The 111,137-nt window shown below is 71.3% G+C and carries 108 protein-coding genes, 1 rRNA gene, 1 pseudogene and 1 riboswitch (1 of these 111 running past the window's edge); of the genes and pseudogenes, 51 read left to right on the top strand and 59 right to left on the bottom strand.

Going from position 1 to position 111,137, the window contains the following annotated elements; translation table 11 throughout:
* The 4 genes from ACH4SP_RS25560 to ACH4SP_RS25545 all read right to left on the bottom strand — a co-directional run.
* Positions 1–1,323, bottom strand: the 5' portion of a protein-coding gene (locus ACH4SP_RS25560; protein ID WP_398417880.1) for an urease subunit alpha. The gene continues 444 nt to the left of window position 1, outside the view; only the first 1,323 of its 1,767 coding nucleotides appear in the window; the start codon lies at positions 1,321–1,323; its stop codon lies beyond the left edge, outside the window.
* Entirely contained in the window at positions 1,316–1,627 is a 312-nt protein-coding gene (locus ACH4SP_RS25555; RefSeq protein WP_398417879.1) for an urease subunit beta, read from the bottom strand. Before ACH4SP_RS25555 ends, ACH4SP_RS25560 begins: the two co-directional genes overlap by 8 nt.
* A gap of 17 nt (positions 1,628–1,644) precedes the next feature.
* Positions 1,645–1,947: an urease subunit gamma gene (locus ACH4SP_RS25550; RefSeq protein WP_362415799.1), complete on the bottom strand. Its 303-nt coding sequence runs from the start codon at positions 1,945–1,947 to the stop codon at positions 1,645–1,647.
* Between the two features lie 155 nt (positions 1,948–2,102).
* Entirely contained in the window at positions 2,103–2,411 is a 309-nt protein-coding gene (locus ACH4SP_RS25545) for a type II toxin-antitoxin system Phd/YefM family antitoxin (protein WP_398417878.1), read from the bottom strand.
* 88 nt (positions 2,412–2,499) lie between these two features.
* Between ACH4SP_RS25545 and ACH4SP_RS25540 the strand changes: the two genes are divergently transcribed.
* The 3 genes from ACH4SP_RS25540 to ACH4SP_RS25530 all read left to right on the top strand — a co-directional run bounded on the left by ACH4SP_RS25540 (position 2,500) and on the right by ACH4SP_RS25530 (position 4,292).
* Entirely contained in the window at positions 2,500–3,132 is a 633-nt protein-coding gene (locus ACH4SP_RS25540) for an ATP-dependent Clp protease proteolytic subunit (RefSeq protein ID WP_398417877.1), read from the top strand.
* A gap of 8 nt (positions 3,133–3,140) precedes the next feature.
* A complete protein-coding gene (locus tag ACH4SP_RS25535; RefSeq protein ID WP_398417876.1) occupies positions 3,141–3,449 on the top strand; it encodes a hypothetical protein in 309 nt (102 codons plus the stop codon).
* Positions 3,450–3,812: 363 nt separating this feature from the next.
* Complete coding sequence (locus tag ACH4SP_RS25530; protein WP_398417875.1) at positions 3,813–4,292, top strand: C40 family peptidase; 480 nt, start codon at positions 3,813–3,815, stop codon at positions 4,290–4,292.
* Positions 4,293–4,370: 78 nt separating this feature from the next.
* On the opposite strand, the gene ACH4SP_RS25525 is transcribed toward ACH4SP_RS25530, so the two are convergent.
* Positions 4,371–4,802: an ATP-binding protein gene (locus ACH4SP_RS25525; RefSeq protein WP_398417874.1), complete on the bottom strand. Its 432-nt coding sequence runs from the start codon at positions 4,800–4,802 to the stop codon at positions 4,371–4,373.
* 237 nt (positions 4,803–5,039) lie between these two features.
* On the opposite strand from ACH4SP_RS25525, the gene ACH4SP_RS25520 reads away from it, so the two are divergent.
* Together ACH4SP_RS25520 and ACH4SP_RS25515 are read left to right on the top strand one after the other, a co-directional pair.
* Entirely contained in the window at positions 5,040–5,888 is an 849-nt protein-coding gene (locus ACH4SP_RS25520) for a helix-turn-helix domain-containing protein (protein WP_398417873.1), read from the top strand.
* Positions 5,889–5,964: 76 nt separating this feature from the next.
* On the top strand, positions 5,965–6,189 hold the full coding sequence (locus ACH4SP_RS25515) for a DUF397 domain-containing protein (protein WP_398417872.1): 225 nt from the start codon (positions 5,965–5,967) through the stop codon (positions 6,187–6,189).
* 30 nt (positions 6,190–6,219) lie between these two features.
* On the opposite strand, the gene ACH4SP_RS25510 is transcribed toward ACH4SP_RS25515, so the two are convergent.
* Positions 6,220–7,407: an 8-amino-7-oxononanoate synthase gene (locus ACH4SP_RS25510; RefSeq protein ID WP_398418371.1), complete on the bottom strand. Its 1,188-nt coding sequence runs from the start codon at positions 7,405–7,407 to the stop codon at positions 6,220–6,222.
* 173 nt (positions 7,408–7,580) lie between these two features.
* On the opposite strand from ACH4SP_RS25510, the gene bioB reads away from it, so the two are divergent.
* The 5 genes from bioB (at position 7,581) to ACH4SP_RS25485 (ending at position 12,116) form a co-directional block, all read left to right on the top strand.
* On the top strand, positions 7,581–8,741 hold the full coding sequence (gene bioB / locus ACH4SP_RS25505) for a biotin synthase BioB (RefSeq protein WP_398417871.1): 1,161 nt from the start codon (positions 7,581–7,583) through the stop codon (positions 8,739–8,741).
* The gene (locus tag ACH4SP_RS25500; RefSeq protein ID WP_398417870.1) at positions 8,734–10,047 is read left to right on the top strand and encodes an adenosylmethionine--8-amino-7-oxononanoate transaminase; all 1,314 of its coding nucleotides are present in this window, start codon (positions 8,734–8,736) and stop codon (positions 10,045–10,047) included. Before bioB ends, ACH4SP_RS25500 begins: the two co-directional genes overlap by 8 nt.
* Positions 10,048–10,230: 183 nt before the next feature.
* A complete protein-coding gene (gene bioD, locus ACH4SP_RS25495) occupies positions 10,231–10,983 on the top strand; it encodes a dethiobiotin synthase (protein ID WP_398417869.1) in 753 nt (250 codons plus the stop codon).
* Between the two features lie 5 nt (positions 10,984–10,988).
* A complete protein-coding gene (locus ACH4SP_RS25490) occupies positions 10,989–11,366 on the top strand; it encodes a VOC family protein (RefSeq protein WP_398417868.1) in 378 nt (125 codons plus the stop codon).
* Between the two features lie 66 nt (positions 11,367–11,432).
* Positions 11,433–12,116: a class I SAM-dependent methyltransferase gene (locus ACH4SP_RS25485; RefSeq protein WP_398417867.1), complete on the top strand. Its 684-nt coding sequence runs from the start codon at positions 11,433–11,435 to the stop codon at positions 12,114–12,116.
* A 29-nt stretch (positions 12,117–12,145) separates the two neighbouring features.
* Here the strand turns inward: ACH4SP_RS25485 and ACH4SP_RS25480 are convergent, their stop codons facing one another.
* Positions 12,146–12,511 (bottom strand): fic family toxin-antitoxin system, toxin component, encoded by a 366-nt coding sequence (locus ACH4SP_RS25480; protein ID WP_398418370.1) that lies wholly within the window; start codon positions 12,509–12,511, stop codon positions 12,146–12,148.
* 42 nt (positions 12,512–12,553) lie between these two features.
* Positions 12,554–12,829: an antitoxin gene (locus ACH4SP_RS25475; RefSeq protein ID WP_398417866.1), complete on the bottom strand. Its 276-nt coding sequence runs from the start codon at positions 12,827–12,829 to the stop codon at positions 12,554–12,556.
* Between the two features lie 195 nt (positions 12,830–13,024).
* Between ACH4SP_RS25475 and ACH4SP_RS25470 the strand changes: the two genes are divergently transcribed.
* The 10 genes from ACH4SP_RS25470 to ACH4SP_RS25425 all read left to right on the top strand — a co-directional run bounded on the left by ACH4SP_RS25470 (position 13,025) and on the right by ACH4SP_RS25425 (position 24,557).
* The gene (locus tag ACH4SP_RS25470; RefSeq protein WP_398417865.1) at positions 13,025–13,816 is read left to right on the top strand and encodes an ABC transporter ATP-binding protein; all 792 of its coding nucleotides are present in this window, start codon (positions 13,025–13,027) and stop codon (positions 13,814–13,816) included.
* A gap of 12 nt (positions 13,817–13,828) precedes the next feature.
* A complete protein-coding gene (locus tag ACH4SP_RS25465) occupies positions 13,829–16,396 on the top strand; it encodes an ABC transporter permease (protein ID WP_398417864.1) in 2,568 nt (855 codons plus the stop codon).
* Between the two features lie 24 nt (positions 16,397–16,420).
* Positions 16,421–17,302 (top strand): LLM class F420-dependent oxidoreductase, encoded by an 882-nt coding sequence (locus ACH4SP_RS25460; protein WP_398417863.1) that lies wholly within the window; start codon positions 16,421–16,423, stop codon positions 17,300–17,302.
* Between the two features lie 56 nt (positions 17,303–17,358).
* On the top strand, positions 17,359–17,793 hold the full coding sequence (locus ACH4SP_RS25455; protein WP_398417862.1) for a GNAT family N-acetyltransferase: 435 nt from the start codon (positions 17,359–17,361) through the stop codon (positions 17,791–17,793).
* Positions 17,794–17,978: 185 nt separating this feature from the next.
* A complete protein-coding gene (locus ACH4SP_RS25450; RefSeq protein ID WP_398417861.1) occupies positions 17,979–19,325 on the top strand; it encodes a hemolysin family protein in 1,347 nt (448 codons plus the stop codon).
* Positions 19,322–20,341 carry a hemolysin family protein gene (locus ACH4SP_RS25445; RefSeq protein ID WP_398417860.1) on the top strand — a complete coding sequence of 340 codons (1,020 nt, stop codon included), beginning with the start codon at positions 19,322–19,324 and terminating at the stop codon, positions 20,339–20,341. Before ACH4SP_RS25450 ends, ACH4SP_RS25445 begins: the two co-directional genes overlap by 4 nt.
* A gap of 106 nt (positions 20,342–20,447) precedes the next feature.
* Positions 20,448–21,227, top strand: coding sequence for an SGNH/GDSL hydrolase family protein (locus tag ACH4SP_RS25440; protein WP_398417859.1), 780 nt, complete (start codon positions 20,448–20,450; stop codon positions 21,225–21,227).
* Between the two features lie 59 nt (positions 21,228–21,286).
* Complete coding sequence (gene purB / locus ACH4SP_RS25435; protein ID WP_398417858.1) at positions 21,287–22,720, top strand: adenylosuccinate lyase; 1,434 nt, start codon at positions 21,287–21,289, stop codon at positions 22,718–22,720.
* Between the two features lie 19 nt (positions 22,721–22,739).
* Positions 22,740–23,288: a G/U mismatch-specific DNA glycosylase gene (gene mug / locus ACH4SP_RS25430; RefSeq protein WP_398418369.1), complete on the top strand. Its 549-nt coding sequence runs from the start codon at positions 22,740–22,742 to the stop codon at positions 23,286–23,288.
* 102 nt (positions 23,289–23,390) lie between these two features.
* Positions 23,391–24,557, top strand: a complete 1,167-nt coding sequence (locus ACH4SP_RS25425; RefSeq protein ID WP_398417857.1) for an ROK family protein — start codon at positions 23,391–23,393, stop codon at positions 24,555–24,557.
* A gap of 49 nt (positions 24,558–24,606) precedes the next feature.
* Here the strand turns inward: ACH4SP_RS25425 and ACH4SP_RS25420 are convergent, their stop codons facing one another.
* Together ACH4SP_RS25420 and ACH4SP_RS25415 are read right to left on the bottom strand one after the other, a co-directional pair.
* Positions 24,607–25,380 carry a GntR family transcriptional regulator gene (locus tag ACH4SP_RS25420; RefSeq protein WP_398417856.1) on the bottom strand — a complete coding sequence of 258 codons (774 nt, stop codon included), beginning with the start codon at positions 25,378–25,380 and terminating at the stop codon, positions 24,607–24,609.
* A 191-nt stretch (positions 25,381–25,571) separates the two neighbouring features.
* Positions 25,572–26,474: an RNA polymerase sigma-70 factor gene (locus ACH4SP_RS25415; protein ID WP_398417855.1), complete on the bottom strand. Its 903-nt coding sequence runs from the start codon at positions 26,472–26,474 to the stop codon at positions 25,572–25,574.
* A 162-nt stretch (positions 26,475–26,636) separates the two neighbouring features.
* Here ACH4SP_RS25415 and ACH4SP_RS25410 point away from each other — a divergent pair, with 162 nt between their 5' ends.
* From ACH4SP_RS25410 to ACH4SP_RS25390, 5 genes are all read left to right on the top strand, one after another.
* Positions 26,637–27,467, top strand: coding sequence for an alpha/beta fold hydrolase (locus ACH4SP_RS25410; RefSeq protein WP_398417854.1), 831 nt, complete (start codon positions 26,637–26,639; stop codon positions 27,465–27,467).
* Between the two features lie 103 nt (positions 27,468–27,570).
* Entirely contained in the window at positions 27,571–27,993 is a 423-nt protein-coding gene (locus ACH4SP_RS25405) for a hypothetical protein (protein WP_398417853.1), read from the top strand.
* A complete protein-coding gene (locus tag ACH4SP_RS25400; RefSeq protein ID WP_398417852.1) occupies positions 27,990–28,322 on the top strand; it encodes a winged helix-turn-helix domain-containing protein in 333 nt (110 codons plus the stop codon). The genes ACH4SP_RS25405 and ACH4SP_RS25400 overlap by 4 nt, the downstream gene beginning before the upstream one ends.
* A 144-nt stretch (positions 28,323–28,466) precedes the next feature.
* Positions 28,467–29,924, top strand: a complete 1,458-nt coding sequence (locus tag ACH4SP_RS25395; protein ID WP_398417851.1) for a GNAT family N-acetyltransferase — start codon at positions 28,467–28,469, stop codon at positions 29,922–29,924.
* A 66-nt stretch (positions 29,925–29,990) separates the two neighbouring features.
* Positions 29,991–31,673 (top strand): DUF885 domain-containing protein, encoded by a 1,683-nt coding sequence (locus ACH4SP_RS25390; protein ID WP_398417850.1) that lies wholly within the window; start codon positions 29,991–29,993, stop codon positions 31,671–31,673.
* Between the two features lie 148 nt (positions 31,674–31,821).
* Here the strand turns inward: ACH4SP_RS25390 and ACH4SP_RS25385 are convergent, their stop codons facing one another.
* Together ACH4SP_RS25385 and ACH4SP_RS25380 are read right to left on the bottom strand one after the other, a co-directional pair.
* Positions 31,822–32,676: an SDR family oxidoreductase gene (locus tag ACH4SP_RS25385; RefSeq protein WP_398417849.1), complete on the bottom strand. Its 855-nt coding sequence runs from the start codon at positions 32,674–32,676 to the stop codon at positions 31,822–31,824.
* 90 nt (positions 32,677–32,766) lie between these two features.
* The gene (locus tag ACH4SP_RS25380; protein WP_398418367.1) at positions 32,767–33,345 is read right to left on the bottom strand and encodes a rhodanese-like domain-containing protein; all 579 of its coding nucleotides are present in this window, start codon (positions 33,343–33,345) and stop codon (positions 32,767–32,769) included.
* Positions 33,346–33,462: 117 nt separating this feature from the next.
* On the opposite strand from ACH4SP_RS25380, the gene ACH4SP_RS25375 reads away from it, so the two are divergent.
* Complete coding sequence (locus ACH4SP_RS25375; protein WP_398417848.1) at positions 33,463–33,909, top strand: Lrp/AsnC family transcriptional regulator; 447 nt, start codon at positions 33,463–33,465, stop codon at positions 33,907–33,909.
* Between the two features lie 36 nt (positions 33,910–33,945).
* Here ACH4SP_RS25375 and ACH4SP_RS25370 read toward each other — a convergent pair whose 3' ends face one another.
* From ACH4SP_RS25370 to ACH4SP_RS25360, 3 genes are all read right to left on the bottom strand, one after another.
* Entirely contained in the window at positions 33,946–36,951 is a 3,006-nt protein-coding gene (locus tag ACH4SP_RS25370) for an AAA family ATPase (protein ID WP_398417847.1), read from the bottom strand.
* A complete protein-coding gene (locus ACH4SP_RS25365; protein ID WP_398417846.1) occupies positions 36,948–38,117 on the bottom strand; it encodes an exonuclease SbcCD subunit D in 1,170 nt (389 codons plus the stop codon). Before ACH4SP_RS25365 ends, ACH4SP_RS25370 begins: the two co-directional genes overlap by 4 nt.
* A 105-nt stretch (positions 38,118–38,222) precedes the next feature.
* Complete coding sequence (locus ACH4SP_RS25360; RefSeq protein WP_398417845.1) at positions 38,223–38,849, bottom strand: YigZ family protein; 627 nt, start codon at positions 38,847–38,849, stop codon at positions 38,223–38,225.
* A gap of 152 nt (positions 38,850–39,001) precedes the next feature.
* On the opposite strand from ACH4SP_RS25360, the gene ACH4SP_RS25355 reads away from it, so the two are divergent.
* Positions 39,002–39,409: a CoA-binding protein gene (locus ACH4SP_RS25355; protein WP_398417844.1), complete on the top strand. Its 408-nt coding sequence runs from the start codon at positions 39,002–39,004 to the stop codon at positions 39,407–39,409.
* Between the two features lie 83 nt (positions 39,410–39,492).
* Here ACH4SP_RS25355 and ACH4SP_RS25350 read toward each other — a convergent pair whose 3' ends face one another.
* The 8 genes from ACH4SP_RS25350 to ACH4SP_RS25315 form a co-directional block, all read right to left on the bottom strand.
* Positions 39,493–40,194 (bottom strand): hypothetical protein, encoded by a 702-nt coding sequence (locus tag ACH4SP_RS25350; protein WP_398417843.1) that lies wholly within the window; start codon positions 40,192–40,194, stop codon positions 39,493–39,495.
* A 120-nt stretch (positions 40,195–40,314) separates the two neighbouring features.
* Positions 40,315–40,902 (bottom strand): XRE family transcriptional regulator, encoded by a 588-nt coding sequence (locus ACH4SP_RS25345; protein WP_398417842.1) that lies wholly within the window; start codon positions 40,900–40,902, stop codon positions 40,315–40,317.
* 104 nt (positions 40,903–41,006) lie between these two features.
* Complete coding sequence (locus ACH4SP_RS25340) at positions 41,007–41,789, bottom strand: acyltransferase (protein ID WP_398417841.1); 783 nt, start codon at positions 41,787–41,789, stop codon at positions 41,007–41,009.
* Between the two features lie 210 nt (positions 41,790–41,999).
* Entirely contained in the window at positions 42,000–42,227 is a 228-nt protein-coding gene (locus ACH4SP_RS25335) for a hypothetical protein (protein ID WP_398417840.1), read from the bottom strand.
* Between the two features lie 170 nt (positions 42,228–42,397).
* Positions 42,398–42,964: a gamma carbonic anhydrase family protein gene (locus ACH4SP_RS25330; protein ID WP_398417839.1), complete on the bottom strand. Its 567-nt coding sequence runs from the start codon at positions 42,962–42,964 to the stop codon at positions 42,398–42,400.
* A gap of 194 nt (positions 42,965–43,158) precedes the next feature.
* Positions 43,159–43,842, bottom strand: coding sequence for a DedA family protein (locus ACH4SP_RS25325; RefSeq protein ID WP_398417838.1), 684 nt, complete (start codon positions 43,840–43,842; stop codon positions 43,159–43,161).
* Positions 43,821–44,501: a carboxylesterase family protein gene (locus tag ACH4SP_RS25320; RefSeq protein ID WP_398418365.1), complete on the bottom strand. Its 681-nt coding sequence runs from the start codon at positions 44,499–44,501 to the stop codon at positions 43,821–43,823. Before ACH4SP_RS25320 ends, ACH4SP_RS25325 begins: the two co-directional genes overlap by 22 nt.
* Before the next feature lie 138 nt (positions 44,502–44,639).
* Entirely contained in the window at positions 44,640–45,080 is a 441-nt protein-coding gene (locus ACH4SP_RS25315; protein WP_398418364.1) for a DUF4442 domain-containing protein, read from the bottom strand.
* A gap of 133 nt (positions 45,081–45,213) precedes the next feature.
* Between ACH4SP_RS25315 and ACH4SP_RS25310 the strand changes: the two genes are divergently transcribed.
* Together ACH4SP_RS25310 and ACH4SP_RS25305 are read left to right on the top strand one after the other, a co-directional pair.
* Positions 45,214–46,350, top strand: coding sequence for a hypothetical protein (locus ACH4SP_RS25310; protein WP_398417837.1), 1,137 nt, complete (start codon positions 45,214–45,216; stop codon positions 46,348–46,350).
* Positions 46,351–46,417: 67 nt separating this feature from the next.
* Positions 46,418–47,866, top strand: coding sequence for an MFS transporter (locus ACH4SP_RS25305; RefSeq protein ID WP_398417836.1), 1,449 nt, complete (start codon positions 46,418–46,420; stop codon positions 47,864–47,866).
* Here ACH4SP_RS25305 and ACH4SP_RS25300 read toward each other — a convergent pair.
* Positions 47,828–48,676 carry a spermidine synthase gene (locus ACH4SP_RS25300; RefSeq protein WP_398417835.1) on the bottom strand — a complete coding sequence of 283 codons (849 nt, stop codon included), beginning with the start codon at positions 48,674–48,676 and terminating at the stop codon, positions 47,828–47,830. The genes ACH4SP_RS25305 and ACH4SP_RS25300 overlap by 39 nt on opposite strands.
* Before the next feature lie 237 nt (positions 48,677–48,913).
* Here ACH4SP_RS25300 and ACH4SP_RS25295 point away from each other — a divergent pair, with 237 nt between their 5' ends.
* The 3 genes from ACH4SP_RS25295 to ACH4SP_RS25285 all read left to right on the top strand — a co-directional run bounded on the left by ACH4SP_RS25295 (position 48,914) and on the right by ACH4SP_RS25285 (position 50,904).
* Positions 48,914–49,099: a hypothetical protein gene (locus ACH4SP_RS25295; protein WP_398417834.1), complete on the top strand. Its 186-nt coding sequence runs from the start codon at positions 48,914–48,916 to the stop codon at positions 49,097–49,099.
* A gap of 131 nt (positions 49,100–49,230) precedes the next feature.
* Positions 49,231–50,412 (top strand): elongation factor Tu, encoded by a 1,182-nt coding sequence (gene tuf / locus ACH4SP_RS25290; protein WP_398417833.1) that lies wholly within the window; start codon positions 49,231–49,233, stop codon positions 50,410–50,412.
* Positions 50,413–50,697: 285 nt separating this feature from the next.
* Positions 50,698–50,904, top strand: a complete 207-nt coding sequence (locus tag ACH4SP_RS25285) for a hypothetical protein (RefSeq protein ID WP_398417832.1) — start codon at positions 50,698–50,700, stop codon at positions 50,902–50,904.
* Between the two features lie 35 nt (positions 50,905–50,939).
* On the opposite strand, the gene ACH4SP_RS25280 is transcribed toward ACH4SP_RS25285, so the two are convergent.
* Positions 50,940–54,632 carry an NACHT domain-containing protein gene (locus ACH4SP_RS25280; protein WP_398417831.1) on the bottom strand — a complete coding sequence of 1,231 codons (3,693 nt, stop codon included), beginning with the start codon at positions 54,630–54,632 and terminating at the stop codon, positions 50,940–50,942.
* Positions 54,633–54,764: 132 nt separating this feature from the next.
* The gene (locus tag ACH4SP_RS25275; RefSeq protein WP_398417830.1) at positions 54,765–55,529 is read right to left on the bottom strand and encodes a DNA alkylation repair protein; all 765 of its coding nucleotides are present in this window, start codon (positions 55,527–55,529) and stop codon (positions 54,765–54,767) included.
* A 49-nt stretch (positions 55,530–55,578) separates the two neighbouring features.
* Here ACH4SP_RS25275 and ACH4SP_RS25270 point away from each other — a divergent pair.
* A pseudogene (locus ACH4SP_RS25270) lies at positions 55,579–56,307 on the top strand (TVP38/TMEM64 family protein); the annotation flags it as partial.
* 313 nt (positions 56,308–56,620) lie between these two features.
* Positions 56,621–57,505, top strand: a complete 885-nt coding sequence (locus ACH4SP_RS25265) for an undecaprenyl-diphosphate phosphatase (RefSeq protein WP_398417829.1) — start codon at positions 56,621–56,623, stop codon at positions 57,503–57,505.
* Positions 57,506–57,767: 262 nt separating this feature from the next.
* On the opposite strand, the gene ACH4SP_RS25260 is transcribed toward ACH4SP_RS25265, so the two are convergent.
* Entirely contained in the window at positions 57,768–58,730 is a 963-nt protein-coding gene (locus ACH4SP_RS25260) for a S8 family serine peptidase (protein ID WP_398417828.1), read from the bottom strand.
* Between the two features lie 197 nt (positions 58,731–58,927).
* Here ACH4SP_RS25260 and ACH4SP_RS25255 point away from each other — a divergent pair, with 197 nt between their 5' ends.
* Together ACH4SP_RS25255 and lnt are read left to right on the top strand one after the other, a co-directional pair.
* Entirely contained in the window at positions 58,928–59,404 is a 477-nt protein-coding gene (locus tag ACH4SP_RS25255; RefSeq protein WP_398417827.1) for a nuclear transport factor 2 family protein, read from the top strand.
* Positions 59,405–59,523: 119 nt separating this feature from the next.
* Entirely contained in the window at positions 59,524–61,155 is a 1,632-nt protein-coding gene (gene lnt, locus ACH4SP_RS25250; protein WP_398417826.1) for an apolipoprotein N-acyltransferase, read from the top strand.
* Here lnt and ACH4SP_RS25245 read toward each other — a convergent pair.
* Positions 61,040–61,945: a Gfo/Idh/MocA family protein gene (locus ACH4SP_RS25245; RefSeq protein WP_398417825.1), complete on the bottom strand. Its 906-nt coding sequence runs from the start codon at positions 61,943–61,945 to the stop codon at positions 61,040–61,042. The genes lnt and ACH4SP_RS25245 overlap by 116 nt on opposite strands.
* Positions 61,946–61,965: 20 nt before the next feature.
* Entirely contained in the window at positions 61,966–63,183 is a 1,218-nt protein-coding gene (locus tag ACH4SP_RS25240; protein WP_398417824.1) for an FAD-dependent monooxygenase, read from the bottom strand.
* Between the two features lie 81 nt (positions 63,184–63,264).
* Here ACH4SP_RS25240 and ACH4SP_RS25235 point away from each other — a divergent pair, with 81 nt between their 5' ends.
* Together ACH4SP_RS25235 and ACH4SP_RS25230 are read left to right on the top strand one after the other, a co-directional pair.
* On the top strand, positions 63,265–63,921 hold the full coding sequence (locus ACH4SP_RS25235; protein WP_398417823.1) for a TetR/AcrR family transcriptional regulator: 657 nt from the start codon (positions 63,265–63,267) through the stop codon (positions 63,919–63,921).
* 120 nt (positions 63,922–64,041) lie between these two features.
* A complete protein-coding gene (locus ACH4SP_RS25230; protein WP_398417822.1) occupies positions 64,042–64,572 on the top strand; it encodes a hypothetical protein in 531 nt (176 codons plus the stop codon).
* A 39-nt stretch (positions 64,573–64,611) separates the two neighbouring features.
* Here ACH4SP_RS25230 and ACH4SP_RS25225 read toward each other — a convergent pair whose 3' ends face one another.
* From ACH4SP_RS25225 to ACH4SP_RS25195, 7 genes are all read right to left on the bottom strand, one after another.
* Positions 64,612–65,025, bottom strand: coding sequence for a hypothetical protein (locus tag ACH4SP_RS25225; protein ID WP_398418362.1), 414 nt, complete (start codon positions 65,023–65,025; stop codon positions 64,612–64,614).
* Positions 65,026–65,230: 205 nt separating this feature from the next.
* A complete protein-coding gene (gene ung, locus ACH4SP_RS25220) occupies positions 65,231–65,914 on the bottom strand; it encodes a uracil-DNA glycosylase (protein ID WP_398417821.1) in 684 nt (227 codons plus the stop codon).
* Between the two features lie 134 nt (positions 65,915–66,048).
* Positions 66,049–67,638, bottom strand: a complete 1,590-nt coding sequence (locus ACH4SP_RS25215; RefSeq protein ID WP_398417820.1) for an ABC transporter substrate-binding protein — start codon at positions 67,636–67,638, stop codon at positions 66,049–66,051.
* Positions 67,639–67,842: 204 nt separating this feature from the next.
* Positions 67,843–68,619 (bottom strand): SDR family oxidoreductase, encoded by a 777-nt coding sequence (locus ACH4SP_RS25210; protein ID WP_398417819.1) that lies wholly within the window; start codon positions 68,617–68,619, stop codon positions 67,843–67,845.
* 25 nt (positions 68,620–68,644) lie between these two features.
* Positions 68,645–69,406 carry a 3-oxoacyl-ACP reductase FabG gene (fabG, locus tag ACH4SP_RS25205; RefSeq protein ID WP_398417818.1) on the bottom strand — a complete coding sequence of 254 codons (762 nt, stop codon included), beginning with the start codon at positions 69,404–69,406 and terminating at the stop codon, positions 68,645–68,647.
* A 159-nt stretch (positions 69,407–69,565) separates the two neighbouring features.
* Positions 69,566–69,967, bottom strand: coding sequence for a DUF3037 domain-containing protein (locus tag ACH4SP_RS25200; RefSeq protein WP_398417817.1), 402 nt, complete (start codon positions 69,965–69,967; stop codon positions 69,566–69,568).
* Entirely contained in the window at positions 69,964–70,890 is a 927-nt protein-coding gene (locus tag ACH4SP_RS25195) for a HipA family kinase (RefSeq protein WP_398417816.1), read from the bottom strand. The genes ACH4SP_RS25200 and ACH4SP_RS25195 overlap by 4 nt, the downstream gene beginning before the upstream one ends.
* A gap of 258 nt (positions 70,891–71,148) precedes the next feature.
* Here ACH4SP_RS25195 and ACH4SP_RS25190 point away from each other — a divergent pair, with 258 nt between their 5' ends.
* The gene (locus tag ACH4SP_RS25190) at positions 71,149–72,630 is read left to right on the top strand and encodes an alpha/beta fold hydrolase (protein WP_398417815.1); all 1,482 of its coding nucleotides are present in this window, start codon (positions 71,149–71,151) and stop codon (positions 72,628–72,630) included.
* Positions 72,631–72,714: 84 nt separating this feature from the next.
* Here ACH4SP_RS25190 and ACH4SP_RS25185 read toward each other — a convergent pair whose 3' ends face one another.
* Entirely contained in the window at positions 72,715–73,431 is a 717-nt protein-coding gene (locus ACH4SP_RS25185) for an HdeD family acid-resistance protein (protein ID WP_398417814.1), read from the bottom strand.
* 236 nt (positions 73,432–73,667) lie between these two features.
* Between ACH4SP_RS25185 and aspT the strand changes: the two genes are divergently transcribed.
* The 3 genes from aspT to ACH4SP_RS25170 all read left to right on the top strand — a co-directional run bounded on the left by aspT (position 73,668) and on the right by ACH4SP_RS25170 (position 78,799).
* Positions 73,668–75,350: an aspartate-alanine antiporter gene (gene aspT / locus ACH4SP_RS25180; protein WP_398417813.1), complete on the top strand. Its 1,683-nt coding sequence runs from the start codon at positions 73,668–73,670 to the stop codon at positions 75,348–75,350.
* A 38-nt stretch (positions 75,351–75,388) separates the two neighbouring features.
* Positions 75,389–77,038, top strand: coding sequence for a bifunctional aspartate transaminase/aspartate 4-decarboxylase (locus tag ACH4SP_RS25175; RefSeq protein ID WP_398417812.1), 1,650 nt, complete (start codon positions 75,389–75,391; stop codon positions 77,036–77,038).
* 204 nt (positions 77,039–77,242) lie between these two features.
* Entirely contained in the window at positions 77,243–78,799 is a 1,557-nt protein-coding gene (locus ACH4SP_RS25170) for a bifunctional phosphatase PAP2/diacylglycerol kinase family protein (protein WP_398417811.1), read from the top strand.
* On the opposite strand, the gene ACH4SP_RS25165 is transcribed toward ACH4SP_RS25170, so the two are convergent.
* Complete coding sequence (locus tag ACH4SP_RS25165) at positions 78,796–79,443, bottom strand: isochorismatase family protein (protein WP_398417810.1); 648 nt, start codon at positions 79,441–79,443, stop codon at positions 78,796–78,798. The genes ACH4SP_RS25170 and ACH4SP_RS25165 overlap by 4 nt on opposite strands.
* Before the next feature lie 102 nt (positions 79,444–79,545).
* Here ACH4SP_RS25165 and ACH4SP_RS25160 point away from each other — a divergent pair, with 102 nt between their 5' ends.
* Positions 79,546–80,013 (top strand): pyridoxamine 5'-phosphate oxidase family protein, encoded by a 468-nt coding sequence (locus ACH4SP_RS25160; protein WP_398417809.1) that lies wholly within the window; start codon positions 79,546–79,548, stop codon positions 80,011–80,013.
* A 54-nt stretch (positions 80,014–80,067) separates the two neighbouring features.
* Here the strand turns inward: ACH4SP_RS25160 and ACH4SP_RS25155 are convergent, their stop codons facing one another.
* Entirely contained in the window at positions 80,068–80,973 is a 906-nt protein-coding gene (locus ACH4SP_RS25155) for a LysR family transcriptional regulator (RefSeq protein WP_398417808.1), read from the bottom strand.
* Positions 80,974–81,010: 37 nt separating this feature from the next.
* Here ACH4SP_RS25155 and ACH4SP_RS25150 point away from each other — a divergent pair, with 37 nt between their 5' ends.
* A complete protein-coding gene (locus ACH4SP_RS25150) occupies positions 81,011–82,030 on the top strand; it encodes a DMT family transporter (RefSeq protein ID WP_398417807.1) in 1,020 nt (339 codons plus the stop codon).
* A 91-nt stretch (positions 82,031–82,121) separates the two neighbouring features.
* Here ACH4SP_RS25150 and ACH4SP_RS25145 read toward each other — a convergent pair whose 3' ends face one another.
* Entirely contained in the window at positions 82,122–83,465 is a 1,344-nt protein-coding gene (locus ACH4SP_RS25145) for an aminotransferase class I/II-fold pyridoxal phosphate-dependent enzyme (protein WP_398417806.1), read from the bottom strand.
* A gap of 23 nt (positions 83,466–83,488) precedes the next feature.
* Here ACH4SP_RS25145 and ACH4SP_RS25140 point away from each other — a divergent pair, with 23 nt between their 5' ends.
* Positions 83,489–84,172, top strand: a complete 684-nt coding sequence (locus ACH4SP_RS25140) for a pyridoxamine 5'-phosphate oxidase family protein (protein ID WP_398417805.1) — start codon at positions 83,489–83,491, stop codon at positions 84,170–84,172.
* Between the two features lie 10 nt (positions 84,173–84,182).
* Complete coding sequence (locus ACH4SP_RS25135; protein WP_398417804.1) at positions 84,183–84,836, top strand: FMN-binding negative transcriptional regulator; 654 nt, start codon at positions 84,183–84,185, stop codon at positions 84,834–84,836.
* On the opposite strand, the gene ACH4SP_RS25130 is transcribed toward ACH4SP_RS25135, so the two are convergent.
* From ACH4SP_RS25130 to ACH4SP_RS25120, 3 genes are all read right to left on the bottom strand, one after another.
* Positions 84,837–85,811: a DMT family transporter gene (locus tag ACH4SP_RS25130; RefSeq protein WP_398417803.1), complete on the bottom strand. Its 975-nt coding sequence runs from the start codon at positions 85,809–85,811 to the stop codon at positions 84,837–84,839.
* A 198-nt stretch (positions 85,812–86,009) separates the two neighbouring features.
* On the bottom strand, positions 86,010–87,131 hold the full coding sequence (locus tag ACH4SP_RS25125) for an EamA family transporter (RefSeq protein ID WP_398417802.1): 1,122 nt from the start codon (positions 87,129–87,131) through the stop codon (positions 86,010–86,012).
* A gap of 125 nt (positions 87,132–87,256) precedes the next feature.
* Positions 87,257–87,715, bottom strand: coding sequence for a Clp protease N-terminal domain-containing protein (locus ACH4SP_RS25120; RefSeq protein WP_398418360.1), 459 nt, complete (start codon positions 87,713–87,715; stop codon positions 87,257–87,259).
* A 313-nt stretch (positions 87,716–88,028) separates the two neighbouring features.
* Here ACH4SP_RS25120 and ACH4SP_RS25115 point away from each other — a divergent pair, with 313 nt between their 5' ends.
* Complete coding sequence (locus ACH4SP_RS25115; protein ID WP_398417801.1) at positions 88,029–88,460, top strand: SRPBCC family protein; 432 nt, start codon at positions 88,029–88,031, stop codon at positions 88,458–88,460.
* Between the two features lie 126 nt (positions 88,461–88,586).
* Here the strand turns inward: ACH4SP_RS25115 and ACH4SP_RS25110 are convergent, their stop codons facing one another.
* Both ACH4SP_RS25110 and ACH4SP_RS25105 read right to left on the bottom strand, forming a co-directional pair.
* On the bottom strand, positions 88,587–90,062 hold the full coding sequence (locus tag ACH4SP_RS25110) for a SulP family inorganic anion transporter (RefSeq protein ID WP_398417800.1): 1,476 nt from the start codon (positions 90,060–90,062) through the stop codon (positions 88,587–88,589).
* 698 nt (positions 90,063–90,760) lie between these two features.
* Positions 90,761–91,000, bottom strand: coding sequence for a hypothetical protein (locus tag ACH4SP_RS25105; protein ID WP_398417799.1), 240 nt, complete (start codon positions 90,998–91,000; stop codon positions 90,761–90,763).
* A 210-nt stretch (positions 91,001–91,210) separates the two neighbouring features.
* On the opposite strand from ACH4SP_RS25105, the gene ACH4SP_RS25100 reads away from it, so the two are divergent.
* Positions 91,211–92,059, top strand: coding sequence for a PhzF family phenazine biosynthesis protein (locus ACH4SP_RS25100; protein ID WP_398417798.1), 849 nt, complete (start codon positions 91,211–91,213; stop codon positions 92,057–92,059).
* A 15-nt stretch (positions 92,060–92,074) separates the two neighbouring features.
* On the opposite strand, the gene ACH4SP_RS25095 is transcribed toward ACH4SP_RS25100, so the two are convergent.
* Both ACH4SP_RS25095 and ACH4SP_RS25090 read right to left on the bottom strand, forming a co-directional pair.
* Positions 92,075–92,845, bottom strand: coding sequence for a CPBP family intramembrane glutamic endopeptidase (locus tag ACH4SP_RS25095; RefSeq protein ID WP_398418358.1), 771 nt, complete (start codon positions 92,843–92,845; stop codon positions 92,075–92,077).
* 188 nt (positions 92,846–93,033) lie between these two features.
* Positions 93,034–94,542, bottom strand: a complete 1,509-nt coding sequence (locus tag ACH4SP_RS25090) for a glutamate--cysteine ligase (RefSeq protein ID WP_398417797.1) — start codon at positions 94,540–94,542, stop codon at positions 93,034–93,036.
* Positions 94,543–95,048: 506 nt separating this feature from the next.
* Here ACH4SP_RS25090 and ACH4SP_RS25085 point away from each other — a divergent pair.
* Together ACH4SP_RS25085 and ACH4SP_RS25080 are read left to right on the top strand one after the other, a co-directional pair.
* Positions 95,049–95,645, top strand: a complete 597-nt coding sequence (locus ACH4SP_RS25085) for a hypothetical protein (RefSeq protein WP_398417796.1) — start codon at positions 95,049–95,051, stop codon at positions 95,643–95,645.
* 308 nt (positions 95,646–95,953) lie between these two features.
* Positions 95,954–96,151 (top strand): DUF5999 family protein, encoded by a 198-nt coding sequence (locus ACH4SP_RS25080; protein WP_362428633.1) that lies wholly within the window; start codon positions 95,954–95,956, stop codon positions 96,149–96,151.
* Positions 96,152–96,292: 141 nt separating this feature from the next.
* On the opposite strand, the gene gcvP is transcribed toward ACH4SP_RS25080, so the two are convergent.
* Complete coding sequence (gene gcvP / locus ACH4SP_RS25075) at positions 96,293–99,181, bottom strand: aminomethyl-transferring glycine dehydrogenase (RefSeq protein ID WP_398417795.1); 2,889 nt, start codon at positions 99,179–99,181, stop codon at positions 96,293–96,295.
* A gap of 200 nt (positions 99,182–99,381) precedes the next feature.
* Positions 99,382–99,479: riboswitch (glycine riboswitch) on the bottom strand.
* A 127-nt stretch (positions 99,480–99,606) separates the two neighbouring features.
* Here gcvP and ACH4SP_RS25070 point away from each other — a divergent pair.
* Positions 99,607–99,972: a PRC-barrel domain-containing protein gene (locus tag ACH4SP_RS25070; RefSeq protein ID WP_398417794.1), complete on the top strand. Its 366-nt coding sequence runs from the start codon at positions 99,607–99,609 to the stop codon at positions 99,970–99,972.
* A gap of 666 nt (positions 99,973–100,638) precedes the next feature.
* On the opposite strand, the gene ACH4SP_RS25065 is transcribed toward ACH4SP_RS25070, so the two are convergent.
* The 11 genes from ACH4SP_RS25065 to rrf form a co-directional block, all read right to left on the bottom strand.
* Positions 100,639–102,183, bottom strand: coding sequence for a DNA polymerase IV (locus tag ACH4SP_RS25065; RefSeq protein WP_398417793.1), 1,545 nt, complete (start codon positions 102,181–102,183; stop codon positions 100,639–100,641).
* 44 nt (positions 102,184–102,227) lie between these two features.
* Positions 102,228–102,836: a MerR family transcriptional regulator gene (locus ACH4SP_RS25060; protein WP_398417792.1), complete on the bottom strand. Its 609-nt coding sequence runs from the start codon at positions 102,834–102,836 to the stop codon at positions 102,228–102,230.
* A 223-nt stretch (positions 102,837–103,059) separates the two neighbouring features.
* Entirely contained in the window at positions 103,060–103,533 is a 474-nt protein-coding gene (locus tag ACH4SP_RS25055) for a bifunctional nuclease family protein (RefSeq protein WP_185033262.1), read from the bottom strand.
* A 65-nt stretch (positions 103,534–103,598) separates the two neighbouring features.
* On the bottom strand, positions 103,599–104,342 hold the full coding sequence (locus tag ACH4SP_RS25050) for a MerR family transcriptional regulator (RefSeq protein WP_398417791.1): 744 nt from the start codon (positions 104,340–104,342) through the stop codon (positions 103,599–103,601).
* An 18-nt stretch (positions 104,343–104,360) separates the two neighbouring features.
* Positions 104,361–105,230: an FHA domain-containing protein gene (locus ACH4SP_RS25045; protein WP_398418357.1), complete on the bottom strand. Its 870-nt coding sequence runs from the start codon at positions 105,228–105,230 to the stop codon at positions 104,361–104,363.
* Positions 105,231–105,378: 148 nt separating this feature from the next.
* Positions 105,379–106,098 (bottom strand): DUF881 domain-containing protein, encoded by a 720-nt coding sequence (locus ACH4SP_RS25040; RefSeq protein ID WP_398418355.1) that lies wholly within the window; start codon positions 106,096–106,098, stop codon positions 105,379–105,381.
* A 74-nt stretch (positions 106,099–106,172) separates the two neighbouring features.
* On the bottom strand, positions 106,173–106,505 hold the full coding sequence (locus ACH4SP_RS25035) for a small basic family protein (RefSeq protein ID WP_040019805.1): 333 nt from the start codon (positions 106,503–106,505) through the stop codon (positions 106,173–106,175).
* Positions 106,502–107,428 (bottom strand): DUF881 domain-containing protein, encoded by a 927-nt coding sequence (locus tag ACH4SP_RS25030; RefSeq protein ID WP_398417790.1) that lies wholly within the window; start codon positions 107,426–107,428, stop codon positions 106,502–106,504. The genes ACH4SP_RS25035 and ACH4SP_RS25030 overlap by 4 nt, the downstream gene beginning before the upstream one ends.
* A gap of 97 nt (positions 107,429–107,525) precedes the next feature.
* Positions 107,526–110,021, bottom strand: coding sequence for a sugar phosphate nucleotidyltransferase (locus tag ACH4SP_RS25025; RefSeq protein ID WP_398417789.1), 2,496 nt, complete (start codon positions 110,019–110,021; stop codon positions 107,526–107,528).
* 115 nt (positions 110,022–110,136) lie between these two features.
* Positions 110,137–110,745, bottom strand: a complete 609-nt coding sequence (locus ACH4SP_RS25020; RefSeq protein ID WP_398417788.1) for a CDP-alcohol phosphatidyltransferase family protein — start codon at positions 110,743–110,745, stop codon at positions 110,137–110,139.
* A gap of 149 nt (positions 110,746–110,894) precedes the next feature.
* Positions 110,895–111,011: ribosomal RNA gene (gene rrf, locus ACH4SP_RS25015) — 5S ribosomal RNA — on the bottom strand.
* Positions 111,012–111,137: the final 126 nt, after the last annotated feature.

The raw sequence follows: 111,137 nt of genomic DNA, 5'->3' as shown, positions 1-111,137 counted from the left end.
GACCGAGCCGATCTCGTGAGCGAGGCCCTGGGCGACGGCGGGGTTGATCGTGTACTTGGCGACGTACCGGCGTGCCCGGTGGTTGTCCGCGTGACCGTCCCCCGCCAGTGCGCCGCGCCGCTTCTTCATCACGTGGGCGGTCTGCCAGGTCCGCAGGATCACCTCGCCGACCCGGCCCATCGCCTGCGAGTCCGAGGAGATGATCGAGATCGCGCCGAGGTCGTGCAGGATGTCCTCGGCCGCGATGGTGGAGGGCCTGATGCGGGATTCCGCGAACGCCAGGTCCTCCGGGACCGCCGGGTTGAGATGGTGGCAGACCATCAGCATGTCGAGGTGTTCGTCGAGCGTGTTGAGGGTGTGCGGCCGGGTCGGGTTGGTCGAGCTGGGCAGTACGTACGGCTCGGAGACGACCGTGATGATGTCCGGTGCGTGCCCGCCGCCCGCGCCCTCGGTGTGGTAGGCGTGGATGGTGCGGCCCGCGATGGCGGCGAGGGTGTCGCCGACGAACCCGGCCTCGTTCAACGTGTCGGTGTGGATGGCGAGTTGGGCGCCTGTCTCGTCGCAGACGCTGAGACAGGCGTCGATGACGGCGGGGGTCGCGCCCCAGTCCTCGTGGATCTTGAATCCGAGCGCGCCGCCGCGGAGCTGGGCGTGCATGGCCTCGCGGGACATGGTGTTGCCCTTGCCGAGCAGCCCGATGTTCACCGGGTACTGCTCCAGCGCGGCGAACATCCGGGCCAGGTGCCAGCCGCCGGGCGTGACGGTGGTCGCCTTGGAGCCCTCGGCGGGTCCGGTGCCGCCGCCGACGAGGGTGGTGATGCCGGAGGAGAGCGCCTGCTCGACGACGGTCGGCGAGATGAAGTGGACGTGCGCGTCGATGGCGCCCGCGGTGACGATGCGGCCGTTGCCCGCGATGATCTCGGTCTCGGGGCCGATCACGAGGTCGGGGTGTACCCCGTCCATGGTGTCCGGATTCCCTGCTTTGCCGATGCCGGTGATGCGGCCGTCGCGGATGCCGAGGTCGGCCTTGACGACGCCCCAGTGGTCGAGGACGACGACGCCGGTGATGACGGTGTCGGGCGCTCCTTCGGCGCGGGTCGTACGGGCCTGGCCCATGGACTCGCGGATGACCTTGCCGCCGCCGAACACCGCCTCGTCGCCCGCGAGTCCTGGCCCGCCGGAGCGGTCCTCCTCGATCTCGACGAGCAGGTCGGTGTCGGCGAGCCGGATGCGGTCGCCGGTGGTGGGGCCGAACAGGTCGGCGTACCCGGCGCGGGAGATCCCGGGGTGCGCGGAGTCCCGGGTGCGTACGGACTCAGCCATCGAGGGCACCGCCAATCTCCCCGCGCAGTCCGGCGACGATGCGCCGGCCGCCGAGGGGAACGAGTTCGACGTCGACGGGGATGCCGGGCTCGAAGCGCACGGCCGTACCGGCGGCGATGTTCAGCCGCAGGCCGCGGGCGGCGGCGCGGTCGAAGTCGAGACCGGGGTTGGCCTCGGCGAAGTGGTAGTGGGAGCCGACCTGGACGGGCCGGTCGGCGGCGTTGAGGACGGTGAGGCGGGTGACGGGGCGGCCCTCGTTGAGGAGGACGGGCGCGTCGGCGTACAGGATCTCGCCGGGGATCATCGGTGGGCGCTTCCCCGTCACTGGATCGGCTCGTGGACGGTGACGAGCTTGGTGCCGTCCGGGAAGGTCGCCTCGACCTGTACGTCGTGGATCATCTCGGGGATGCCGTCCATGACTTCGTCGCGGTGCAGCACCTTGCGGCCCGAGGACATGAGCTGGGCGACGGTGTGGCCGTCGCGGGCGCCTTCGAGGATGTGCGAGGTGATGAGGGCGACCGCCTCGGGGTGGTTGAGCCTCACCCCGCGGGCCCTGCGCTTCTCGGCCACGTCCGCGGCCACATGGATGAGCAGTCGTTCCTGTTCGTGCGGGGTCAGCTGCACGGGTCCACACCTCACAGTCCTCGCGCCGGGCCACCCGGCCCGGCTGTCGCGGTCACCACGACGGACATAGGTGTATCACCCATCTAGCAAAGGACATGCAAAGCCCGAGCAAGGGTCATCACCAGGGCTTTCCGTCAGGTGCCCTCATAACGAGGCTAGTTGTGCGGAGTTTCCGTCGCGTTAACTCCACCGCCGTGCTCGCCGCGGTATTCGGCGGCGATGCCGAACCGGCGGCGTTCGCCCGGAGCGGACGTGATCGAGCCGACCGACGAGACGGAACTGACCACCGAATCCTCGGCCTGTTCCGGTTCGCTCTCCAGTCGTTCCAGGTCAGCGGCGGAGACCAGGGCGACGAGCGGCTTCCCGTGCCGTGTCACGACCACCCGCTCCCCGCCGTACACGACGCGGTTGATCAGGTCGGCGAGCTCTGCGCGGGCTTGCGTCACCGGAATCTCGTAGGTCATGCTCACCATCGTACTGAACGTACGTCCTGTACATTTTTTACAGAGGTGGCAGCCGCCTGCTGCCTGCCGCAGCCCGAGGGAGCGCGCCATGATCCAGCCGTCCGCCCGATACGTCCTGCCCTCGTTCACCGAACGCACCAGCACGGGGACCCGCACCCTCGATCCGTACTCGAAGATGCTCGGCGAGCGGATCGTCTTCCTCGGGACACCCGTCGACGACGCCGCGGCGAACGACATCGCCGCACAGTTCATGTACCTGGAGCACGACGCCCCCGACCGGGACATCTCGCTCTACATCAACTCCCCCGGCGGCTCGTACACCGCGATGTCGGCGATCTACGACACGCTCCAGTTCGTGACCTGCGACGTGGAGACGATCTGCCTGGGCCAGGCCCTGGACGCCGCGGCCGTGCTCCTCGCGGCCGGCACCCCCGGCAAGCGGCTCGCGCTGCCCGGCGCCCGGATCGCCCTCAGCCAGCCCTCGCTGGACGAGCCCGCCCAGGGGCAGGCGTCCGACCTGGAGATCCAGGCGCGGGAAATGGTGCGGCTGCGCTCGATGACGGCGGGGATGCTGGCCCGGCACACGGGCAGGACCGCCGAGCAGGTCGAGGCCGAATTCGACCGCACCCGGATCCTCGACGCCGAGGCCGCCCTCGGATACGGACTGGTGGACCGGATCGTCGCGAACCGCCGGGGCGTCACCGCCCCCGCCTCCCGGTGAGCGGTCGGATGCTGCCGCCCGAGCTGCCGCCGCTGCCCGCGCTGACGCGGGCCGAGTGCGACTTCCTGGACAGCTATCTGGAGGTCGTCGACTCGCTGGGCCGGATCAACCCGTCCCGCGGCACGGACACTTACGGCGCCCTGCGCGCCGCGCAGGCCCTCGTCGGCCGGGCGACGGCACTGCGTGACGCGCTCACCCTGATGCACGAGCGGGGCGAGACCTCCCTCCACTCCGGCACGCTCGTCCGGGCGCTGCGCGTACTGGACGGAGAGCGGCGGGCCGGACGCCTCACCGTGCCGCCGGAGCAGGCGAGTTGATCATCGGGGGCCGTCACCGGGCGGGCACACCTGCACCAGGACGCATCCCCCGTTCGGCCCAGTCCCGGCTACCCCGTCCGCACTGATCGAGTTGCACAGTTCGTCCGGAGCACGATCGGAATGATCTGTTCCAGTGCTGGTGCGGGCCTCCTCGCAGGCCGACACCAAGGAGCGGAACGGCCTTTGTCCACCCGAACGGCTCAGTGGTGAGGAGCCTCACAAACACCCCTTCTCGCTCGGAAACCAGGCGTTCACCGGGTCAAGATCCGTGGGACGACAAGCCCCCGCCGTCGTGGCGGGGCGGTCCTGGCCGGCGCCGCACCTCGGGCGCCGCCGGGACGTCTGGTCGACGAAGGGTTGCGCATGACCGCGCACATGCACGCACCTGTTCCGTCGCTGATCGCCAGGGCCTCCATCGCATCGGCCCTCACCCTCGCCGTAGTGGGCGCCCCGCTCCTGATCCCCGGAGCCGCCCCCGAGGCCGAGGCCGCGACGCTCGCGACGAAAGCGCTCCAGATCGCCGCCTCCAAGCGTGGTTCGCCGTACAAGTACGGGGCCAGCGGCCCGTACCGCTTCGACTGCTCGGGCCTGACGCTGTACTCGTTCAAGAAGGCGGGCAAGAGTCTGCCGCGCTCGGCGCAGTCGCAGTACAACAAGACCCGGCACATCTCCGCCTCGGTGCGCACCCGCGGTGACCTGGTGTTCTTCCACCACGGACGCAACGTCTACCACGTCGGCATCTACGCGGGCAGCAACAAGATCTGGCACTCGCCGAGGCGGGGCACGGTGGTGCGGCTGGAACGGATCTGGTCGAAGAGCGTGTGGTACGGCCGGGTGAGGTGACGGGCAGTCACCTCATGCGTGTCGGCGGCGTGTTGGTCAACTCTCCGGCACGCCGCCGGCTTCGCTCCCGGGGTACGCCTATCTCTGCACCGCTGCGATCCAGGGCAGTGCGATCCACACCGTCTTGCCGCCCTCCGCGGTGGGCGTGACCGACAGCCGGCCCCCGCACTCCGCCGTGAGGGAACGGATGATCACCATGCCTCGCCCGTTGTCCTGCTGGACGGCGGCGGGCAGCCGCTGGGGCCAGCGCGGATGGCTGTCCGTGACGCCGATGCGCAACTGCTCGTCCCGCTCCAGTTGGACGTCCACCGTGAAGGTGGGCGACTGGCCGAAGGTGTGCTGCACGGCGTTGGTCGCCAGCTCCGAGACGATCAGCCGGATGGTGTCGGCCGCCTCGGAATCCGTCGACAGGCCCCATTCGGCCAGTACTTCGGCGACGTATCTCCGGGCTGTGGACACCGAAGCTGGATCGCTCGGCAGGGTGACGGATACTTCCTGGTGGTCAGCCATGGCGACGTTGTCCCTTTCCCACCGGGGCCGGACTCGGAACTCGGACGCGAACTGTGCGGGAGCGGCCCCGGACCCGTTCCGCGCCAGAGTGTCACTCATGGTGGCGCCACCGGCGGCGTTCCTCCCAGACATACATATATCTGCCACTCGATGTAGTGAACTCTGCTACGCGGAAACGTATATGACCGGCAGACTGGCCCTCGGCGGGGAGCCATGGAACGCGCGATAGGAGTCGTCATGCGACACGGTCCCGCGGTGCGCCGGCGCAAGCTCGGGGAAGAATTGCGCAAGTTGCGCGACAGGGCCGGGCTCACCAGTCCGGAGGCCGCGCGGCTCGTCGGCTGGCACCAGTCGAAGGTCAGCCGGATCGAGACCGGGCACAGCGGTGCGAAACCGGAGGACGTGGCACTGCTGCTCTCGGCGTACGACGTCAAGGAGCCCCAACTGCGGTTGCTCCTTGAGGCGTTGGCCGAGACGTCCGGGGAGTCGGGCACCCAGTGGTGGCACGCCTACCGGGGTCTGCTGCCGCCCCAGTACCGGGACTTCATCAGCCTGGAGTCGCAGGCGTGCGCGGCGCGCACCCTCGAAACCTCGGTGGTCCCTGGGCTGTTGCAGACTCCGGACTACGCCCGGACGGTCACGAGGGCAACGTTGTCCGGACTCCCGGTGCGGAAGGTCGACTCCCTGGTGGAGGTGCGCCTGGCCCGGCAGGAGGTCCTGCGGGCGGCCTCGCCGCTGGCCCTGAGCGCCGTACTGGACGAGGCGGTGCTGCGCAGGACGGTGGGCGGCGAGCGGGTGATGAAGGAGCAGGTGCGGCATCTGCTGGAGGTGGCGGAGCTGCCTCATGTGCAGTTACAGGTGTTGCCCTTTGAGGCGGGTGCGCACATGGGTCTCACTGGGGCTTTCGTTATCTTCTCCTTTCCGAACATTGCAGATCTGGATGTGGTTGTTATTGACCACTTGGCGAGTAGCCTCTATCTGGAACGGAAAGAAGACCTTGGCCAGTACTCGGCCGCTTTCCAACGGATCCAGGCACAGGCCCTGCAACCCGGGGATTCCCTGAATCTGATCGCGGGCATCCGCTGACCCGCGTTTCACCCACGAAGTCCCACCAGGTTTCGCCCCACAACCCCATATCGGTGACGACGCGCAGGGAGGAACCATGTCCCCACACCTCGCGAACGTACCTTCCAGCCTGCAGTTGCAGGGCGCAGCGTGGCGCCGCAGCAGCCGCAGCACAGGCATGAACAACTGCGTCGAGACGGCGCCGGCCCACTGCGGCCTGCTGGCCGTCCGCGACTCGAAGCGGGTGCACCGCCCCGCCCTCCTCTTCAGCGCCGACGCCTGGTCCCGCTTCGTCGGCGCGCTCCGCACGGAGGCAGTGTGACGCACCGCCGCACCGTGAACTGACAGATCCTCAAGAAGCGGGTGCGGTACGGACGATGGTGTCCACCGCAGCCGCGATCTGGGCGTCCGTGAGGTCGGCCCTGGCCGTCAGCCGCAACCGGGAGATGCCGTCCGGCACGGAAGGCGGCCGGAAGCAGCCCACGCCGAGGCCTTCGGTGCGGCAGTCCGCCGCCCACCGCAGGGCCGCCTCCGCCGACGGGGCGCGCACGGAGACCACGGCAGCGTCCGGGCGCACCGCCGCGAGCCCGGCGGCGGTCAACTGCCGGTGCAGCGCGGCCGATACGTCGCGCGCGCGGGCGGCACGGCCCGGCTCCCGGCGCAGCAGCCGCAGACTCGCGAGGGCGGCTCCGGCGGCGGCGGGCGCGAGTCCTGTGTCGAAGATGAACGTACGGGCCGCGTTGACCAGGTGGTCGATGACGTGCGCCGGGCCGAGGACCGCGCCGCCCTGGCTGCCGAGGGACTTCGAGAGGGTGACGGTCGCGACCACGTCCGGTGCGCCCGCGAGGCCCGCGGCGTGCAGGGCGCCGCGTCCGCCGTCGCCGAGCACACCGAGGCCGTGGGCGTCGTCGACGACCAGTGCGGCACCGAACTCCCGTGCCACGGCGGCGAGTTCGGCGAGCGGTGCGGCGTCCCCGTCGACCGAGAAGACGGAGTCGGTGACCACGAGCGCCCGGCCGTCGGGCCCGTCGATGCCTGGCCCGTCGACGCCTGGCCCGTCGACGGCGTACCCGTCCAGAACCTTGTGCACCGCCTGCGGGTCGGCGTGCGGGACCACGGCGGTCTCGGCGCGGGACAGCCGGCAGCCGTCGACGATCGAGGCGTGGTTGCCCGCGTCGGAGACGATCAGGGATCCGCGGGCGGTCAGCGCGGTGAGTGCGGCCAGGTTGGCCGCGTAGCCGGAGGACAGTACGAGGGCGGCCTCGAAGCCGGTGAACTCGGCGAGCTCCCGCTCCAGTTCGGCGTGCAGTGCGGTGCTGCCGGTGACGAGCCGCGACCCGGTGGCGCCCGCCCCCCAGCGCTCCGCCGCTCCGGCCGCGGCCCCGACCGTCTCCGGGTGGCGGGTCAGGCCGAGGTAGTCGTTGCTCGCGAGGTCGAGGACGGGACTGTCCGCGGGGCGCGGGCGCAGCGTCCTGACGAGCCCGGCGCGGGCACGGCGGGCGGCCTCCTCCTCGATCCAGCCGAAGGGGTGCGCGGGCATGGTGCGGTCGGGCATGGTGGGGACCCTCCGGTGGGGCAGCACTTTGTAGGCAGCCCACAGACACTAGCCGGACCGCACCCCCGTCAGGGTGTGGCAATACCCACACCTCGAACCCGCGCTGTTGTCCGGATCCTCCTTGGCCAGGGGCCGTGCCGTAGGTCAGGATCATGCTCATGGACCTGCTGAACACACTGGTGGAGAAGGGGCTGGCGCGCGAGCTGCCGACCCGCGAAGAAGCGCTCGCCGTCCTGGCGACGACCGACGACGAACTGCTCGACGTGGTGGCCGCGGCCGGCAAGGTGCGCCGCCGGTGGTTCGGGCGGCGGGTGAAGCTCAACTACCTCGTCAACCTCAAGTCCGGGCTCTGCCCCGAGGACTGCTCGTACTGCTCGCAGCGGCTCGGTTCCAAGGCCGAGATCCTCAAGTACACCTGGCTGAAGGCGGACGAGGCGTCGCAGGCGGCGGCCGCGGGTGTCGCGGGCGGCGCGAAGCGGGTCTGCCTGGTGGCGAGCGGGCGCGGCCCCACGGACAGGGACGTGGACCGGGTCTCGAAGACCATCGAGGCGATCAAGGAAGCGAACGAGGGCGTCGAGGTCTGCGCCTGCCTCGGCCTGCTCTCCGAAGGCCAGGCGGAGCGGCTGCGGTCCGCGGGCGCCGACGCGTACAACCACAACCTCAACACGTCGGAGTCGACGTACGGGGACATCACCACCACGCACACCTACGCGGACCGCGTCGAGACCGTCCAGCAGGCCCAGGCCGCGGGCCTCTCGGCCTGCTCCGGGCTGATCGCGGGCATGGGCGAGTCCGACGCGGACCTGGTCGACGTCGTCTTCTCGCTGCGCGAGCTCGACCCGGACTCGGTACCGGTCAACTTCCTCATCCCGTTCGAGGGGACGCCGCTCGCCAAGGAGTGGAACCTCACGCCGCAGCGGGCGCTGCGCATCCTGGCGATGGTGCGGTTCGTCTGCCCGGACGTGGAGGTACGGCTCGCGGGCGGCCGCGAGGTGCATCTGCGGACGATGCAGCCGCTCGCCCTGCACCTGGTCAACTCCATCTTCCTGGGCGACTACCTGACCAGCGAGGGCCAGGCGGGCCAGGCGGACCTGGAGATGATCGCGGACGCGGGCTTCGAGGTGGAGGGCACGGACACGACGACACTGCCGGAGCACCGGGCGGGCGGCGGGTGCGGTTCGGTGTGCGGCGGCGAGGAGGCCTCGGCGTGCGGTACGGGTGAGGCTGCGGCCGTGCCCGCCGCCCGCGAGGAGGCCCGTACGGATCTGGTGGCGGTACGCAGGCGGGGTGCCGGAACGGACCTGGCGCCCAATGCCTGAACAGCACCTCGTGCGCGACCGGCAGCTCTCCCCCGACGAGCTGCTGCGCCTTGACCGGGAGCACGTCTGGCATCCGTACGGTCCGATGCCGGGCCGCGCCGAGCCGCTCGTCGTGGAGTCCGCGTCGGGGGTGCGGCTGCGGCTGGCCCGGCCGGCCCACGGCAGGACCGAGCTGATCGACGGCATGTCGTCGTGGTGGTCGGCGGTGCACGGCTACAACCACCCCGTCCTCAACAAGGCGGTGACGGAGCAGCTGGGCCGGATGAGCCACGTGATGTTCGGCGGGCTCACCCACGAACCCGCGGTGCGGCTGGCCGCCAGGCTTGTGGAGATCACCCCGGAGCCGCTGCGGCACGTGTTCCTCTCGGACTCGGGGTCGGTGGCCGTCGAGGTCGCGGTGAAGATGTGCCTCCAGTACTGGCGCTCGGTGGGCCGCCCGGCCAAGCAGCGGCTGCTGACCTGGCGCGGCGGCTACCACGGCGACACCTGGCAGCCGATGGCGGTGTGCGACCCCGACGGCGGCATGCACCAGCTGTGGCAGGGGGTCCTGCCGCGCCAGCTCTTCGTGCGGGAACCTCCGGTGGAGTACGAGGAGGCGTACGCGGACGAGCTGCGGGCCGCCGTCGCACGCCACGCGGACGAGCTGGCGGCGGTGATCGTCGAGCCGGTGGTGCAGGGTGCGGGCGGCATGCGCTTCCACTCCCCCGAGTACCTGCGGGTGCTGCGTGAGGCCTGCGACGCCCACGACGTCCTGCTGGTCTTCGACGAGATCGCCACCGGCTTCGGCCGTACAGGAACGCTCTTCGCGGCCGACCAGGCGTCCGTCTCACCGGACGTGATGTGTCTCGGCAAGGCGCTGACCGGCGGCTATCTGACGATGGCGGCCACGCTGTGCACGTCGCGGGTGGCGGACGGCATCTCGCAGGGCGAGGTCCCGGTGCTCGCCCACGGTCCGACCTTCATGGCCAACCCCCTGGCGGCTGCGGTCGCCTGCGCGTCGATCGACCTGCTGCTCGGCCAGGACTGGCAGCAGGAGGTGAAGCGGCTGGAGGCGGGCCTGCGGGACGGGCTGGCGGAGACCGGGGCGCTGCCCGGCGTGCGGGAGGTGCGGGTCCTCGGCGGCATCGGAGTCGTACAGCTCGACCACGAGGTCGACATGGCCGCCGCGACGGAGGCGGCGGTACGGGAAGGGGTGTGGCTGCGCCCGTTCCGGGACCTCATCTACACCATGCCGCCGTACGTCACGAGCGACGAGGACCTGGCTCGGATCTGCGGCGCGGTGACAGCGGCGGCGACAGCGGGCTGAGGGGGGCGGGGCGGCACGGCTGGCGCCGGTGGGGGCGGGTGTCCCGGGCTGCGCCCGGTGCCCGGCTCCGCCGCGCGGGCCATGCGTCCAGGGGCGCGGGGAACTGCGCGACCAGCCACGACGCCCGCACAGAACAACTCCGCGGAGTGGCAGCCCCACCCCGCACACCACGAGGAGCAGCGCATGAGCATCATCGTCATCACCGGCACCAACACCGACATCGGCAAGACCGTCGTCACCGCCGCCCTCGCCGCCCTCGCCCGCGCCAAGGGCCGACGCGTCGTCGTGCTGAAGCCCGCCCAGACCGGCGTCGGCCCGGACGAGGACGGCGACGCCCAGACAGCGGCCCGGCTGGCCGGGGACGGCCTCGGAGACGAGGTCGGCGTCGTCGAGCTCGCCCGCTTCCCCGAGCCCCTCGCCCCGGCGACCGCCGCCCACCGCGCGGGCATGGCCCCGGTGACCCCGCAGGACGTGGCCGACGCCGCGCGGAAGCTGGCGACCGAGTACGACCTCGTACTGATCGAGGGGGCGGGCGGGCTCCTCGTACGCCTGGACGGCAACGGCGGCACCCTCGCCGACGCCGCCCGCCTGCTCGGCGCTCCCGTGCTCGTCGTCGCCGCTCCCGCCCTCGGCACGCTCAACTGCGTACAGCTGACCGGGGAGGCCCTGCGGGCACGGGGGTTGGAGACGCTCGGCGTGGTCATCGGCTGCTGGCCCGACGCACCCGGACTCGCCGAGCGGTGCAACGTCGGCGAGCTGGCCGAGATGGCGGGAGCACCGCTGCTGGGGGCCGTGCCCGAGGGGTCCGGCGCGCTGGATCCCGCACTGTTCCGGGCGCGGGCCGGGCAGTGGCTCGCACCGGAACTGGGCGGGGAGTGGGACGCGACCGCGTTCGAGTCCCGGGTCGTCGCTCCCGCCGCACCGTCCGTAGGCTGAGCGGCATGCGCGCGCGAATCAACGAGCTCGTTTTCGACTGTGCCGATCCTGCGGCCCTGGTCCGGTTCTGGGCCGGCCTGGTGGGCGGCGAACCGGTGGACCGGAGTCCGGACTGGTCGTACATCGACGTGCCCGCCGACGAACCCGCCGCCGAACCCGGAAAGTACAGCACGCGACTGGCGTTCCAGCGCGTGCCGGAGGGCAAGTCCGCCAAGAACCGGCTGCACCTCGACCTGGCCGCGGAGGACGTCCCGGCCTTCAGCGCGGAGGCGGTGGCGCTCGGGGCGACGCTCAGCGGCGGCGTCGTGACGGACGAAGCCGGATCGTTCCAGGTGCTGCTCGACCCCGAGGGCAACGAGTTCTGCTTCGTTTCCGGCGCGTGACTGGCTGAGCCTTCTCCACAGCGGGCACACTCGCGGTATCCGCCCGTCCCACGGAGGAGATTCGCGATGGCCCGTCCCCGGTCGCAGCGCGGCAGGATCCCGCACGACGCCGTCCACCATCCGCTGTTCGCACGCTTCTACGCCCGGCAGAGCGTCTACGCGGACCTGCACGCCGGCATCGCCGCCCACCGGGAGGAACTGCTGTCCGGGCTGTCCGGCCGGGTGCTTGAGGTCGGCGCGGGCAACGGTCTGAACTTCGCGCACTACCCGTCGGCCGTCTCCGAGGTCGTCGCCATCGAGCCCGAGCGCACCCTGCGGGAGCTGGCACTGCGCGCGGCGATCAGGGCGGAGGTGCCGGTGGACGTGGTGCCCGGCGCGGCGGAGGCGCTCCCGGTGAAGAGCGAGGCGTACGACGCGGTGGTCTTCTCGCTGGTGCTGTGCACCGTACGGAACGTGGAGCGGGCCCTCGCGGAGGCCGGGCGGGTCCTGCGGCCCGGCGGTGAGCTGCGGTTCTTCGAGCACGGGCGGGACGAGGGACGGTGGATGGCGCGGACCCAGCGGGCCCTGGACCGAACCGTGTGGCCGCTGCTGTTCGGCAACTGCCACACCTCGCGGGATCCCCTGGCCGCGATCACTGCCGCCGGGTTCGTACTCGGCCCCCACCGGCGGCTGTACGTACCGGAGAAGGGGGTCCGGCTGCCGTCGTCGGCGTGCGTGCTGGGGACGGCCCGGCGGCCGGACGCCGGCTGAGCTGCTGAGTACGTCATCAGCCGTGCTGATCAGCTGTCCTGATCAGCCGTCCCGCTTCGCTCCGTCCACCGGCGCAGCTCGCCCGCGAGGGCGGTGACGTCCGCCCTGCCGTCCTTCACCAGCCGTGCCAGGTCCCGTACCTGCTCGGCGGACGGCTCGACCTTCAGCCCGCAGGCGACGAGGTAGCCGTATGCCACGGAGGAGGCGTACAGGGCATTCGAGTGCTCCAACGCCGGTACGTGGAGGAGCAGTTGGAGGAGGGCTGCGGCGCGGGTGTGCGGGTCGTCGTAGACCGGTACGCCGAATATCTCCGCCTCGTGGCGGGCGACGGCGGCCACGAGGGCGCCCCAGTCGACGACCCGGGGGTCGCCGGGCGTGCGGTGCTCGGCGATCATGAGGAGCCAGGCGAGATCGATGCGCGGGATCACCGCGTCACTTCACTTCGCCCCGGGTCCCTCGCGTCGGCTCTCTCTCGTCGGATCCCTCTCGCCCCGGAGGCCTCGGCCCGCCGCGGACTCCTCGGCGAACACGGATGCGTAACTCCGCATGAAGTCGGCGGCGGCGTCGACGAAGGTGCGCCCGACCTCGCCGGCGTCCTGTGTGACGAGTTCCTCGATGTACCGGTTGACGCTCACGCCGCGCTGGAGGGCGCGGGCGCGCGCGACCTCGGCGGTGGCGGCGTCCACGCGTACGTTCAGCTGGGTCTTGGCCACACTTCGACGCTAGCGGGCCGGTGCTAGCACACACAAGAGCGAACAGCCCGGGCATTTCGGGTGCCCCTTACAGGCATCCCGGGCGCCCGACCTCCGGGGGATGTTCACCCCTGACGGGTGCCTCTACTCTCCTTGTTCCCGAGGGAGTTGTTGTGCCCAAGGGAGTTGGGGCGACCGCAACCCGGGGAGGCCGTCGTGTCCACGCCTGCTGCCGAATCAACCGCCGCATCCGCCGCCGCACCTGCCGCCGCCCGTGCCCGCGGCCTGACCAAGGCGTACGGGAGCGGCGAGACCACCGTCCTCGCCCTGGACTCCGTCGACGTCGACATCGAGCGCGGGCGGTTCACCGCGGTGATGGGTCCCTCCGGCTCGGGAAAGTCGACGCTGATGCACTGCCTGGCCGGTCTCGACACGGTCTCGGCGGGGCAGGTGTGGCTGGGCGGTACCGAGATCACCGGGCTGCGCGAGCGGGAGCTGACGCGGCTGCGGCGGGACCGGATCGGCTTCATGTTCCAGTCGTTCAACCTGCTGCCCACCCTGTCGGCGGCCGAGAACATCACGCTGCCGATGGACATCGCGGGGCGCCCGCCCGACCAGGAGTGGCTGGACCGGGTGATCGACACGCTGGGGCTGCGCGACCGGCTGCGGCACCGCCCCTCCCAGCTCTCCGGCGGCCAGCAGCAACGGGTGGCCTGCGCACGGGCGTTGGCGTCGCGGCCGGAGCTGATCTTCGCGGACGAGCCGACCGGGAACCTCGACTCGCGGTCGGGCGCCGAGGTGCTCTCGTTCCTGCGCGGGGCGGTCGACTCCCTGGAGCAGACGGTGGTGATGGTCACGCACGACCCCGGCGCGGCGGCCCACTCCGACCTGGTGGTCTTCCTGGGGGACGGCCGGATCGTGGACTCGATGTCCGGGCCGACGGCCGAGAAGGTGCTGGAGCGGATGAAGCGTTTCGACGGCATCGCCCATGTCCGCAAAGGACCGTGAGGGAGGCGCACCGTGCTGAAGGCGACCCTGCGGAGCTTCTTCGCGCACAAGGGGCGGCTGCTGCTGTCCGCGCTGGCTGTGGTCCTGTCCGTGGCGTTCGTCGCCGGGAGCCTGATCTTCTCGGACACCGCCTCGCGGACCTTCGACCGCCTGTTCGCGACGACGTCCGCCGATGTGTCGGTCTCGCCCAAGGAGGACGACCTCGGCGGGGGTCTGCCGACGGGTGACGTACGTACCCTTCCGGCGTCGGTCGCCGACCGGGTCAGGTCGGTGGAGGGGGTGGCCGCCGCCCAGGTCGAGGCGACCGCGCAGGGCGTCACCGTCGTCGGCCGCGACAACGAGCCGGTCGGCCTCACCGGCGGCGCCCCCACCATCGCCACCAACTGGTACGACACTCCCCGCAACCCCCTGAAGCTGACCAGCGGCGAACTGCCGCGCGGTCCCGGCGAGAGCGTGGTCGACGCGGACACGGCCGAGCGCGCCCGCATCGGGATCGGGGACACGCTCCGGGTCATCGCCCGGCCCGGCACCTTCTCCGTGCGGGTCGTGGGCATCGCGACGTTCACCACCACCAACCCGGGCGCCGCCCTCGTCCTCCTGGACACGGCCACCGCCCAGACCAAGCTGCTGGGCTCGGCCGATGCCGCCACCCTGATCTCCGTCCAGGCCGCGCAGGGCGTCCCCGACGCCCTGCTCAAGGAACGCATCGCGGCCGCTCTGGGTTCCGGCTACGAGCTGCGGACCGCCGCCGAGCAGGCCAAGTCGTCCGTCGCCGAACTGGGCGGCTTCCTCGACGTCGTCAAGTACGTGATGCTCGGCTTCGCGGGTGTCGCCGTCCTCGTCGGCATCTTCCTCATCGTCAACACCTTCGCCATGCTGATCGCCCAGCGCACCCGCGAGCTGGGTCTGCTGCGCGCGCTGGGCGCGGACCGCCGCCAGGTGCGCCGCTCGGTGCTCACCGAGGCGCTGCTGCTCGGTCTGGTCGGCTCGACCCTCGGCCTCGCCGCCGGGATCGGGCTGGCGGCGGCGCTCATCTGGCTGATGGGTCTGTTCGGGATGAAGCTGAGCGCCTCCGACATGGTGCTCGGCCGGGGCACCTTCGTCGCCGCGTACGCGGTCGGGGTGGGCGTCACCTTCGTCGCCGCGTACCTGCCCGCCCGCCGGGCCTCGAAGGTCTCCCCGATGGCGGCCCTCGCCGAGGCCGAAGTGGCCGGTCAGGGACGGCCGTTGAGGATACGGGCGCTGGTGGGCGGCGTCCTGGCGGCGGGTGGGGCGGCGGCGTTCACGGGGTGTGCGCTCAGCGCGGACACCGCCACCGCTTCTCTGCTGCTGGGCCTCGGCGTCGTACTGACGCTGATCGCGACGGTGGTGGCCGGGCCGCTGCTGGTGCGGCCGGTGATCCGGGTGCTCGGCGCGGCGTTCCCCCGGGTGTACGGGTCGGTCGGCCGGATGAGTCAGCGCAACGCGCTGCGCAACCCGCGGCGCACCGGGGCGACCGCGTCCGCGCTGATGGTGGGTCTCGCGCTGGTGGCCGGGCTCTCGGTGGCGAGCGCGTCGATGACCAAGTCGCTGGACCGGCAGATCGACCGGACGCTGGGTGCGGACTTCGTCGTGCAGAGCGGCAGCTTCCTGCCGTTCCCGCCCGAGGTCGCCGAGAAGGTGCGGAAGGTGGGGGCGGTGGGCACGGTGGTGCGGCAGCGGTTCGTACCGGTGCGGCTCTCGCTGCCGGACGGCAAGCGGGTCAAGTCGACGGCGGCGGGCTACGACCCGCAGCTCGACGAGGTCGCCAGGGTGCGGTACGCCCAGGGGAACACGGCGGCGGCGCTGGCCGCCGGCAGCATGGGCATGGACCGGAAGTTCGCCGAGAAGCACGGGGTGCGCGCGGGGACCGTCGTGCCGGTGGAGTTCCCCGGCGGGCGGCGGGCCGCTCTGCGGGTCGCGGCCATCAGCGACCAGGACGCCCCGAGCGGCGGGGGCTTCGAGGGCGGGCTGTTCATGGGCATGGGCACGGCCCAGAGGTACTTCCCCGGCGGGCAGGAGTCCGCGCTGTACGTGAACGCGGCCGACGGCGTGGCCGCCCCCGCGCTGCGTACGGCGCTGGAGCGGGCCCTGGATCCGTACCCGCAGGTCAACGTGCAGGACAGGGCGGACTACAAGGAGTTGGTGCGCCAGCAGGTCGCCGTACTGCTCTACCTGGTGTACGGACTCCTCGGGCTGGCGATCGTGATAGCGGTCCTGGGCGTGGTCAACACCCTTGCCCTGTCGGTGGTGGAGCGCACCCGGGAGATCGGGCTGCTGCGGGCGATCGGTCTCTCCCGGGTGCAGCTGCGGCGGATGATCCGGCTGGAGTCGATCGTGATCGCCGTGTTCGGGGCGGTGCTCGGGCTCGTACTGGGCCTGGTGTGGGGCGTGGCGATGAGCCGGGTTCTGGCCCTCCAGGGGATGACGGCCTTCGCGGTGCCGTGGTCGACTGTGGTCGCGGTCGTGGTGGGTTCCGTCGTGGTGGGTCTCGTGGCTGCGGTGCTTCCGGCGCTGCGGGCCTCGCGGATGAATGTGCTGACCGCGATCGCGCACGAATAGCCCGCTGCGGAGAAGGAGTTGCACATGGTCAGGCCGTTCCGGTTCTCGGTGAACATGATGACGCCCACCGGCGGGGAGGAGTGGGCCCGCAAGTGCCGGCGGGCCGAGGAGCTCGGCTACGACGTGATCCAGGTGCCCGACCACCTCGGGATGCCCGCCCCGTTCCCGGCGATGGTCGCCGCGGCTGCCGTCACCGAACGCCCCCGGATCGGCACGTTCGTCCTCAACGCGGCCTTCTGGAACCCGGCGCTGCTGGCCCGCGAGGTCGCGACCGTGGACGCCCTGATCGGCGGGCGGCTGGAGCTGGGCATCGGCGCGGGGTACGTCAAGGAGGAACACGAGACGGCCGGTATCGAATACCGGTCGCCCGGCGGCCGGGTCGATCATCTGGCCCGTACCGTCGAGGAGTTGGACCGGTTCCTCCGGGACGAGGCGCATCTGCCGAAGCCGGTGCAGCGGCCCCGCCCGACGCTGCTGATCGCCGGCGGCGGCGACCGGGTGCTGAAGCTGGCGGCCGAGCACGCGGACGTGGTGGCGTTCGCGGGCGGGCTCCAGATCAACCCGGGAGAGCTGCGGGTGCTCAGTGCCGAAGGCTTGGACGAACGGGTCGCCCTCTACCGGAAGTTCGCGGCCGGGCGGACGACGGAGGCGGAGCTGAACCTGCTGATCCAGCTGGTCGTGATCACCGACGACCGCAGGGCCGCGTTGCAGGACTACGTGGCGTTCACGCCGTACCTGACGGAGGAGGAGGTACTGGGGCTGCCCGTCCACGCGGTCGGCACGGTCGCACAGATAGCGGACCAGTTCCGGGCCTCCCGGGAACGCTACGGCTTCTCCTACTTCAGCATCCTCGAACCCCATATGGAGGCCTTCGCCCCGGTCATCGAGGAGCTGCACGGCAGCTGACCGCATGGTGGGAAACCCGGTCGACCCCGGTCGCGGCCCGGTGATGGGATGCCCCCATGAGCGATCTTGAGAGCATCCGGCTCCGCGCCGCGTCCCCGGCCGACCTCGACGCCGTGCTCGCCTTCTGGAAGGCGGCCGCGGAGGGCACCAGCATCAGCGACGACAGGGACGGCGTGGAGCGCCTGGTCGCCCGCGACCCCGACGCACTGATCCTGGCGGAGCGGGACGGGACGCTGGTCGGCACCGTCATCGCCGGATTCGACGGCTGGCGCTGCTCGCTCTACCGGCTGGCGGTCCACCCGGAGCACCGGCGGCAGGGCGTCTCCGGCGCACTGCTCGCCGCCGCCGAGGAACGTTTCGTCACTCTCGGCGGGCGGCGCGGGGACGCCATGGTCCTGAACGAGAACGCGCTCGCACACCCCGCCTGGCGATCGGCGGGGTACGCGCCGGAGCCGCAGTGGAGCCGGTGGACCAAGCCGCTCGGGCAGTGATCACGACCGACGACCGACGAACGCCTTTGCCTGTCCTTTACCATGGGTGCTTCATCCTGGGACTTCCAGGATTTTCCGACATCCCGACTTGAAAGGTGTGAGCGTCCGCCCATGGGCGAGCCTCCCAGTAGCCGACATCGCGCATTCCTCCTGACCCTGATCGATCATGGGACGGAGGTGAACCGATGACCGAAGTGCTTCTGCTCCTCGTGGCCGTGCTGCTCTCGCTGATCTGCGGTGCCTTCGTCGCAGCCGAGTTCTCGCTCACGACCGTCGAACGCGGTGACCTCGAACGGGCCGTCGAGCAGGGTGAGCGGGGCGCGGACAGCGCCCTGAAGGCCGTGCGCGGCCTCACCTTCCAGCTGTCGGGCGCCCAGCTCGGCATCACCGTCACCAACCTCCTCGTCGGCATGCTCTCCGAGCCGTCGATCTCCAAGCTGCTCAAGGGCCCGGTCGAGGCGGTGGGGCTCTCCCCCACGGTGGCCTCCTCGGTGGCCCTCGTCCTCGGCACCGCCCTGTCGACCGTCGTCCTGATGGTCGTCGGCGAACTGGTCCCCAAGAACTGGGCGATCTCGTCCCCGCTGGCCGTCGCGAAGGTCGTGGCCACCCCGCAGCGGATGTTCACGGCCGCGTTCAAGCCGCTGATCAGCCATCTCAACAACACGGCCAACCGCATCCTGCGCCGCTTCGGCATGGAGCCCGCCGAGGAGCTGGCGTCCGCACGCAGCCCGCAGGAGCTGGTCGCGCTGGCCCGGCACTCGGCCAAGGAGGGCGCGCTGGAGGCCGACACGGCCGAGCTGTTCGTCCGTACGCTCAATCTGGCCAAGCTCACCGCGGAGAACGTGATGACGCCGCGCGTGCAGGTCACCGCACTGGACGTGCAGGCCACCGCCGAGGACGTCGCGAACGCCACCCGGGCGACCGGGCTCTCCCGCTTCCCCGTGTACCGGGGCAGCCTGGACTCGGTCGTCGGTCTCGTCCACATCAAGGACGTCCTGGCCGTGCCCGCCGGGCGCAGGCCCAGGCACCCGGTCACCGAGCTGCTCCGCGAGCCGCTGCTCGTCCCCGAGACGCTGACCGTGGACAAGCTCCTGGACCGGCTGTCCGGCAAGCGGACGATGGCCGTCGTCATCGACGAGTACGGCGGCACGGCCGGCGTGGTCACCCTGGAGGACATCGTCGAGGAGGTCGTCGGCGAGGTCCGCGACGAGCACGACCCGCACGAGACCCCCGACCTCGCCCGCGCGGGCGAGGACACCGACGGCCGCGACCTGTGGTCGGCGGACGGCGCCGCCCGCACCGACCAGCTGGAGCGGATCGGACTGCGCGTGCCGGAGGGCCCGTACGAGACCCTGGCCGGACTCGTCGCCAACGAACTGGGACGGATCCCCGAGGTGGGCGACTGCGTGGAGCTGTCCGACTGGAAGCTGGACGTGGTGGACGCGAGCGGACGTCGCGCGGCAAGGGTGCTGATGCACGCGCCGCTCGCCGCCGAGACCTTGCTGGGCGACCGTACGGAGGCCGGACGATGATCGCGATACAGCTGCTCGTCGGCCTGCTCACCCTGGTCGTCAACGCTTTCTTCGTCGGCGCGGAATTCGCGCTGATCTCGGTGCGCCGCTCACAGATCGAGCCGGAGGCCGAGGCCGGGAACCGCAGGGCGCGCAGCGTCATCTGGGGCCTGGAGCACGTCTCGGCACTGCTGGCCGCCGCCCAGCTGGGCATCACGCTGTGCACCCTGGTGCTCGGCATCGTCGCCGAGCCCGCCATCGCGCACCTGCTGGAGCCCCTGTTCCACTCGGTGGGTGTGCCGGACGCGCTGACGCACCCGATCTCCTTCGTCATCGCGCTGGCCCTGGCGACGTACCTGCACATGCTGCTCGGCGAGATGGTGCCGAAGAACATCGCACTTGCCGAGCCGACGAAGACCGCGCTGCTGCTCGGTCCGCCGCTGGTGGCGCTGGCCCGCGCGCTGCGCCCGGTGATCTTCACGATCAACTCCTTCGCCAACCTGCTGCTGAGGCTGCTGAAGGTGGAGGCCAAGGACGAGGTGTCGGCGACGTTCTCGGACGACGAACTGGCCCGCCTGGTGAAGGACGCCGGCGACGCCGGGCTCCTGGACGACCGCTCCGCCGAGCGGCTGCGGGACGCCCTGGAGCTGGGCCGCCGTCCGGTGCGGGACGTCGTGATGCCGGTCGAACGCGTGGTGTACGCGCAGATCGGGACCACTCCCGAGGAGTTGGAACGGCTGGCCGCCGAGTCCGGCTTCTCGCGCTTCCCCGTCCTCGACTCGACGCGGCGCATCCTGGGCTACCTCCATGTGAAGGACGCCCTGGACGCGACGCCGCGCGATCTGCCGTTCCCGGTCACCGCGATGCGGCCGATCGCCCGGGTGCGGGCGGACACGCCGCTGGACGACGTGCTGACGGCGATGCGCCGCAGCCGTACGCACCTGGCGGCCGTGGCCGACGCGGACGGCAGGCCCGCGGGTCTGGTCACCATGGAGGACGTACTGCGGGAACTGGTCGGACCGCCGCAGCAGGTCTGACGCACGCTGCCCGGCCCGCACTGCCCGGCCCCTCGCACGAGGGGCCGGGCAGTTGTCGTTTCCCGACCGGACCCGCCCGGGTGCGACCGGGTACGATCGCTCCGCCATGGAGATGAATGCCACCTACACCAGCTTCGTCGCGGTCGGCGACTCCTTCACCGAGGGAATGTCCGACGCCCTGCCCGACGGCTCGTACCGCGGCTGGGCCGATCTGCTCGCCGCCCGCCTCGCCGCCCGCACGCCCGGATTCCGGTACGCCAACCTCGCCGTCCGCGGCAAGCTCATCGGCCAGATCGCCGACGAACAGGCGCCGCTCGCCGCCGCGATGAAGGCGGACGTGGTGACGCTGGTGGGCGGCCTCAACGACACCCTGCGCCCCAAGGTCGACATGGGGCGCGTACGCGCCAAGCTGACCGAGGCGGTCGAGCAACTGGCCCCTTCCTGCGAGCAGTTGGTGCTGATGCGCAGCCCCGGACGGCACGGTCCGGTCTTCGAGCGGTTCCGTCCGCGCGTGGAGGAACTGTTCGCGGTCGTCGATGAGCTGGCGGCGAAGCACGACGCGGTGGTCGTCGACCTGTACGGGGCCGCCGTCCTGGGCGACCAGCGCATGTGGGACGTGGACCGGCTGCACCTGACCGCCGAGGGGCACCGCAGGGTGGCCGAGGCGGTCTGGCAGGCGCTCGGCCTGGCCGCCGAGGACGACTGGCTGTCCCCGCTGCCGGCCGCCGCGCCGCCCGGCTGGGGTGCGCGCCGGACCAGTGACCTGCGGTTCGCGCGCGAGCACCTGGTGCCGTGGATCGGACGGCGGATCACCGGCCGCTCCTCGGGGGACGGCCGCCCCGCGAAGAGGCCCGAGCTCCTCCCGTACGACGAGCCGCTCTCGTAGCAACGTACGAACAGACCCATGGCCCTGGCCTGCAGAAACCGCCAGTAGAATCTGTTTACGTGACTGCCAAGCCCCGCATTCCCAATGTCCTGGCCGGCCGCTACGCCTCCGCGGAGCTTGCCGTCCTGTGGTCCCCCGAGCAGAAGGTCAAGCTGGAGCGCCAGCTGTGGCTGGCCGTGCTGCGTGCGCAGAAGGACCTCGGGATCGAGGTTCCGGACGAGGCCATCGCCGACTACGAGCGCGTCCTCGACCAGGTCGACCTGGCCTCCATCGCCGAGCGCGAGAAGGTCACGCGCCACGACGTGAAGGCGCGGATCGAGGAGTTCAACGCCCTCGCCGGGCACGAGCAGGTCCACAAGGGCATGACGTCCCGCGACCTCACCGAGAACGTCGAGCAGCTCCAGATCCGGCTCTCCCTTGAGCTGATGCGCGACCGTACGGTCTCCGTCCTCGCGCGCCTGGGCAGGCTGTCGGGCGAGTACGCCGAGCTGGTCATGGCGGGCCGCTCGCACAACGTGGCCGCGCAGGCCACCACCCTCGGCAAGCGCTTCGCGACCGCCGCCGACGAGCTGCTCGTCGCGTACGGCCGGCTTGAGGAGCTCCTCGGCCGCTACCCGCTGCGTGGCATCAAGGGCCCGGTCGGCACCGCGCAGGACATGCTCGACCTGCTCGGCGGCGACGCCGGGAAGCTGGCCGACCTGGAGCAGCGCATCGCCGGTCACCTCGGCTTCGCGCACGCCTTCACCTCGGTCGGCCAGGTCTACCCGCGCTCCCTCGACTACGAGGTGGTGACCGCGCTGGTGCAGCTGGCCGGCGCCCCGTCCTCGGTCGCGAAGACGATCCGGCTGATGGCGGGCCACGAGCTGGTCACCGAGGGCTTCAAGCCCGGCCAGGTCGGCTCCTCCGCGATGCCGCACAAGATGAACACCCGCTCCTGCGAGCGCGTCAACGGCCTGATGGTCATCCTGCGCGGTTACGCGTCGATGACCGGCGAGCTGGCGGGCGACCAGTGGAACGAGGGCGACGTGTCCTGCTCCGTGGTCCGCCGGGTGGCGCTGCCGGACGCTTTCTTCGCGTTCGACGGTCTCCTGGAGACCTTCCTGACGGTGCTGGACGAGTTCGGCGCGTTCCCGGCGGTCGTCGCCCGCGAGCTGGACCGGTACCTTCCGTTCCTCGCCACGACGAAGGTCCTGATGGCGGCGGTACGGGCGGGTGTCGGCCGGGAGGCCGCGCACGAGGTCATCAAGGAGCACGCGGTGGCCTCCGCGCTGGCCATGCGCGAGCAGGGCGCCGAGCGCAACGAGCTGCTCGACAAGCTCGCCGCCGACGACCGGATGCCGCTGGACCGCGCGCAGCTCGACGAGCTGATGGCGGACAAGCTCTCCTTCACGGGAGCGGCGGGCCAGCAGGTGGCCGCGCTGGTCGCCCGTATCGAGGAGATCGCCAAGCAGCACCCCGAGGCCGCGGGCTACACCCCCGGCTCGATCCTCTGACGGACGCAACCGCCCCGTGCTGAGTCCCGAAGAACTCCAGGCCGCCCGCGACCACGTCATCCCCGACGTGATCGCGGGCGGTCTGCGCGTACTGTTCTGCGGCATCAACCCGAGCCTGATGTCGGGCGCGACCGGTCATCACTTCGCCCGCCCCGGCAACCGCTTCTGGCCGGTGCTGCACCGGTCGGGCTTCACCCCGAGGCAGTTCAAGCCGTACGAGCAGGGCGAGCTGCTCGGGTACGGGCTCGGCATCACCAACGTGGTGGCGCGGGCCACCGCGCGCGCCGACGAGCTGGCCGCGGAGGAGTTCCGGGAGGGCGGGAAGCTGCTCACCGAGAAGGTGGAACGGCTGCGTCCGCAGTGGCTTGCAGTGGTCGGCGTGACCGCGTACCGCACCGCCTTCGGCGAGCGGAAGGCGCAGATCGGCCCGCAGGAGCGGACGATCGGCGGCGCCCTGGTCTGGGCGCTGCCCAACCCCAGCGGTCTCAACGCGCACTGGAGCGTGCAGGCGATGGCGGAGGAGTACGGGCGGCTGCGGACGGCTGCGGACGACACCGCCGGACGGTAGCGGCCTGCAACGATCCGGTTCCGCTTTGTACGGCCCGACTCGCCCTGGCACCTCGCCTGCTAGTACGATCCGGCAGACAAACGTACGAGCTGGGAGGACACGTTGGGGCGGCTGACCGGCGGGGACCCCTCTCTGTTGCGGCGGATCAACTCCGCGGTGGTGCTGCACGCCCTGCGCGGTGCGGACTCCGCGGACTCCCCCACACTGACCGACCTGACCCGGATCACCGGCCTGTCCAGGCCCACCGTCGAGGGCGTCGTCGAGGGGCTCATCGAGACCGGTCTGGTCGTCGAGATGGCGGCCGAAGAGGGCGGTACGAAGCGCCAGGGGCGACCCGCGCGACGGTTCCGGTTCCGGGCCGAGGCGGGGCATCTGCTGGGCATCGAGATCGGCCCGCACCGGGTCTCCGCACTGCTGTCGGGCCTCGACGGGCGGATCGTGGGCGCCGGGGCCCGGGAGGTCGACGAGTCGGCCGGTGCGGACGACCGTCTTGAGCGGGTGCGCCAGGTGGTCGCCGACGTGCTGCGCAGGGCCGGAGTGCCGCGCAGCTCGCTGCGGGCGGTCGGCGTCGGCAGCCCCGGCATCGTCGAGGCCGACGGGACCGTGCGGCTCGGGACGGCGCTGCCCGGCTGGACGGGGCTGCGGCTGGGCGAGCGGCTGCGCAGGTCGTTCCGGTGTCCGGTGCTGGTGGAGAACGACGCCAACACCGCCGCGGTGGCCGAGCACTGGAAGGGCGTCGGGCAGGACACCGACGACCTCGTGTTCGTGCTCGCCGGGCTGAGCCCCGGCGCCGGTTCGCTGATCGGCGGGCGGCTGCACCGGGGGTACGGCGGCGCGGCGGGCGAGATCGGCGCACTGCATCTGCTGGGCCGCGAGGCCCGGCCGGAGAAGCTCCTCTCCACCACCGACGAACCGCTGCACCCGCTGGACGAGCAGGCGGTGGCCGCGGTGTTCGCCGAGGCCAAGCGCGGGGACCTGCAGGCGCAGGCGGCGATGGAACGGTTCATCCGGCGACTGGTGCACGACGTGGCGGCGCTGGCGCTGGCGCTCGACCCGGAACTGGTGGTGATCGGCGGGTGGGCGGCCGGCCTGGACGGCGTACTGGATCCGCTGCGCAGTGAGCTGGAGCGGTACTGTCTGCGGCCGCCCCGGGTGGCGCTGTCGCTGCTCGGCGAGGCGTCGGTGGCGACGGGAGCGCTGCGGCTCGCGCTGGACCACGTCGAGGAGCAGCTGTTCGCGGTGGAGACCACGGTGACGGCCCGCCGTTAGACGGCGGGCCGTAGGTACCAGAAGCTGCCGTACGTACCAGAAGCCGAGGTCAGGACGCGTGGGCGGCCGGGCCGTGGTGGCTGATCTCCAGGTCGCCCGAGTCGCCGAAGGTCAGCCGGCAGGTGTCCGCCCGGTAGGTGGCGACGGAGACGGCGGCGGTGCGGCCCCCGACGAAGTAGCGGGTGGTGACGACCAGCACGGGCGCGCCCGGCAGCCGGTCGAGCTCCTTGGCGTCGTCGGCGCGGGCCGAGCCGAGTTCGACGGCGCGGTCCTGGCCGTCCAGGCCGAGGCGCTGGAGTTCGCGCAGCACGCTGCGGGCCCTGACCGGGCCCGACGTGGCCTCTATGGCCGGGAGTTCGGGCACCGAGGCCGCCGGGACGTACAGCAGCTCGGCGGCGACCGGCTGGCCGTGCGTCATACGGGTGCGGCGCACGGTGTGCAGTTCGCCGTCGACGGACGCGGTGAACATCCGGCCCACCGCGGCCGGGGCGGCGGCGAAGGTTCCGGTCGTGCAGTCCGCGCTCTGCCAGACGTCGTCGGCCGTGCCCGGCCAGGTGTGCTGCGAGGTGGAGACGTCGACGCCCATCCGGGGCGGGGCGACCGTGGTGCCCACGCCGCGGCGGCGGTGCAGGCGGCCCTCCAGCTCCAGCTGTTCGAGCGCCTGGCGGAGCGTGGCGCGGGCGACGCCGAAGCGGGCCGCCAGATCACGCTCGTTGGGGAGGATCTCGCCGACCGAGAAGTCGGTGTCGAGTGCCTCGCTGAGCACGGTCTTGAGGTGCCAGTACTTCGGCTCCGGCACCGTTTCGAGCTGCGTGGTCCCCACCCTGATCCTCCGCAATCGCCGCGTCCCCCGCGGCGTGCCGTGTTCCGCGCCTTTGTTTATTAAAGGTCCTTGTACTAACTCTGCGACCATAGGACGGCACATCTACTTGGTCAAGACCAATCCATCACGGAACGGCAAAATGCCCCGCGTCCGACGGGCGGACGCGGGGCGGGAGTTGAGGACGGAGTCGTCTACTCCGGAGCGAGTGCGGTGAGTTTGTCCGGGTTTCGCAGGATATAGACGCACTGGATGAGGCCGTCGGCGACGTCCAGCTGGAAGACACCGTCCGGCTCGCCGTCCGCCAGGATCAGCACCGCGGGCCCGCCGTTGAGCTCGGTGAGGCGGATCTCCATGCCCGGGATCGCCTGCCGCGCCACGCCCAGCAGGAAGCGCGCCACCTTGTCCGCGCTCTCCACGATCCGCAGCGGCGCCTTCGACTTGCCGCCGCTGTCGCCGACCAGCCTGGCCTCGGGGGCCAGCAGCGACAGCAGCTCACCGAGGTCGCCGCCGGTGGCAGCGGCGAGGAACCGTTCGGTGAGGTCGCGCTGCTGTGCCGGGTCCACCTCGAAGCGCGGCTTGCGCTCGTCGACGTGCTTGCGCGCCCGACCGGCGAGCTGGCGCACCGCCGCGTCCGACTTGTCGAGTGCGGTGGCGATCTCCCCGTACGGGAAGCCGAACGCCTCGCGCAGGACGAACACGGCACGCTCCAGCGGCGAGAGCGATTCGAGGACGACGAGGACGGCGAGGGACACCGACTCGGCGAGGACGGCCCGTTCCGCGGTGTCCGGGACGGTCACGCCGAAGTCCGTCTCGAAGGGCTCGGGAAGCCACGGCCCGACGTACGCCTCGCGGCGCGACTGCACGTGCCGCAGCCGGTCGATGGCGAGGCGGGTGGTGATCCGTACGAGATACGCACGCGGAGCGCGGACGTCCTCACGGCCCTCGGCCGACCAGCGCAGCCAGGCGTCCTGCACGACGTCCTCCGCGTCGGCCACCCGGCCGAGCATCCGGTAGGCGACTCCGGTCAGGACGGGGCGGTGCTCTTCGAAGAGGGCGGACAGGTCACTCGGGTCGGTCACGGTATCGGCAGTCACCGGTCCATCCCAGCTCACGGGCCCGGCGCTGTCCACCCTCGGCCGCGCTCTTGCAACTCCTGCCTACCGGGGAGTAGTTGTTACGGGTAGTTGTTACTGACAGACCGTCTAAGGCCGTAGCCCGGGGACTCAGCGCCCCGGGGACCGAGGGAGCCGCACACCATGACCGCCAGCATCGAGTTCACCGTCGAGTCCCCCGGGGGCCCGCGCACCGCATCCGTCACGTACGAGCGGGTGGGCCGGGGCGAGCCGCTGCTCCTGCTGCACGGCATCGGGCACCACTGGCAGGCCTGGGAGCCGGTGCTGTCCGCGCTGTCGGCCGAGCGCGACGTGATCGCCGTCGACCTGCCGGGGTTCGGGGCCTCGCCCGGCCTCCCCGACGGCGTGTCGTACGACCTGGGCTCGGTGGTGCCCGTACTGGCCGCGCTGTGCGAGAAGCTCGGCGTCGACCGCCCGCACGTCGCGGGGAACTCGCTCGGCGGACTGCTCGCCCTGGAGCTGGGCCGCGAGAAGCTCGTACGGTCGGTGACGGCGCTGTCCCCCGCGGGATTCTGGACGCAGGCCGAGCGGCGGTACGCGTTCGCGACGCTGCGCGGAATGCGGGCGGGGGCGACGGCCGCACCGCTGCCCTTGATCGAGCGGCTGTCGAAGAGCGCGGCGGGACGGGCCGCGCTGACCGGCACCATCTACGCGAAGCCGGGGCGGCGCACGCCCGAGGCCGTCGTCGCGGAGACACTCGCACTGCGGGAGAGCACCGGATTCTGGCCGACGCTGGCCGCCGGGCGGACCGTCCGGTTCCGGGACGACGTGCCGGACATTCCGGTGACGGTGGCGTGGGGCACCCGGGACCGGCTGCTGGTGCGCCGGCAGGGGGTGCGGTCGAAGGGCGTCATTCCGGGGGCCCGGCTGGTACGGCTGCCCGGCTGCGGTCACGTACCGATGAATGACGATCCGGCGCTGGTGGCCCGGGTCGTCCTGGACACCAGCCGCTGACCCCTGACTGGAAAGAAGATTCCTCCCCTGCATCTACTTGCCGAGTTGGAAAGTAAGTGCCATCCTTCCCACTACACCGATTTCACCGGCAGTAGGGGGAGCGATGAGTGAGTACACCGATGCGGTGGCGGCGTTGCAGCGCGTGGACCGGGTGGAGCGGGCCGCCCTGCGGGGCAGCAGCTGGTACGCGCGCTATCTGCTGGTCTTCGGGGTCACTCAGTTGATGTTCGTTCCCGTGTTCCTGCTGTGGACCAGCATGACCGTCTTCGTGGTCGCCCTGTCCGTGTTCCTCCTGATGGTCGCCGCCCTGATCGTGTACGCGATTCAGCAGCGGGCCGTGCGGCGCAACTTCGGCCTCCGGCACAGCATCACGATCGGCTCCTGGGCCCTGGTCCACACGGCCATGATGACGCTGGTCGGGCTGGGCGGCCTGCGGGGCAGCGTGCCATTCGCCGTCGGAGGCGCGCTGGCCTGCGCGACGCCGCCGCTGGTTGGCGCACTGCTCGAAAAGCGGAGGGCGGCATGACGGAGCACAAGGCCGGAGCGCACCCCCGGCACGCCCTCGCACCCCTGCTGAGCTCGCCGGTGCGGCTGTCGGTGGTGGCGGCGCTCGCCCCCGTCGACAAGGCCGACTTCAGTTTCGTACGGGACCTGGTGGAGGTGTCCGACTCGGCGCTCTCCAAGCAGGTGGCGGCACTGGAGGAGGCCGGGTGGGTGAGCGTGACGAAGGGGCGCGTCGAGCGGCGGCCCCGGACCTGGCTCACGCTCACGAGGGAGGGGCGGACGGTGTACCAGCGGCATCTGGACGCGCTGCGGGCCATCGCCGGGGGCCAGGGACTTGACTCACCGGCATGACCTGGGCGAACGTACCTCGTCACGGGGTCGGTCAGCTCCAGTCGCCCCTCGCCGAAAATCGCAGCGAATCGACCAGAAGCACGCTTAACCCATCAGTCACAGAACGTTCGTGATCACGCAACACCGTTCGGCAAGAGTGCTGCCATGACGCACACGACTGGACTCAAGAATTCGGGCACCAAGGCCGGTGCGCGTCGCCACCACTGGCGCCGCGACCTCGTCGAGCTCGCCGCGATCTTCACGGCGGTGGCGGTCGCCGACTCGATCGCGAACACGATCGCACACGGTCCCGACGGGCCCGTACTGCTCATCGCCTCGGCGGTGGCGCTCGCCGCCACCGCCGGGTTCCACACCTGGTGGGCACGGAGGCACAGTCACGCACCACCGCCGCCGCCGACCGCATCCGATACCGCCGATCCCGCACCGGCCACGGACACGTCCCCGGCAGCCGACGAGCTGCGGGAGACCGCCCTGTGGCGGATGCGGACCACCGTGCAGGACGAGCCCGGTTCGCTGGCCGCACTGTGCACCGTGCTCGCGCGGCTGCACGTCGACATCCTGACCCTCCAGACGCACCCCCTGGGCGACGGCACGGTGGACGAGCTCCTGCTCCGCAGCCCCGCCGAACTCCAGGCGAGGGACCTCTCGCGCGAGGTCGCGGCGATCGGCGCCCGGGACACCTGGCTGGAGCGGGCCGACGCGCACGACCTGGTGGACGCCCCGACCCGGGTGCTCGGCCTGGCCACCCGGACGGCGCTCGACGCGGCCGAACTGCCGCTCGCACTGCGGCAGTTGCTGGGCCGGTGCACCATCCACTCGCTGCCCGCCACCACTCTGACCGGGCGGCCGAGCGGGCAGGGCGCGCCCGTGGAGGGCGTACTGGAAGGGACCGTGATGCGGTTGGGGGATCCGTCGGGCGGGGCGATCACCGTGGAGCGGCCGTATCTGCCGTTCACCCCGACCGAGTTCGCGCGGGCGCGGGCGCTGGTGGAGCTGGACGCCCGGCTCGGGCCCCGGGTGCCCCGCAGCCAGGACGTGCTCACGCTGCCCGAGGGCAACGCGATCACCGTACGCAGGGCCGGGCCCGACGACATCGAGGCGGCGCTCGCCATGCACGAGCGCTGCTCCGAGCGGACCCTCAACCTCCGCTACCACGGCCCGGTCGGTGACGCCGACCGCTACCTCAGCCATCTGCTGAGCCCGCGCTACGGCCGCACCCTCGCCGTGCAGACCGCGTCCGGCCGGCTCGTCGCCCTCGGCCACCTGCTGTGGGACGGCGACGAGACCGAGGTCGCGCTGCTCGTCGAGGACGCCTGGCAGCGGCGCGGCATCGGCTCCGAGCTGCTGACGCGGCTGGTGGCGATGGCGGAGGAGGCCGACTGCGGCAGCGTGTACGCGGTGACCCAGGCGTCCAACACCGGGATGGTCGCGGCGATGCGCGGGCTTGAGCTGCCCCTCGACTACCAGATAGAGGAGGGCACGCTCGTCGTCACGGCCCGGCTCAGCGCGCAGCAGGCTCCGGTACGCCCCGCCGTTCCGCTCCACGAGGCGACTCCGTACGGACAGCAGGCCGACCGGAGCCGACCGGGCCCGCAGAACTGACGGTTGTCAGGTCTCCGAGCAAGAACGCTAGTGACGCGGACCGCCTTCCCGTACGAGGATGTCCACATGTCAGACATCAGCACCCCTCTGCCCCGTCAGGTCGCCGACGCGTACGTCGACGCCCTGATCACCCTCGAACCCATCATGGGCACCCTCCTCGGAGTGAAGGAGAGCGCCCGCACGCTCCCCGACTTCTCCCCCGAGGGCCGTCAGGCCGTCGCCGAACTCGCCCGCCACACCCTCGCCGTGCTGGACGAGTCGGAGCGGCGGCCGGGCGCGGACACCGATGCCGAGCGGCGCTGCGGGCGGCTGCTGCGCGAGCGGCTGACCGCCGAGCTCGCGGTGCACGCGGCGCAGGAGGACCTGCGCGCCGTCAGCAACATCCACGGTCCCGCGCACAGCGTGCGCGAGGTCTTCGCGCTCGCCCCGACGGACACGGTCGAGGACTGGGCGGACGTCGCGGAGCGGCTGCGCGGTGTCCCCGCCGCCTTCGACGGCTACCGGAAGTCCCTCGAACTCGGCCTGGAACAGGGCCTGTTGGGCAGCCCGAGGCCGACCAGGACGTTTATCGAGCAGCTCACCGACTGGGCGGGCGAGAAGCAGGGCTGGTTCGACGAGTTCGCGGCCGGCGGCCCGGACGCGCTGCGCGAGGAGCTGGACGCGGCGGGCCGTGCGGCCACCGGGGCGGTCGTGGCGCTGCGCGACTGGATGCGCGACGTGTACGCCCCCGCCGTCCAGGACGCGCCCGAAGCCGTGGGCCGCGAGCGGTACGCGCGGTGGTCGCGCGCCTTCAACGGCACCGACCTCGACCTCGACGAGGCATACGCGTACGGCTGGGCGGAGTACCACCGGCTGCTCGGCGAGATGAAGGCGGAGGCCGAGAAGATCCTGCCGGGGGCGGCCACCCCGTGGGAGGCGCTGGCCTGGCTGGACGAGCACGGCACCCACATCGAGGGCGTCGAGGAGGTCCGCGTCTGGCTCCAGTCCGTGATGGACGAGGCGATCGCGGCCCTCGACGGCACCCACTTCGAACTCGCCGAGCGGGTCCGCAAGGTGGAGTCCCGCATCGCCCCTCCCGGCGGCGCGGCGGCCCCGTACTACACGAACCCCTCCGAGGACTTCTCCCGTCCCGGCATCACCTGGCTGCCGACGATGGGCGAGACCCGCTTCCCGGTGTACGACCTGCTGTCGACCTGGTACCACGAGGGTGTGCCCGGCCACCACCTGCAGCTCGCGCAGTGGACGCACGTCGCCGACCAACTGTCGCGCTACCAGGCGACGGTGGGCATCGTCAGTGCCAACGCGGAGGGCTGGGCGCTGTACGCGGAGCGCCTGATGGACGAGCTGGGCTTCCTGCCGGACGCCGAGCGGCGGATCGGCTACCTGGACGCGCAGATGATGCGCTCGACGCGGATCATCGTCGACATCGGCATGCACCTGGGCCTGGAGATCCCGGCGGACTCCCCGTTCCACCCGGGCGAGCGGTGGACGGTGGAGCTGGCGGAGGAGTTCTTCGGCATGCACAGCGGCCGTCCGGCGGACTTCGTGGAGAGCGAGATCACCCGTTACCTGTCCATGCCGGGCCAGGCCATCGGCTACAAGCTGGGCGAGCGGGCCTGGCTGCTGGGCCGGGAGAACGCGCGCAGGGCGCACGGCGATTCCTTCGACCTGAAGGCGTGGCACATGGCGGCGCTCTCGCAGGGGTCGCTGGGCCTCGACGACCTGGTGGACGAGCTCTCGCAGCTCTGATCCTCGGGTGCCCCGAGGGGCCGGGGCCCTGCGCCGTGAGGGCCCCGGGCCCGGGTCCAGGAGGGGCCGGGGCCGGGTCCAGGAGGGGCCGGGGCCCGGCCCCTCAGCAGGCGGCCCGAGCGGTCAACCCCAGCAGCGGGCCGAGCGGTCAGTCCCGGCGGAAGCCGCCCTCCGAGTCGATGACCTGGCCGGTGACCCAGGCCGCTTCGTCGGTGGCGAGCCAGGCGATCAGCCGGGCCGGGTCGTCCGGCATCCCCCAGCGGCCCGAGGGGAACCTCGCGGCAACCTTTTCGTAGTCCGCACCGGACAGGTAGTCGGTGTCCACCGGACCCGGGTTGACCGCGTTGACCGTGACCGCGAGATCGGCGAGGGAAGTGGCCAGGCTGCGGGTCGCCGAGGCGAGAGCACCCTTGGCCAGGGCGTAGGCGAGTTCCTGCGGCATGCCGCCCGCGATGTCCTGCCCCGAGGTCATCATGAGGAGGCGCCCGCCGGGGACGTCCGGCGGGAGTGCGGTGCGCAGGCGTGCATAGGCCTGCGCGAGGAGGATCACCGAGCGGGTGTCGGTCGCCCAGTGGGCGTCGAGCATCGCCGCGTCGATGTCGTCGAGGGCGCCGTCGCTGCCACTCAGGGCGTGGTTGGCGACGAGGATGTCGAGGCGCCCGCCGAGCGCTTCGGCCGCGGTGGTGATCAGTTCGGCCGGGGCCGCCGGGTCGGACAGGTCACCGGGGCCGTGCACGACGACCGCTTCCGGGTCGGTACGTGCGTCACGGACGCCCGCGGCCACTCCTTCGGGGCCTTCGGGGTCCGCGCCCCACGGTTGTGAGGCATCGTGCGGGACGTGGTGGTGGAGGTAGACGCTCGCCCCGTACGCGGCGAGGCGTCGGGCCACCGCGTAGCCGATGCCACCGCGCCTGCTGGCGCCGGTGACGAGGGCGGTACGGCCGAGGAGCGGGCGCGGGTCGCGGCGGAGTTCACCGGGTGCGGGGTGCGGAAACTTGGGCATGGCCCGACATCTTGGCAGGGGGGCGCGGGGACGTCACCCGAATTCGATCCGCAGGACACCGCCGCAGGGCGCTGTCGCGGAACTCCCGCTTCAGCAGCCGCAGTTCTCCGCGCCGACCGGCGCAGTCAGCGGGTCCGCTTCGCGGGTCTCGCGGGCCTCCCAGGTCTCGAACTCGAAGCCTTCCCTGATCCAGTACTCCATGCCGCCGAGCATCTCCTTCACCTGGTAGCCGAGTTGGGCGAGGGCCAGGGCCGCGCGGGTGGCGCCGTTGCAGCCGGGGCCCCAGCAGTACGTGACGACCGGCACGCTCTTGTCGAGGAGCCGTTCGGCCTGCTCGGAGATGAGGGCGGTCGGCAAGTGGAGGGCGCCGGGGACATGGCCCTGGTCCCAGGATTCGGTGGAGCGGGAGTCGATCACCACGAAGCCGGGGTCCTCACCGGAGGCGAGCGCGGCGGCCAGAGCGGCGGCGACGTCGGAGACGTCCGCGTGGAAGGCGAGGCTCGCACCGAAGTACGCGGCGGCTGCCGCGGGGGACGCGGGCGGGACCCGTAGGACGGCGTTGGCCGGTGCGGCGGCGGGGGCCTGGGGGTCCGTCGCGGTGTCCGTCGCGGTGTCCGTCGCGGTGTCCGTCGCGGTGTCCGTCGCGGTGTCCGTCGCGGTGTTCGTCATGGGGTGCGCCGTGGTGTTCGTCATGGCACGAAATCTACGGTCGATGATCATTTCACTGAAGTGGATTCCCCCTGAACTTCTCTTGATCTGCCGGTGATTCCCCTGTTGTCTGTCCCCATGACCGGATATTCACCGGACGCCACGGACTGGCGCATTCTGGAAGCCCTGCAGCGTGAGGGGCGGGCCTCGTTCGCCGAGCTGGCGCGGACCGTCTCGATGTCGTCGAGCGCGGTGACCGAGCGGGTGCGCAGGCTGGAGGAGGCGGGCGTGATCTCGGGCTACTCCGCCGTGGTCGAGCCGGAGCGGCTCGGCATTCCGATCCTGGCGTTCGTACGGCTGCGGTATCCGCACGGCAACTACAAGCCGTTCCACGACCTGCTCGATGCGACGCCCGAGGTCCTGGAGGCGCACCACGTGACGGGCGACGACTGCTTCGTGCTGAAGGTCGCCGCGCGGTCGATGCAGCATCTGGAGGAGGTGTCGGGGCGGATCGGGGCGCTCGGGTCGGTGACGACCAGCGTCGTGTACTCGTCGCCGTTGCCGCGCCGCGCGATCGGCCACTGAGCGCGGGGCCCCGGCGCCGGGTCCGGAGCCCCGCGCCTAGAGGTGGTGGCGGACCGCCGATCCATTGCGCTGCTTGACGACCTCCAGCCGGGTGCCGATCCGCTGCCGCAGGTCACCGACGTGGCTGACGATGCCGACGTTGCGGTTCCGCTCGCGCAGGGCGTCCAGGACGTCGATGACCTCGTCGAGGGTCTGGTCGTCGAGGCTGCCGAAGCCCTCGTCGATGAAGAGCGTGTCCAGGCGCACTCCGCCCGCTTCGTCGGTGACCACGTCGGCGAGGCCCAGTGCCAGCGCCAGCGACGCGAAGAAGGTCTCGCCGCCGGACAGCGTCGACGTGTCGCGCTCGCGGCCGGTCCAGGAGTCGACGACGTGCAGGCCGAGTCCGGCCCGGCGGCTGCCGGTCCCGGCCGTCCGCTCGTCGGAGTGGACGAGGGTGTAACGGCCGTCGGACATCCGGTGCAGCCGGGCGGTCGCGGCGGCGGCGACCTGTTCGAGCCGGGCGGCGAGGACGTACGACTCCAGGCGCATCTTGCGTTCGTTGTCGGCGGAGGTACCTGCCGTGAGTCCGGCGAGGCGCGCCACCCGTTCGTACTCCGCGCGCAGCGGGCCGAGTCCGCGTGCTTCGGCCTCGGCCTGCCGGTCGAGGCGGGCCAGCGCCGCGCACCGCTCGCGGGCCGCGTCGTACGACGAGGTGGCGTCCCGCTGCGCGCGCTCGGCGGCGGCCAGTGCGGCCTGGGCCGCCTGCGGGTCGGCGGCCGGCCGCTGTGCGGCGTCGGCGGCCTCGCTCTCGCGCAACCGCTCGGCGACCGCCGCCCGTTCGGCCTGCCAGGCGTCGATACGGTGCTGGAGCTCGCGCTGTCGTACGTCGTCGAGCAGCGCCGCGCCCGCTTCCTGCGGAGTCGCGAACCCGGCCTTGAACGAGGCGTCCGCGAGAGCGCCGTCGGCCTCCTTGAGCCGCTCCGCCGTCGCCTCGTAGGTCCGTACCGCCTCCGCCGCTCCGGCGAGCAGCTCGGCCCGGTGCCGCAGCAGCCCGTACTGCTCCTGCACGCTGCCCGCCCCACCCCTGGCCCGCGTCAACTCCTCTTCCAGTGAGGCGAGTTCACGGTCGAGGGCTTCGCGGTGCGAGGTGCGGGCGGCGCCGCGGCGCTCGGCCTTCTCGCGGGTGTCGACGCGGCGGGTGTGCTCCCGCTCGGCCCGGTCGAGGGCCTCCCGGGCGGCGTGCATGTCGCCCGCACCTGTGTGCGCCGCCGTGTAGGAACGCTGCAACTCGTCTGCCTGCGCGGCGAGTTCGGTGACGGTCGCGCCGCCCGCCTCGGCCTGTGCCGCGGCCAGGGTCTCGCGCAGCCGGGCCAGTGCGCTCTCGGCCTGCGCCCTGGCCCCGTCGGCCGTGGCGTACGCCGTCTCGGCCTGCTGCTCGGCGGCCCGGTCGACGTGTCCTGCTCCGGCCCGTGCGGGGGCCGGGTGCTCGGTGGCGCCGCAGACCTTGCAGGCTTCGCCGTCGCACAGTCCGGCGGCCAGCTCGGCGGCGATTCCGGTCAGCCGCCGCTCGCGCAGGTCGAGCCACCTCTCGCGGGCGCCGCTCGACCTGTCACGGGCGGCCTGCTCCGCCTCCTTCGCTGCGGCGACCCGCCGGTCGAGTTCGTCGCGGCGGCGTGCGGCGTCGAGCCGGGTGCGGGCCGGCTCCAGCTGCGACTCCAGGTGTCCGGCGCGGGTCGCGGCCTCCTGCGCGGCCTCGATGCGCTCCTGGTGGCGGCGTCGTACGGTGTCCCATTCGGCGAGCCACTCGTCGGCCTCCTGACGGAGTTCGTCGTCGGCTCGGGCCTCGCGGTCCAGCGCGGCGCGTTCGGCGGTGATGTCGGCGCTGCGGTGCTCGGCCCGGCGGGCGGCGTCGAGTCCGCCCAGCTCCTGCCGTATCCGCCCTTCCCGCTCGGCGAGTTGGTCGGCGCCGGCGTCCGCGAGGGCGGCCGGGAGGCGGCCGCGGGTCTCCTCGTAGCTCCGGCTCGCCGCCCGGTGTTCGCGGTCGGCGGCACCGCGCAGGGCCAGGGCGGGTGCCACCCGGTCGGCGGCCCTGGCCAGGTCCTGCCGGGCGCACAGCCGCTCGTACTCCTCGCGGCGGGCGTCCAGGGCGTCGGCGCGCCTTCGGGTGTCGGCGAACCGCTCCTGGAGACGGAGCAGTTCGCGCTGCTCCTCCAGGACGTGGCGGGCGGCGGCCTGCCTGCTCTCGGTGGCGGCGACGGCGAGGGCTGCGATGTCACGGCGCTCGCGGGCGCCGCTGCGGGCGACGGCGGCCCAGCTCAGGACGGAGGCGGCGAGCCCCGGGTCCCCGGGCCGCTCCTCGGGGCGCGGCCAGTCGGCGGCGGCCGGACCCGCTGCCTCCGCCATCCGCTCGGCGAGCGCGAGCAGCCGGTCGTCGCCCGCCTTGACCTGCTGCTCGGCGGTGCGCCGCAGTTCGGCGAGGCGTTCCTCGACGGCGGCGAAGCGGCGGGTGTCGAAGAGCTTGCCGAGGAGCTTGCCGCGGGCTTCGGCGTCGGCGCGCAGGAAGCGGGCGAAGTCGCCCTGCGGGAGCAGCACGACCTGGCAGAACTGCTCGCGGTTCATCCCGACGAGCCCGCTGATCTCCTCGCCGATCTCCTGGTGGGAGCGGCTGAGCGCCTGCCACTGCCCGGTGCCCGCGTCGTACTCGCTGAGCCAGCTCTGTGCCTTGTCGGTGACGAATCCGGTGCGGCGGCCCTTCTTGGGACGCTGCTGCGCGGGCCGCCGGGTGACCGCCAGCCGGCGTCCGCCGACGGTCAGTTCGAGGATGACCTCGGTGGGCAGGTCGGGTGCGGCGTGGTCGCTGCGCAGGGTGAGTCCGCGCCCCTCGCGGGCGCCGGGCACCGATCCGTACAGGGCGAAGCAGACGGCGTCCAGGACGGAGGTCTTGCCCGCGCCGGTCGGCCCGTGCAGCAGGAACAGTCCGGCCGAGGAGAGTGCGTCGAAGTCGACCTTCTGGGTGGCGCCGAACGGACCGAAGGCGGTGATGCGCAGGGAGTGCAGTCTCATCGGGCCACCTCGCGCACCGTCTCGTCGACCCGGACGTCGTCGAACGCGCCCTGGAGCACGGCCCGTTCCCTCCCGTCGGGTCCGCTGCCGCCTCTTACGTGCGCCACGAAGTCCTCCGCGATCTGCTGGTCGTCGCGTCCCTTGAGGCGCTGGGCGTACGAGACGTGCTCGCTGTCGGGGCCCCGGTCGGGGGCGAAGACCAGACTGACCGTGTGCGGGAAGCGGGCGCAGAGGCGGGCCATCGGGTCGTCGGGGCGCACCGGGTCGGTGAGCGTCGCCTCGACCCAGGAGTCCTCGTGCCGGTCGAGGGCGGGGTCGTCGAGCAGGTCCGCCAGCTGTCCGCGGAGGCGGGCGAGCGGCCGGGGCACCGGGCAGTCGAGCCGCTCGGCGGTGGCGATCTCCCCGCCGGGGCCGAGGTCGATCAGCCACATCGTCTTGCGGTGGTCGGCCTCGGAGAAGGAGTAGGCGAGGGGCGAGCCGGAGTAGCGGACCCGCTCGGTGACCCGCTGCGCGCCGTGCAGATGGCCGAGGGCGACGTAGTCGACGCCGTCGAAGACTCCGGCGGGGACGGCCGCCACTCCCCCGACGGTGATGTCGCGCTCGCTGTCGGAGGGTTCGCCGCCCGCGACGAAGGCGTGCGCGAGGACGACGGAGCGGGTGGATTCGGGCCGGGTGGCGAGGTCGGCACGGACCTGGTCCATGGCGGCGGACAGCACCTGCTCGTGCCGTGCCCTGGCCGCGCCGAGCTGGTCCCGTACGAGCGCGGGCTCCAGGTAGGGCAGTCCGTAGAAGGCCACGTCGCCGTGCGTGTCGGAGAGCACCACGGGAACAGCGCACCGGGCCGGGTCGGTCCGCAGATGGATGCCCGCCCGCTCGATGAGGCCCGCTCCGACGCCGAGGCGACGGGCCGAGTCGTGGTTGCCGGAGATCATCACCGTGGGTACGTGCTCGGCGGCGAGCCGGTGCAGGGCCCGGTCGAAGAGCTCCACGGCGGCGAGCGGCGGCACCGCTCGGTCGTACACGTCCCCGGCGACCAGCACGGCGTCCACCTGGTGCGCGCGGACCGTCTCGACCAGGTGGTCGAGGTACGCGGCCTGGGCGTCGAGCAGTCCCACCCGGTGGAAGGACCGGCCGAGGTGCCAGTCGGACGTATGCAGAAGCCTCATGGTTCACGAGAGTAAAGGGAGGGTCTGACAATCAAGGCCGCAACGGTGGAATCCGTTCTCCCACCGGCCTCGTACGCCCCTGGTCCTGAGCGTCAGGGGCGCCTGTCAGACGTCGCCGTACGCCTCGCCGCCCAGCTCGAATCCGGCGGTCCCCGCCGTCGCATCCGCGAGCCAGCCGCGGAAGGACTCCACGTCGGCGTCCGGCAGACCGATCTCGATGGTGACCGCCTCCGCGTACCGCACCTCGCGCACGGAGCGCCCCGTCGCCCGCAGGTCGTTCTCCAGCTTCCCCGCCCGCTGGTGGTCCACGGTGACGGTGGCGAGCCGGAAGCGCTGCCGGACGATCGTGCCCAGCTCGTCCAGGGCTTCGCCGACCACGCCCCCGTACGCCCTGATCAGGCCGCCCGCGCCGAGCTTCACACCGCCGTAGTAGCGGGTGACGACGGCGACGACGTAGCGCATCTCGCGGCGCATCAGCATCTGGAGCATCGGGACTCCGGCGGTGCCGCCCGGTTCGCCGTCGTCGCTCGCCTTCTGGATCCCGGCGTCGGCGCCGACGACGTACGCGTAGCAGTTGTGCGAGGCGGTGGGGTGCTCCCTGCGGACGCGCGCGACGAAGTCCTGCGCCTCCTGCTCGGTCGCGGCGGGTGCGAGGGCGCAGAGGAATCGGGATCGGTTGATCTCCGCCTCGTGCACGCCCGCGTGGGCGACGGTCCGGTACTGCTCCTGCATTCGGCCCACCCTATGCGGACCGTACGGGACCTGCCGAAACGCGCTACGGCTCCGCCCCGGGAAGGGGCGGCGAAGGGCCCGGGAATGGCCGGGGCCCCGCGGTGGTTCGGACCACGGGACCACCCCGCACCGCTCCAGGAGGCACGGAAGACATGTACGGCGACCGGGACACGATCCGCAAGATCCTCAAGGAGTCCGGCGACACCTGGGCCGTCGTCGGCCTCTCGTCGAACCAGGACCGTGCCGCCTACGGAGTCGCCCGCGTGCTGCAGCGGTTCGGCAAGCGTGTCGTTCCCGTGCACCCGAAGGCGGAGACGGTGCACGGCGAGCAGGGCTACGCCTCGCTCGACGCCGTTCCGTTCCCCGTCGACGTGGTCGACGTCTTCGTGAACAGCGGCCTCGCGGGTCCGATCGCCGACGAGGCGGTGGCCGTGGGCGCGAAGGCGGTCTGGTTCCAGCTGGGAGTGGTGGACGAGGGGGCGTACGAGCGGACGCGGGCGGCCGGCCTGGACATGGTCATGGACCGCTGCCCCGCCATCGAGATCCCGCGACTGGGCTGACGCGCACCGCGACCGCCCGGCCCCGCACCGCGACCGCCCGGCCTTCACCGTCCGGCCCGGCCTTCACCGTACGGAAGGACAGTTCACCGTACGGAAGGACAGCTCCGCCCGTACGCCGCGCAGCGTGCCTCGAAGCCGGGCGGCAGCCAGCCGTGCGAGAGCAGCCGCGGGTGGGCGGGGAAGGCCGCGTGTGCCGCGAGTACGAAGATCAGCGACGCCCAGAGGCTGTGCAGCCGCACCGTGGTGTAGCCCTTGCCGTTGATGTCGTGGAAGGCGCACTCGAAGGTGTCGGGGGCCGCCAGGTCCATGGTGGCCAGCCCGTTCCAGCCGAGGTCGAGCCAGGTCTCCGGGTGCGAGAAGATCGCGCGCCGGTCGGTGACGGTGACCTCGCCGTGCCCCTCCAGCACCCAGCGGGGCTGGGCGGCGGCCTGCGCCTGTTGTCTGCGGGACGCGTTCCCCATGGCGTTGACGGCCAGGGCGCCGACGACGAAGCCGGTCGAGCCCATGGCCATGGTGCTGGTCTGGGTGTACGAGCCGTCGCCGAGCGCCCGCCAGGTGGAGCGCGCGGCGGGTCCGGCCGCCAGCGAGAGTTCGCCCTGGGCGAGGCGGGAGGTGGTCGGCAGCGGCGGCCGGTGCGCGAGGCGGCCCTGGGTCAGGTCGTGGACGACGCCGCAGGTGTAGAGCAGATGGTCGTCCATCGGCCCCCAGGGCGGAGCGCCCTGGGCACCCGGCTGCAGCTCCTGGCCGCCCGCCCGCATCTGCACCGGGAAGGTGTTCTCGTCCACGGGTCCCCCGTCCGACTGCCTCATCAACGACAGCCATCGTAGGGATCCGGACGCCCGGGGTCACCTCACGGGTCACCGGTTCACCTGCCGGGCACCCGCGTCACCTGTCCGGCACCCGCGTCACCTCGCGGGTGGGATCGACACCGCCATCGTCATCTCCACCGCGGTCGTGCCGTCGTTGCGGTACGCGTGCGGGACGTCGGCCTCGAAGGTGGCCGAGGTACCGGCCGGGACCGGGTGCGGGGCGCCGTCCACCACCAGGGTGAGTTCGCCCGCGGTGACGCGCAGGAGTTCGGTGGTGCCGGTGGGGTGCGGGTCGGAGGTGCTGGCGTCGCCGGGCACCAGGAACCAGGACCAGAGTTCGAGCGGGCCGCGGCTCTCGGTGCCCCCGCCCTCGGTGCCGACGAGGAGGGTGGCGTGGCTGCCCGCCTCCGTGGACCACATCCGGACGGCGTGCTCGGGCGTCACCAGGCGGACGGGGACGCCCTGTTCGTGGTCGAGGAGCGTGGTGATGCTGATGCCGAGGGCGTCGGCGAGCTTCACGGTGATGCCCACGCTGGGGTTGGTGCGGGCCTGCTCGATCTGGATGATCATGCCGCGGCTGACGCTCGCCCTGGTGGCCAGCGCGTCGAGCGTGAAGCCCCGTTCGCCGCGCCAGCGCCTGAGGTTGCGGGCGAGCGACTGCGTGAGCTGGTCGAGGTCCGACACGTTCCGTCCGTCTCAGAAGGTGGCCAGGCCGTCCACTATTTTGGACGGACGGTCCACTTTACTGGAACGCATGACCGATCACTCCGGCGACGGGCGGCCGTGGCCTACGAGGCCTCCTGGTCCAACTCGGCCAGTGCGACCAGCTGTTCCGGTGTGATGTCCGCCGGGATCGGGACCGGCGCCGGAGTGCGCATCGGCGGCTGCCACCCGTCCTCCTTGTTCCAGCGGCGCACGATCCGCGCGGGCGCACCCGCCACCACCGCGTGGTCGGGGACCTCACCGCGTACGACGGCGCCCGCGGCGACGACGACGTTCCGGCCCAGCTTCGCGCCCGGCAGGATCACGGCGTTCGTGCCGATCCAGCAGCCGGGCCCGATCTCCACCGGGGCCGCCCGCGGCCACTGCTTGCCGACGGGCTGCTCCGGGTCGTCGTAGCTGTGGTTCGTGGAGGTGACGTAGACGTGCGGGCCGAAGTAGCAGTCGTCACCGATGGTGACGGTGGTGTCGGCGATGACGTGGCTGCCCCGGCCGAGGACGACGCCGTTCCCGAGGGTGAGTATCGGGTCGGGGCCGAGGTCGAGGTCCGGCATCATCCCGGCGGTGAGGGTGACGTGCTCGCCGATGATGCAGTAGTCGCCGAGGTGGATCCAGGGTTCGCCGAAGACGGTGCCCTGCGGGAAGGCGAGCTTGCTGCCGTGTCCGAGGGAGCCGAAGCGCAGCCGCCCGGGGCGCTGTGCGCTGACCGCACCGGCCTGCTGGATCAGCCGCCAGCCGTGGTGCACGGCCCGGGTCGTGGCGCGGCGCCGCCAGAGCGCGGCGGCGGAGAGGGCCTCCGACGCGGAGGCCGAAACGGCGGAGAATGAGAACGTGTTTCTGTTCTTCGGCACCCGCACACGGTAGTCGGCGGGAGCCCGGTCGTTCAGGGTCACTGCCTGTGATCTTCGCCCCACCCGTCACCCCGCCGTGGTGGTACGCGAAGAGGGCCGTACGGCGCACTGGGACGATGCGCCGGACGGCCCTCCACTGGTTCCGGTACTACCTGTGGTGCTCGTGATGCCGGTGGAACTGGTGATGCGGTGAGGCCCGTGGTGCTCGGATCAGAGCACCAGGCCCACTCCCAGGCCGAGACCCACGCCGTGGTGGTAGTGGTGCCAGGGCCCGTCGTCGCAGTACACATGCCCGTGGTCACTCCAGCAACCATGGGCCGCCGCCGTCGATTGGGCCGTCTGCTCGACCGTGCTCGCCGAGGCGCTGCCTGCGAGGGGTGCAAGGGCGATGACAGCCAGGGCCGAAGCCGCCACCGCTCGTCCGACTATGGTGCGCATATTGATCTCCCAAGGAGGAGGAACAGGACGCACTTAGGCATACCGTGCGACATCCGCCCTACTACGGGGCTGACCGGGTTACGTCCATTCGGATCCGCAGTGCGGCCGGTCGCAGCAGTTCGGCTCGCGCGGCCGCCGGAAGTGTGCATGCCGCGCCGGCAGACGGTCCGTCAGGAACCGGACTGTGCCTGCGCCACCGCGTCACCGTGCTGTTTGGCCAGGTCGCGGTACATGAGGGCGTTGACCTTGATGCCCTCGCGCTCCTCCTCCGTCAGCTCGCGGCGCACCTTCGCCGGTACTCCGGCGACGAGCGAGCCCGGCGGCACCCGCATGCCCTGCGGCACCAGCGCCTGCGCGGCCACCAGCGAACCCGCGCCGATCACCGCGCCGTTGAGGACGGTGGCGCCCATGCCGACGAGGACGTCGTCCTCGACGGTGCAGCCGTGCAGTACGGCGTTGTGGCCGACCGAGACGCGCTCTCCGACGGTGACGGGGAAGCCGGGGTCGACGTGGACGGTGCAGTTGTCCTGGATGTTGGAGTCGGCGCCGAGGACGATCGGGCCGCAGTCGGCGCGCAGCACCGCGTGGTACCAGACGCTCGCACCCTCGGCCATGGTGACCTCGCCGACGACGACGGAGGTCGGGGCGGCGAAGGCCTCCGGGGAGAGCCGGGGCTGCTTGCCGCCCACGCCCATCACCAGCGGTTGGCCGGGCCGGGCTGCTGCTTCTTCTGTCATGGCGTACTCCTTCGTACGTACTCGTGGCGTGCCGCGCCGCTGTTCTGCCGGGCACCGTAGACGACCGGCCGGGGGCAGCCGGGGGCGGGGTGACCCCCGGCTGCAAGTGCCGTGGGAAGGAGGGAAGTTGCTGCTGAACGACGACGCCCCCGACACCGTCGTACGGTGCGGGGGCGTATCGAAGCGGCCCGAGGTCAGTCCGCGGCCACCGCGACGGGCTCCTTGGCGGTCGCCGGCCCGGCTTCCGCCGCCGCCTTCTCCGCCTCCATCTTCGCCGCGGCCTTCTTCGCCCGGCTCTTCAGCACCAGCATCGACGCGAGGCCGAAGAGCACCGCGGCCACCAGTCCCAGCCAGGAGAAGCGCTTCAGCCACGCCTCGGCGACCACGCCCACCGAGTAGATGACGGCCGTCGTGCCGCCCGCCCAGACGATGCCGCCCAGCACGTTGGCGATGAGGAACTTCCAGTACGGCATGCGCAGGACGCCCGCGAGCGGTCCGGCGAAGATCCGCAGCAGGGCGACGAAGCGGCCGAAGAAGACCGCCCACATGCCCCACTTCTGGAACGAGCGCTCCGCCATGGCGATCTGCGTCTCGCCGAAGTGCTTCGGGAACTTGTTGCCCATCCAGGCGAGCAGTGGCCGGCCGCCCTTGCGGCCGATCGCGTACCCGATCGAGTCGCCGATGATGGCGCCCGCCGTGGCGCACGCGCCCAGGATGTACGGGTTGATCTCACCGTGCTGGGAGGCGAGCAGGGCCGAACTGACGAGGACGATCTCACCGGGCAGCGGGATCCCGAGGCTCTCCACCCCGATGACCACCCCCACCAGGATGTAGATGCTGACCGCCGGCACGGTCTCTAGCCACTGCTGGACGTCCAAAGCCGGTTCCTCCGTCGTACGTAGATCTCATGCGCACGGGCAAGCCGCCCGGCCCGCGCCCGAGCGGCGCACGCCGGGCAGCCTACCCCGCTGGTCACGCCGTGACGGCGGCGTCCCAGAGGTCGCACGCGTGCCCGGATCCGACCTTCCCGTCGAGGCTGTTCCCCCCGGCGGACGCGGTCCTCAGCGAGAGCACGGTGCCGGAAGTGCGGTGCCGGAAGTGCGGTGCCGGAAGTGCGGTTCTCCGTCGGCATGTCCGGCAGGCCGACCGCCCGCGGTGCGCCGCCCCGGACGAAGGAGCCGCCGGCGGACTCCCCCGCAACGGTGATCCGGGACGGGTCGCCGCCGAAGCCGCGCACGTTGGCGTGCAGCCAGCGCGGCGCGGAGAGGAACCCCGTCGGGGACGATGTCCTCGCCCGCGCCCGCCGTGAACCCGCCGCCGTGGAACCGGACCAGGACGGGCAGTCCCCTGTGGTGCTCGGAGGCCTGTTCGGAGGTCGGCCCGGAGGTCGGCCGGGGGGCCTGCTCGGGGGCCTGCTCCGGTACGTGGACGCGGCGCCTTCCAGCGCAGCCCGCCGACGGGTGGCGCCGCGCACGGGACACCGAGGAACTGCCGACGAATCGTCGAGTTCGTCGAGTTCGTCGAGGAGATGGGACATGTACACGTGTCAACTGACCTTCAGGGCACAGCCTTTGTCAATACGTCGGACGAGAAGCCCGTGGCGCGCACAGACGGAAGGGCGGTGTCCCACCTCCGTCGAGGTGGGACACCGCCCTGCGCAAAAGCCCCGGCGGGACTACTTGTTGTGGGGTCGCAGCGTCCAGACGACGGTCATCTCGCCGGTGACCGCACCGTCCTCGCGGGTGATCGCGATCTCGACGGGGAACTCCGGGCGCCCGCCCGCGTCGAGCTCCGCGACGACGTCGGCGACCGGGCGGCCGAGGGTCGCGGTCGCGGTGACCACACCCATGGCGAGCTTCTTGTAGCCGATCTCCGCCTTGACGGCGAGCGGCACGGCGCGCGTCAGCTGGTCGCCGAAGGCGGCGATCACGATCGCACCGCTCGCCGACTCGGCGAGGGTGAACATCGCTCCGGCGTGCGGGCCGCCGACGTGGTTGTGGTAGTCGCTCCGGTCCGGCAGGCGGACGACGGCCCGCTCCGGGGTGGTCTCCAGGAACTCCAGGCCCAGCGTGCGGGCCATGGGAACCGTGGCGGCGAGCATCTCGCCGACGGACATCTGATCTGCGCTCATGCTCAGTTATGTTACCCACGAGTAGTCGGGATTGGCCATCCCCTCCCGCGAACCCTTCACCGTCCCTCCAGGGGCGGCGGTGGCCCTGCCGTCGCCACCCCGTCTATGGTTACGCGTCATGTGGCCAGGACAGCAGCCGCCCGGGGGCGAGCAGAATCCGCAGGACAAGAACCCGTACCAGCAGCCGGGGTACCCGACGACGCCGCCGCCCGGCCAGCCGCCGGCCGGCGGACCGCCCATGACTCCTCCGCCGGGACAGCCGCCGGTGCCGCCGCCCGGCGGTTACCAGCAGCCCGCCCCCGCGCCGGGTTACGGATACCCGGCGCCCGGCTCCGTACCGACTCCGCCGCCCGGGGTGAACCCGTACCAGAACCAGTACGGAACCCCCGTGCCGCCCGGCCCGCCCGGGCCCGGTGGTCCGAGCGGGCCGCAGAACGACCGCAAGAAGACGATCGTCACCGCGGTCGTCGCGGGCGTGGTCGTCGTCGCCGCCCTCGCGGCCACCGGCGTCTTCATCTTCAAGGAGGACAAGGGCGGCGAGACCCCGCCGAAGGCCGACGCCACGGCCTCCCAGTCGCCCGTCGCCACGAAGCAGCCGTCCGCACCGCCCGCCTCCGACCCGGCGGCACCCGCGCCGGGCGGCAGCGCCAGCAACCCGCGTGCCGGTATCGACGCCAAGCCGACCGTTCCGGGCTGGAAGGTCGTCATCAACCAGAAGCACGGCTCGATGTTCGACGTACCGCCGGAGTGGGTGGTCGGCTCGCCCACCCTCATGATCGGCTTCGAGGACGCCGGCAAGACGATCGCCATCATGTCCGCGCCCGCGACCCTCAAGGACAAGTGGTGCTCGGAGGACGCCGACAAGAACGGCACCGTGGACAACACCTCCCTGTCCCAGACCGGCACCACCGGCAGCATCACGGGTTCCAAGAACACCGCTGACGTGGCCGAGGGCCAGGTGGGCAACTGGGCGTACGGCGGCTACGGCCTGAAGGACAAGGACAAGGTGAAGGTGGCGAAGGCCAAGCCCTTCACCACGACCTCCGGCCTCACCGGCAGCCTCGCGACGGCGACCGTGGTCGGCGTGAAGAAGACCTCCCGCTGCGTGACCGACGGCAAGGCGTACGCCTTCAGCTTCAAGAACGCCACGGGCGACTTCAAGACCTGGATCCTGCACAGCGCCAAGGGCGTCAAGGAAGAGGTGCCCGAGGCCACGGTCACCCAGATCCTCAAGACCGTCCGCCTGGCGGGCTGAGCAGTCCGCGAGCGGGGTACACCCGTTCGACTTGGCAACACGGGGCGGCGGGGGCGATAGTCCCTCAGTGACTTCACCCGCCGCCCCGCCGCCGTCCGCGGCCGCGCGCCGCCGCCCGTCCTGGGCCGGCCGCAACTACTCGCTGCTCACGGCCTCCGCCGTCGTCACCACCCTCGGCTCGAACGGCGCGCTCATCGCGGCGTCCTTCGCGGTCCTGGCGACCGGCGGCACCGCGGGCGACGTGGGACTGGTCGCGGCGGCCAGGACCGTACCGCTGATCCTGTTCCTCCTGATAGGCGGCGCGGTGGCCGACCGGCTGCCGCGGCACCGGGTGATGGTCGCCGCCAACGCCCTCAACTGCGTCTCGCAGGGCCTCTTCGCGGTCCTCGTGCTCACCGGCAGCCCGCAGCTCTGGCAGATGATGCTGCTGGCCGGGCTCGGCGGCGCCGGGCAGGCGTTCTTCAGCCCGGCGGCGGAGGGCATGCTGCTGTCGACCGTCAGCGGCGAGCAGGCCGGACGGGCCTTCGCCGTGTTCCGGATGTCGATGAGCGGCGCCTCGATCGGCGGCGCGGCGCTCGGCGGGGCGATGATCGCCGCCGTCGGACCCGGCTGGGTGCTCGCCATCGACGCGGCGGCGTTCGCGGTGGCGGGTGCCATGCGGTCGTTCCTCGACGTGAGCCACATCCCGGAGCGGGTCAAGAGCGGCGGTCTGCTCTCCGACCTGCGGGCGGGCTGGCAGGAGTTCTCCTCACGGCCCTGGCTGTGGGGGATCGTGGTGCAATTCTCGGTGATCAACGCGGTGATAGCCGCCGCCGAGGCGGTGTACGGGCCGCTGGTCGCCGAGGAGCACCTGGGCGGCGCGGCCCCCTGGGGCCTGGCACTGGGCGGATTCGGTGCGGGCACGTTGTGCGGGGCCGTCCTGATGATGCGCTGGAAGCCGCAGCGGCTGCTCTTCTCGGGAATGCTCTGCGTCTTCCCGCTCGCGCTGCCTTCGGTGGGGCTGGCGATTCCGCTGCCCGCGTGGGCGCTGATCGCAGTGATGTTCACGACCGGCGTCTTCATCGAGGTGTTCGGCGTCTCCTGGCTGACGGCGCTGCACCAGGAGATCCCGGAGGACAAGTTCTCCCGGGTCTCGGCCTACGACTGGCTGGGTTCGCTCGCCATGGTCCCGATCGCCACGTCCCTGGCGGGCCCGGCCGAGTCGGCCTTCGGCCGCTCGAACGCCCTGTGGGGTTCGGCCGCGCTGGTCGTGCTGCTGACGACCGCGGTGCTGATGCTTCCTGACGTACGGAACCTCCGCCGCCGCACACCGGACCCGGTGACGGCCGCGGAACCGGCCGCGCCGAACCCGGTGAAAGTCGCGGAACCAGCCGCGCCGAACCCGGTGAAAGTCGCGGAACCAGCCGCGCCGAACCCGGTGGCGGAGCCCTCCGCAGCCCCGGCTCCCCTCCCCTCAGCTCTCCCCTCAGCTCTCCCCTCAGCCGACGCTGAAGGCCCCGGCGGGCGGCTCGGGTGACGCGACCGCGTCCGCGTCGGGCACCGCTGCGGCGCCCCTGACGAACCGGACCAGCGCGGCCCCGTGCTCGACCCGCGCCGGAAAGGCGTCCGATGCCGTACGGCGCGCCAGCGCGGCGGTGTCGATGGGCTGCTGGGAGGCGACGAGGACCGCGTTGCCGAACCGCCGGCCGCGCAGTACCCCGGGCTCCGCGATGAGCGCAAGCTCCGCGAACTCCGCCCGGAACGTGGCGAGTTGGGACCGCAGGAAGTCGAAGGGCGCCCCGTCGGCGAGGTTCGCCGCGTAGATCCCCGCACTGCGCAGCACCCGGGCGGCCTCGCGCACGTACCCGGCCGAGGTGAAGGCGGCAGGCACCCGGGACCCGCCGAAGACGTCCGCGATCAGCACGTCGGCGCAGTCGGCGGGGGCCGCCTCCAGCCAGGCCCGCCCGTCCTGCCCGTGCACCGTGATCCCCGCCCCGCCGTCCGGCAGCGGCAGGTGCTCGGCGACGAGGGCGAGGAGCCCCCGGTCGGCCTCGACGACGTCCTGCCGGGAGCCGGGGCGGGTGGCGGCGACGTACCGGGGCAGCGAGAGCCCGCCGCCGCCGAGGTGGACGACGTCGAGCGGCAGCCCGGGGTCAGCGGCTCCGTCGACGACATGGGCGAGCCTGCGCGCGTACTCGAATTCGAGGTACGTGGGCTCGTCCAGGTCGACGTACGACTGGGGTGCCCCGTCGACGGTGAGCAGCCAGGCGTGCGCACGGTCGACGTCCGGCATCAGCTTGGCGGTGCCGCCGTCCACGTCCCGGACGACCGGTACGGATTCTTTCATCCGTTCATTGTGCCCCGGGCGGTCCCGCCGGTTTCCGCGTATGCCGGGGCACTGCCGCGCCGCGCCCGCCCCTCGTTCCCGCCCCTCGTTCCCGCCCCTCGTGCCCACCACTCGTGCCCGCCACGTGCCCACCCTCGCGCCCGGACGGACCGGGGTCGTCCGGCGCCCGCCTGTCCTCGAACCCCCTGCCGGGAAAACCATTCGCCCCGCACGGCCCCATCGGCGATGATCGGCCTCATGTTCCGGTACGCCTTCCTCGCAGCAACGCCCGCAGTCGCGGGCGCTGTTCAGGCTGCCGACTGCCCGGTCACCGACGTGCCGGCCTATTTCCTGCCCGATGCCTTCGGCCCCGACGCATTCGACCCCAAGGCATTCGGCCCCGACGCATTCGACCTCGACGCCTTCGACGGCGCCCGAAGCTGACTCTCCCCGGACATTCCGGCGGACCCCGCAGGGGGAGGGTCGGCCAGACCCAGGGGTCCCCGTCTCCCGCCGCGAGGCACACCGGCCCGGCGCGGAGACCCTCGGCTTCACGCTTCCCCGAAGGATGAGCCATGCCCAAGACGGCATACGTTCGCACCAAGCCGCACCTCAACATCGGCACCATGGGTCACGTCGACCACGGCAAGACCACTCTGACCGCTGCCATCACCAAAGTCCTCGCCGACCACGGGACCGGCACCTTCGTCCCCTTCGACCGGATCGACCGGGCCCCGGAGGAGGCCGCGCGCGGCATCACCATCAACATCTCGCACGTCGAGTACGAGACCGACACCCGCCACTACGCCCACGTCGACATGCCAGGACACGCCGACTACGTCAAGAACATGGTCACCGGCGCCGCCCAGCTGGACGGCGCGATCCTCGTCGTCTCGGCGCTCGACGGCATCATGCCGCAGACCGCCGAGCACGTCCTGCTGGCCCGCCAGGTCGGCGTCGACCACATCGTCGTCGCGCTCAACAAGGCCGACGCGGGCGACGACGAGCTCACCGACCTGGTCGAGCTGGAGGTCCGTGAGCTGCTCTCCGCCAACGGCTACGGCGGCGACGCGGCCCCGGTGGTCCGCGTCTCCGGCCTCAAGGCCCTTGAGGGCGACCCCCGTTGGGTCGCGGCGATCGAGGCACTGCTCGACGCCGTCGACACGTACGTGCCCATCCCCGAGCGCTATGTCGACGCGCCGTTCCTGCTACCGGTGGAGAACGTCCTCACCATCACCGGTCGGGGCACGGTCGTGACCGGCGCCGTCGAGCGCGGCACCGTCAAGGTCGGTGACCGCATCAGCGTCCTCGGCGGTCTCGGCGCGGACACCGAGACGGTGGTCACGGGGCTCGAAACGTTCGGCAAGCCGATGGACAGTGCACAGGCCGGCGACAACGTGGCGCTGCTCCTGCGCGGGATGCCCCGCGACGGGGTGCGCCGCGGCAACATCGTGGCGGCGCCCGGGAGCATCTCCCCCGCGCGTCGCTTCACCGCGCGGGTGCACATCCTGTCGACGAAGGACGGCGGCCGGTCGACGCCGATCGCCACCGGCTACCGTCCGCAGTTCTACATCCGCACCGCGGACGTGGTCGGCGACGTGGACCTGGGCGAGGCCGCCGTGGCCCGGCCGGGCGACACCGTCACCATGACGGTCGAGCTCGGCCGTGACATGCCTCTCGAAGCGGGCCTCGGCTTCGCGATCCGCGAGGGTGGGCGCACCGTCGGCGCGGGCACCCTCACCGAGGTCCTCGGGTAGGGGCCCGGTGGTGCCTGGTCCGCACGTCCGCACAGACGCAACGTCTGCGCAGACGCAACGTCTGTGCCGACGCACCGTCTGTGCGGACCAGGCGCCACCCCGCCGGACGGGCTGTCCCTCGGCTCAACGGACGCACTTCGGTGTTGTTCGGCGTACGGCCCTGCGCCGCCCCGCTGAGCTGGGTGTTCGTCATGCGGTTCCCACCGGTTCGGAGTCGTGCCGGGTGATGCTCTCCCCCTCTGACAGTGGTGCCTCCAAGACGTTCCGAACTCTCCGGAGGACACCGTGGGCAAGAGCATCACCCTGCGCACCGCAGTGATCGTGAGTACAGCCGTCACGGCCGGTTCCGCGGCGGGCAGCACCGCCGAGGGGCTCGTGCAGTTCACCGACCAGCCGCTGCCGTTCCTGGGGCAGATCGTCACGGGTGTGGTGACGCTGTGGGTCGTGGAGAAGCTGGACCGCGTCATCGCGAAGGACAGGGAAGGGAACTGACCGAGGGGCATGTCACCGCGGGCGGCCGGAGGCCGTCAGACCGGCCCTTCGGCCGCCCGCAGCACCCGCTCGGCCGTGGCGGGACACTTGGGGAGGGAGAGAAGCAACGACTCGACGTATGCGGCCGGCATTCCGTCGAGCGTCTCGTCGGAGACGCTGGAGAGGATCTTGTCCGCGAACCGGTCGGCCCAGTCGAACTGTTCCTGGTCGACGGCCAGCAGGAGCACGGCCAGTTCCGACTTCTCCGACCTCTTCGGCCTTCTTCGCTCGGCCGTATCGAGCATCCAGGTGAAGAGCGCCCCGGGTGGCCCGTCGACCGGAGCCTTCAGAAGGTCGAGGCCGATCAGTGCGAAGGCTGCCGTTGCGGCCTTGGTCGATCGCGAGTTCCTCACCTCGTGCAGCGCACACGCCAGCAGATCCGTCCGGACCGCGTGGCTCATCCGGTCGACCGTCGCGGCATCCGCCGTCAGCGCGGACAGCACGGCCTCCCCCACGGACGGTTCGAGCACCGCGCAGTCCTGCGTGAGTCTGCGGGCGAGGATGCGGACGTAGCGCTCGTCCGTGGCGGCCTCGACAACCGCCAGGCAGGAGGAGTAGCGCCGGGCCAGTTCCTGGTGCGCGGTACGGTCGCACGTCACGAGCGACATCAAGGTGCGCTCCGGCGAGTACAGCACTCCGTCACGGTCCAGCACGGCGGTCACGGAGACGTTCCCGAAATCCTCGTAGGCGACTGAGGCCATCTGCGTCACCGCACTCATGTCGTCGTCACCGAGCATGCGCACGCGACGCAGTCGTTCGTCGGCCGCGACGCTGCCCCAGCGCCGAGCGGGGACCTGACCGCGCTCCGCCGAAGCGTCGGCACCGGACTCGGACGTCTCGCCGTGCCGACCGTCCTGTTGGACCAGGCGTACCGCGACGTCTCGCGTCTGCTGCTCCCCTGCTGCGAACGAGGTGCAAGTGACCGCGCGGGTGAACGCGTCCCACGAAGTCGGGGCGAGTTGCGACTGCCAGAGCGTGGCGTGGTCGCGCCATGCCCGGGGCCTGTCCGCCGTCGAGCCTGTCAGGACCGAGAACCGGACGGTTCCACGCACGGCGAGCTCGACGAGGAGCAGGTTCACACTGAAGCAAGCGTGCCGGTAAGTGATCGCGACCGGTCCTGTGGTGTACTCCGCCCCGCGGGCGGGGCGTGCGAGCAGCGCACCGCGGAACATTCCGGGGATCATCTCCGTGGACGTGAGCAGTTCACGCAAGTCGGACAGGATCTGCACCCGGTCGGTCAAGGGCGAGAAGGAGAGCAGGCCGAAGAGCAGTTCCTCGTACGGCCCTCCGTCCGGGCAGTGCCGAAGTATCGCCGCGACCTTCCTCGCGACGAGATATTCGCCGAAGGTCGCATGCAGAAACTCGTACCATCTGTGATCCTCGCGGCCGCCGAATGTGGCTCTGGCCTCGTGGATGAAGAAGAACCGCCCGAACAGCATGCGAGCCGGGGAGAGTTTCGCCGGATTCTCCGGGTCACGCAGAAAGCCGAGGTCATGGTCTGCTTCCTCGGCGCTGACGCCCTGCCGCCCCCGGTTGAACATGGCAGCGGCGATGATCGAAAGGTGGTCGAGTTCAGCCTCCACCTTGGCCTCCATCACGTCAGGAGTGAGCCCCGGCTCCAACTTCTCGACCTGCCGCCGGACGAACAACTGCATGATCTTCTCGTACAGTTCGACACGGCTGAGCCGAATGATGGCGTCGCTGCCACCCCCGCTCTCGACCGCGTAGTAGAGCGCGAGCATCAGCAGCAGCAACGGTTGCGCCGCCAGCCCTGGATGCCGTTCACCCATGCCGCTCGGCAGGGGCTCGATGCGGCAACGGGCGAATCTTTCGCGGTTCTTCTCGTTCCAGGTGTCGACCCACAGCTCGATCCGCTCGGCGTCGAAGGGTTCAAGGCGCATGAGGAGGCATCCGTCAGGGATCTTTGCCTGGTCCGCGACCACCGTTCGGCTGGTGACGATGGCCGCGACCGGCCGGCCGTTGTTGGCCGACGTCTGCTGAAACTCCTCGATCTCCTCCAGATAGCGCCAGTGGTCAGCGCCCCCGGCCTGGAGGAGTTCGTCGAAACCGTCGAAGATGAGCACCGGCAGGACGTCCGGCGACTCTTCGACGACCTCCACCCAGTCGGCACGCTTCTGCGTCGCGGCCCGAAGGGCGTACGCGATCTGGTCGAGGACCTCCCCGTCGGCCGGAACGTTGCGCAGCTCGATCCGGACGGGCAGGTAGTCCGAGGCCGGCAGGCGTGCTGCCAGCATCCGCGTGAGAAGGGACTTCCCCGCTCCCGGGTCGCCGAAAATGATCACTGGACGCTGGACGACGGGCAGGCCGCTCAGGTACCCGGCCAGGAACCCCTGAATCTCGTCGCGCAAGGGCCGCATGCGCCACCACTCATCGACGTGCGGCTGATCGCCGGCCCGGTACACCGAGCAGCGGAACGCCGGGTTGACGTATCCCTGGGCAAGTTTGGGGATCTCCGGGCGCGAACCGTCGTGCGGTGTGTCGGCGATCGGGGAGATCGGACGGGCCAGCTCGCGGCGGTAGATCGAGCTCAGCTTCGCGGGCCACGCGCTCGGTTCCGCCTTGCGGGCCAGTGCCGTGAGCAGCGTCTGCAGTCCGCTGAGTCCCCGCTTCTGCTCGCGCAGCCCGCGAGCCAGCGCTTCGAGTTTCCGCCGCCCTTCACTGTCCGACACCGCGGAGGACATCTCGATGGCATGGGTACCGTCCTGAAGACTGGCCCAGACGAACAACTCCGGGCACTCCGAGGCCAGTTCACCGAGGCGAATTCCGTACAGCTCCTCGGCCTCGGCCCCCAGTGCGGCATGCCGGTCCGCGGAGGAATCCGGTCCGCTCCAGGTGACCGCCGCCACCGCCTCGGCGTAGTGCTGTGTGACGCGCACGCGGTGGTCCGTGTACGAGACGTCCGCGACCGGCATCGGGGCGGCTGCCAACTTCCCGTCCGCATAGGTGACGGCAATGATGTCGTCCACGTCGAACGCTCGCCCCGACCCCAGCAGCATGTCCAGCACGGAACTGCGGAGGAAGCTCTCCACCACGACGACCGTGTGCGCGGCGTGCAGCAGCCGCACACGATGCTGGTGACACGCCTGCCTCACCGTGCCTCCGATGCCGCCCAGCAGGGCGTCGGTGACGTCCCGGCAGTGGTCTCGAAACGCGTCGAGGTCGTTGGCCTCCTCGATACGGTGCAGAGCGAGTCCCTCTGCGGCAGACCGGAGTTCGCTGTCCGGGCCCGCGAGCAGGACGACGGCATCGACGAAGCTGAAGTCCCAGAACTCGAACGTCTCGTCCGGCAGGGCAAAGCGCTCGTGCTCGTACGCATCGCTGCAGATCCGGCAGCGCGCCGATGCGACGGCCGTCTCCTCGGCCTTCGGCTTGCGCGCCGGCTTCTCCGCTTCCAACGTGGTCACCAACTCGTCCAAGCGGCGGCGCCAGAAGCGGAGTTCGTCCTTGATCCTGCCCGTCTCGGGACCGGCTCCCTCGAAACAGGCGGAGACAACCGTGCGCACTGCATCCCAAGAGGGCGCCTTGGCCCGCTTGCCACTCAGCATCTCCGAGACTGCGGGCACACTCAGACCGAGGCGTGACGCGAGCTTCTGATAGTTGACATCGCGCTCGCGCACCAGCTTCTTCAGTGGCCTCCAGAAGCTGACCACATGCTCATTCACAGCCACGCGATGCTTGCCTTCCCCGTGCGGCCGCCGCTCGTCCCGTAATCGTACGGGCCGTCGACGGCGCACAACCATCCCCGGGCCTGCTGCTGTTGAACGTGGGAAACGTACCGGGCGAGGACTGAGCCGTCCGGCTCAGAGGTGCAGGTTCTTCAGGGCCTCGCGCACCGACAGCGGCGACAGTACGTCCCGGTGGGCGGCGACGAAGTCCCGTACGGCCGCCGGATCGGTCTTCGCGTACTCGCGCAGGCTCCAGCCGATGGCCTTGCGGATGAAGAAGTCGCCGTGGGAGGCCTGGCGCAGGCAGTACGCGAAGAGGCGGTCGGCGTCGGTGGCGTCCTTGTACCGGAGCTGGTGCAGCAGGGCGGTCCTGGCAACCCACAGGTCGTCGTCGCCGATCCACTCGTCCATGACGCGCCTCAGCCCGGGGTCGGCGGCGACGAGCGGCCCGACGAGGTGGGCGGCGAGCAGGTCGACAGTGTCCCACCAGGGGACGGTGGTGATCAGCTGCCGGGCCACCGGCAGGAAGCCCGAGCTGAGGCGTGGGGCGTACCGGCGCAGGTAGTCGACGGCGAAGTAGTGGTACTCGCGCTCCTCCAGCGCCCAGCAGCGCAGCGCGATCGCCGAGCAGTCCGCTTCGTCGGGGCGCGGTGTGCCGTCGAGCACAGTGCGGGAGAGCGTGCGGCGCTCGGGGGTGCGGATGCCGAGGAAGGGGGCGACGTGCTTCATGTACGCGGCGGCCTGCTCGGCCCGTACGGGGTCCGCTCCCGTGGGATACACGGTGGTGAGCCGCTCCAGGACGGTGTCGGCGAGTGCGCCGGAGGGTCCGCAGGGGCCGGGGGCGGGGGCCGCGGACGGGCGGGCGGGGCCGCCGTCAGCCGTCCGGGTCAAGCGGGTCATGCGGTGCACATTACGGCGATCACACACGGATGTCAGTTACTCTCCCGGGATGTTCGACCAAGCCACCCGGGCCACGGCCGCCCGCACGGAAACACCGCGTTCGGTGCGCTGCGCCAGGGCACTGCTGTCGCCCTGGTCGCGGCTCGTCCTGCTCGCGGTCGTGCTGGCGTCGGCTGCCACGGCGGTCCTGCTGTACGAGCCGCAGAAGATGCTCGCCGACGGCTGGCCACCTCAGCTGGACGGGGTCACGGCCGCGGTCCTGTTCGGGGTGGCGTACGGGCTGTGCACGGTGGCTTTCGTGCCGCGGCCGATCCTCAACCTGGCGGCGGGCGCGCTGTTCGGCACCGCCCTCGGCCTCACCACGTCGATCGGCGGCACGGTGCTGGGCGCCGGAATCTCCTTCGCGCTGGGCCGGCTGCTCGGCCAGGACGCGCTGCGTCCGATGCTGCGGGGGCGGGTGCTGCTGGCGGCCGACGGGGTGCTGAGCAGACACGGCTTCCGGTCGATGCTGGCGATCCGGCTGTTCCCCGGGGTGCCTTTCGCGGCGGCGAACTACTGCGCGGCGGTGTCGCGGATGCGGTACCTGTCGTTCCTGACGGCGACCGGGCTCGGCTCGATCCCGAACACCCTGGCGTACGTCATAGCGGGCAGCGAGGCGAAGTCGCCGACGTCCCCGGCGTTCATGATCTCGACGGGCTTCATCGTGGTGACGAGCATCGCCGGTGTGGTGGTGGCATGGTGCAAGCGCCACTCGATCGGGCGCTCGGCGGTGCAGGAGTCCGGTTCCGCGGCGGAGCGGGCGTGCTCGCCGGAGCGGACGCACTCGTTGATCAAAGCACCCTCGTTGATCAAGGCCTCCTCCCTGCAGACGCCCTCCCTGGTGAAGGCCTCTTCCCTGGTGAAGGCCTCGCCCCTGGTGCAGACTTCGGCGGCCCCCCTCTCGAACAAGTGAACTTCTGGACGCGGCGGCGAGCCACGCCCGTTGCCCGCTGAACACCCTCCGGCCACCTCCCACAGGTACGCTGCGCACCACTCACCCCACCTCCGCGCGGCGCAGCGCTGCGCGCACACCCGGGACGGCGCCACCCCATATGAGCTGGTTCGAATCGTTCGTCCTCGGTCTGGTCCAGGGCCTGACCGAGTTCCTGCCCGTCTCATCGAGCGCCCACCTGCGCCTGACGGCCGCCTTCGCGGGCTGGCAGGACCCGGGGGCCGCGTTCACCGCGATCACCCAGATCGGCACCGAAACCGCGGTCCTCATCTACTTCCGCAAGGACATCGCGACGATCGTCTCCGCGTGGTTCCGCTCGCTGCGGGACAAGTCGATGCGCAGTGACCACGATGCCCAGATGGGCTGGCTGGTGATCGTCGGCTCGATCCCGATCGGCGTTCTCGGGGTCACGCTCAAGGACCAGATCGAGGGGCCGTTCCGCGATCTGCGGCTGATCGCCACCACGCTGATCGTGATGGGCGTCGTGCTCGGCATCGCGGACCGGCTGGCGGCGCGCGCGGAGGCGAACGCGGGCTCGGGCCGCCACCAGGCGGGCAACCACCGCAAGACCCTGAAAGACCTCGGGATCAAGGACGGTCTGATCTACGGCTGCTGTCAGGCGATGGCCCTGATCCCGGGCGTCTCCCGCTCCGGCGCGACCATCAGCGGCGGCCTGCTGATGGGCTACACGCGGGAGTCGGCGGCGCGGTACTCGTTCCTGCTGGCGATTCCGGCGGTGCTGGCTTCGGGCGCGTACGAGCTGAAGGACGTGGGCGAGGGGCATGTGTCGTGGGGGCCGACGGTCTTCGCCACGCTGATCGCCTTCGGGGTGGGGTACGCGGTCATCGCATGGTTCATGCGGTTCATCTCGTCGCGGAGCTTCATGCCGTTCGTCTACTACCGGATCGCGCTCGGCATCCTGCTCTTCATCCTGGTCGGAACCGACGTCCTGAGCCCACATGCGGGCGAGTCGGCGGGGAACTGAGCCCTCCGGGGGGCGCGGGCGGTCTTCGTGCGGGTGCGTCCTGGCTGGCCGCCGGGGCGGGTGGTCTTCGTGCGGGTGCGTCGTGGCTGGCCGCCGGGGCGGGTGGTCTTCGTGCGGGTGCGTCGTGGCTGGCCGCGCAGTTCCCCGCGCCCCTAAAAGCCTGCCCCCGGGGGCGGGACGGGTGGGCAAGGGGGCGGCCCCCCACCGCGGCACGCCCCCACCGCGACCGCACGCGCTCGCGACCGCCCCACCCGCACCCCGCCTACTTCTCCGTAGCGACCGCCGCCCCCGCGTCCACGATCCCCAGCCCCAGTTTCGGCAACTTCTCCGGGTTCCGCGCCGTGCCCCGGATCGCCGCCATCACCTGGTCCGGCGTCCGCCCCTGCGCATGCAGGAGCGCCGCCACCGCCGACACGTACGGCGCCGCCATCGACGTCCCGTCCAGCGTCCCGTACCCCGACCTGTTCTTTTCCGTCTCCTTCGTCGCGTACGTCGGCAGCGTCGAGAGGATCTTCACGCCGGGGGCGCTCACCGCCTCCTGCGCACCGAAGTTGGAGAAGTTCGCCGGCTTGTTCGCCGGGCCGCTCGCGCCGACCACCAGGACCGGGGTCTGCGGCTTGTACGGCTGGAGGGCCGTGCCGTCGTTCCCTGCCGCCGCGACGACGACCGCGCCCTTCGCGTGGGCCGCCTTGATCGCCGGGTTGAGCACGCCGCCCTTGAGCAGCCGGGCCATCAGGCCGGACTCGCCGAGGGAGAGGTTGATGACGTCGGCGCCGTGGTTGGCGGCCCAGACGATGCCCTTGGTGATGTTGGCGTCGCTGCCGCTGCCGTCCGCGCCCAGCACCCGTACCGGCATGATCTTCGCGCCGGGGGCGCCGCCCGCGATGCCGATGCCGTTGTCGGTCGCGGCGGCGGCGATGCCGGAGACATGGGTGCCGTGGCCGTTCTGGTCGGTGGGGTCGTCGTCGTTGTCGACGAAGTCGTGGCCGTCGACGAGCCGGTCCTTGAGGTCGGGGTGCTGGCGGTCCACGCCGGTGTCGACGACCGCGATGACCGTCTTGTCGCCGTCCGACGTCCCCCACGCGTCGGGCAGTTCGATCGTGTCCAGCGCCCACTGCTGGCCGCGCATCGGGTCGGCCTTCCCCTCGTCGCCGCATCCGGTGACCAGGGCTGCCGAAGCGACGGCGGTCGCCAGCAGGACGGAGGTCGTACGACGCATACCCATGTGAGCACCTCACGAATGACCGGTGGACCGGTGGACGGGCTGACCGGTGGACGGGCTGACCGACTGACCGACTGACCGGTTGATAATGGAATGGGACGTTTTGGCCGATCGTAGGAGCGCCCGGGCCCGGTCGCACGGCGAACACTCGGGCCCCACGGGCCCTTGGCGGCACGCCCCCGCTGCCCGAGACTGAGCCGATGACCCAGCGTGTGGAGCTCGCGACCGTAATGGACCGGCTGGCCATCGATGCGGTGATCACCGGGTACGCCGTGGCCGTCGACGACGCCGACTGGACGGCGTACCAGGCCCTGTTCACCCCGGACGGCCGCGCCGACTACCGCTCGGCGGGCGGCATCGAGGGCCCGGCGCGCGAGGTCGCCGGGTGGCTCGCCGAGATGCTGCTGCTGTTCCCGGTGCGCCAGCATCTGATCGTCAACCGGCGGCTGGAGCTCGAAGACCTCAACGGGTACACGGGTGACAGCGCCGAGCTCCAGGCGGACTACCTCAATCCGATGCGGCTGGAGCGCACGGGTGAGGCGAACGGCGACGCCGGGCCGCCGAACTTCGTCACCGGTGGCCGCTACACCTTCAGCCTGCTGCGCTCCGACGACGGGTCCTGGCGGGTGCGCCGGGCGACCGTGCACGAGAAGTGGCGGCACGCCGGCCGGGAGTAGGGCCGGACCTGGCCCTGTCCGGCAGGCGGGCCCGCGGGCCGCGGGGCCGACGCCCACTGTCCCCCGCCCGGCCCCTCCCCCACACTGGGAGCATCACTCCGGTGGTGAGGAGGCGCGGGATGCCGAGGCACTGGGTGCTGTCCGGTGGGCCGGGGCGTCTGCTCGACTCGGCGTGGTGGCGCGGTGCGGCCGCGGTCCTGGCCGGGGCGCTGCCCGTGTTCGTCTTCCCCGCGCCCGGCCTGTGGTGGTTCGCCTACGTCGCCCTGGTGCCGTGGATGCTGCTGGTCCGCTCCGCGCCGACCGGACGGCGGGCCGCGCTGGACGGCTGGCTGGGCGGGCTCGGGTTCGTCCTGGCGGTGCACCACTGGCTGATGCCGAGCCTGCACGTGTTCATCGTGGTGGTGGCGGCGCTGCTCGGTCTGCTGTGGCTGCCGTGGGGGTGGCTGGTGCGGGCCCTGCTCGGCGGCCGTCCGACCGTGCCCCGGGCGCTGGCTGCCGTGGCCGTGCTGCCGTCCGGCTGGCTGATGATCGAACTCGCCCGTTCCTGGGAGGGGTTGGGCGGCCCCTGGGGTCTGCTCGGCTCGTCGCAGTGGGACGTCACCGCCGCGCTGCGGCTGGCCTCGTTGGGCGGGGTGTGGCTGGTGAGTCTGCTGGTCGTCGCGGTGAACACCGCCGTCGTGGTGCTGCTGACGCTGCCGTACGCGCGTGTCGCGGCCGTGTCGGCCGTTCTCGCCGTCGCGCTGGCGGCCGGGGCGGCGTGGCTGTGGGCGCCGCGCCCCGAGCGCGTGCACACCGCGCGCATCGCGGTCGTACAGCCCGGGGTGATCGGCGACGGCATCGGCAGCACCGAGCGGCGGCTCGCGCGCGGCGAGGAGCTGACGCGGACGCTGGCCGGGCTCCGCGTCGACCTGGTGGTGTGGGGCGAGAGCAGCGTCGGCGACGACCTGCCGGCGCACCCGGACGTCGCCGCCCGGATCGCCGCGCTGTCCCGCCTCGTCGGCGCGGACGTCCTGGTCAATGTGAACGCCCGGCGCTCCGACCGGCCCGGCATCTTCAAGTCGTCGGTGCTGGTGGGACCGCAGGGACCGACGGGGGCGCGCTACGACAAGATGCGGCTCGTGCCCTTCGGCGAGTACGTTCCGGCGCGCGCCCTGCTCGGCTGGGCGACCTCGGTGGGCAAGGCGGCGGGCGAGGACCGCAAGCGCGGCAGCGGCCCGGTGGTGATGCCGCTGCCGAACGGGCTGCGGCTCGGGCCGCTGGTGTGCTTCGAGTCCGCGTTCCCCGACATGAGCCGCCGGCTGGTCAGGGACGGGGCCCAGTTGCTGATCGCGCAGTCCGCGACCTCGACGTTCCAGGAGAGCTGGGCGCCCGCGCAGCACGCCTCGCTGGCCGCGCTGCGGGCCGCCGAGACCGGCCGGCCCATGGTGCACGCCGCCCTCACCGGGGTGAGCACCGTGTACGGTCCCGACGGCGCCCGGCTGGGCGCCCCGCTGGGCACCGCCGAGAGCGCCGCCGCCGTGTACGACGTACCGCTGGCGCGCGGCCTCACTCCGTACGCGAAGTACGGCGACTGGGCCGTCCACCTGGCGCTGGCCGTGCTGGCCCTGCTGCTCGCGGCGGAGGGGGTGCGCAGCCTCAGGAAGTCTGCTCCAGGGCTGTCCGTACCACCCGCTCGCACAGCTCATGGGTCGCCAGCGCGTCCCGGGCGTCGAGCACCTTCCCCGCTCGTACGGCGTCGAGGAAGCCGGTGACGACCTGCTCGATGCCGCGCTGGCGGGCGACCGGCACCCAGTCGCCGCGGCGGCGGACGCTCGGCTGGCCCTTGTGGTCGATGACCTCGGCGAGGTTGACGACCTGCCGCTTGGTGTCCTGGCCGGACACTTCGAGGATCTCCTCGGTGGAGCCCGAGAGCCGGTTCATGGTGCCGATCGCGGTGAAGCCGTCGCCGGAGAGCTGGAGGACGACGTGGTGCATCAGCCCGTCGACGATCCGGGCGCGGACGTCGACGTGGTCGATCTCGCCGGGCGCGAGGAAGCGCAGCGTGTCGACGACGTGGATGAAGTCGTCGAGGACGAGGGTGCGCGGGTCCTCGGGCAGGCCGACCCGGTTCTTCTGCATCAGGATCAGCTCGCGCGGGTGCTCGACGCACTGCGCGTAGCCGGGCGCCGTGCGCCGGTTGAAGCCGACGGCGAGGCTGACACCGCGCTCCTCGGCGAGCTCCACCAGCCGTACGGAGTCGGCCAGTTCGTACGCCAGGGGCTTGTCGACGTACGTGGGAACGCCCGCCTCGATCAGCCGGGTGACGATCTCGGGGTGGGCGGCCGTCGACGCGTGCACGAACGCGGCGTCCAGCCCCTGGGAGAGGAGCCCGTCGAGCGTGGTGTGGGTGCGCTCGGCCGGGATCCGGTGGGCCTGCGCGACCCGCGCCAGGTTGGCGGGGGTGCGGGTCTGGAGGTGCAGCTCGGTCTCCGGCAGGGTGGCGAAGACCGGCAGGTACGCCTTCTGCGCGATGTCTCCGAGCCCGATGACGCCGACCTTCACGGGGGTCTCCCTCTGTAGCGCTATGCCTGTTGTGCCTGGTGAACGGCTGTCCGGGCAGCATACGTGCGCTGCGGCGGCCGCCAGTCGGCGATCCCGTCGAAGGTCCGCAGGGCGAGGCCGGGACCGAACCCGGCCAGCGTCATCAGGCCGTCCCGGAGCGCCACGGCGGGGGTGCTGCTCAGCATCATCAGCTTCGCGATCTTCGCGGACTTGTTGACGATGCCCGTGGTGCGCGGCAGCCGGTCCGCGCTGTAGGCGGCGAGGGCGGGGCCGAGGCCCGCGCCGGGTGCGGCGTGGTGGGCGAGGACGATGCCGTCCTCGATGGCCTGGTTGCCGCCCTGGCCCATGGTGGGGCACATGGCGTGCGCGGCGTCACCGAGGAGGACGGTGCGGCCCCGGTGGTGGGCGGGGAGGGGGGTGGTCATGTGGTGCACGTCGTGGCGCAGGATCCGGTCCTCCGCGGCCGCGGCGACGATCTCCGGGACGGGGTGGTGCCAGTCGCCGTACCGGCGCAGGAGTTCCGCCTTCTCGCCGTCGGCGCTGTGCCCTCCGGCGGGGGCGGCGGCCGCCGCGTACGCGTAGATCCGGCCGTCCTTGAGCGGCTGGGTGCCCCACAGCCGGCCGCGCCCCCAGGTCTCGTGCGGTGCGAAGGGCTCTGCCGGGGCGGGCACGACGACGCGCCAGGTGGTGAATCCGGCGTAGGCGGCGCCGGGGTGCTCGGGATAGAGGGTGGCGCGCACCGCGGACCTGATGCCGTCGGCGCCGACGACGAGTTCGGCCTCGATGTCACCCTCGGGCGTACGGACGACGGCGGGCCGGCCGTCCACGACGCCCGGGTCGACCAGTTCGGCGGGCGTGCCGGTACGGATCGCGCCCTCGGGCAGCGGAGCGGCGAGGACGTCGACCAGGGTGGCCCGGTGGACCAGCACCAGGGGGTCGCCGAACCGCTCGACGGCCGCCGAACTGTCCGTACGGGACAGCCAGCGGCCACTGGGTGCGCGCATGCCGCCCTCCCCCTGCCAGGCGGCGAGGTCGCGGATCGTGTCGCCGAGGCCGACGACGTCCAGTGCGCGCAGCGAGTTGGGGGCGAGGCCGATGCCTGCGCCGACCGGCTCCAGGGCGGCGGCCCGCTCCAGGACGGTGACCTGCCAGCCGCGCCGGTGCAGGGCGAGGGCGGCGGTGAGGCCCCCGATTCCGCTTCCGACGACGACCGCGCGGTGCTGGGACTGCTGGGACATGACGACCCCTCCTCGGAAACTACATCTGTAGTGACCTCGCCAGGCTACTACAGCCGTAGTACGGGCGGTAGATTGGCGCCCATGACCGCACGCACCCCCTCCCCCGCCGCGAGCCCCGCCCCGGCCGCCCCCCGCTCGGAACTGATCGCCGACGCGGCCCTGAAGCTCCTGGTCGAGCGGGGCATGCGCGGGCTCACCCACCGGGCCGTGGACGAGACGGCCGGGCTGCCGCAGGGCTCGACCTCCAACTACGCGCGCACCCGGCAGGCTCTCCTGGAGACCGCGGTGCAGCGCCTCGCCGTACTGGAGGCGCGGGCGCTCGGGCTCGGCGCGCTGCCCGGCCCCGGCGCGCGCGTCGAGGACCTGCTCGACATGCTCGCGGTGGTCCTGCACCGGCATCTGACCGAGCACCGGGACATGCTCGTGGCCCGCTACGAGCTGGGCCTCGAAGCCACCCGGCGGCCGGAGCTGCGGGAGTTCTACGACGCGGCGGGACGGGCCAGGTTCCGGGAGCCGCTGGAGGCGATGATGGCGGCGGCCGGGTCGAAGGAGCCGGAGCGGCACGCGCTGTCGCTGATCGCGTGGGTGGAGGGGCTGATGTACTCGTGCGCGGCGGGTTCGTACCACTCGGCGGTACCGAGCGAGGAGGAACTCCGCACCGGATTCGGCGAGTTGCTGAGCGGAATGCTCGGAACCGGCACGCAGCAGCCGGGGAGGACGCCGGGCCCTGCCGCGTAACTGGGCCTGCCGCGTAAGCGGCGAACCGGTGCTTCACTCGTGCGGGGCAATATCGGGCTCCCGGCTTCCCCCGCGGGGCCCGCGATCAGCAGAGTGGCGCGGGTGCACCGAACAAGAACCGTGACGAGAACCGCAGCGACGCTCCTGGTGGGGGTGGCCGTGTCGGCCGTCACCGGCTGTGTGTCCACCCCCTCGGGACCGGCCGGGACGCCCGCGACCCACCAGCAGTCCCCCGCGCCTCAGCACCCTCCGCTGCCCCATCTGATCGGGAACGGCGGGCAGCCGGAGCAGCTCATCGAGGCGCCCGTCCACGAGGTGCTGGAAGCAGCCATGCCGCCTTCCCAGCGGGCACCCACCCCCAGGACCGGACCCGGGACCGGACCGACCGGGGCGAAGGAGGCCGCCGAGGCCCCGCCGGTACAGTCGCCGCCCCGGTCCGAGCGGCCCGCCCGCCGGGACGCCGCCCCGCAACCGGAACCGGAACCGGAATCGCCCCGCCACCGGGGACCGCACCGGAAGAAGGCCCCGCTGCCCGCACTGCCCAAGGTCCCGGCCTCGGCCGCCGACGTCTGCGCGCTCGGCAAGGGCTACGGCGGCTGGAGCCCGAAAAGCCCTCAGGCCCGCATCTGCCGGGAGACGTACGGGGGTTGACGGACCCGATGACGGCCCCGAGCGCCCCCGGAAGGGCGCTCACTCCCCACCGAGCCGCGTCTCCAGCCGGGCTACCGCCGCTCTGACCCCGGCCCCGTACACGTCGTCGGCGAGGGTGTCGCACAGGGCCCTCGCCCGGCGCAGATGGATGCGGGCCGCCTCCGGGCGCCCCAGCTTCACGTAGTCGGCGGCGAGGCTGAGGTGGAGGGTGGGACGGAAGCCGAGCAGTTCCCCCGGCACCCCCGTGCCCCGGGCCGCGCCGCCGTCCCGCCCGTCGGCCGCGGCCAACGCCCGCAGGTCCCACAGCAGTTCGTCGCGGGGGTCGTCCTGGGCGTCCGCCATGTAGTGCGCCAGCATGCACCGGTGCCGGGCGTCGCCGGACATCCCGAGCTCCTCCCAGAGCGCCCCGAACCGACTGCGCGCCTCCTGCCGGTCACCGGCGTGGAGCAGCATCGCCGTCTGCCCGATCCGGGTCGTGACGGCGTCCCCGGACTCCCCCGCCCCCGCCCCTGCACCCGTATCCGCGTCCCCCGACGCGCCCTGCTGCTCCACCACTGCGGCCTCCGCTGAGCCCCGTGCTCGCCTACGCACGCGGCTCACGTGCGTATTCACTGATCCCAGTGACGCTAGCCGCAGGCCCCCGCGATCGGGCTCAGGCTCAGCCCAGGTTCGGCACGGTCCAGTCGATCGCCTCGTGGCCCTGCTCCGCGACCGCCGCGTTGATCTGGGTGAAGGGCTGCGAGCCGAACCACTTCTTCGCGGACAGCGGCGAGGGGTGCGCACCCTTCACCACGGCGTGCCGCTCGGTGTCGATCAGCGGGAGCTTCTTCTGGGCGTAGTTCCCCCAGAGGACGAAGACCGCGGGGTCGGGGCGCGCGGCGACCGCGCGGATCACCGCGTCGGTGAACTTCTCCCAGCCCTTGCCCTTGTGCGAGTTGGCCTCGCCCTTGCGCACGGTCAGCACCGCGTTGAGCAGCAGGACGCCCTGCTCGGCCCACGGCATCAGATAGCCGTTGTCCGGGACCGGGGTGCCCAGTTCGGCGTTCATCTCCTTGTAGATGTTGCGCAGGGAGGGGGGCGTCTTCACGCCGGGCCGCACCGAGAAGCACAGGCCGTGCCCCTGGCCCTCGCCGTGGTAGGGGTCCTGGCCGAGGACCAGGACCTTCACCTTGTCGTACGGGGTGGCGGCGAGGGCGGCGAAGACCTCGTCGCGCGGCGGGTAGACCGGCCCCTTCGCCCGTTCGTCCTCGACGAACTCCACGAGCTCCTTGAAGTAGGGCTTCTCCAGCTCCTCGCCGAGGACCCCGCGCCAGGACTCGGGCAGCATCTGGGTGTCGGTCACGTCAACAACCTCCGGTGAAAGATCCGTTCTCTGAAAAAGAACCTACCGGCCACCACTGACAACGCCGCTCCCGGCCCGAAACGCCCGTGCCCGCACCCGCACCCGCACCCGCACCCGCACCCGCACCCGACGGACTACCAGCTGGTCTTGCGGAACAGCTCCCACACCTGCATCACGGTCTGCGGGTCCAGCGCCTGCTCGGTGCCGCCGATGTCCTCGGACGCGGCGACGTACATCTTGCCCTGCCACAGCGGCAGCAGCCGTACGTCGCGCAGCAGGACCTCCTGGGCCTTCACGAAGTGGTCGGCCGCCCGGCTCCGGTCGTTCTCGCGCCGCGACTTCGGCAGCAGGTCCCCGGTGATCTCGGGCACCACGTAGGGCGTGGAGATCGCGTTCTTCTCGCCGACGAAGGGCGAGACGAAGCTGTCGGGGTCCGGGTAGTCCGGCGCCCAGCCGCGGCCGAAGACCGGGTAGCTGCCCTTCCGCACACCGCTCTGGAAGTCGTCCCAGGGGAGGCCCTTGAGGGTGATCCGGAACAGCCCGGACTCCTCCAGCTGCCGCTTGAGCTCCGCGAACTCCAGGGCGGTCGCCGAGCCGTACCGGTCGGTGGGGTACCAGAAGGACAGCGACACCGGCCGGGTGATGCCCGCCGCGCGCAGGATGCGCCCGGCCGCGGCCGGGTCGGGCTGGCCGTACGTGTCGAAGAAGTCGGTGGTGTGTCCTGCGATGCCGCTCGGCACCATCGAGTACAGGGGCTCCGACGTGCCCTTGAAGACCTTGTCGACGAGGGCCGCACGGTCCACCAGCTGGGCGATCGCCTTCCGGACCGCCGGGTTGGCCGCGTTCCGGTCCTTCGGGTTGAAGACCAGGTAGTGGATCTCCGAGCCGGGCGACTCGGTCACCTTGACCCCTCCGCCCGCCTGCTGTTCCTGGAGGCCGACGATCTGCTCCGCGGTCAGGCCGCGGAAGGTCGCGTCGATCCGCTTCTCCTTGAGCTCCTTGACCATCTTCGCGGAGTCGTCGAAGTAGCGGATGGTGACCGCGTCGTTCTTCCGGTCGGCGAAGCCCTTGTACGAGGGGTTGCGCACCAGGTCGGCCCCCGAGTCCGCCCCCTTGGGGCGGTAGGCCTGGAGGTGGTAGGGGCCGGAGCCGGTCAGCGAGTTGCCGCTGCGGAGCCGGTCCGCCGGGTACGCGGCCGGGCTCACCAGCGACATGCCGGGGGTGGCGAGGACGAACGGGAAGGTCGCGTCGGGCTTGTTGAGCCGGAAGACGACCTTGTCCCTCCCCTGGGTCTGGACCCCCTTGAGGCTGCTGAGCAGCCCGTCGGGGCCGCCGTCCGCACCGATCCTGCGGATCCGTTCGATCGAGTGCCGGACCGCCGCGGCGTCGAGCTTCGCACCGTCGGAGAAGGTCAGTCCCGGCCTGAGGGTGCAGGTGTAGACGCGCTGCGCGCTGTCGTCGAAGCGGCACTCCTTCGCCGCGTCGGGGGTGGGCACCGAGCTGCCGGTCGGGTAGCTCAGCAGCGTCTGGAAGACGTTGCGGTACAGCTCCCAGGAGCCGTCCCAGGCGCCCGCCGGGTCGAGCGTGCTCGGCTTGCTGGTCGTCCCGACGGTCAGTTTGTTCTCCACATCGGAACCGTCCTCGGACAACACCCCGCAACCAGCCAGCAGGGATATGGACGTGAGGGTTGCGGCAACCCGCAATCTCCTGGCCCGGTCAAACACGTGCACGCTCCTCGATCAGCCGTGGGTCGGCAGACCATACCGCAACGGCCCGCCGGAACAAGGGAGTTGTCCGGCGGGCCGGTCACCGTTTCGGAACGATTGGTTCCGTCGGCCGATGGACGGAACGATTGGTTCCGTCGGCCGGCGGCTTCGGGCCGCACGCGTCACCGCACCCCTGCGGTCCCCGCGCCCCTGCCGGTCCCGCTACTGCACCCCCGCGTTGAGGAAGATGCCGCCGTCCACGACGAGGGTCTGGCCAGTGATCCAGTCCGACTGCTCCGAGGTGAGGAACGCGGCGGCGCCGCCGATGTCCGCCGGTACGCCGAGCCGCCCCAGCGGGTACGCCGCTGCCGCCTCCGCCTCCCGGCCCTCGTACAGCGCCTGGGCGAACTTGGTCTTCACCACGGCGGGCGCGATCGCGTTGACCCGCACCAGCGGGGCGAACTCGTGCGCCAGCTGCAGCGTCAGGTTGACCATGGCCGCCTTGCTCATGCCGTACGCCCCGATGAAGGGCGAGGCCGAAACCCCGGCCACCGACGCGATGTTGACGATCGCGCCGCCGTGGGAGCTCTGCCAGGCCTTCCAGGTCTGCTGGGCGAAGCCGAGCGCCGAGATGACGTTGGTCTCGAAGACCTTGCGGGCGACGTTCAGGTCCATCTCGGCCATCGGGCCGAACACCGGGTTCGTACCGGCGTTGTTGACGAGGAAGTCGACCCGGCCGAAGGCCTCCATCGTCCGCTCCACGGCGACGGCCTGGTGGGCCTCGTCGTGCGCCTTGCCCGCGACGCCGATCACCCGGTCCGCGCCGAGCCTCTCGACCGCTTCCTTGAGGGCGTCCTCGTTGCGGCCGGTGATGCACACCCGGTCGCCGCGGGCGACGAGCGCCTCCGCGATGCCGTAGCCGATGCCCCGGCTGGCGCCGGTGATCAGCGCGACCTTGCCGCTGTCCCGTACGCCACTGTCCTGCGCTTCTTCAGTCATGAGCTCAATCCCTTGGTGCGGCAGGTCAGTTGAGGGGTCCACCGGCGACGTACATGACCTGGCCCGAGACGAAGCCCGCCGCGTCGCCGGTGAAGAAGGCGATGGCGTTGGCGATGTCCTCGGGGTGGCCGACGCGCTGTACGGGGATCTGGGTGGCGGCCGCGGCCTGGAAGTCCTCGAAGCCCATGCCGACGCGGGCGGCGGTCTGCGCGGTCATCTCGGTGACGATGAAGCCGGGGGCGACGGCGTTGGCGGTGACGCCGAACTTGCCGAGCTCCTTGGCGAGGGTCTTGGTGAAGCCCTGCAGGCCGGCCTTGGCGGTGGCGTAGTTGGCCTGGCCCCGGTTGCCGAGCGCCGAGCTGGACGACAGGTTGACGATGCGGCCGAACTTCTCGTCCACCATGTGCTTCTGGCAGGCGCGCGACATCAGGAAGGCACCCTTGAGGTGGACGCCCATGACGGTGTCCCAGTCCAACTCGCTCATCTTGAACAGCAGGTTGTCGCGCAGTACGCCCGCGTTGTTGACGAGGATCGTGGGCGCGCCCAGCTCGGCGGCGACGCGAGCGACGGCGGCGGCCACCTGGGCCTCGTCGGACACGTCGCAGCCGACGGCGAGCGCCCGGCCGCCGGCCGCGGTGATCTTCTCGACGGTGTCCTTGCAGGCCGCCTCGTCGAGGTCGAGCACGGCGACGGCGCGGCCCTCGGCCGCGAGCCGCAGTGCGGTGGCGGCGCCAATGCCGCGCGCCGCCCCGGTCACGATCGCTACCCGCTGCTCGGTGGTGGACATGCTGGTTCTCCTCGCCCTTGGGAACCGGCCCCGGGGGACCGCTCATCAGCTGAGCAACCGCTTAGTAGGACTCAGCAGACGTGACGCTAGAAGCCACGGCACCCGGTGTCAACGGCCGCCCGGATCCCCGACGAAGGTCACACGGGCCTCCCCCGCGCCTCAGCGCACCAGTACGTCGAGCAGCCGCGCCAGCTCCGCCTGCGGATCGGCCGTCAGCCCGGTGTGCACGGGGCCGGGTTGTACGACGGCGGAGCGCGGGGCGCTCAGCCACCTGAACCGCCGCCCGGGATCGTCGCCCGCCGCCTGACCGGCCGCTCCGCCGCCCCCGCAGAGGCCCTCGACGGCGTGCAGTGCGGCCCGTACGCCGACCACGTCGGCCTGCGGGTCGAGCGCGAGGAGCTTGGCCTCGTCGAGGTGCGTGAGGGCGGCCGCGTACGACTTGGCCCGGCAGTAGACCATCACCCCCGCGTTGAACATCTCGCCGCGCTCGACCCGGGGCACGACGCGCACCAGGGCGTACTCGAAGACATGGCGCTGGACGGCACCGCTGTGCTCGCTCACTTGCCGCCGCCGTCCTGCAGAGCCTGCTCCTGCTGTGCCTGTTCCCGCTGCGATTGTTCCTGCTGTGCCTGTTCCTGCGCCTGCTGCTTCTGTGCCTTCGTCGGGTGCGGCCACGGCTTGACGTGCTCGGTCAGCCAGCCGGGCGCCTGCGAGGGCCGGTCCTCGGTGGGGGCCTCCAGCGAGATCCGCTCGTGGATCGTCGCGGCGCGCGGCAGCAGCGCGTCCACGTAGGCCCGGCGCAGCGCGTCCGGGTTCTCGAAGCCCGGCTCGCCGGCCAGCCACACGTCGGGCACCTGGGCGGCGACCTCGGTCAGCAGTTCCTCGGTGACCAGCGGGGCCAGCTCGCGCGCGGCGGCCCGCACGTCCGGCTTGAAGCGGGCCAGCGCGTGGTCGGAGGCGTTGTACGGCTTGGCCGCCGCGGTCTGCGCGGTGGGCCAGTTGTGCTGCCAGATCATGGTGGCGCCGTGGTCGATGAGCCACAGGTCGCCGTGCCAGACCATCATGTTGGGGTTGCGCCAGGACCGGTCGACGTTGTTGATCAGCGCGTCGAACCAGACCACCTGCCCCGCCTCCGCCGGACTCACCTCGTAGGCGAGCGGGTCGAAGCCGAGGGAGCCGGGCAGGAAGTCCATCCCGAGGTTCAGTCCGCCGCTCGCCTTGAGCAGCTCCTGCACCTCCTGGTCCGGCTCGCCGAGCCCGATGACGGGGTCGAGGTCCATGGCGACCAGGCGCGGTACCCGCAGCCCGAGCCGGCGGCCGAGCTCGCCGCAGACGACCTCGGCCACCAGCGTCTTGCGCCCCTGTCCCGCGCCGGTGAACTTCATGACGTACGTACCGAGATCGTCGGCCTCGACGATTCCGGGGAGCGAGCCGCCCTCACGCAGGGGCGTGACGTAGCGGGTCGCGATGACTTCGGTCAGCATTCGCCCAGGCTAGCGGGGTCTCGGGACGGATTGCGGGGGCGGGTCGCGGGCGCCGCCGCGTCATCCTCCGGGCGCACAGGACAGGCCCCGGTCATACGAAGGGCCCATACCGGCCTCATCCTCCGGCCCTAACCGGGTGACGCGAAAGGCCGGGAGCATGGGAGCCGTGGAAGGACGGGTACCGGCAAGGGACTCGTCGTACGGGCGAGGTCGTTTCCGCGGGTACCCGCGGCGGCTTCGCGAACGGAGGGCACGCACTTGACGCACCGCAGGATCTCCCTGGCCGCACTCGCACTGCTCGGCGTCGCCGCCTGTACCCCACCGGGCGCGACGTCCTCGGCAGTCGTCAAGGATCCGGTGCCGGCCGGGAAGGACATCGGCGCGGGCACCGCGCGCTTCGACGCGCAGAAGATCCGCTGGGGAGCGTGCACGCAGGAGGACGTGAACGAAGGCGTCACCTGCGGCCGTCTGACCGTGCCGGTCGACTGGGAGAAGAAGGATTCCCGCACGGTCGACCTCCAGGTGTACCGCTGGGAGGCCGCCGACCGGGCGAAGAAGCGGGGCACGATTCTCAACATGCCGCCGGGTCCCGGGGATTCCGGCTACATGGGCTTCAGCGACCTGCGCAAACATCTCCCCCAGTACGACCTGATCGCACTCGACCCGCGCGGCATCGGCAACAGCGGACCGCTCCAGTGCCCCAGCGCGAACGCGCTCAAGGTGCCGCGCGTTCCGCCGACCACGGAGGCGGGATTCGCCGCGCTGCGGGCCAATCAGAGCGTCCTGTGGTCGAAGTGCCGCACCGAACCCGCGGGCCTGAAGAACCACCTCGACGCGTTCAGCAACGCCAAGGACGCCGAGGTGCTCCGCAAGTCCCTCGGGCTGGAGCGGATCAACCTGTACGGCTTCTCGTACGGCACGCTCACCGCCGAGCGGTACCTCGGTCTCTTCGGGGAGCACGTCAACGGGTCGCTCCTGGAGGGGGTGATGAACCCGGTGCTGTCCCGGCGCGACTTCGTGACCTCGGCCGCCGCTGCCAACGAGGCCCTCTACCGGCGCTTCAGCACGTGGTGCGAGAAGGACGCGGCGTGCGTCCTGCGCGGGCAGGACGTACCGAAGGTCCTGGAGCAGGCGCGGCGGAAGGCGCGCGACGGGGAACTTCCCGGGACGCTGAACGGCTTGCCCTGGTCGGAGAGCACTGTCACCGCGTACCTGGAGACGGCCCTCGGGAACAACCGGTTCGGCGACGCCGCCAAGGGCCTGAAGGACCTCTCCGAGGGCAGGCATCCGGAACCCGAGGAGGGTGGCGGCTCCGGCGGGCAGGAGGAGGTGCCCCCGGAGGTCCCCTACGCGGATCCGATCGTCTGCTCCAGCTTCGATCTCGCGGTGAAGAGCCCGAAGGACGCCGAAGGCGACCTGGCGTCCACCCGGCGGGCCGCACCCGTGCTCCGCTACTCGACGAACTCCAGCGCGTACTCGTCGCTCTGCGTCGGGGCTCCTGCCCCGGCCGCCGGCTCTTCGGCGCCGGTCACCTCCCGCAGCGACCGTCCGGCGATGCTGCTCAGCAATACGTACGACCCGTCGACGCCCAGGGCCTGGGCCGACGGCGTGGCCCGCCAGCTCGGGAAGAAGGCCCTGCACACGGTGACCGACGCGATCGGACACGGCGGAGCATTCAGCAACACCGCGACCCGGCAGAAGATCGTCGACTACTTCGACCGGAGCAACAAGGCCAGCTGACCGAGGAATTCCGCCCCGTGACGATCACGCCGGAACGGCCGTCCGACCGAGCGCGGGAACGTCTGAGGGCCCCGGCCGGGGTCCTCAGACGTTGTGCGGGACGCGACGGGCCTTGGCGCGGATGCGGAACGCGGTGACGATCTCGACGATGCCGACGGCGAGCAGCCAGCAGCCGCCGAGGACAGTGAGGACCGCGACCGAGTCCAGCGGCGAGGTGATCAGCACGACTCCGCCGAGTGCGCTGATGATGCCGAGGCAGACCTGCCAGCCCCTGGCCGGCATCTCCGGGTCGGATGCGGCGGCCACCGTCTGCGTGATGCCGCGGAACAGCCAGCCGATGCCGATCCACAGGGCGAGCAGCAGCAGCGACTGCATGGCGCCGCGGAAGCAGAGCAGGCCCAGCAGGATGGAGAGCGCACCGCTGATGAAGGCCATCACCCGCAGCGCCGTGGACACATGCGTGCCGAAGGCCGCGACCAGCTGCATCACACCGCTGACCAGCAGGTAGACGCCGAAGAGCACGGCGATGACGAGCAGGGTCCTGCCGGGCCAGGCGAGCACCATGACGCCCAGGACCAGCGCGGCGACACCGGCCGCGAGCACGGCCTGCCAGGCGCCCCGGCCGAGCCGGTGCAGCGGCCCCTCCTCGGGGCGCGGGCCCCACTGCGGGGCTCCGCCGGAAGGAGCCCCGCCGGAAGGGGTCCCGCCGGAAGGGGTCCCGCCGGAAGGCCCTTCGCCGGGACCCGGGGGCGCGGCCGACGGGGGCGGAGGCGGCGGGGGCGGGCTCTGGTCCGTACTCATGGGGTGACTCCTCTGAGGGAGGAAGTGGCGGGCCTGGCCGCGACCACGCACCGGTGGACCACCGGTCGAATCCACTAGAACAAACACCCACCGGGCCCGCACCCCGAGCCGGAAGCAGCACCGGGACCGCCCACCTTCCCGGAACATGCCGACTTGTAGTCGGATTGCTACTTTGAGCAACAAATCACCCTTTGCTCTGCTTCCTCCCTCTCCGTCTCCCCCGGGATCTGACGACTATGGGCGTTCTCAAGGACCATCCCGAGCTGGCGCTCTTCCTGTGCCTGGCGCTCGGCTATCTGGTGGGCAAGCTCCGCGTGGGTCCCATCACGCTCGGCGGCATCTGCGGCACTCTGATCGTGTCCCTGCTGATGGGCGCGTGGGCCGAGGTGAAGGTCTCGGACGACGTGAAGACCGTCTTCTTCGCGCTCTTCATCTTCTCGCTGGGCTACCTGGCGGGCCCGCAGTTCTTCTCGAACCTCAATCGCAAGAGCCTGCGCTTCTTCGCGCTCTGCTTCATCGAGCTGGTCAGCGTCCTGGGCATCGCCTACGGACTGGCGAAGGCCTTCGACCTCGACGTCGGCACCGCGTCGGGCATTCTGGCCGGCGCCGCCACGGAGTCCGCGGTCGTCGGTACGGCCACCGAGGCCATCGGCAAGCTGGGCGACCTGTCCCCTGCACAGATCGCCCAGTACCAGGGGCACGTCGCCACCGCGTACACCGTCTGCTACCTCTTCGGCCTGATCACGATCGTCCTCTACACCAGCCAGATCATGCCGATGCTGATGCGCATCAACCTGGCCGACGCCTCCCGCGAGCTGTGGGAAAAGATGCGCGGCGGCAGTGGGCACGGCCTGGAGTCCGACGAGCGGGCGGCGCTGCCGGGCCTGGTCGGGCGTACGTATCTGGTGACCCGTGCGGACGGCCGCACCGTCGGTGACCTCGAAGCGAGCCTCGACGGCCGGATCACGGTCGAGGCCGTCAAGCGGGGCAGCAAGCTGCTCCCCTCCGCGCCCGGCCTCCGGCTGACCCTCTCCGACCTGATCCTGATCGTGGGGCGGCGGTCCCACACCATCGAGGCCGGACGGCTCATCGGCCCGGAGACCCCCGGCATCCCCGGTCTCGACACTCCGCTCGCATCCCGCCAGGTCGCCGTGACCGACAAGTCGTCGCACGGTCTGACCATCGATCAACTCCAGCAGCGGCACCCCGAGTTCATCAAGGACGGGGTGTACGTCACCGACCTCCTGCGCAACGACCAGCACCTCCCGGCCACCGGCGACACGGTGGTGCACCGGGGCGACGTGCTCACCCTGGTCGGCGCGCGCTCGGGGCTCTCCAAGCTGGTCGCGAAGATCGGCTCGGTGGTCAAGAACGACGCCACCGACTTCATCTACCTCGGCCTGGGCATCGTCGTGGGTTCACTGATCGGCCAGCTCGTGATCAGGGCGGGTGACATCCCGATGTCGCTGGGCACCGGCGGCGGCTGTCTGGTCGCGGGGCTGCTCTTCGGCTGGTTCCGCTCGCGCTCACAGACCTTCGGCGCCTTTCCGCCGCAGGCCGCGACCACGCTCAAGGACATGGGCCTGGCGCTCTTCATCGCCTGTACGGGCCTGGTCTCTGGGCCGCAGGCGTGGCCGCTGCTCAAGCAGTACGGAGCGCTGCTCCCGTTCGCCGGCATCGCCATGGTGCTGGTGCCCGCCACCCTGTCGCTGCTCGTCGGACGGAAGCTCCTGAAGATCGAGAAGCCGCTGCTGATCGGCGCGATCGCAGGTCAGCAGTGCTCCACCCCGGCCATCACCTCCATCACCCAGACGGCTCAGAGCTCGGTCCCGATGCTCGGTTACACGATCACGTACACCCTCTCCAACTTCCTCCTTCCGCTGACGGGCCCCGTCCTCGTCGGCGTCCTGGGGGCCTGAGCCATGTCCGAACCCCCTTACCTCCCGGGAGTCGCACCGTGCCCAAGTCCACGTACAGCCGCGAGGAGATGCAGCGCCTCTCCTCCCTCAGCCCCTTCGAGCTGAAGGCCGAGTTCATCAAGCTCGCCGAGTCCGCGCAGGCCGACAAGCCGGGGCAGAAGGGCAGGGCCGCCCGCACCATGCTCAACGCGGGCCGCGGCAACCCCAACTGGGTCGCCACGGGCCCCCGCGAGGCGTACTGCGCACTCGGCTACTTCGCACTGAGCGAGTCGCGCCGGGTGTGGACCGCCGACGACCTGGGCGGCATGCCGGAGGAGCTGGGCTGCGGCGAGCGCTTCGAGAAGTTCGTCCGTACGCATCCGGAGCTGCCCGGCATCGAGATGCTGAAGGCGAGCTTCGACCTGGCGGTGCGGCGGTTCGGCTTCGAGAAGGACGCGTTCGTCCACGAGTTCGCCGACTCGATGGTCGGGGACAACTACCCGAGCCCCGACCGCATGCTGACGCACTGCGAGAAGATCGTCCGCGGCTACCTCCACGACGAGATGTTCGACGCGAACCCCCCGGCCGACAACCTCAGCATCTTCGCCACCGAGGGCGGCACGGCGGCGATGTGCTACATCTTCGACTCCCTCATGAAGAACGGCGTCCTGCACAAGGGCGACCGGATCGCCCTGATGGTGCCGGAGTTCACCCCGTACCTGGAGATCCCCGAGCTCGACACGTACGCCTTCGACGTGGTGCTCGTCGAGGCGAGCATGTTCGCCGAGAACGGGGTGCGCGAGTGGCGCTACCCCACCGATGAGGTCGCCAAGCTGGCCGACCCTACGGTCAGGATGGTCTGCCTGGTCAACCCCAGCAACCCGCCGTCCCTGGCGCTCTCCCAGCGGGTCACCGACCAGATCAAGCAGATCGTGGCGGACTCCAACCCGAACCTCGTCATCGTCACCGACGACGTGTACGGCACGTTCGTGGAGGGCTTCCGCTCGATCGCCGCCGACCTGCCCCGCAACACGCTCCTCGTCTACTCGTACTCCAAGCACTACGGGGCGACCGGCTGGCGCCTCGGCGTGATCGGACTGCACGACGACAACGTCATCGACGCGATGATCGCCGCCCAGCCGCAGGACCGGAAGGACCGCCTCAACAAGCGCTACAGCACGCTCTCCCTGGAACCCGAGAAGATCAGGTTCATCGACCGCCTGGTCGCCGACTCCCGCCAGGTCGCCCTCAACCACACCGCGGGCCTCTCCCTCCCGCAGCAGGTGATGATGGGCCTCTTCTCCCTCTTCGACATGCTGGAGGAGGGCCAGGTCTACAAGGAGCGCATCCGCGCGATCGTGCAGCGGCGCCTCCAACTGCTCCTCGAAGGCGCCCAGATGAAGATCGCCGAGGACCCGAAGCGGGCGGCGTACTACATCGAGCTCGATCTCCTCGCGGAGGCGGAGCGGACCCAGGGCAAGGCGTTCGCCGACTTCCTGGAGAAGAACTACGACCCGGTGGACCCACTGTTCCGGCTCGCCGAACAGACCTCCGTCGTCCTCCTCAACGGCGGCGGCTTCGACGGCCCGCAGTGGTCCGTCCGCGCCTCCCTCGCCAACCTGGACGACCTCGACTACCTCCAGATCGGCCACCACCTGCGCACCATCTTCGACGACTACGTCGCAGAGTGGCACGCCTCCCAGAGCTGACCGTTCCCACCACCGGCCCCGCCCGCGGCAGGCACCGGCCCGGGGCCCACCGCGGGCCCCGCCCCTCACACGGCGCCCGCCCGCACCCACACGGACGCACGCTCCTCACCCCCACCCCCGCACGGACACACACTCGAAGCCCCGCCCCACCCCCGCACGGCCCCAGGCTCGAAGCCCACCCCACCCCCCGGACGGACCGCCCCCATGACCCGCCTCAGCAAGCTCGACCACCGCTGGTTCGACAAGGTCGCCTCCGCCCACCTCCCCGGCGCCGACCGCCTCCTCCCCGCCCTCTCCGCCTCCGCCGACCACGGCCGCCTCTGGCTCGCCACCGCGGCAGCCCTGGCCGCCGCCGGCGGCCCCGGCGCCCGCCGCGCCGCCCGCCGGGGCGTCGGCTCCCTCGCCCTCGCCTCCCTCACCACCAACGCCGTCGCCAAGTACGCCGTCCGCCGCCGCAGACCCCTGACCGACTCGGTCCCCTTCGTACGGCTCCCCGCCAAAGCCCCCTGGACCACCTCCTTCCCCTCCGGCCACTCCGCGTCCGCCGCCGCCTTCGTCACCGGAATCGCCCTCGAATCCCCGCGCTACGGCGCGCTCCTCGCCCCGCTCGCCGCCGCCGTCGCCTTCTCCCGGGTGTATATCGGCGTCCACTACCCGGGTGACGTCCTCGCCGGGTGCGCGCTGGGGGTGGCTGCTGCCGTCGTCACCTGCCACTGGTGGCCGCCCCGTCCGCCGTACGTGCGCGACGGACGCACCCGCGTCGAAGCGCCCGCGCTCCCGCACGGCGAGGGCCTGGTCGTGGTCGTCAACTCCGGTTCGGGAAAGGGCGTTCCCGGCCGCCTCCCCGCGGACGAACACCTGCGGCTGCTCCTCCCCAAGGCCGAGATCCTCCTGCGCGAAGAGGGCGCCGACCTCGCCGACATCCTCGACGAGGCGGTCGTACGGGCCGGGCAGTTGGCCGGAGTCCTGGGCGTCTGCGGCGGCGACGGCACGGTGAGCGCGGCGGCGGCGCGCGCCGCCGAAGCCGGTCTGCCGCTCGTCGTGTTCCCTGGCGGCACCCTGAACCACTTCGCGCTGGACGCGGACTGCGCCACCTTCGAGGACACCGCGCACGCGGTCCACCACGGCGAAGCGGTGCGGGTGGACCTGGCCCGGGTCACGGACGGCGAAGGACGCCGCGTCACCGACTTCGTGAACACCTTCAGCATCGGCTTCTACCCGGAGCTGGTGCGGCGGCGCGAGCGGTGGGAGGGCCGGATCGGCAAGTGGCCGGCCGCTGCGGTGTCCCTGGTGGGCGTGTTGCGCGACGCCTCACCCCTGGACGTCACCGTCGACGGCGAACCCCGTTCCCTGTGGCTGCTGTTCGCGGGCAACGGCCACTACTTCCCCGACGGCCTCGCCCCTTCGCACCGCCCGCACCTGGACGAGGGCCTGCTGGACGTCCGTACCGTCGACGCGGCGGCCCGCCTGGCCCGCACCCGTCTGGTGGTCTCCGCACTCGCCGGCGCCCTGAACCGCTCCCGGGTGTTCCGCGCCGAGCACGTGGAGCGGCTGGCCGTGGACGGCCTCACGGACGTCGAACTCCTCGCGTACGACGGCGAGACGGCCCCGGCGCCGGACGCCCTGCTGCTCTCCAAGTCGCGGGCCGCGCTCACGGTCTACAGTCCGGCCGAGCACCTCGGCGAGATCCGCCAGCAGCTGCGCACGGCGACGGCGGCGGCGAACGAGCGCGCCGAGCCCCGGCCCCGCAGGGAGAACTAGCTCCCGCTGCCCGGCTGCCGCAGCCAGCGTCCCCGCACCTCGTCCGTCGGCGCGACCGTCGCGACGAGGGCGAGGGTGTTCTCCACCACGGCCCGCACGTAGTCCGCAGGCACGCCCGCGATCGCGTCGGCCGGCACCACCACCCCGTATCCGAGGTTCACCAGGTCGAACACCGCATTGGGGACGGCCACGTTCGCGGACACCCCGACGACGACCACGTTCCGGCACCCGAGGTTGCGCAGCAGCGCGTCCACCTCCGTGCCCGCGACCGGCGACAGGCCGTGCAGCCTGCGCACCACGAGGTCCGATTCCGCCACCTCGATCGGGTCGACGACCCGTACGGCCCGCGTCCCGGTCAGCTGTCGCACGGGGAGCCGTTCCGCCGCGCGGAAGAGCCGTGCGTTGTGATTGGCGCCGCGCCCGTCAGGACGCCGTTCGGCGACGGCGTGCACCACCTGTACGCCTGCCGCGTGCGCGGCTTCGACCAGGTGCGCGACGTTCTGCAGGACCCCCGACTTCCTTGCCTCGGCGGCCAGTTCGGGCAGTGCGCTGTCCTCGCCGACCACGCCTTCCTGGCACTCCACGGTGAGCAGCGCGGTGCTTGCGGGGTCGAGCTGGGCCACGAGTCGTTCGTTTGCCGACATGGCGCGCGAGGGTAGCGCCCATTGCGTACCGAAGGAAGAGCCAGCATGATCTCTGACGCGGGGTTCAGAAACCTTTCAGCACACGCCTTTCAGGGAGACCGCATGGCCACCACGGACCACACCCAGCGCCGGGGCCGCCGCATCATGATGACGGAAGCCGAGCGCGACGCGTACCTCGCCGAGCAGCGCACCTGCCGGGTGGCCACGGTCTCGGCGGACGGCGCCCCGCACGTCGGCGCCCTGTGGTTCGTCTGGGACGGGACCTCGATCTGGCTGTACTCGATCACCCGCAGCCGCCGCTGGGCCCAGCTCTGCAAGGACCCCCGGCTCGCGGTGCTCGTGGACGACGGCGTCGAGTACGGGGAGCTGCGCGGCGTGGAGCTGTCCGGTACCGCCGAGTTCGTCGGCGAGGCGCCCCGCACGGGCGAGCGGTGCCCCGAACTGGTCGTCCCCGAGGGGCTGTTCACCCAGAAGTACTTCGGCATGACCCAGATGCCGCACGACGGCCGGCACGCCTGGCTGCGGCTGACTCCGGACGCGATCGCCTCCTGGGACTTCCACAAGCTGTAGCGGGGGCGGGTCCCGGCCGGCGGAATCCCGGGCCGGACGCCCCCGGGGCCACCCCTAGCTCGCCACCTGCTCCCCCGCCACCGCCAGCGCCTCCACCGCCGCCCTGATCGACGGCCGCCGGTCGGCGTCGGCGCGCCACACCACGTACACATGCCGCCGCATCGCATGGCGTACGGGTACGACGCTCACGCCGTCCGGCACGGGTCCGCGCCCGAGCCGGGGAGCGACGCACACCCCCAACCCGGCTTCGACCAGCGCGAGTTGGGTGGCGTGCTCCTCGGCGACGTGCGCGAGCCGGGGCTCCACGCCCACTCCGCGCAGGGTGAACAGCAGCCATTCGTGACAGAACTCGCCCTCCGCCCAGGTCACCCAGTCGTCGTCGGCGAACTCCGCGAGGTCGACCTCGGTCCGCCCGGCGAGCGCGTGACCGGCGGGCATCGCCACGTCGGCCGGGTCCTCCAGGAGTTCGCGCTTGGCGAGTCCGGCGGGCATGGACAGCGGTTTGTTGTACCAGTCGAGGACGACGGCGAGGTCGTAGTCGCCGCGCACCACGCCCCGTACCGCCGCGTCCGGCTCCACCTCCCGCATCTTCACCCGCAGTTGGGGATGGCGGTCGCGCAGCGCGGCGAGCGCGGACGGCACCAGGCCGCGGGCGGCGGTCGGGAACGCGGCGAGCGCGAGGTCCCCGACGACCCGGCCGCGCTGGGCCTCGATGTCGGACTGGGCGCGCTCGGCCTGCGAGAGGATCCGGGACGCGTGCCCGGCGAGCAGCCGTCCCGCCTCGGTGAGCCGCACCCCGCGCCCGTTCTTGGCGAGCAGCGGCTCGCCGACCTCGCGCTCCAGCTTGGCCATCTGCTGGGACACCGCGGACGTGGTGACGTGCAGCCCTTCGGCGGCGCCGCTGACCGAGCCGTGCCGGGCGAGGGCGTCGAGGGTGCGCAGCCGCTCCAGATTCAACATGTAAGCAATACTACGCAGTCACTCCAACAGAACTTGCTTGTGCTACGAGATCCAGACCGCCATCGTTACCTTCATGACCCCCGTGACCACGGCTCGAACCCGCGCCGCCGAGCCGAAGCCCGCCCCCGCCGCCGCACCGGCGACCACCGCACCGGCCACCACGCCGACGCCCACCCGCCGCCGCGCCCTCGACTGGCGCATCCGCTTCGCGGCGCTCGCCCTCATCTGGGGCTTCAGCTTCCTCTTCATCAAGGTCGGCACCGGGGCGTACGCGCCCTTCCAAGTGACCTTCGGGCGACTGCTGTTCGGCACACTCGTCCTGGTCGCGGCCATGGCGGTCAAGCGCACCCGGCTGCCGCGCTCCGCCCGCACCTGGGGTCATCTCACGGTCGCCGCCTTCTTCCTCAACGCGCTGCCGTTCTCGCTCTTCTCCTACGCAGAGCTGACGATCCCCTCGACGCTCGCAGGCATCTGCAACGCCACTTCCCCGCTCTGGGGGATGGCCCTCTCCCTGGTGGCCCTCTCCGAGGACCGCCCCACCCGCCGTCGCGTGGCGGGCCTGGGCCTCGGCTTCCTCGGCGTGCTCACCGTCCTCGGCGCCTGGCAGGGCTTCTCAGGACTGGACCTCACCGGCACGGCGATGGCGCTGCTGGCCTCGCTCAGCTACCCGATCGGCTGGATCTACCTGCGCCGTACCCTCGGCGGCAGCACCGACCCGGCCCTCTCGATGACCGGCGCCCAACTCCTGCTCGCCACGGCCCAGTTGGCCGTCGTCACCCCCCTCTTCACTACGCTCCCCACCTCCTTCCCGGTCCTCCCCCTGCTCGCCGTCGTGGCGCTCGGCGCGCTCGGCACCGGCCTGGCGATGCTCCTCCAGTACAACCTGGTGTCGGAAATCGGCCCGACCACCGCCCAGATGGTCACCTACTTCATCCCGGTCATCGCCACCGTCGCCGGAGTCGCCCTCCTCTCCGAACCCCTCAGCTGGAACACCCCCGTGGGCGCCCTCGTCGTCCTGGCCGGCGCCGCCCTGACCCAGACCGGACGCCGCCCCTGACGCGGTGCGCACCGGCACACCCCGCGCTGCGCACCCGCACCGGACGCACACGCCCCCTCAGGCGCGCACCCGCACGGACGCGCACCCCTCCTCACCCGTACCTCCGCCCCTCCCCCTCGGGCCCCGGCCCGATCGCCGCCGCCACCGCGTCCGCCACCGCCCCGATCTCTCCCGCGTCCAGCGTGGAGACGGTGACCCGGACGCCCGGCCCCGCCGCCATCCGGAACCTCGCCCCCGGCGCCACCCCCCATCCCGCATAGAGCATCCGCGCCACCACCCCCGTCTCGTCCGCCACCGGCACCCAGACGTTCATCCCGCTGCGCCCGTGCGCCCGCACCCCCCGCTCCGCCAGCGCCGAGACCAGCGCGTCCCGCCGCTCCCCGTACGACCGGGCGACGACGTCCGCGTCCACCGCCCCCGTGGTCCACAGCCGCACGACCGCCCGCTGCAGCAGCCGGCTCACCCAGCCGGGCCCGAGCCGCTGCCGCCCCCGCACCCGGTCCACCGTCACCGCGTCCCCGGTCAGCACGGCGACCCGCAGATCCGGCCCGTACCCCTTGGAGACGGACCGTACGAACACCCACGGCCCGCCGCCCGCCCCCGCCAGCACGTGCACGGGCAGGTCCACGATCCCGTGCCCGTGGTCGTCCTCGACCAGCAGCACCGACGGATGGGCCGCCAGCACCTCCCGCAGTGCGACGGCCCGCTGCGCGCTCACCGCCGCCCCCGTCGGGTTCTGCGCACGGGCGGTCACCACGACCGCCCGCGCCCCGCCCCGCAGCGCCCGCTCCACCTCGCCGGGCAGCGGTCCCTCGTCGTCCACCGCCACCGGCACCGCCCGCAGCCCGAGCGCCGGGACCAGGTCGAGCATCGCCCCCCACCCGGGGTCCTCCACGGCGACCGTGTCCCCCGGCTTCAGATGGACGGCCAGCACCCGCTCGATCGCGTCCAGCGAGCCCGAAGCGACGGCGACCGGCCCGTCCGGAACCCCCGCGGCATCGAAGTCCGCCCGCGCCAGCCGCACCAGTTCGGGGTCCCGCGCCTCCTCGCCGTACAGCCCCGGCGTCGCGTCGGCCCGCTCGGCCGCGTACAGCAGCGCGTCCCGCAGCGGCGGCAGCAGGGCGGTGTCGGGGTTGCCCTTCGAGAGGTCCCGCACACCCTCCGGGATGTCGGCCCTGATCGACTCGCGCGCGGTGCTGACGGGCCTCGCCCTGATGCGGCTGCCCCGCCGGCCGGCCGTCTCGATGACTCCGCGCTCCCGCAGCGTCCGGTACGCGGACGCGACCGTATTGGGATTCACGCCCAGCTGCGCCGCCAACTCCCGCATCGGCGGCAGGAGTTGGCCCGGTTCCAGCTCACCCTCGCCCACCGCCCGTTCCACACTCGCGGAAATCTCCGACGCACGCCTGCCACTGATCCGATACTCTCCTAGCACAAAACACACTATGCACTAGTGCAATGGAGAACGCAATGCACGTCGCCCCGGCCCCGTACACCCCCACCGACCGCACCGTCCCCACCCGCTCCCCGGAGCGCGCGTCGTACGACCGCGAGCTGGTGCACTCGATACTGGACGAGGCGTACGTCTGCCACCTGGGCTTCGTCCGCGACGGCGCGCCGGTCGTCCTGCCGACCCTCTACGGCCGGATCGGCGACAGCCTCTACGTCCACGGCTCGACCGGTTCGCGCCCGCTGCGGGCCGCCGGGCGCACCGAGGAGGCTCCGGGCATCGAGGTCTGCCTGACCGTGACCCACGTCGACGGCCTGGTGCTGGCCCGCTCCGCCTTCCATCACTCGATCAACTACCGCTCCGTCGTCGTGCACGGCACGGCCCGCCCGGTCGTCGACGAGGAGGAGCGGCGCATCGCGCTGGACGCCCTCGTCGACCACGTGGTCCCCGGCCGCTCCGCCGACTCGCGCCCCGCGAACGCCAAGGAGCTGGCCGCAACCGCCGTACTCCGCCTCGACCTCGACGAGGTGTCGGCAAAGGTCCGCACCGGCCCGCCGAACGACGAACCCGAGGACGCCTCCCTCCCGTACTGGACCGGTGTCGTCCCGCTCACCCGCGGCCACGGCACGCCGATCCCCGCCGACGACCTGGACCCGGCCGTCGCGCTCCCCGACTACCTCTCCGCCCGCTGAGGGCCCGGCCGTGCTGATCCATCCCTGGGACGCGCCCGCGGACGACTCCGAATGGCAGCGCTGGCTCGCCCCGCACGACTTCGGGCAGCTCGCGGTCAACGGCGTGGACGGCGAGCCGCCGTTCGTACAGCCCGCCCACTTCTCGTACGACGCACGGACCGGCCCGTACGGCGAGGTGATCACCCACCTCGCCCGCCCGAACCCCATCTGGGCCGCCGTCGAGGCGAACCCGCAGGTCCTGCTCAGCGTCGTGGACGACTACACCTTCGTTCCCGGCCCCTGGCAGGCCCCGGAGGGCGCCCCTCCCGAGCACGGGACGCCCACCAGCTTCTACACGGCGGTCCAACTGCGCTGCACCGCCCACCTGGTGGACGACCCCGCCGCCAAGGCGGAGCTCCTCAACCGGCAGGTGGCCCACTTCCAGCCCGAGGGCGGGACCGCGCCCGCCGTGCCGGGCGAGGCCCCGTTCGGCCGGATGCTGTCGGGCATTCGCGGACTGCGCCTCGAAGTCACCGGCGTACGGGCAAAGTTCAAGTACGCGGGCCACAAACCCGCCGAGGTCATGGACCGTACGGCGGCCGGTCTTGCCGCCCGCAACGGCCCGCACGACCCGGCGGCGGCCGCACACCACGCCCGCCGCCGGACCTCGTACCGCGCCCCGTAGTCAGACCGGGACGGCCGCCCGGCGCACCCGGGCGGCCGCCCGCGCCTCCCCGTACGCCAGCCCCACCACCGCGGTGAGCAGCAGCAGGGTCCCCGCCACGGTGGCCGCCGTCAGCCGCTCGTCGAGCAGTACGACGGCGATGACGGCGGCACTGACCGGTTCGAGCAGCATGATCACGGACACCGTCGCGGACCGTACGACGGCGGCTCCGGCGAAGTACAGCGCGTACGCGAGAGCCGTCGGCACGGCCGCCACGTACACCAACAGCCAGACCACCCGGGTGAGTTCGACGGTGTGCGGCAGGATGCCCTCCGCCAGTGCGAGCGGCAGCAGGCACACCGACCCGACGGCGAAGGACCAGGCGGTCGTCACGACCGGGCTGCCCCCGCCGCCGTCCCGGCCCAGCCACCGCGTCAGCAGCGTCATCACCGCGTACGCGGCGGCCGAGAGCAGCGCCATGAGCACACCGCCGGTGCGCACCGAGGCGCCGTCGCCGCCGAGCGTCAGCACCCCGAGCCCGGCCAGCGCCCCGACCACGGCGCCGATTCCGCCGGTCCCCAGCCGCTCGCCGAGCAGCACGCGCGCACCCAGCGCGATGAACACAGGACCCGCGCCGAGCGTGATCACGGTCGCGACCGTGAGCCCGGTCGCCTGGACGGCCGCGAAGTACGCGCTCTGGAAGACGGTGAACGCGAGCCCGGTGGAGAGCACCCGGGCCACCCGGCTGCGGCGCGAACCGGCCTCGACTCCCTTGCGGGCAGGGCCCGTACGCATGCAGAGGCGGGCGGCGAGCAGCAGGAGGAGGCCGCCCGCGCACCGCCAGAACGACAGGGCGAGCGGCCCGAGGTCACTGACCCCGTACACCAGCGAGGCGGCCGCCCCCGCGGTTCCCCAGGCGACTCCGGCGACGATCAGATACAGCAGGCCACGCCCTACGGGCAGGCCGGTGGAACGTACAACGACAGGACTGGACACGTGACTTCCCCACGGAAAGCGAAGACGGAATGGGTCGCTCGGCTCCGCACGCGGGCAGCGACGAACCACCCAGGGGCTGCCCGGGCCGGTCTTCGTCCTCAGTGAGCCTCGACGAGCCGCCGACAGCGGCTCCGGGCACCCGCGCGCTAGGAAGCGGCGGGAGGGGGAAGTACGAGTGTGGTCGGCATGATCGTCACCCTACGGCGTGCCCCGTCCGGCCGACAACGTCCCTTCCGCATCCTGGACCCCGGTCGCACCCGGGCCGCCCGTGTCCCTGGCGCCGTGCGCGTCCTTCGTGCTGTCCGCGCCCTTCTCGCCGATCGCGTCTTTCTCGCCGTCCGTGCCCCTGGCGCCGTCCGCGTCCTTCGAAGCCCCCGCGTCGCCGGAGCCGCCCGCCACCGGCCCCTCGCCCGCCGCCTTCGGCGTCGACGACTGTGCGATGAACGCGCCCGCCAGCACCACGGCCCCGCCCACGATCTGCGGCAGCGACAGGTGCTCGCGCAGCAGCACCCACGCCGCCACGGTCGCGATGACCGCCTCCAGGCACGCCACCACTCCCGCCACCTGTGGCGACAGCTTCCGTACGGAGACCACTCCGGTGACGTACGCCAGCACGGTCGCGATCAGGACGACCCAGCCGAGCAACAGCCATGCCCGCACCTGGCCGCCGCCCATGTCGACGGTGCCGCCGAGGAGTTCCCACTTCATCTCCCACGGCCGGGCGATCACCGAGAGGACGACGGTGCCGATCAGCAGTCCGTGCGCGATGACGCCCAGCGGGTCGGCCGCGTCCGCTCCGTCACCGCCCTGGTCGGACAGCACGAAGTACCCCACCTGACAGCAGGCGGCACCGAGCGCCAGCAGCAGTCCCAGCAGGTCGAAGCTGAGCCCCGCCCACACCTCGACCACGCACGCGAGACCTCCCACGGCGAGTACCACACCCACGGCGGCGGCCCGGGTCACCGGCCGGCGCTGCACGAACCGCACCCAGCCGAGCACCAGCGCGGGCGCCAGGTACTCGACGAGCAGGGCGACGCCGACCGGGATCCTGGAGAGCGAGGCGAAGTAGAAGGCCTGGACTCCGGCGACGGCGAGCAGTCCGAAACCCGCGAGCAGTGCGGGCCTGCGGCGCAGCAGCGCACGGTGGCGCCAGGCGACCGGCAGCATCACCAGTGCCGCCCCCGCCACCCGCAGCCACACCACGTGCAGCGGATCGAGCCCCGCCTCGATCAGCGGCTTGGCCGCGACACCTGAACCACCGAATGCGAGCGCCGACAGCAGGGCAAGGCCCAGGCCGACGCTTCTCCCCTGAGCGTGCATCGGCACATCATGCCAGCTGCGGTCAGGACCGTCACCGGCGTTACGCCTGTCGAGACGAGCGCCCCGCATACCGCCAGAAACCCGCCCCGACCCCACCCCGACCCCGCCCCAACCCCTCCCCGGCCCTAGATCTCCGGGACGGTGGCGACCCGCAACCGCCCGATCAGCAGCGCCGGTTCGACCCCCGCGCGGCGCAGCACCTCCACCGCCCGGCAGTCAGGGTCACCGGCGAGCGCGGCCAGCAGATCGGTGCCGCCTGCCAGACCCGTACCGCCGTCCTGCGGATCCCCTCGTTCCGCAGCCCGCGCGAACGCCGTCTCCATGGCGGCCACCGCGGCGGGCGACCAGCCCGCCACCGGTGTCACCCCCGCCGTTCCCTCGACGCGGGACTGCCAGCGCAGCCCGTACCCGATGCTGCGCTGTACGAGATAGCCGAGCACCCGCGCGACCTGCGGCCCGCCGTCGAAGGTTTCCCGCACCTCTGGGTCGGTCTCCAGCAGGGAGTGCAGCAGATGGGCGGTGTCGATCTGCCGGTCGCCGTCGCGCTGGGCCCGACGGCGCGCACCGGCGACCACCGTGGCCATTTCGACGGTGAGTCCGGCCTCGATGCCGGGGCGGGGCGGGACGGCCTCTCCGTTGCCGGAGATCCGTCGGGCGGAACTGTGCACCCCTTCACCCCATCAGCCACGGCCCCGTTCGGTCATCCCCGCGGGGGAGCATTCCCGCATCCCACCGGAGTTGGGCACGCCGCCCGCCTTCTCCTCCCTGCGAAGGAGATCGCATGAAACTTCCCTGAGACGACCAGAAACCTGACGGTTCATCAGTATTGAATGTTCGCAGCCCTGCGACTACGTTCCGCGACACCCAGCAGGTACCCGCGCGGAAAGGGACGCTCACATGGCCGAGGTCAGCGCAGAGGCACGCATCGAAGCACCGGCGGACAAGCTCTGGTCCCGGCTGACGGACTTCGCGTCGTACGACCAGTGGAACGCGACCCACACCAGCTTCCCGCACGGCGGCCCCGACACCCTCGCGGTCGGGGCGACGTACGAGGAGAACATGAAGCTGATGGGCTTCCCTGCCGAGGTGACCTGGACGGTCGAGGAGCTGACGGAGGACCGGCTGCTCGTCGTACGGGGCAAGGGCCCGATGGGCGTGAACCTGGCGATGCGGTACTCCCTGACGCCCACCGACGCGGGCTCCACCCTGGCCCGTATCGACGGCGAGTTCACCGGAGCCGCCGTGTCACTGATGGCGGGCAAGCTCAGGGAGTCGGCGACGACGGCCCTGAACGAGTCGCTCCGCAAGCTGTCGGGGCTGGTTGCCTGAGCGCTGGTGCTCTGAGCGCCGGTGCTCTGGGCGCTGCTCTCCTGAGCCGAGCCCAGAGCCGGGCCGGGCCGGGCCGCGCCGCGCCGGGCCGCGCCGGGCCGCGCCGCCCGCTCACATCACATCACCTCACCCCAGCCGCCCCGCCAGCTTCCCGTGCATCGCCGCGCTCGGCTCGTTGAGCCCGGTGATGGTGACGGTCTTCCCGTACCGGGCGTACTTCGTCTCGACCGCGTCGAGCGCCGCCACCGACGAGGCGTCCCAGATGTGTGCCCGGGACAGGTCGACGACCACGTCGTCCGGATCGTCCTTGTACCGGAACTGGAAGACGAGGTCGTTCGACGAGGCGAAGAACAGCTCGCCCGTGACGGTGTAGACGACCCTCCCGCCGTCCACCTCCCGTGCCACTTCCGCCAGGTGCGCCACCCGCTTCGCGAAGATCACCATCGCGCTGATCGAGCCGACGACCACACCGACGGCCAGGTTGTGGGTGGCGACCACGCACACCACGGTGATGACCATGACGAGCGTCTCGCCGACCGGCAGCCGCCGCAGCGTCTTCGGCAGTACGGAGTGCCAGTCGAAGGTCGCGGCCGACACCAGCACCATGATCGCCACCAGTGCCGCCATCGGGATCTCGGAGACGACCGGCCCGAGCAGCAGACACAGCACCAGCAGGAACGCACCGGCCAGGAAGGTCGACAGCCGGGTCCTGGCCCCGGACACCTTCACGTTGATCATCGTCTGGCCGATCATGGCGCAGCCGCCCATGCCGCCGAGCAGTCCGGTGACGATGTTGGCGATGCCCTGCCCGACGGACTCGCGGGTCTTGTTGGAGTGCGTGTCCGTGATGTCGTCCACGAGCTTCGCCGTCATCAGCGACTCAAGCAGCCCGACGAGCGCGAGCGCGAAGGCGTACGGCGCGATGGTCGTCAGCGTGTCCATGGTGAACGGCACGTCCGGCAGCCCCGGCACCGGCAGCGACGAAGGCAGCTCACCCCGGTCCCCCACCGTCGGTACGGCGATGCCCGCCCCGACCGTGATCAGCGTCAGTATGACGATGGAGACCAGCGGCGCGGGCACCGCGGTGGTGATCCGGGGGAACAGCACGGTCAGCACCAACCCGCCCACGACCAGCGGATACACCGCCCACGGCACCCCGGTCAGCTCGGGAAACTGCCCCATAAACACAAGGATCGCGAGCGCGTTGACGAACCCCACCATCACGCTGCGCGGCACGAACCGCATCAGCCGGGCCACCCCGAGCGCCCCCAGCACCACTTGCATCAGCCCGCCCAGGATCACGGCGGCGACCAGATACCCGAGCCCGTGCTCCTTGTTGAGCGGTGCCACGACGAGCGCGACGGCCCCCGTCGCCGCCGAGATCATCGCCTTGCGCCCACCGACGAACGAGATCACCACGGCCATCGTGACGGCGGAGAACAGCCCTACGCTCGGCGAGACCCCCGCGATCACCGAGAACGAGATCGCCTCGGGAATCAGCGCCAGCCCGACCACCAGCCCGCCCAGGACCTCGGTCCGGAACACTTTCGGGGAGGCCAGCCAGTCGGGCCGGGACATACGGGGGACGTGCAGGGAGGACATGGGGCCGTTTCCGTCGAAATACCGTGGGCGATGCGCGGAACAAAGAGCTCCACTCTAGTTGCCACCACCACGGACCCACGGACGCCATGACCCCGCCCACGCCCGCCCTGCTGAGCAGCCGGGTGTACGTCGGCCTGTACGGGGTCCGCGTCAGCACACCGGCCCTGGCCGAGCTCGCCTGCGAACCGCTCGGTCGGGGATGGGGATACGGACGTGCTGTTCGGCCGGGGGTTACGGGCGTACGGCTCGGCCGCAGTCACGGGTGTGCTGTTCGGCCGGGGTGACGGACGTACGGCCCGGCCGAACACCACCGCCGGCACCGACTGCCTTCGCCATCGCCATCACCATCGCCCCGGAACGCCGGGAAGCGTCTCGCCGACTCCTGCTCGTCACGGCCCCGGCCCCGGCCCTACTTCTGCCCTGCCACGCACCGGTGCCATCGGCACCCAGCGCCCGACAGCCCTGCAAGGCGACTCCCGCCGACGGCGGCGGTATCGGCGAACGTGCGGCGACCCAACGGAGACCTGCACGCACCCACGGGTGACGACCCGGCCGACACGGTAGCCGGGGTAGCGGCAGCCCACCCCACACGAGCGGAACGCACGGACCCGGCCACGACCCCGACCCCGGCCCCGCAAACGCCGACCGGCGTACACCCGGCGCAGGCGTCCCACACAGCCCCGCCACCCGGCAACGCCTCAGTAGCACCACCAAGTACCGCTCGCCGGCTGCGGAATCCACCCGTAGCTCCCGGAGTCCCCCGGCCCGCGCCGGAAGACGGCAGTCACCGTGTCGGGCCGATAGGTCCTGATCCGCACGGGGTTCCCCCGCTCGTCGACGGACTCCAGCACGATCTCCCCCGACTTGGTCCGCCCGGCCGCCCGAGCCTCCACCACATCATCGACACCTTCGGCCAACTGCAACATAAATACGGCCACAACGCCTCCTCAGCCCCAACAACGAACCGAAGCACCCTAACCCCCCAAATCCCAACACCCCACCCACAACCACCCATTGAGCCCATCCCGACAAACGTCCACCAGCACCCCCGCCAACTTCGCCGCCCGCCCCACGGTCCACCCACCCCCGGTCCACCCACCCCGAATTGGCCATACCCCCACCCACCGCCCTGTCCCTACGCTCGCCCCATGCGCATCCGAACGGTCGACGCCTTCACCTCAACTCCCTTCCAGGGCAACCCCGCCGGGGTCCTCCTCCTGGAGGACGCCACTTCCTTCCCCAAGGACGACTGGCTCCAGCACGTGGCCGCCGAGCTCAACCTCGCCGAAACAGCCTTCGCCCACCCCCTCCCGCCGACGGGCACCGCCGCCCACCACGGCTCGGGTCCCGCCGACTGGGCCCTCCGCTGGTTCACCCCCACCACGGAGGTCGACATGTGCGGCCACGCCACCCTGGCCACGGCCCACGTCCTCCACACCACGGGCACCGCCACCGGAACGGTCCGCTTCACCACCCGAAGCGGCATCCTCACCTCCACCGCCCACCCCGACGGCACCCTCACCCTCGACTTCCCCACCGCACCCCTGAACCCCGTCGAGGCACCCCCGGGGCTCGCCGAAGCCCTCGGCGTCGAACCCCTCACGGTCCTCTACACCGGGGACCAGGTCGGTGACTACCTCGTCGAGTGCCGCAGCGAGCAGGAGGTCCGCGCCCTCGCCCCCGATCTGAAGGCCCTGGCCGCCCTCTCCCGCCGAGGCGTCATCGCGACGGCGCCCGCCGAGGAGCCCTCCCGGGGCTACGACTTCGCCACCCGCTGCTTCTTCCCCGCCGTCGGCATCGACGAGGACCCGGTGACCGGCAGCGCCCACACCGCCCTCGCCCCGTTCTGGTCCGCCCGCCTGGGCCGCACCGAACTGACCGGCCTCCAGGGCGGCGCCCGCACCGGCCTCGTCCGCACCGCCCTGCACGGCGACCGCACCCATCTCACCGGCCACGCGGTCACCGTCCTCGAAGGCGACCTCCTCACCACTCCTTGAGGGCAGGTCCGGCCACTAGAGGGTGGGCAGCCAGTCCACCCTCCCCGCCAGCACCGCGTACCCCACGAATGCCCCGATGTCGAGCAGCGCGTGGGCCACCACCAGCGGCCCCACCCGCCCCCACTTCCGGTAGAGCAGTACGAACACCACGCCCATCACCATGTTCCCGATGAAGCCGCCCACCCCCTGGTACAGGTGGTACGACCCCCGCAGCACCGAACTCGCGACCAGCGCGGCCATCGGCGTCCACCCCAACTGCCCCAGCCTGCGCAGCAGATACCCGACGACGATGACCTCCTCCAGCACAGAGTTCTGGATCGCCGACAGGATCAGCACGGGGTACTTCCACCACACCTCGGGCAGCGACTCCGGCACCACCGTCAGGTTGAACCCCGTCGCGTTCGCCACCAAGTAGAAGGCCAGCCCCGCACTCCCGATCCCGGCCGCGACCAGCGTCCCGCGCCCCAGGTCGGGCCACGGCCGCAGCCGGTCGAAGCCGAGCGCACGCAGCCCGCTGCCCTCCCGCAGCAGCAGATGCGCGACGAGCGCCACCGGCACCAGGGCGGTCGAAATGCTGAACAGCTGCCAGACGAGATCCAGCCACGGACGCCCCGGAGCGGCCGAGCTGTTGAGATTCGCCGCCTGGTCCTTCAGCCCACCCGGTTTTGTCACCGCCCCGATAAACCTGATCAGCGCGGACAGCCCACTGGCCCCCAACGACAGGGCCAGCACGAGCAGCAGCTCGGTCCCCAACACCCGCCGGGTCAGAGGCCGTTCACGCCCCAGCCCCGGCTTGTCGGGTGTCACGTCGCCGATCTGCCCCGTATCCCCTTGCACTCCGACCTCCGCTTGTGTAGTCCCGCCTCATCCTGATCCCCGCACCGCTGGGGTCTCGCCACAGCCGCAAGGCTCAAGGGAGGGGCACCACCGCAGGGGACGTCACAGCTTGCCCGACAAGCACAGAACAAACGGAATCAGCCCCGCCCCGGAAACCCCACCCCCCACAAATGCACCGGCTCCCCCAAGTGCATCAACTCCCCGTACCTCCGGGTCATCGCCGCCAGCGCCGCCTCCCTCCCCAGCCCCGCCTCCAGCGCCCTGTGATACGTGTCCACCTGCCAGGAAGCCCCGTTCACCCGCCTCCGGCACCGTTCCTCGATCACCCCGAGATACCGGTCCCGGTCCGCCGCCTCCACCCCCCACGCGTCCAGCCCCGCCGCGGCCAGCGGCAGAAGTTCGTCCCGTACGAGCTTGACCGCCGGCACCTTCTGCGTCCCCGCGCCCCGCCCCGTCCGCGGCCACGTCAGCTCCGCGTCGATCCCGTACCGGCAGGCCGTTTCGAAATTCGCCTCCGCGTCCGCGAACGCCATCCGCCGCCACACCGGCCTGGCATCCTCGGCCAGTGCCCGCACCAGCCCGTAGTAGAAGGCCGCGTTCGCGATCACATCGGTCACCGTCGGCCCGGCCGGCAGCACCCGGTTCTCCACCCGCAGGTGCGGCACGCCGTCGGCGACCCCGTACACCGGCCGGTTCCACCGGTACACGGTCCCGTTGTGCAGCACCAGCTCCTTGAGCTGCGGCACCCCGCCCTCGTCCAGCACCCGCAGCGGCTCCTCCTCGTCGCAGATGGGCAGCAGCGCGGGGAAGTAACGCAGGTTCTCCTCGAACAGCTCGTACGCCGAGTCCACCCACCTCTCGCCGAACCAGGTCCGCGGCCGCACCCCCTGCGCGATCAGCTCCGGCGGCCTGGTGTCCGTCGCCTGCGTGAACAGCGGCGGCCTCGACTCCCGCCACAGCTCGTGCCCGAACAGGAAGGGCGCGTTGGCCCCCACCGCGATCTGCACCCCGGCGACGGCCTGCGCCGCGTTCCACACGTCGGCGAAGCGCCCCGGTGTCACCTGGAGGTGCAACTGCACGGACGTACAGGCCGATTCGGGCACGATCGACTCGGAGTTGCAGGTCAGGCGCTCGACACCCTCGATGTCGAGCTGGAAGGGCTCACCCCTTGCCGCCACGATCTGCTCGTTCAGCAGCGCGTACCGGTCGACGTCCGAGAGGTTCGCGTGGACCAGGTCGTCCCGCCCCAGCGTGGGCAGGATGCCGATCATCACGATTCCCGCGTCGACCTCGGCGGCCTTCCGGTGGGCATAGCCCAGACCGGTGCGCAGTTCCTCCGCCAATTGATCGAGAACACGCCCGCCCAACCGGTGCGGAACAATGTTCACCTCCAGGTTGAACATCCCGAGCTCGGTCTGGAAATCCCTGCTGGCAATGCGTTCCAGCACTTCCGCATTCATCATCTTCGGCAGCCCGTCGGCCCCCGCGAGATTCAGTTCGATCTCCAGCCCCATGAGATTCTTCGGCCGGTCGAACTTCTTCTCCTCCAAGAGCCTCCCGAGCCCCGCCAGACACTCGTGGAGCTTGTGCCGGTACTTCTGCCGGTCGACCAGATCGAATCCGTCTGCCACGACCTTCTCACCCATCGGAGCGTCCTTCCTCAGCCGGGGCAGCCCGCGGCAACGGCCGCTGCGTCCTGTGGTTCACGGTCGATGATGCCCCGGCGGACTGATCCATAACGCCCCACCCGCCACCGGTACGCGTTACCCTCGATGCGAATTCCTGCGGGCACATTCCGCGGGCATGGCGCAGGGCGCAGTTACCAGCTTCACAGAAGTGGTCAAAAATGCCGACGAGTTCCGGCCGACCGCCGCTGCGGAGAATGCCCCGGAATCATCCTGCATTCCGGCCTCGAACCAGGACTTTCCCCTTGCTGAATGCCCTGTCCACAGGGCCGAATACCGACTTGCAGGCCATATCCACGACGACTAGACGAAACATCGTGTGAACACGTGTCGTATAAACTCCGCGAACGAGGCGGAGAGTTGACGCCAGGCCCTCGCCCAAGGCCCTCTCCAGCCCCGCACCGCTGACAGCGCCGTCCGCACCGCCCAGGCTTCACCATGTCTCCCAGAGCGAGAGGCGATCCACCATGCCGCTGCACGTACCCCCGGCTCCCGCGCCCGCCCTGCGCAGCGTTCTCGCGGCACTCGGCTCCCCCACTGCCGTCACCGAGGCCCGCACCCCGGCCCTCCGTTCCCTCCAGGGGCCGCTCACGCCCGAACTCACGCTCCCGGTCCACGTCCTGGACCAGATCACCGGAGGCGCCCGCCCGCCCCGCACCCGCCTCACCGGGTGGTGGTTCCTGATCCGCAACGGCGACCGGGCGGTGGCCGCGGCCAATACCGTACTCACCCCCGACGGCTGGACCTTCTCCCACTTCTGCGAGGGCCCCTATCTGAGCTCCACCGAGCGCGCACTGCGCCAGGCCGAGGGCATGGCGGCCGCCTACCAACCGCGGCTGCTGTCCATTCCCGCCCTGTACATGATGACCCTGTGGCTGCACGGCGACCCCACCGCCGACGCCTCCACCGGAGCTCCCGCCCCGTCCGACGTCCTGGTGCCACTGGCCCCCGCCCCGCCCGGCATCGCCCCGCACCACCCCTGCAAGGTCTCGGACCTGCTGCCCGTCCTCACTCTGCGGCTGAACCCGGTCCCGTCGGCCCCGCTCCTCGGCCAGCTCGCCTGACCCTCCGCACATACGGTGCCCCGCCCTCCAGGCCCGGAGGCGCGGGGCACCGCCGTGCCCACGTGACCCATCCGGACTAGCCCGCCCGGGTCACCCCGAACCACCCGAAGAGAGGGGCCAGTTGAGCTGAACCGTCCGCACGGGTGATGCGTCCTCAATCAGTGAGAAGAGCTGCCGTGAAATCCCTGCGGATCGACGCCCGTGGGGCAACACTGGGACCGGACCTACTGATACGGGGGGCGGCCATGAACACCGATTCAAGCCGCAGGAACACCTTCACCACCACCACGCAGCGAAAGAACCCTTCCATGTGCCAGCACCAGCCATCCTGCCCGACCGCCGAATCAGCCGACCGGGAGGCCGCCCGTCCGACGGCGAACCACCCGGAGCAGGGCTGGAGCCTGCTGTGCAACGGCGTCCTCCTCTTCGAGGACACCGGCGAGCTGCTGCCGAACGGGCAGATCATCGCGCCGCACCGCCCGCTGGACGTGGCCACCGCTGCCTAGGCGATCCGCGCGACGGCTGACACAGCCGCCACACGCACCGCGAAGAGCCACACCCGAAGAAGCGACGTACGACGAAGGGGCCGGCCCGGAGCTTCCACTCCGAACCGGCCCCCACGCATGTCACCTGCCGAACGGCACCCGTCAGTTGTCGTACTCGTCCATCGGCGGGCAGGAGCAGACCAGGTTGCGGTCGCCGAACGCGCCGTCGATCCGGCGCACCGGCGGCCAGTACTTGTCGGCCGCCGAGACCCCGGCCGGGAAGACGGCCTCCTCGCGGCTGTACGCGTGCGTCCACTCGCCACCGAGCGCGGCAGCGGTGTGCGGGGCGTTCGCCAGCGGGTTGTCGTCGGCCGGCCAGTCGCCCGCCGCGACCTTCTCGATCTCGCCGCGGATGGCGATCATCGTCTCGCAGAACCGGTCCAGCTCGTAGAGGTTCTCGCTCTCCGTCGGCTCGATCATCAGCGTCCCGGCGACCGGGAACGACATGGTCGGCGCGTGGAAGCCGTAGTCGATGAGCCGCTTGGCGATGTCGTCCACGCTCACGCCCGTGGCCTTCGACAGCGGGCGCAGGTCCACGATGCACTCGTGCGCGACGAGGCCGTTCGGACCGGTGTAGAGCACCGGGTAGTGCGGCTCAAGACGCTTCGCGATGTAGTTCGCGGCCAGCACGGCCACCTGCGTGGCCCGCTTCAGGCCCTCGCCGCCCATGAGCCGTACGTACGCCCACGAGATCGGCAGGATGCCGGCCGAGCCCCACGGCGCGGCCGAGACCGGACCGACGCCCGTCTCGGGACCGGCCGACGGCTGCAGCGGGTGGTTGGGGAGGTACGGCGCGAGGTGCGCGCGCACACCCACCGGGCCGACGCCCGGGCCGCCGCCGCCGTGCGGGATGCAGAAGGTCTTGTGCAGGTTCAGGTGGGAGACGTCGCCGCCGAACTTGCCCGGCTTGGCGAGGCCCACCAGCGCGTTGAGGTTGGCGCCATCGACGTACACCTGACCGCCGGCCTCGTGCACGGTCGCGCAGATGTCGGCGACGTGCTCCTCGAAGACGCCGTGCGTGGACGGGTACGTGATCATCAGCACCGACAGCTCGTCCCGGTACTGCTCGATCTTGGCGTGCAGGTCCTCGACGTCGACCTCGCCGTCGTCCGCGGTCTTCACCACGACGACCTTCATGCCGGCCATGACCGCGCTCGCGGCGTTCGTGCCGTGCGCGGACGACGGAATCAGGCACACGGTGCGCTGCTCGTCGCCGTTCGCCCGGTGGTACGCCCGTACGGCGAGCAGTCCGGCCAGCTCGCCCTGCGAACCGGCGTTGGGCTGGATCGACACCGCGTCGTACCCGGTGACCTCGGCGAGGCGCTCCTCCAGCTCGCGGATGAGCGTCAGGTAGCCTGCGGCCTGCTCGATCGGCGCGAAGGGGTGGATCGCACCGAACTCGGGCCAGGTCACCGGCTCCATCTCGGTCGTCGCGTTCAGCTTCATGGTGCAGGAGCCGAGCGGGATCATGCCGCGGTCCAGCGCGTAGTCGCGGTCGGCGAGCTTGCGCAGGTAGCGCAGCATGGCCGTCTCGGAGCGGTGCTGGTGGAAGACCGGGTGGGTCAGGAAGTCGTCACTCCGCAGCAGCGCGTCCGGCAGCGCCTCACCGACGGCCTCGTCCAGCGCCTCGATATCGCCCTCGACCCCGAACGCGGCCCAGACGGAGGCCACTTGGGCCCGCGCGGTGGTCTCGTCGCACGCGACGGACACCAAGTCGCCGTCGATGAGCCGCAGATTGACCCCGTGCTCACGGGCGGCGGCGACGACCTCGGCGGCCTTGCCCGGCACCCGTACGGTCAGCGTGTCGAAGTACTCCCCGTGCACGACCTCGACGCCACCGGCGCGCAGCCCCTCGGCGAGGATCGACGCGTAGCGGTGCGTCCGGCGCGCGATCCCCTTGAGCCCGTCCGGGCCGTGGTAGACGGCGTACATCCCTGCCATCACGGCCAGCAACACCTGTGCCGTACAGATGTTGCTGGTCGCCTTCTCACGGCGGATGTGCTGCTCACGCGTCTGGAGCGCCAGCCGGTACGCCTTGTCGCCGTCCGCGTCCACGGACACGCCCACGAGCCGCCCGGGCAGGCTGCGTGCGAACTTCTCCCGTACGGCCATGAACCCGGCGTGCGGACCGCCGAAGCCCATCGGCACACCGAACCGCTGCGTCGTACCGACGGCGATGTCGGCGCCCAGCTCACCCGGCGAGGTCAGCAGCGTCAGCGCCAGCAGATCCGCGGCAACGGTGACGATGGCACCCAGCTCGTGCGCCTGCTCGATGACGGGCTTGATGTCCCGTACGACACCGGAGGCGCCCGGGTACTGCAGCAGCACACCGAACACACCGCGCTCGGCGACCTCGGCCGGAATCCCTTCCGCCAGGTCGGCGACGACGACCTCGACACCGGTGGGCTCGGCCCGCGTCTGAATCACGGCGATGGTCTGCGGAAGCGTTTCCGCGTCGACCAGGAACACGCCCTTCTTGACCTTGCCCACCCGCCGCGCGAGCGACATGGCCTCGGCGGCGGCGGTGCCCTCGTCGAGCAGCGAGGCACCGGACGTCGGCAGCCCGGTCAGCTCGGCGACCATCGTCTGGAAGTTGAGGAGCGCTTCGAGCCGGCCCTGCGAGATCTCCGGCTGGTAGGGCGTGTAGGCCGTGTACCAGGCCGGGTTCTCCATGACGTTCCGCAGGATGACCGGCGGCGTGAAGGTCCCGTAGTAGCCGAGGCCGATCATCGGGGCCAGCACCTGGTTCCGGTCGGCGAGCGTACGCAGCTCGGCCAGCACCTCGGCCTCGGTACGCGCGTCCGGCAGGCTCAGCGCCTCCGCGTTCTTGATCGCATCCGGCACCGCGGCGGCGGTCAGCTCGTCCAACGACCCGTACCCGACCTGCGCGAGCATCTTGGCCTGCGCTTCACCATCAGGTCCGATATGACGCTGCTCAAAGGGGATTCCACGCTCAAGCTCTGCGAGCGCAATACGACGGTTGGCGGTCATCTGCGGAAGGCCTCCTGGTCTGACACGACCTGCGAGGGGCACCACGGCACGGGTACCCGGACGGCCTCCCCCTCTGTCATCTCAACCTGAGAGCTTCACCGGAACACCGCGTGACGGAGCTCCGGCTTTCACCGTCGGTGAGGAAGGATCACGCACCGGCCTGTGCCGTGCCCGCCACCCGCCCTGCTTTCCAGAGTGACCTCGTCCGAGCGGTACAGGGGCCTGAGAGATTCCGGGGAGGAGTTGCTCCTTCGGCGCCTCCGAAATCCATCTCGGAGGACTCTCCCGCACGGGGTCAGCAGCCGTTGGCCAGCCTACCAGCGCACTCCCACCAGGATCCCTCGAGTGGCCAGGCTCTCAATTCTGCTCTTTCGTATGTTTTACGGGGTTCACACAGCAGTTGCGACCAGTTGAAGGGACCGACCGTGCAGACCGACATCGATCCGCGCAGCCTGATCGGCCGCAAAGCATTCGACCGCAACGGCACCAAGATCGGAACGGTGGACGAGGTCTACCTGGACGACGCCACCGGCATTCCCGAGTGGGCGGCCGTCCGCACCGGCCTCTTCTCCCGCGACGCCTTCGTCCCCCTGGAACCCAGCAGCCTCGTCGACAACACCCTGCGCATCCCCTTCGAAAAGTCCCTGATCAGAGACGCCCCGGACTTCGGCGTAGGCCGTCACCTCTCCCCCGAGCAAGAGCTCCAGCTCTACCACCACTACGGCCTCAACTCCGCGCCCCCCACCACCCCCGACAAGGACTTCGGCACTCTGGCCAACGGAGAATCCTGACCCCCGCCCTCCCCCAGGACCAGTCCAAAGGTCCTACCACGGTCGGCGCCCTGACACGCACGCCCCAAGGCCTGGAGCACCAGCACCCCTCGACCTGGTCGCGACCTCCCCAAGCTCTCGGCTCCACTCACACACGAGAGCCCCCACCCGCTGCCCGTCCCCTCCGCCCTTGCCCTGCACGGCGCCGCCGCCCTCGTGCGCCCCGTCGTACGGGAGGACCACACCCCGCCGTGCTGAAGCTCCAGCTCCGGAACGAGGAGAGCAAGGGCGAGGCGCCCGCGCTCCGCGCCTGGACCGGGCGGCACGGCGTCGTCGCCCTCGTGCTCCCTGTCGTACGGGAGGACCACACCCCCGCCGTGCTGAAGCTCCAGCTCCGGGACGAGAAGAGCAAGGGCGAGGCGCCCGCGCTCCGCGCCTGGACCGGGCGGCACGGCGTCGTCGCCCCACCCCTGCCTTGCAACTGCCCCCCCGCCTCTCGGCTCCGCTCAAGCAGAGGAGACCTCACCCGCTCCACGTCACCGCCCCTGCCGTGCGGCTGCACACTTCCCCGACCCTCTCAGCTCCGTCCGACCAGGGCAGTACCCCATCCGCCCCCGCCCAGCCCCGCCCCAGCCAGGCAGACAGACAGACCCCATCACCCGCACCAGCCGTACCGAACAGGCAAGGTCACCCCATGCGGCCCGGCCCGCCGGAAAGCTCCCGGGCCCCCACGTCCTCCCCCGGCACCCCCACCAACGGCAACGGCTCCGCCACCTCCAGTTCCGGATCGTCCACCAGAAAGGTCCTCACCCGTCCCGGCCCCGGCGACCCCGGCTCCTCGAACCGCACCGTCACCCGCCCCACCCCGCTCCCCTGCACCCACCCCGCGCCGTACTCCGCATGCCGCACATCGTGCCCCGCATGCCACCGCCGCTCAGCAACCGGCTCACCCCCGCCACCCCCGGCCCCAGACCCGATCCCAGACCCGATCCCGGTCCCAGACCCGGCCCCGGCCTCTTCCCTCTCGCTCTCCCCCTCCTCCTCAACGCTCTCCCCCACCGCATCGGCCGATCCGCCACGCCCCGAGCCCTCAGCCCCGGCCGCCGTCCCCACCCCCCGGCCCTGCCCTTCCACCGCCTCTTCCGCCTCTTCCGCCTCCCGCGCCGCCTGCGCGAAAAGGTCCTCCTGCGTAAAGTCCGCCAGCCCGGTCACCCCGACCCCCAGCAGCCGCACCCCGCCCGTGGTGTCCACACCCTCCAGCAGCCGCGCGGCCGCCTCCCGCACGACCCCGGCGTCGTCCGTCGGCCCGCGCAGCGTCTCCGACCGCGTCAGCGTCGAGAAATCGAACCTCCGCACCTTGAGCACCACGGTCCGCCCCGACCTCCCCGCAGCCCGCAGCCGCTCGACGCACCGCTCGGCCAGCCGCTCCACCTCGGACCGCACCCGCACCCGGTCGTGCAGATCCACGTCGAAGGTGTCCTCGACCGACACCGACTTCGCGTCCCGCTCGGCCACCACGGGCCGGTCGTCGATCCCCCGCGCCATCCGGTACAGCGACGCCCCGTGCGCCCTCCCCAGCAGCCGTACGAGCTCGTCCTCGCCCGCCGCCGCGAGGTCCGCCACCGTCGTCATCCCGGCCCGTCGCAAATGGTCCCCGGTCGCGGGTCCCACCCCCGGCAGGATCCGCACCGGCATCGGCGCGAGCAGCTCCCGCTCGGTCCCCGGAGCTATCAGCACCAGCCCGTCCGGCTTGGCCTGCTCGGACGCGATCTTGGCCAGCATCTTGGAGCCCGCGAGCCCGACCGACCCGCTCAGTCCGGTGACCGCCCTGATCCGCTTCCGCAGCCGCTCGCCGACCTCCCGCGCGGACGCGGTGTCGTCGGCCGTGCCGCCCGCCTCCAGGTCCACGAACGCCTCGTCCATGCTGAGCGGCTCCACCAGGGGCGACAGCTGCCCCAACAGCTCCATCACCTGCTCGCTCACCGTCCGGTAGAGCGAGAAGCGCGGCACCAGATAGGCGGCATTGGGCGCGAGCCGCCGCGCCTGCGCCATCGGCATGGCCGAGTGCACCCCGAAGCGTCTCGCCTCGTACGAAGCGGTGGCGACCACCCCTCGGGGCCCCAGCCCGCCCACGACCACCGGTTTCCCGCGCAGGCTGGGTTTCGCCGCCTGCTCTGCTGCGGCGAAGAAGGCATCCATGTCGAGATGCAGAATGGTCGGCGCGGTCCTCACACCACCGATGCTGCCCTACGCCACTGACAATCGGCAGAAGGGCGTCAGCCGGCCCTGTTCCGCCGACGCGCCAGCTCGTCCCCCGGGTTGTTCCCGACCAGCGTCTCGCCCGTGTCGACACGCTCCCCGTGCAGCTGCGACAACGCCGTCTCCACGTCCCGCCACACCACGCCCACGGCGATCCCGAAGATCCCCTGGCCGCCCTGCAACAGGCTGACGACCTCGTCCGGCGAGACGCACTCGTAGACGGTCGCCCCGTCGCTCATGAGCGTCATCCGCTCCAGATCCTGGAAGCCGCGCTCCCGGAGGTGCTGCACAGCGGCCCGGATGTTCTGGAGTGCGACACCGGTGTCCAGGAACCGCTTGACGATCTTGAGGACCACGACGTCACGAAAGCTGTAGAGCCGCTGCGTCCCGGATCCGTAGGCGGGCCGCACGCTCGGCTCGACGAGCCCGGTGCGCGCCCAGTAGTCCAATTGCCGGTACGTGATACCGGCCGCCGCGCACGCGGTGGGCCCCCGGTACCCGACCGTCTCGGTCACCCCGGCAGCGGCCTGTGCCGCCGCGAGGGGGTGCTGACTTGCTGTGGGGTCGGCCGAACTGCCGAGCGGATACGGCCCGCCCGTCGCCGTACCGTCGCCGCTGATTCTCACGCCGACCTCCGTCCTTGACCTGCCTTGTCGACGGTAGGCAGTCACCCGGGGTGCGTCAACGATCGCCACACTCGGCATGCCGAGTGATAATCACCCTGAGAGTGGTTTGCCGTGTCTCTCATCGGGGAAAGACTGCTCGAATGCGCTGAAATCCACCGGGAATCGGCGGGCTCGGCCGGGAAGCACAGCGGCTCACCGGCCGCAGCTCACGGTCGGCCACAGCTCACTGGCTGTTGGTGCCGAAGTCCTCCGGCGAGATCTGGTCGAGGAACTCGCGGAACTTCTCCACCTCGTCCTCCTGCTCGTCCGGAATGGCGATCCCGGCGTCGTCCAGCACCCCGTCACTGCCGTAGATCGGCGTCCCGGTGCGCAGCGCCAGCGCTATCGCGTCGGACGGCCGCGCACTGACCTCCACACCGCTGGCGAAGACCAGCTCGGCATAGAAGACCCCGTCCCGCAGATCGGTGATCCGCACTTCGGTGAGCTCCTGGCCGACCGCTTCGAGCACGTCCTTGAAAAGGTCGTGCGTCAGCGGCCTGGCGGGTGCCAGCCCCTGCTGGGCGAAGGCGATGGCCGTGGCCTCACCCGGTCCGATCCAAATGGGAAGGTACCGGTCGCCTCCCACTTCACGCAGGAGCACGATCGGCTGGTTGTTGGGCATTTCCACCCTGACACCTACGACGTCGAGCTCGTTCACACAGCAACCCTAGGACGTGCCCGACCGGTTTGGGTAGTCGGGCTCCTGTTCACTCCAAGTACAGCTCAGTTCGAGCCGGACCTCAGCGCCGTCTGAACCAGCGCCGCATGCAGTCGTACGGTCAGGCCAGCGAGCTCCCTGGTGGTCGCCTCGGCATGTGCCCTGGTCTGCGGATTGCGGTGCCGCCGCAGCGGCGCGACCACATTGCCGATCAGCCCGGCCTCCCGGTCCGCCGCGGCCTTCATGGCCCGCAGGTGCCGCGGCTCCAGGCCGAACCGCCCAAGATCCGCCACGAGCTTGGCGACCGTGACGGCCTCCGCGTCGTAGCCGCCCTCCGGCAGCTCCGCGATGAGTCCGTACGCCTCCCACTCGCCGAGGTCGCTCTCCGCCACCTCGGCGGCGGCGAGCAGCTCGTCCCGCCCGAGGCGGACCACGGTCACCCGCTCGGGCGCCGTCTCCGGCGCCCCTTCGAGCAGCTCGCGCGGACCGCCGGGGGAAGGCAGCTGGACGTTCTCGCCGCGCTCCAGCGCGTCGAGGTGCTCCTTGATGACCTTGAGCGGGAGGTAGTGGTCGCGCTGCATGCGCAGCACCTGGGCGAGCCGCTCGACATCTGCCGGGCTGAACTTCCGGTACCCGGACGGCGTGCGCTGCGGCTCGACCAGTCCCTCCGCCTCCAGAAAGCGGATTTTCGAGATCGTGACTTCGGGAAATTCCTCACGCAGCAGGCTGAGCACCGAACCGATGCTCATCAGCCGACTGCCGGCGGAGGCGGTGCCGCGCACGGCACCGCCCGTCTGGATTCGCAGCATGGACCTTCCCTGGAAGGATCAGACGCCCTGCTGGCTCGCGTAGAAGACCAGCCGGTACTTACCGATCTGCACCTCGTCGCCGTTCGCCAGCAGGACCGCGTCGATGCGCTCCCGGTTGACGTACGTGCCGTTGAGGCTGCCGACGTCGGAGACGGTGAACCCACCGTCGCCGCCCCGGCGGAACTCCACGTGCCGTCGCGAGACGGTCACGTCGTCGAGGAAGATGTCGCTCTGCGGGTGGCGGCCGGCCGTGGTCAGCTCACCGTCCAGCAGGAAGCGGCTTCCCGAGTTCGGACCGCGGCGCACCACCAGCAGCGCCGCACCGAGCGGAAGGGCGTCGACCGCGGCCTGGGCCTCGGGCGACAGCGACGGAAGGGCGGTCTGCCCGGTCTTCTCCGCCTCGTACGCCTCAAGCCCCGAGATGGAGATGGTCGACGTGGTCTCCGACGGACGCTCGGCAGCGACGCCGCCCCGCAGCGGCGCACCGCAGTTGGAGCAGAATCGGCTGTCCGCAGCGTTCCGGTGACCGCACCTCGTACAAACCGGCAAGGCCGACATGGACGGATCCTCCTGCCGCGGCTGCCCCGCGTGGTGGGCGCTGGTTGCGTATGGGTCGGGAGTAAACCCTCCACCCGTACTTGAGGTTGATGGTTCTCCGGAACCTATGCGGCCGGGACCGGCCGGGTCAACAGACGGCGCGCCGTGGCCGCCGACCTCGTCGCGGAAGAGCGGGCGCTCTCCGCTCTGCTCCTCCCCGTCACCGGGGCGCGGGGCACGGTGACGGGCAGTGTGGGAGCTGCTGTCGTCACGTGCACTCTTGCCGAACAATTTCGCAAACAACTTCACGGGCGATTCCCCTTGACCGAAACAGACCCGCCCGTGGGGCAGGACGAACCCTGCATCAACAAACCTGCTGACTTGGACATCTTCATAACGTCCGTATCACTCGGACAGTTTCCACCACGCACCACGTCCTTGGTGCGCCGACCCCCCGCAACCTCATGCCCGTGTCCGACAGCGCTCATTCGCCCCAGCTTCACTGGGATGACGACCGAGCGTAGTCAGGCCGCTTCGCCGGTCGCAAGGCATTCACGACGATCTTCTCAAGTCGCTGCACCGTGGCGGTGGCCTGCTCCTTCTCCAGAGTCTGCACGACCCCGCCGGGGATGTTCAGCGCGGGCTCCAGATCCTGCGGCTTCCCGATCACCTTGAAGGTGTACGGGGCCCGAACTTCCTTGCCGTCCACCTGGATGCTGCCGGCGTCCCCGGAGAAGTAGGTGTTGGCCACGACCCGTACGTCGTTGATCTGAATCGCTTCCGCACCGGCCGCCCGGAGTTCCTGAATGGTGTCGAGCAGCCGGTCGGGCTCCACCGCACTCCTCGGGTCGTTGACGGTCAGCGTGATACCGGGGCCCTGCGCACCCACGGTGCCGGCCAGCACGCCGAGCTGGCGCTCCTTCTCCAGCGTCTGCTTACGGGCCTCCTCGGCCTGGTCGGAGCTGCTCTCCAGCTCCGAACGCTGGTCCTCCAGCCGCTGCTTCTCGTCCTCCAGCCGCTGCGTACGGTCGTCCAGCTCGTTCAGGATCCGTACGAGGTCCTCCTGCCGCGCGCCCCGCAGCGCACCGTCCGCGCTGGTCGAGTTGACCTGAATGGCCAGCCCGAGCCCGAGTCCGAACAGCAACAGGGCGACGATCAGCTGGGCTCTGGTGACCCGCGGCGGCCACAGCCCCGCGACCAGCCGCTGCCGGCCCGTCATCTCCTCGTGGCCGTGCTGCTCTTCGTGCCGGGGATTCTCTTCGTCCGTGTGCTGCTCCTCGCTGCTCACCGGCGTCACGCCCGGAAGATGTGCCGACGGATGGCGGCAGCGTTGGAGAAGATCCGGATGCCGAGGACGACGACCACGCCCGTCGACAGCTGCGCACCGACACCGAGTTTGTCGCCGAGGAAGACGATCAGGGCGGCCACCACCACGTTCGACAGGAAGGAGACGACGAAGACCTTGTCGACGAAGATGCCGTCGAGCATGGCCCGCAGGCCGCCGAAGACCGCGTCCAGCGCGGCGACGACGGCGATGGGCAGGTAGGGCTCGACCACCGCCGGCACTTCGGGCCGGACCAGCAATCCGACCACGACTCCCACGACGAGGCCCAGTACGGCGATCACGATGTGCCCTTCTCTGTCTTCTGTGCGTCGGCCACGCCCTTCCCGGCGTCTGCGGCCTGCGGTTGGGCGATGCGTACGATCAGGCTCGGCGCGGCCGGCAGCCGCACCTCTTCCTGGTCGGAAATGCTGGTGCGAATGCCGTAGCTCTCCTGCAGCACATGCAGGTACTGCCCGTCGGCACTGTCGTTGAACGTGGTGTTGAGGTGCTTCCCGCCCACGGCGAGCACCGTGTAGGGCGGCGCGAGGGGCTTGTTGTCGACCAGTATGGCGTCCCCCGCCGCCCTGATCGCCGACAGCATCGTCAGTCGCTGCCCGTTGATCGCCACGGCCTCCGCGCCGGACTGCCAGAGACCGTTGACGACCCGTTGCATGTCCCGGTCCCGTACCCGTCCGGTGTCGGAGAACCCACTGCTTCCGCGCGGTCCGTCACTGCCTTCGCCGGTCTCCTTGGCATCGTCCACGACGAGCTTGATGCCGGGCCCCTGGACGGGGGTGGCGCCGGACAGCAGGGCCGTCAACTGGCCCTGGTCGCCGCCGTGCTCCTCAAGTGCCTTGCGCTGGCGCTCCCCCACGTCGCCACGCAGGGCGTCGACTTCCTTCTCCAGCTTGTCCGCGGCCGCGGTCTCCGAATCGATCCGGCCGACGAGCTCCTCACGCTCCTTGGCCACCACCGGTGCCGCTATCCGGGCGTTCGCCGCCCCGAGCGTGACCACCGCGGCAGCCAGTACGAGACAAGCCGCCAGACCGAGCTTCCGCCGCAGGGTCCGCGGCATCCCCGCGGTGCCGTCGGCCTGCTGACGGGCCGCCGCCTCCGCGTATCCGTCGTCGAGGCTGTGCTCCATCACGTTCGTCAGCAGCGACATGGACGCGTCGGGACGCCGCGGTGGAGAAGGGGTGCTCCGAGCGGGGGGCTGCTGCGACATGCCGCACATCGTCGCATGTCGCAGCCCCTACCACCGAATGGCCCCACCGGTGCACCGGACGCCGTCGCAAGACGTCCTCCGGCACACCGGTCCGACCTCAGTGACCTGCGCTGTCGACGATCGTCGACCACTCGTCGAGGAGTGCCTGGGCCGATTCGTCGTCCGGCCCTTCGGCCCACAAATGAGTGACCGCCTCCGCCGGGTCGGGCAGCACCATCACCCAGCGCCCGTCGGCCTCTACGACCCGCACGCCGTCGGTCGTGTCCACCGACCGCTCCCCGGCCGCCTCGACGACCCGGCGCATCACGAGACCCTTGACCGCCCACGGCGTGGCGAGGTCGCGCCGCAGCACGTGCGCCCGCGGAATCCGCGCGTCGATCTGGCTCAGCGTCAACTGTGTCCTCGCCACCAGCCCGATCAGCCGCACGAAGGCCGCTGCCCCGTCGAAGACGCTGCTGAACTCCGGCACGATGAACCCACCGCGCCCGTCCCCACCGAAGATGGTCGCGTCCTCGCGGCCCACCCGCGTCAGATCGTCCGGCGAGGTGGTCGTCCACTCCACCTGGGTCCCGTGGTACGCCGCCACCTGCTCGGCGACGCGAGTGGTCGTCACCGGCAGCGCCACCCGCCCGCTGCGCCGCTCGGCGGCCACCAGGTCGAGCATCACCAGCAGCGCCCGGTCGTCCTCGATGATCCGCCCACGCTCGTCCACCAGCGAAAGCCGCTCGCCGACCGGGTCGAACCGCACCCCGAAGTCCGCCCGCGCCGACGCGACGATCTCGCCGAGCCTGACCAGCCCGGCCCGCCGCGAGTCAGCGGTCTCGGTGGGCCGCGCCTCGTCGAGCCCGGGGTTGATGGTCAGCGAATCGACCCCCAACCGCCCCAGCAGACTGGGCAGCACCAGTCCCGCGCTCCCGTTCGACGCGTCGACGACGACCTTCAGCCCGGAATCAGCGATACCGGTCGCGTCCAGATTCCTGAGCAGCGATCCGGTGTACGAGTCGAAGACGCTCGCCGGGAAGTGCAGATCCCCGATCTCCCCGGGAAACGCCCGCCGGTACTCCTGACGCGCGTACACCCGGTCCAGCTTCCGCTGCCCGCCCTGCGACAGGTCCGCACCGCGCTCGTCGAAGAACATGATGTCCACCGAGTCCGGCACGCCGGGAGTCGTACGGATCATGATCCCGCCGGCACTGCCCCGCGCGGTCTGCTGCCGTGCCACCGGCAGCGGTACGTTCTCCAGATCCCGTACGTCGATGGCGCTCGCCTGCAGCGCGGAGATCACCGCCCGCTTGAGCGCCCGCGCACCACGGGAGTGATCGCGCGCGGTGGTGACCGTGGACCCCTTCTTCAGGGTCGTCGCGTACGCCCCTGCCAGCCGCACGGCGAGCTCCGGCGTGATCTCCACGTTCAGGATCCCTGAGACCCCACGGGCCCCGAAGAGGTGCGCCTGGCCCCTGGACTCCCAGATCACCGACGTGTTGACGAAGGCGCCGGCCTCGATGGTCTTGAACGGGTACACCCGCACATTGCCCTGAATGATCGATTCTTCACCGACCAGGCACTCGTCCCCGATGACTGCCCCGTCCTCGATCCGGGCCGCCCGCATGATGTCGGTGTTCTTGCCGATCACACAACCGCGGAGGTTGCTGTGCTGCCCGATGTAGACGTTGTCGTGGACGACGGCCCGGTGCAGGAAGGCGCCGCTCTTCACCACGACGTTCGACCCGATGACGCTGTGCTCGCGAATCTCCGCCCCGGCCTCGACCTTGGCGTAGTCGCCGATGTACAGCGGCCCCCTGAGCACGGCGTCCGGATGGACCTCGGCACCTTCGGCGACCCAGACTCCGGGCGAGATCTCGAACCCGTCGAGCTCGACGTCGACCTTGCCCTCAAGGACGTCGGCCTGGGCCTTCACATAGCTCTCGTGGGTACCGACGTCTTCCCAGTAGCCCTCTGCGATGTACCCGTAGACCGGCTTGCCTTCCTTCATCAACTGAGGAAAGACATCACCGGACCAGTCCACCGGCACGTCGGACTCGACGTAGTCGAAGACCTCGGGCTCCATCACGTAGATGCCCGTGTTCACGGTGTCGGAGAAGACCTGACCCCAGGTCGGCTTCTCCAGGAAGCGCTCCACCTTCCCTTCCTCGTCCACGATCGTGATGCCGAATTCCAACGGATTCGGCACCCTCGTCAGGCACACCGTGACAAGTGAGCCCTTCTCCTTGTGGAAACGGATGAGGTCGGTCAGGTCGAAGTCGGTCAGGGCATCGCCCGAGATGACGAGGAAAGCGTCGTCCTTCAACGCCTCTTCGGCATTCTTCACGCTGCCCGCAGTGCCGAGTGGCTTCTCCTCATTGGCATAGGTGAGCTCCATTCCGAGCTCTTCCCCGTCGCCGAAGTAGTTCTTGACGAGCGAGGCCAGAAACTGCACGGTTACGACGGTCTCATTGAGCCCATGCCGCTTGAGCAACCGCAGCACGTGCTCCATGATCGGCCGGTTGGCAACCGGCAGGAGTGGCTTGGGCATGCTCGAGGTCATGGGGCGAAGGCGTGTACCTTCGCCACCGGCCATCACGACGGCCTTCATGTCGGAAGCGTCCTCCTTTGAAGAGAAGATCTAACCGACTGCGCCCGCCCGGGGCCCTTCCACGGACTTCAGAGGTCCGGAAGGGCCGGCGCTGCGCTGCGCCACTTCGACAGACTCAATCGGCCGAGGTGTCCGCCTTGACCAGCCGACGGACCTGCACCACGTAGAGAATCCCTGCCCACCAATACAGGGTTGTACCCCATCCGGCGAACGCCCATCCGAAAATAGCACCCAGAGTCCCGAGCCACCCGTCCTGAACGCTGAGCAGCAGCAACGGGAAGGCATACATCAGATTGAACGTGGCTGCCTTGCCCAGGAAGTTCACCTGCGGCGGCGGATAGCCGTGTCGACGGAGGATACCCACCATCACGAGAAGCATGAGCTCGCGTGCCAGAAGAGCCGCTGTAATCCACCAGGGAAGGATCTCCCGCCAGGTCAGCCCCACCAGGGTGGACAGAATGTAGAGCCGGTCAGCAGCTGGGTCGAGCAACCGCCCAAGATTGCTGATCTGATTCCACTTACGCGCAAGCTTGCCGTCGAGGTAGTCGCTGACGCCACTGAGCATCAGCACCAGCAAGGCCCAACCGTCGCTGTTGGGCCCACCGAACACAGGGCGAAGAATCAGCCACAGGAACAAGGGCACGCCAACGAGACGAGCCATGCTCAGAATGTTGGGGATGGTGAGGACTCGGTCCGTCTGAACTCGAGTCTCCTGGACCTCCACCCGGGGGCCTCCTGTGGGAACGTGCCAACGATTTTCACCCTGACCTTACCCTCAGCCACTGCCGGCGACCGCACAGGGGTACAACATGCCCCGTAAACGCAGAAAAGCCCCGCACCAGTTTCCTGGTGCGGGGCTTTCCCACAATGATTGTTCGGCGGCGTCCTACTCTCCCACAGGGTCCCCCCTGCAGTACCATCGGCGCGGAAAGGCTTAGCTTCCGGGTTCGGAATGTAACCGGGCGTTTCCCTAACGCTATGACCACCGAAACACTATGAAATTTGAACACCTGGCTGTTGACACAGGACTGTTCGTTATTTCAGAACTAACACAGTGGACGCGAGCAACTGAGGACAAGCCCTCGGCCTATTAGTACCAGTCAGCTCCACCCGTTA

This window comes from Streptomyces sp. NPDC021093 (assembly GCF_044333135.1).
GTDB lineage: Bacteria > Actinomycetota > Actinomycetes > Streptomycetales > Streptomycetaceae > Streptomyces.
This window is presented reverse-complemented; position numbering and strand designations above follow the sequence as displayed.

What these genes read in the sequence shown, in the direction of transcription:
- ACH4SP_RS25555 (WP_398417879.1), bottom strand. Translation starts at nt 1,627, where the DNA reads ATGATCCCCGGCGAGATCCTGTACGCCGACGCGCCCGTCCTCCTCAAC.
- ACH4SP_RS25545 (WP_398417878.1), bottom strand. Translation starts at nt 2,411, where the DNA reads ATGACCTACGAGATTCCGGTGACGCAAGCCCGCGCAGAGCTCGCCGAC.
- ACH4SP_RS25540 (WP_398417877.1), top strand. Translation starts at nt 2,500, where the DNA reads ATGATCCAGCCGTCCGCCCGATACGTCCTGCCCTCGTTCACCGAACGC.
- ACH4SP_RS25535 (WP_398417876.1), top strand. Translation starts at nt 3,141, where the DNA reads ATGCTGCCGCCCGAGCTGCCGCCGCTGCCCGCGCTGACGCGGGCCGAG.
- ACH4SP_RS25530 (WP_398417875.1), top strand. Translation starts at nt 3,813, where the DNA reads ATGACCGCGCACATGCACGCACCTGTTCCGTCGCTGATCGCCAGGGCC.
- ACH4SP_RS25525 (WP_398417874.1), bottom strand. Translation starts at nt 4,802, where the DNA reads ATGGCTGACCACCAGGAAGTATCCGTCACCCTGCCGAGCGATCCAGCT.
- ACH4SP_RS25520 (WP_398417873.1), top strand. Translation starts at nt 5,040, where the DNA reads ATGCGACACGGTCCCGCGGTGCGCCGGCGCAAGCTCGGGGAAGAATTG.
- ACH4SP_RS25515 (WP_398417872.1), top strand. Translation starts at nt 5,965, where the DNA reads ATGTCCCCACACCTCGCGAACGTACCTTCCAGCCTGCAGTTGCAGGGC.
- ACH4SP_RS25510 (WP_398418371.1), bottom strand. Translation starts at nt 7,407, where the DNA reads ATGCCCGCGCACCCCTTCGGCTGGATCGAGGAGGAGGCCGCCCGCCGT.
- bioB (WP_398417871.1), top strand. Translation starts at nt 7,581, where the DNA reads ATGGACCTGCTGAACACACTGGTGGAGAAGGGGCTGGCGCGCGAGCTG.
- ACH4SP_RS25500 (WP_398417870.1), top strand. Translation starts at nt 8,734, where the DNA reads ATGCCTGAACAGCACCTCGTGCGCGACCGGCAGCTCTCCCCCGACGAG.
- bioD (WP_398417869.1), top strand. Translation starts at nt 10,231, where the DNA reads ATGAGCATCATCGTCATCACCGGCACCAACACCGACATCGGCAAGACC.
- ACH4SP_RS25490 (WP_398417868.1), top strand. Translation starts at nt 10,989, where the DNA reads ATGCGCGCGCGAATCAACGAGCTCGTTTTCGACTGTGCCGATCCTGCG.
- ACH4SP_RS25485 (WP_398417867.1), top strand. Translation starts at nt 11,433, where the DNA reads ATGGCCCGTCCCCGGTCGCAGCGCGGCAGGATCCCGCACGACGCCGTC.
- ACH4SP_RS25480 (WP_398418370.1), bottom strand. Translation starts at nt 12,511, where the DNA reads ATGATCGCCGAGCACCGCACGCCCGGCGACCCCCGGGTCGTCGACTGG.
- ACH4SP_RS25460 (WP_398417863.1), top strand. Translation starts at nt 16,421, where the DNA reads ATGGTCAGGCCGTTCCGGTTCTCGGTGAACATGATGACGCCCACCGGC.
- ACH4SP_RS25455 (WP_398417862.1), top strand. Translation starts at nt 17,359, where the DNA reads ATGAGCGATCTTGAGAGCATCCGGCTCCGCGCCGCGTCCCCGGCCGAC.
- ACH4SP_RS25450 (WP_398417861.1), top strand. Translation starts at nt 17,979, where the DNA reads ATGACCGAAGTGCTTCTGCTCCTCGTGGCCGTGCTGCTCTCGCTGATC.
- ACH4SP_RS25445 (WP_398417860.1), top strand. Translation starts at nt 19,322, where the DNA reads ATGATCGCGATACAGCTGCTCGTCGGCCTGCTCACCCTGGTCGTCAAC.
- ACH4SP_RS25440 (WP_398417859.1), top strand. Translation starts at nt 20,448, where the DNA reads ATGGAGATGAATGCCACCTACACCAGCTTCGTCGCGGTCGGCGACTCC.
- ACH4SP_RS25410 (WP_398417854.1), top strand. Translation starts at nt 26,637, where the DNA reads ATGACCGCCAGCATCGAGTTCACCGTCGAGTCCCCCGGGGGCCCGCGC.
- ACH4SP_RS25405 (WP_398417853.1), top strand. Translation starts at nt 27,571, where the DNA reads ATGAGTGAGTACACCGATGCGGTGGCGGCGTTGCAGCGCGTGGACCGG.
- ACH4SP_RS25400 (WP_398417852.1), top strand. Translation starts at nt 27,990, where the DNA reads ATGACGGAGCACAAGGCCGGAGCGCACCCCCGGCACGCCCTCGCACCC.
- ACH4SP_RS25395 (WP_398417851.1), top strand. Translation starts at nt 28,467, where the DNA reads ATGACGCACACGACTGGACTCAAGAATTCGGGCACCAAGGCCGGTGCG.
- ACH4SP_RS25390 (WP_398417850.1), top strand. Translation starts at nt 29,991, where the DNA reads ATGTCAGACATCAGCACCCCTCTGCCCCGTCAGGTCGCCGACGCGTAC.
- ACH4SP_RS25385 (WP_398417849.1), bottom strand. Translation starts at nt 32,676, where the DNA reads ATGCCCAAGTTTCCGCACCCCGCACCCGGTGAACTCCGCCGCGACCCG.
- ACH4SP_RS25380 (WP_398418367.1), bottom strand. Translation starts at nt 33,345, where the DNA reads ATGACGAACACCGCGACGGACACCGCGACGGACACCGCGACGGACACC.
- ACH4SP_RS25375 (WP_398417848.1), top strand. Translation starts at nt 33,463, where the DNA reads ATGACCGGATATTCACCGGACGCCACGGACTGGCGCATTCTGGAAGCC.
- ACH4SP_RS25370 (WP_398417847.1), bottom strand. Translation starts at nt 36,951, where the DNA reads ATGAGACTGCACTCCCTGCGCATCACCGCCTTCGGTCCGTTCGGCGCC.
- ACH4SP_RS25365 (WP_398417846.1), bottom strand. Translation starts at nt 38,117, where the DNA reads ATGAGGCTTCTGCATACGTCCGACTGGCACCTCGGCCGGTCCTTCCAC.
- ACH4SP_RS25360 (WP_398417845.1), bottom strand. Translation starts at nt 38,849, where the DNA reads ATGCAGGAGCAGTACCGGACCGTCGCCCACGCGGGCGTGCACGAGGCG.
- ACH4SP_RS25355 (WP_398417844.1), top strand. Translation starts at nt 39,002, where the DNA reads ATGTACGGCGACCGGGACACGATCCGCAAGATCCTCAAGGAGTCCGGC.
- ACH4SP_RS25335 (WP_398417840.1), bottom strand. Translation starts at nt 42,227, where the DNA reads ATGCGCACCATAGTCGGACGAGCGGTGGCGGCTTCGGCCCTGGCTGTC.
- ACH4SP_RS25330 (WP_398417839.1), bottom strand. Translation starts at nt 42,964, where the DNA reads ATGACAGAAGAAGCAGCAGCCCGGCCCGGCCAACCGCTGGTGATGGGC.
- ACH4SP_RS25320 (WP_398418365.1), bottom strand. Translation starts at nt 44,501, where the DNA reads ATGTCCCATCTCCTCGACGAACTCGACGAACTCGACGATTCGTCGGCA.
- ACH4SP_RS25315 (WP_398418364.1), bottom strand. Translation starts at nt 45,080, where the DNA reads ATGTCCGTCGGCGAGATGCTCGCCGCCACGGTTCCCATGGCCCGCACG.
- ACH4SP_RS25310 (WP_398417837.1), top strand. Translation starts at nt 45,214, where the DNA reads ATGTGGCCAGGACAGCAGCCGCCCGGGGGCGAGCAGAATCCGCAGGAC.
- ACH4SP_RS25300 (WP_398417835.1), bottom strand. Translation starts at nt 48,676, where the DNA reads ATGAAAGAATCCGTACCGGTCGTCCGGGACGTGGACGGCGGCACCGCC.
- ACH4SP_RS25295 (WP_398417834.1), top strand. Translation starts at nt 48,914, where the DNA reads ATGTTCCGGTACGCCTTCCTCGCAGCAACGCCCGCAGTCGCGGGCGCT.
- tuf (WP_398417833.1), top strand. Translation starts at nt 49,231, where the DNA reads ATGCCCAAGACGGCATACGTTCGCACCAAGCCGCACCTCAACATCGGC.
- ACH4SP_RS25275 (WP_398417830.1), bottom strand. Translation starts at nt 55,529, where the DNA reads ATGACCCGCTTGACCCGGACGGCTGACGGCGGCCCCGCCCGCCCGTCC.
- ACH4SP_RS25265 (WP_398417829.1), top strand. Translation starts at nt 56,621, where the DNA reads ATGAGCTGGTTCGAATCGTTCGTCCTCGGTCTGGTCCAGGGCCTGACC.
- ACH4SP_RS25260 (WP_398417828.1), bottom strand. Translation starts at nt 58,730, where the DNA reads ATGGGTATGCGTCGTACGACCTCCGTCCTGCTGGCGACCGCCGTCGCT.
- ACH4SP_RS25255 (WP_398417827.1), top strand. Translation starts at nt 58,928, where the DNA reads ATGACCCAGCGTGTGGAGCTCGCGACCGTAATGGACCGGCTGGCCATC.
- lnt (WP_398417826.1), top strand. Translation starts at nt 59,524, where the DNA reads ATGCCGAGGCACTGGGTGCTGTCCGGTGGGCCGGGGCGTCTGCTCGAC.
- ACH4SP_RS25240 (WP_398417824.1), bottom strand. Translation starts at nt 63,183, where the DNA reads ATGTCCCAGCAGTCCCAGCACCGCGCGGTCGTCGTCGGAAGCGGAATC.
- ACH4SP_RS25235 (WP_398417823.1), top strand. Translation starts at nt 63,265, where the DNA reads ATGACCGCACGCACCCCCTCCCCCGCCGCGAGCCCCGCCCCGGCCGCC.
- ACH4SP_RS25225 (WP_398418362.1), bottom strand. Translation starts at nt 65,025, where the DNA reads ATGCTGCTCCACGCCGGTGACCGGCAGGAGGCGCGCAGTCGGTTCGGG.
- ACH4SP_RS25210 (WP_398417819.1), bottom strand. Translation starts at nt 68,619, where the DNA reads ATGACTGAAGAAGCGCAGGACAGTGGCGTACGGGACAGCGGCAAGGTC.
- fabG (WP_398417818.1), bottom strand. Translation starts at nt 69,406, where the DNA reads ATGTCCACCACCGAGCAGCGGGTAGCGATCGTGACCGGGGCGGCGCGC.
- ACH4SP_RS25195 (WP_398417816.1), bottom strand. Translation starts at nt 70,890, where the DNA reads ATGCTGACCGAAGTCATCGCGACCCGCTACGTCACGCCCCTGCGTGAG.
- ACH4SP_RS25185 (WP_398417814.1), bottom strand. Translation starts at nt 73,431, where the DNA reads ATGAGTACGGACCAGAGCCCGCCCCCGCCGCCTCCGCCCCCGTCGGCC.
- aspT (WP_398417813.1), top strand. Translation starts at nt 73,668, where the DNA reads ATGGGCGTTCTCAAGGACCATCCCGAGCTGGCGCTCTTCCTGTGCCTG.
- ACH4SP_RS25170 (WP_398417811.1), top strand. Translation starts at nt 77,243, where the DNA reads ATGACCCGCCTCAGCAAGCTCGACCACCGCTGGTTCGACAAGGTCGCC.
- ACH4SP_RS25165 (WP_398417810.1), bottom strand. Translation starts at nt 79,443, where the DNA reads ATGTCGGCAAACGAACGACTCGTGGCCCAGCTCGACCCCGCAAGCACC.
- ACH4SP_RS25160 (WP_398417809.1), top strand. Translation starts at nt 79,546, where the DNA reads ATGGCCACCACGGACCACACCCAGCGCCGGGGCCGCCGCATCATGATG.
- ACH4SP_RS25155 (WP_398417808.1), bottom strand. Translation starts at nt 80,973, where the DNA reads ATGTTGAATCTGGAGCGGCTGCGCACCCTCGACGCCCTCGCCCGGCAC.
- ACH4SP_RS25140 (WP_398417805.1), top strand. Translation starts at nt 83,489, where the DNA reads ATGGAGAACGCAATGCACGTCGCCCCGGCCCCGTACACCCCCACCGAC.
- ACH4SP_RS25125 (WP_398417802.1), bottom strand. Translation starts at nt 87,131, where the DNA reads ATGCACGCTCAGGGGAGAAGCGTCGGCCTGGGCCTTGCCCTGCTGTCG.
- ACH4SP_RS25120 (WP_398418360.1), bottom strand. Translation starts at nt 87,715, where the DNA reads ATGGCCACGGTGGTCGCCGGTGCGCGCCGTCGGGCCCAGCGCGACGGC.
- ACH4SP_RS25115 (WP_398417801.1), top strand. Translation starts at nt 88,029, where the DNA reads ATGGCCGAGGTCAGCGCAGAGGCACGCATCGAAGCACCGGCGGACAAG.
- ACH4SP_RS25110 (WP_398417800.1), bottom strand. Translation starts at nt 90,062, where the DNA reads ATGTCCTCCCTGCACGTCCCCCGTATGTCCCGGCCCGACTGGCTGGCC.
- ACH4SP_RS25100 (WP_398417798.1), top strand. Translation starts at nt 91,211, where the DNA reads ATGCGCATCCGAACGGTCGACGCCTTCACCTCAACTCCCTTCCAGGGC.
- ACH4SP_RS25090 (WP_398417797.1), bottom strand. Translation starts at nt 94,542, where the DNA reads ATGGGTGAGAAGGTCGTGGCAGACGGATTCGATCTGGTCGACCGGCAG.
- ACH4SP_RS25085 (WP_398417796.1), top strand. Translation starts at nt 95,049, where the DNA reads ATGCCGCTGCACGTACCCCCGGCTCCCGCGCCCGCCCTGCGCAGCGTT.
- ACH4SP_RS25080 (WP_362428633.1), top strand. Translation starts at nt 95,954, where the DNA reads ATGTGCCAGCACCAGCCATCCTGCCCGACCGCCGAATCAGCCGACCGG.
- gcvP (WP_398417795.1), bottom strand. Translation starts at nt 99,181, where the DNA reads ATGACCGCCAACCGTCGTATTGCGCTCGCAGAGCTTGAGCGTGGAATC.
- ACH4SP_RS25050 (WP_398417791.1), bottom strand. Translation starts at nt 104,342, where the DNA reads ATGCTGCGAATCCAGACGGGCGGTGCCGTGCGCGGCACCGCCTCCGCC.
- ACH4SP_RS25040 (WP_398418355.1), bottom strand. Translation starts at nt 106,098, where the DNA reads ATGACGGGCCGGCAGCGGCTGGTCGCGGGGCTGTGGCCGCCGCGGGTC.
- ACH4SP_RS25030 (WP_398417790.1), bottom strand. Translation starts at nt 107,428, where the DNA reads ATGTCGCAGCAGCCCCCCGCTCGGAGCACCCCTTCTCCACCGCGGCGT.
- ACH4SP_RS25025 (WP_398417789.1), bottom strand. Translation starts at nt 110,021, where the DNA reads ATGAAGGCCGTCGTGATGGCCGGTGGCGAAGGTACACGCCTTCGCCCC.